Below are 112,572 nucleotides of genomic sequence, written 5' to 3' on the forward strand. Positions count from 1 at the left end.
ATCTGGAAGGGCACCTTCCAGCGCCTGCGCCTCAAGCCCGAGGAGGGGCTGGAGGTGGTGGCGACCGGCAAGCTCACCACCTATCCGGGAAAATCCGGCTACCAGATTGTTATTGAGTCGCTGGAGTTCGCCGGCGCTGGCGCCATCATGGCCATGTTGGACGAGCGCAAGCGCCGCCTCGCCGCCGAAGGCCTGTTCGATCCCGCCCGCAAGCAGGAGCTGCCGTTCCTGCCCAGGGTGATCGGCGTCGTCACCTCGCCCACCGGGGCGGTGATCCGGGACATCCTCCACCGGCTCAACGACCGATTCCCCCGCCGGGTGTTGGTGTGGCCGGTGCGGGTGCAGGGCGAGACCTCGGCCGCCGAGGTGGCCGCCGCCATCCGCGGCTTCAACGATCTGCCCGAGGGCGGCCCCATTCCCCGGCCGGACGTGATCGTGGTGGCGCGGGGCGGAGGTGCGCTGGAGGACCTGCTCGGCTTTTCCGACGAGGCGGTGGTGCGGGCGGCGGCGGAGAGCATGATCCCGCTGGTCTCGGCCGTGGGCCACGAGACCGACGTGACCCTCATCGATTTCGCCGCCGACGTGCGCGCGCCCACCCCCACGGCTGCGGCCGAGATGGTGGTGCCGGTGCGCACCGATCTGATCGCCACGGTGGAAGATCTCGGTGCCCGCCTGATTGCCGCGCCCTTGCGCCTTCTCGACCGGCGCCGAGCCGATCTGCGCGGCCTCGCCCGGCTCCTCCCGGCGGCGGAAACCCTGCTGGCCCAGCCGCGCCAGCGTCTCGACCTCGCCGCCGAGCGGCTGCCGCGCGCCTTGCGGGCCAACGCTTCCGCCCACCGGCTGCAACTGGCGGCGGTGCAGGCGCGCCTCTCGCCGGAGGCGCTGCGCACGCGGCTGGCGCGGGCGGGCGAACGGCTCGAGGTGCTGGACGGGCGCATGCGCCGGGCGCTGGAGGTGCAGAAGGAGCGCCGCACGGCGCGCCTCGCCTCGCTCTCTCAGCTTCTCAAGGTGCTCTCTTATAAAGAGGTGCTGGGCCGCGGCTTCGCGCTGGTGCGGGATGCCGGCGGCCATGCGGTGCGGCGGGCGGCGGACATCGCGGACGGTGCGGCCCTGAACCTGGAATTCGCCGATGGCCGGGTCGCCGTGCACGCCGGGGAGGGGGCTCCGGCACTGGATACGCCCCCTCGGGCGGCGCCGCGCCCCGCCGGCCGCAAGCCAAAGAAGGTAGAAGGGCCGACGCTTTTCGACCCCTGATCGTGCGCCCCTTTCGCGTTGCGGCGCAAAGGGCTATCCTCCCGGCAAACCAGTTTTCGGGACGCTCCCCAGGTGATGAACAGATTCGAACGCTTCCCCGAGCCCCATGGCGAGGCGGAAGTGCGCTACCTCGATGGTGAATTCCGCATCCTGCGGCCCGGCAGCTTTGTGCGCTGCGCCGTGACCGGGCAGACCATCCCGCTCGACGAACTGCGCTACTGGAGCGTCGATCTTCAGGAAGCCTATGCCAGCCCCGAGGCCGTGCTCACCCGCGTGCGCGAGCAGCCCCGGCAGGGGTGAGGGCAGCGCTCTCGCGCCCCGGACGCATGCAGCGAAAGCGGAATGCGAGCCGGGGCCCAGCGCAAGGGCCCGCCGAAGGCGCTTCCTGATCCCACTGTTCTCAGACATTGCCCCGCTGCGCGGAACCCTTGCGCTGGACCCCGGATCAGCACTCCGGCTGCGCCGTCGCTTGTCCGGGGAACGGGGCGCCCGCCTCAGCCCTGCGGCTGAAGCGTCTCCAGGAAGCGGATAGGCTGGCCGGCGGACGGCCCCGTCAGTTCGCCCTCCCACATCACCTTGCGGCCGCGCACGAAGGTGCCCACGGGCCAGCCGGTGACGTCCTTGCCGTCATAGGGCGTCCACTGGGCGCGCGAGGCGATCCAGCTGTTGGTGATGGTGGCGCGGCGCTTCAGGTCCACCACGGTGAAGTCGGCGTCGTAGCCCACCACGATCCGCCCCTTGCCGGCGATGCCGAACAGGCGCGCCGGGCCGGCGCTGGTGAGGTCGATGAAGCGCTCCAGCGTCAGGCGCCCGGCGGCCACGTGATCCAGCATCAGCGGCACCAGCGTCTGCACGCCGGTCATGCCCGAGGGGCTTTCGGGATAGGGCTTGCTCTTTTCTTCCAGCGTGTGCGGCGCGTGGTCGGAGCCGAGCACGTCCACCACCCCGTTGGCGATGGCCGCCCACAGCCCGTCGCGATGGCGCGCCCCGCGCACCGGCGGGTTCATCTGGGCCAGCGTCCCGAGCCGATCGTAGCATTCGGGCGCGGCCATGGTGAGGTGATGGGGCGTCACCTCCACCGAGGCCACGTCGCGCGCGTCGGCGAGGAAATCCATCTCCTCGGCCGAGGTCACGTGCAGCACATGCACCCGCGCGCCGGTCTCGCGGGCGAGGTTCACCAGCCGCCGGGTGGCGGTGAGCGCCGCGATCTCGTCGCGCCACACCGGGTGGGAGGAGGCATCGCCCGGCACGCGCAGGCCCTTGCGCTCCTGCAGGCGTGGCTCGTCCTCGCAATGGAAGGCGGCGCGGCGGCGGATGACCTTCAGGATGTTGCGCACCCCGTCGTCGTCCGGCACCAGCAGCGAGCCGGTGGACGAGCCGATGAACACCTTGATGCCGGCGGCGCCGGGCAGGCGCTCCAGCTCCGGCAGGTCCTTCACATTGTCATGGGTGCCGCCCACATAGAAGGCGAAGTCGCAATGCATGCGGTTCGTGCCGCGGGCGATCTTGTCTTCCAGCGCGGAGGGATTGGTGGTCTGGGGAATGGTGTTCGGCATCTCGAACACGCCGGTCACGCCGCCCATGACGGCGGCGCGGGAGCCGGTCTCCAGGTCTTCCTTCTGCTCCAGCCCCGGCTCGCGGAAATGCACCTGCGTGTCGATGACGCCGGGCAGGATATGAAGGCCGGTGGCGTCCACCACCTCGCCCGCGCTCGCGGCGGAGAGATCACCGATGGCGCGGATGCGCCCGCCCGTGACACCGATGTCGGCAACGGCAATGCCGGCGGGGGTCGCGACCGCGCCGCCCTTGAGCAGCAGATCGAAAGTCACGGGCATGGGACGGGCTCGCTCTTGATGGGGACAGGCTGGCGGCCTTAAATCTGTTTTTTATTTTGCTGACAAGGACGGCCCCCATGCCGCTCATTCATTTGAACGATCGTACCCTCATTCGTGCCGATGGCCCCGATGCGGTGAAGCTCCTGCATTCCGTCATCACCTGCAACGTGAAGACCATGGCGCCGGGAGACGCCCGCTATGGCGGCCTGCTCACCCCGCAGGGCAAGATCATCTCCGATTTCCTGTTCTACGGCCTCGCCGAGGAGAGCTTCCTGTTCGACGTCCCCGCGGAGCGGGCGGAGGATCTCCTCAAGCGGCTGATTTTCCATCGCCTTCGGGCCAAAGTGACGTTCGAGGTGGCGGCCGACCTCGCGGTTGTGGCTGTCTTCGGCGATCACGGCGCCCTGCCGGAAGGCCGGCTCTTCACCGATCCGCGCTTCCCCGGCCTCGGCCAGCGGCTGGTGCTGGAGAAGGCCGTCGCGGACGGGCTTTCGAGCGATCTTGCCACCTATGAGGCGCACCGCATCGCCCTCGGCATCCCCAAGGGCGGCGCCGATTTCACCTATGGCGACACCTTCCCCCACGAGGCCGACATGGACCAGCTCGGCGGCGTGGACTTCAAGAAGGGCTGCTATGTCGGGCAGGAGGTGGTGAGCCGCATGGAGCACCGCTCCACCCCGCGCAACCGGCTGGTGGAGGTCATCTTTCCCACCCCGCTCGCGGTCGGGCAGGAGATCGTGGCGGGCGACAAGAGCGTCGGCCAGCTCACCTCCGTCACCGAGGGGCGGGGCATCGCCACCGTCCGCCTCGACCGCGCCACCGATGCCCGCGCCGAGGGCGTGCCGCTGACGGCCGGGGCGGTGGAGGTGGAATTGCGCAAGCCCGAATGGGCGACCTTCCCGCTGGACTGGGAAAAGAAGGTCAGCGCGCTGGACGCCAAATTCAAAGCCACCTGAGGAGCCCAAGAGAATGGACGATGCCGCGCCGAAACCCGTGCGCCAGCCCTTGATCGCGCATGCGGACGGCCATGCCCGCTGCTTCTGGTGCGGCACCGATCCCTTCTACATGGCCTATCACGACGATGAATGGGGCGTGCCCGAGCGCGACAGCCGCGCCCTGTTCGAGAAGCTGCTGCTGGACGGCTTCCAGGCCGGCCTCTCCTGGATCACCATCCTGCGCAAGCGGGAGAATTTCCGCCGCGCCTTTGACGGCTTCGAGCCGGAGATCATCGCCCGCTACGACGCCGCCAAGGTGGAGGCGTTGATGCAGGATGCCGGCATCGTGCGCAACCGGGCGAAGGTGGAGGGCGCGGTGCTCTCCGCCCGCGGCTATCTCGATCTGCGCGACAAGGGGATCGCGTTCACAGATTTCATGTGGGATGCGGTGGACGGCGAGACCAAGGTGAACCGCCCCCGCCGCATCGCCGACGTGCCCGCCGAGACGGCCGAATCGAAGGCCCTGTCCAAGCGGCTCAAGGCGGCGGGCTTCAAGTTCGTCGGTCCCACCATCGTCTATGCCGCCATGCAGGCGTGCGGCCTCGTGGACGACCATCTGGAAGGCTGCCACTGCGCCAAAGCGTGAGGCTTGAAGGGGGGTGGCCGCGCGGAACCGGGGACAGGGTGGCACATTTCGCCCCGCGCCCCTTTCATCGGCGGACGGCGGCGCCTATATTCACCGGGCCGGCGCAAGTCGGCTATGGCGATAAATCGGTGTTGGAATAAGCCTTTCGGACCCGGGGGCGGTACCCGGCGCCTCCACCAAAGCCCGTTTTTCCCTTGGGAAAGTCGGGCTCCGGCGGGGGCGAAATAGGATCGACGAGGGTGTAAAGAGCATTCTTTCGCTCGGCATTGTACCGCCGTTATCGGGCTAAACTTATAGTTGCCAACGACAACTATGCTCCGGTTGCTCTGGCCGCGTGAGCGGTTTGACGATCGAAATCAAAGTCCTACCGGGTAGCACTGGATAGGCGGGGTTCGGAGGCACCTGGCAACAGAAGCCTCCACTTCCCTCCCGACCGGCCGAAGGGGGGAAGCGCGCTCCTTCGTTCGTCCTTTCGGCCGCGGCGCCACCTGTTCACGGTGCCGCCCGGAAGGTCTCCGGAGCCTGGCTCGTCATCAGGCCGGAGGGACTTAAGCGGGCTCATGACGGTCGATCACATCCGCTACGATCTTCTCGCACAGGAAGCCCTGCGCTCCGTGGTGCGCCGTGTGCTCACGGACGTGGCCAAGACCGGCCTGCCGGGCGACCACCATTTCTTCATCTCCTTCGACACCCGCGCCCCCGGCGTCCGGCTTTCCCAGCGCATGCTGGAGAAATATCCGGAGGAGATGACCATCGTGCTCCAGCACCAGTTCTGGGACCTGATCGTCACCGAGACCTCGTTCGAGGTCGGCCTCTCCTTCGGCGGCATTCCCGAGCGCCTGCTGGTGCCCTTCACCGCCCTCAAGGGCTTCTTCGACCCGGCCGTGAAGTTCGGCCTCCAGTTCGAGACCCTCACCGCCGATGCGGACGGGGAAGAGACGGACGACGCCCCGCTGGAGACGCCCGTCTCGGCCAATGGCGCGGTCTCCAATGCGCCGACCCCGCTCAAGCCCGCGCCCGGCGCCGCCTCCGAACCGGCGCTGGCCAGTGCGGCGTCCACCGCCGAGGGGGCGGAAAAGCCCGCCGGCGGTGCGCAGGTGGTGCAGCTCGACGTCTTCCGCAACAAGAAGTAGCCGGCCGGACCCCGCCGGTGACCGCCGAGACCGATGTGGTCGTGATCGGGGCCGGCGCCGCCGGCCTTGCGGCCGGAGTGCGGCTGAAAGCGGCGGGTGTCCCCTTCGAGATCATCGAGGCCGCCCCCGTCGCCGGCGGCCGGGCGGCGACCGACACCACCACCCTCGGCGTGCCCTTCGACCTCGGCTGCCACTGGCTGCACGACGCGCGGGCCAATCCCTTCACCACCCTCGCCGATGCCCACGGCTTCCGTGTCGGCCGCAGCGCCGTGCCGCGCCGGCGCCTCCTTCTCGGCGACCGCTTCTCCACTGACGCGGAAAAGGATGCCGCCGATGCGGAGGTGGACGCCGTCTTCGACGCCATTCACGCCGCCGGCCGGGCCGGCCGCGACGTCTCCGCCGCCGCGGTGATCGCGCAGCGGGGTGCCGGGCGCTATGACGTCCTCGCCCGGCACTGGCTGGAGCTGATGTCGGCCGCCGGGCCGGCGGACATTTCCGCCGTGGATTTCGCGCTCTATCGCGACACGGACGACAACTGGCCGGTGCTCGACGGCTATGGCGCGCTGGTGCTGGCGGTGGCGGGCGGTCTGAAGGTGACGCTCGGCTGTCCGGTGCCGCGCATCGATCGCAGGGGCCGGCACCTCTCCATCGAGACGGAGCGGGGCGCCATCGCCTGCCGCGCGGTGGTGGTCACGGTGTCCACGGCAGTGATCGCCGCCGGCCGCCTCGCCTTCGATCCCGCCTTGCCGCCGGACCTCGCGGAGGCGTTCGCCGCTGTGCCGCTCGGCTTCGCCGAGAAGGTGGCGCTGCTGTTCGACCGGGACGTGTTCGGCGTGCCGGAGCGCACCGGCCTCGATGCGGTGGACCCGGCCCATCCCGGGCGAGCCGGCGCCTCGGTCATGCTGCGGCCGGGTGGCGCGCCGGCGGCTCTCGTCCATGTGGCCGGACCGGAAGCGCAGGCGATGGCGGGCGAGGGGCCGGATGCGCTGGCCGACTTCGCCGTCGGTGTGTTGGTGTCCGCCTTCGGGGAGGATGTGCGGCGCCATGTGGTGCGTCGCCTGACAACCGACTGGGCCGGAATGCCCTTCATCGGCGGCGCCTATTCCTGCGCGCTGCCGGGCAAGGCGCATCTGCGCGCCAGGCTTCATGAACCGTTCGATTCGCGCATCGTCTTCGCAGGGGAGGCGCTAGGCGGCCCCGCCTTCTCCACCTGCCACGGCGCGCACATCTCCGGCATCGCAGCCGCCGAGACCGCCCTCGCCCAATTGGAGAACGCCGCATGAGCGCGACCCGTCATCCTCTCGCGCTGGTGGTCGCGGTGTCGCGCAACGGCGTCATCGGCGTCGGCGGTGGCCTGCCGTGGCGCCTGCCCTCGGACCTGAAGCGCTTCCGCGCCATCACCTGGGGCAAGCCGATCCTGATGGGGCGGCGCACCTTCGAGTCCATCGGCAAGCCGCTGCCGGGGCGCACGTCCGTGGTGGTGAGCACCGATCCGGCCTTCTCTCCGCCCGAGGGTGTGCTGAAGGGGGCCTCGATGGCTGAAGGTCTCGCGCTGGCGGATGATGCGGCGGACGCCATGGGTGCGGACGCCATCATGGTCATTGGCGGCGAACGCGTGTTTCGCGAGACGCTCCCCATGTCCCGCTGGCTGCACCTCACCGAGGTGGATGCCGCCCCCGAAGGCGATGTCCTTTTCCCGGCCTTTGATCGCAGCCAATGGCGGGAGACCGGCCGCGAGGGGCCGATCCGTGGCGAGAAGGACGAAGCCGCCTTTACCTATGTAACGCTCGAACGGGCCTGATCGGTCCGCTCAGCGCGCGCCCACCAGACCGGGCGGGCGCGGCAGGTCGCCGAAGCCGGAGGTGGGCGGCAACTGGCCGTCCGTGGGCGCCGGCACGCTGAAGCGCGGCGGGGGCGGCGGCTCGACGCGGTCGGTGCGGCGCGGTGCGGGGGGCTGCGTCTGGCGCACCACCGGCTGATGGCGAGGCTCGCCCGTGGGCTCGGGCGTGGCGTGGCTTTCCAGCTGGCGCTCGGGTTCGGCGCGGGCCGGCGCGGCCTGATGGGTCTGGCGGGACTGGACCTCGCCCGGCGTCGCGGTGCCGGCGGTGCCGGAGGCGGTGGGCACGCCGAAGCCTGACGTGGGCACATCCCGCCGCTCGATCTCCTGATTGCGATCCACCGCGCGCGGCACCGGCACCGGAGCTGGCTGGGGCGCGGGCGGAGCTATGGCCACAGGGGCTGGCGCGGGCGCCGGAGCAGGGGCTGCCGGTTGAGCAGGCGTCGCTGCCGCCGGAGGGATGACGGCAGGTTTCGCCGCAGGCGTCACCGGGGCGACCACTGCCGGGGCAGGGGCGGGAACGACCGGAGCAGGAATAACCGGCGCCGGGGTCACGGACACAGGCGCGACGGGCGCCGGAGCTGCCGGCGCGGTGGCCGGCTCGGGGGCCGGCGTGCCGCCGCGCTGGCGGTCCTCCAGACGGCGGGTCTCGCGCTCGATGGCCCGCATGGCGATGACGCTGGTCGCGGCCGCCGCGCTCACCCGCCGCTCGGGCGAAGTCACCGGCCCGCGCCAGGAGATGGCGCCGCCGGGCACGCCGCCGGCACTCTCGGCACCTTCAAGGTCCATGCCCGCATCAAGCAGAAGCCGCGACAGGTCGAGGCTGCCGGAAAGGCCGACGCGCACAGTGTCCGCCGTGGTGCGGGCGGGGGAAAGGCGGGCGACGCCGTTCACCACGCCCAGCGTCGTTTCCACGAAGGCGAGCTTGAGCGGCCCCTTGGCCAGCGCGCGATCCAGCATCTGCGCGGTGCGGCGCTCATCAGGCGGCGGCGAAAGGGGGGCGGCCTCGGCCAGAACCGCGTCGAGGGCGGCAGGGCTGGCATTCTCGATCACGAGGTCGCGCACGCCGAGGGTGCCCTGCCCGGAGAGGCTCTGCACGATGGTCTGCACACTGCGGCCCGAGCCGCCGAGATCGAGCAGCAGGTTCACGCGTCCCTTGGGCGGGGTGCGGGCGCCGGTCGGGGCGATGAGGGCGCTTGCGTCCACCTGCTCCAGCACGAGGCGGCCGTCGGCCTGGAGGAGATCGTTCTGCCGCTTCAGCCGGAGCGAGGCGGCGACCCGCCCGCCGCCGAGGCTGCCGGAGAGGTCGCGCAGGTCGAAATCCGTGCCGTCGCTGACGAGCACGACGCGGCCCTTGTCCAGCGCATAGGGGCCGAGCGCGGCGATGCGGCCGGCGGAAAGCTCCAGATTGAGGCCGATACCGCCCGCCGCCGCCGGGGCGAGCCGGGCGGTGTTCCACAGGCCGGCCGGCCCGCTCTCCGCCCCGGCACGGGCGGCGAACATGCCGAGGATGCGCGGGACCGAGAGGGTATCGAAGGCCAGCTTGCCGGAGAGGCGCGGCACCGCGCCGGGCTCGAACTCCACGCTGCCGGAGACGGGCGCCGCCGCCAGCGAGCCGGTCAGCTCGCCCAGACGCCACGCGCCGGCCCGGCGGGAAAGGGTGAAGGCGAGGGCGGTGGGCACCGGCCCTTCCACGGCGGCGGAGGCCTGCGGCAGCAGCCGGCCGAGGTCGGCGCCATCGAGGCGCATGGTGAGATTGGGCTCGATGCTGCCGCCGGACAGGCGGGCCGTGCCCTGCGCCTGCGCCGTGAGGTCGGCGACCGTGATGCGGCCGCGCACCTGCGCCTCGTCCTGCGTCAGCGGATCGACGGAGAGTTCCACCCGGGCCGGGCCGAGCCTTTGTCCGAGCCCGTCCACGCCGAGGGCGGCGAGCGCGCGCCCTCCATCCGTCGCGTCTGCCTTCAGGGCGATGCGCAGCGGCACGCCGGCGGTGGTGCGGGCGAACGCGACATCGCCGGAGATCTGCCCGAGGGTGCCGGCGATGGTGACATTGCGCCCGCCGGCCTCGGCCCAGACCACGGTGCTGTTGAGCTTCACCGGGGAGGCGATGGGCAGGAGGTTGCCGATGACCTGCGCCGTCTCTTCGCCGGCCAGAAGCCGCGCCACGGGCACGAGCCCGTCGGCCCTGGCGCCGGAGGCGGTGATGTTGAATTCGCCGCGTGGGGTGGTGGAGAAATTCTCCATGCGCCCGGCGCCCTCGACGCGCAGACCGGCGAAATCGTCCATCACCAGGCGGCCGAGGCGCCAGTTGCCACCGGTGGCGGAGCCTTCGAGGTTCAGGCCGCGCAGCGGCAGGCCGGACAGGGTGAGGTTGCGCCCGTCGATGGCCACCTGCCCGTCCGCTCCCCCACCCACGGCGGCGGAGGCGGTCTGCACGGCGGCGATCAGCGGGTCGAGGTCGAAGCCGTCTAGCGACAGGCGCAAGTCGAGCTTGGGCGGTGCGTTGTCCGGCAGCGCGGCCGAGGCCGAGCCGCGCACCCGGCTGGCGGCGAAGGTGGCGTCCAGCATGTCCACCGCGATGCGCGACGGGCCGGCGGTGACGCGGCCGGAGATGCGCACCGGCCCCTTGGCCGCCGCCACATAATCGCGCGGCGCGGTGGGGGCGGCCCAGCGCAGGAAAACGGCCGGGTCATCGGCGGAGAAGGAGACGTTGCCGTCGAAGCCGCCGCCGCCATTGGCGCGGGTCGGCATGCCGGAGAGGCGGAGCGACGCCTTGCCGGGCAGCTGCGCCTCGGCGCTGTCCACCCGCCAGCCGGCGGTGGAGCCGGAGATGTCGGCCCGCACGTCGCGCACCATGGTGCCACCGAGCACCAGCTGCTCCACGGAAAGGCCGATGCGCGAGGCGATGTCCGGCGCCGGAAGGGCCGCGACGCCGCCGAGGAAGCGGGCAAGCGAGGCGGCCGGGCTGCCGCTGCCGGCGTCCGCATCCTTGGTGCCGGTGGCGGCGCGCACGGCATCGATGTCGAGGCTGCGGGCATTCAGCACCGCATCAAGGCCGATGGCGCGGCCGAGGGCGAGGCGGGCCGAGCCGGTGAGCTGCGCCGGGGTGGCCGAGCCGCCCAGCGCGAGGTCGAGGCTTTCCGCCAGCACCGCTTCCGGGCTCGCCTTCAGCGTGCCGGAGAGCTGCCAGGCTTCCGCCCCGTCGCCATGGCGGGAAAGGGTGGCGCGGCCGTCGAAACGCGGCTTGGCGCCGGCCACGTTGAGGCTGCCGTCGAGATCGAGGGCAAACGGGCGGGTGCGCCCGTCCAGCACGATACGCAGCTTGCCGGCGCCGTCATCGCCGATCTTGCCGAGGGTGGAGCGCACGGCGAACCGCGCCGCGCCGGCCTGCACCTCGCCATCCAGCCGGAACGGGCCGGAGAGGGAGCGCGCCTCACCCTTGAGGTCGACGTCATCGATGCTGACGCGGTGGTCCGAGGCGCGGTCGAGCAGATCGAGGCTGCCGTCCTCCACCTCCAGCCGGGCGATGGAGAGTTCCGCCGCCCGTCCGGAGCCGGTGGGCATGGCGACGCGGCCGGCGCTGTCCAGCACCACGCGGATCTGCGGCTTGCGCAGGGTGACGCCGGTGGCCTGGATGTCGCCACGCATCAGGGCGCCAAGGGAAAGCTCGGCGGTGAGTTCCTTCACCGTGCCACCGGTGGACACCACGTCGCCGAGGGTCACGTCGCGCAGCACGATGCGGGGGGCGGGCAGGATCTCGGCGTCGATGGAGCCGCGGATGACCACGGGCAGGCCCAGCGTGCGGCCCATCTCGGTCTCGAACGTGCCGCGCCACTGGTTCCAGTCCACCACGAACGGCGCGGCGAAGGCCGCGCTGATGGCGAGGACTATGGCCGAGGCGAGGCTGATGAGAATGCCCTGCACACGCGTCTCCCGATGAGGCCCCGATCGTAAAGGGACGCTTAACCCTATGCGCAGGGATTGCGATCAGATCGCGACGATCTTTCCCGGATTCATGATGTTTTTGGGGTCGAGCGCCCGCTTGATCGCGCGCATGGCCTCCAGCGCCGCGGCGCCGTGCTCGCCCTCCATGTATTTCATCTTGCCCTGGCCGACGCCGTGCTCGCCGGTGGAGGTGCCACCCATGGCCAGCGCCCGTTCCACCAGCCGCTTCATATAGTGCTTGGCCTTGGCGAGATCTTCCGGGTCGTCCACGTTCACCATCAGCGTGGTGTGGAAATTGCCGTCACCCACATGGCCGACGATGGGGGCGATGAGGCCCATCTCCACGATGTCGCGCTTGGTCTCCATCACGCATTCGGCGAGGCTGGAGATGGGCACGCACACGTCTGTGGCCACCGCCTTCGCGCCCGGCCGCATGGGAAGGACCGACCAATAGGCGTCGTGCCGCGCCTGCCAGAGCCTGGTGCGCTCCTCCGGCTTCACCGCGAACACCGAGGGGCCGCCGCCATATTCCGCCGCCAGCTCGCCGAAGCGATCCGCCTGCTCGTGGACGCTCGCCTCGGTGCCGTGGAATTCGAGGAAGAGGGTGGGGGTCTCGGCCAGCGTGAGCTTGGCGTAGGCGTTGGAGGCCTTCACCTGCTCCTCGTCCAGAAGCTCGATCCGCGCCACCGGGATGCCGCTCTGGATGGTGGCGATCACCGTGTTGCAGGCGGCCTCGATGCTGGGAAAGGGGCAGACGGCGGCGGAAACCGCCTCCGGGATGCCGTAGAGCTTCAGCGTGATCTCGGTGACGATGCCGAGCGTGCCCTCGGCGCCCACATAAAGGCGGGTGAGGTCGTAGCCGGCGGAGGATTTGCGCGCGCGGGTGGCGGTGGTGAGGATTTCGCCGGTGGGCGTCACCACCTTCAGGGACAGCACGTTGTCCTTCATGGTGCCGTAACGCACCGCATTGGTGCCCGAGCAGCGGGTGGAGACCATGCCGCCGAGCGATGCATCGGCGCCGGGATCGAGCGGGAAGAACAGGCCTTGGTCGCGCAGTTCCTCGTTGAGCCGCTTGCGGGTGACGCCGGGTTCGATCACGCAGTCGAGGTCAGCTGTGTTCACGGCCAGGATGCGGTTCATGCGCGAGAGGTCGATGCAGATGCCGCCGAAGGGGGCGTTCACATGGCCCTCCAGCGAGGTGCCCGCGCCCCACGCGATCACCGGCACCGACAGCTCGTCGCAGACGCGGACCACGGCCTGCACATCTTCCGTGCATTCAGCGAAAACAACGGCGTCCGCGGGCTCGTTGGGCAGGTAGGTCGTCACGTTCGCGTGCTGTTCCCGCACCGAGCGATTCGTAACGACCTTGTGATCCAGTGCGGCCTGCAGGCGCTGCACCGCCTGGGCGATGCGATCGGGCATTGCACTGTCGGATTTCGCGGCTGCGGCAACCATTTACAAATCCTTAACCTTTGTCTGCGTCAGGCGAGCGGCGCCCGGATGACGCGAAAGTGGATTGAACCGTTTTAGGAACAGTTTCGACTTGACAGTGACTTTTATGATTCTGTCCGGGGCGCGATTTCAGGGTGACGGATGCCTCCTAGCACGGCACAGTGCTTCCACAAGCGGCAAAATCTGCAACCAGCGAAGCGAGGCGGCCATGCTCGACCGAATCGACTTTGAACCCGTGTTCTTTGCCCCGTTCGTGTCCTCCTCCATGAAGGTGGAGACCAACTGGATCGATTATAACGGCCACCTCAACGTGGCCTATTACACGCTCATCTTCGACCGGGCGCTCGACGAGGCGCTCGGCCTGCTCGGGCTGGGACCGTCCTACGCCCGGGCGCGTCGCGCCTCTTTCTTTACCGGCGAATCCCACATCCGCTACGAACGCGAACTGGCGCCAGAATCGCCGGTGCGCGTGACCATGCGGCTGCTCGACTATGACGAGAAGAGGCTGCACCTCTTCCAGTCGCTGCATCATGCCACCGATGGCTGGGTGTCCGCCACGTCGGAGCAGATCACGCTCCATGTGGATCTCGGCTCGCGGCGCGTGGTGCCGTTCCCGGATGACGTGCTCGAGCGGATCGCCACCATGCGCGCCGCCCATGCCGGCCTGCCGCCGCTGAACGGCGTGGGCCGCAAGGTGTCCATGCCGTCGCGCTCCTGAGGCGCGATTTTCGAGGCCGCCATGGTCCTTGCGTCCATCGCGGTTCTCGCGGCGCAGTGCGCCGATGGCGGCTGAGGCGATCGCGCCCGGCCGCCTTTCTCTTTTGGGGGCATGGTCGGTGAACTGCCTAATCGGCAACCATGCCTTTACCGTGCGCTCCGCGCAGATCTGGCATGCCAAGCCCGTAGTTCTGGTGCGCTGCACAGAGGCATATATTGCACTGCGATAAAGCCCCGTAGGGCCAGTGCAGGAGGCCTCCATGAGCGCCGTTACCTTTTCTCCCGACACCCTTTCCCGTGACACCCGCGCTGCCGCCCCCAAGGCTGGCAAGGCTGCGGCCGGCAAGACCGCCGGCAAGGGCTTCTTTGCCCGCCTGATGGGCGCCATCATCGCCGCCCGCATGGAACAGGCCGAGCGCGAGCTGTCCCGCTACGTGCAGCTCAACGGGCGTGACCCGCTGAACTGACACGCTTTATGTAAGCCCCTCATCCGCGCGGCCGATCCGACCGCGCGGCGAGGGTCAGGGTGGCCCAGCCCTCGATATGCCGCTGGTTGACGAGGTGCAGCCCCTGCGCGCGATAGGCCGCCAGAGCGGCCGGAACCTGCGCGGTGAGCAATCCCGACAGGACGATGCGTCCTCCCGGCGCCAGCAGGGAGGCGAGCGGGCGCGCCAGCCGTTTCAGCGGCGGCAGCAGGATGTTGGCCAGAATCAAATCGTAGGGTCCGTGGATGCGGATCGCCCGCGCCCCGGCGCCGGCCGCATGGACCATGCGCACCCCCGGCGCCTTGTTGGCCGCCGCATTCGCTCTCGCCGTGCGCACGGCGATGATGTCGATATCGCTTCCCACGATCTCGGTGTGAAACAGCCGCTCGGCCGCGATGGCGAGCACGCCCGTGCCCGTGCCCACGTCCAGCACGCGCTGCGGGCGTCCCTTGCGCGCGGCGTTGACGATGGCGTGCAGGCAGCCCTGCGTGGTGCCGTGGTGGCCGGTGCCGAAGGCCAGCGCGGCCTCGATCTCGATGCCGATGCGGTTCGGCCCCACCCGGCCGCGATCATGGGAGCCATGGACCACCACCGGGCCGACGGCCACCGGGGCGAGGCCTTCCAGGCTCGCGGCCACCCAATCCTTCTGCTCGATCTCGCCGAACGTGACGGCGGCGGCCATCTCCGGGCCGGCCGCGATCTCCACCAGTTCGAGCAGCATCTCCGGATCGAAGGCGGAGCCCGCATAGACCTCCACCACCCAGTCGTCGTCCGTCCGCTCGAAATTGGCCACCGCCACCTCTGCGGGGTCGAATGTTTCCGAGATCAGGTCGGCGATGCGCTGCGCCTGCCGGCGGGGCGCCTCGACCCGCATCACATGGGTGGCGTCGTTGGGGGGGAGGCCTTCGAGCATGGGGAAAACGTCATCCGTTGTCGCTGTGGCCGCCGTCGCCTGTCGCTCCCGTCACGCGGTTGCGCCCGGCGGCCTTGGCCGCGTAGAGGCGCTTGTCGGCCGCTTCGAGCAGTGCCGTCAAGGTCTGGCCGTCCTCCGGCAGCGTGGCGACGCCGATGGAAAGGGTCTGCTGCCGCACCCCGTCGGGCAGCGTCAGCCCCGTCACGCTTTCGTTGAGCATCCGGGCCAGGGCCACCGCCGCGACGTGGGACACGCCCGGCGCCAGCACGGCGAATTCGTCGCCGCCATAGCGCACCACATGGTCCGACTGCCGAAGGCTCTCGGAGATGGCGCCCGCCAGCTGCCGCAGCACCGCGTCGCCGGTGGCATGGCCGTGGAGATCGTTGACCTCCTTGTAGTCGTCCACATCCACCAGCAGCAGGCTCATGGGCCGGCCGGTCTTGCGGGCGATGGCCACGAGATCGCGGCCCAGCGGCTCCAGCTGGCCGCGGTGGAGGACGCCGGTGAGCGGATCGAGCCGGGACGTCACTTCCAGCTGCTCGTAGCGCTGGCGGTAGGTGAGGGTGTCGAACACGTCGGCGATGCGCGGGCGCAGCGGATCGCCGGCCATCTCGAAGCGGTCGAGATAGAGCGCGAGCATCAGGGCATAGAAGCCCGCCGCCATCAGCTTGCCGACCCAGCCGCCGATGCCCGCCGACAGCGGCACGTCGAGCGCGAAATGCAGCACGCCGAAAAAGCCGACCTGATCGAAGGTGAGCACCAGCGCCAGCGTCGCCCAGATGACTGTCACCGGATACCGCTTTGCCCGCGACGACAGGCGCTCGTAGACAAGGATCATGGCAATGGAATCGATGAAGAGCAGCAGCGTGCTCCACACCGCCAGCGCGCCCAGCTGGTCCATGAACGTGATGTCCGCCGGCGCGCCGGGAGCCGGCACCACGTTGTGCTGGCGCAGCAGGAAGACGAGCGCCAGCAGCACCAGATTGCCGAGGAACAGCCCATAGATGGGCTGGCGCGCCACCAGCGCGTCCTCGCGAATGTACACGAGCAGCAGAAGTGCCAGTTTTCCGGAAAATAATACCACGGAGCCGGGCGAGAGCGAGACGCCGAACGGCAATTGTACGTAATAGGCGGCGGCGAGATACGTCTCCATGAAATGGAGCGAGCCCAGCGCGCAGAAGAACACGCCGATACCCAGCGTTCCGCGCAGGCGGAACAGCGCGAGCATGGCGCCGAAATACACCAGCATTTCGGCGCCGAGCAGGAGGATGTTGAGTGCGATCATCGATCTGAAATCTGCGGCGCGGGCGACGCTAGGGGAAGATCAGGGCGAAGATGAGGGGCCGCCCCGACGGACCGACACGCCACCTCTCGTCGCCCGCAAATATTGCGTCAGGCCTTTTCGACGAAGGTATCCACCACCCGCTTCTCGCCCGCCTTGTCGAACTGCACGGTCAGCTTGTTGCCGTCGATGCCCGTGATTTCGCCATATCCGAACTTGATGTGGAACACCCGCTCGCCCCGCTTGAAGGCGGAGGAGGGGGCGGAAGACGAGGCCACCAGCGTGCCCTCGATCACCATCGGTCCGCGCCGCGCCGAAGCACCGGCATCGTAGCGCCCGCCGCGCTCGGAGAAGCCACCCCGTCCGCCGCCGCTCCCGCCGCTGTCCGTGCGGCCACGCTGGGTCTGGGCCCGCTGCCAGCCGGGCGTGGAATAGGAGGAGGCGGCGAAGGGCTCGGCCCGGTCGAACCGGCTCTGGCCATAGCTGCCGCCCCCGCCGTAGGAAGAGCCGCCCCACCCCATGCCGCCGCGACTTTCTTCCACCTGCACATGGGCGTCGGGCAGTTCGTCAAGGAAGCGGGAGGGCACCGTGGAATTCCACATGCCGTGGATGCGCCGATTGGAGGCGAACCAGATGCGGGCCGAGGCGCGGGCGCGGGTGATGCCCACGTAGGCGAGCCGCCGCTCCTCCTCGAGGCCAGCCTTGCCCTGATCGTCCAGCGCGCGCTGGTGGGGGAACAGGCCTTCTTCCCAGCCGGGCAGGAAGACGGTGTCGAATTCCAGCCCCTTGGCGGAATGCAGCGTCATCACCTGCACCGCATCCTCGCCGGCGCCGTTGTCCACGTCCATCACCAGGGAGATGTGCTCGAGGAAGCCGGAGAGGTTCTCGAAGGGCTCCATGGAGCGCACGAGTTCCTTGAGGTTTTCCAGCCGCCCGGCGGCCTCGGCGGAGCGGTCCTTCTGCCACATCTCGGTATAGCCGCTCTCGTCGAGGACGATCTCGGCGATCTCGGTGTGGGACATGACACGCGCCTGCTCGCGCCAGCGCTCGAACGCCTGGATGAGCCCACGCAGGGTGCCGCGCACCTTTGGCTTCAGCTCCTCGCTCTCGGTCAGCACGCGCGCGGCTTCCTGCAGCGGCACGCCGGCGGCGCGGGCGACATCATGAATCTGCTTCACCGTGGCATCGCCGATGCCGCGCTTGGGCACGTTGACGATGCGCTCGAAGGCGAGATCGTCGGCGGTCGAGTTCACGCAGCGCAGATAGGCCAGCGCATCGCGGATTTCCGCCCGCTCGTAGAAGCGCGGGCCGCCGATGACGCGGTAGGGCATGCCGAGCGTGACGAAACGGTCTTCGAACTCGCGCATCTGGAAGGAGGCGCGGACCAGGATGGCGATCTCGGACAGGCGATGCCCGGCGCGTTGCAGCGCCTCGATCTCCTCGCCGACGGCGCGGGCCTCCTCGCCGGAATCCCACGCTCCGGTGACGCTGACGCGCTCGCCCTCGTCGCCCTCGGAGAACAGGGTCTTGCCGAGCCGTCCCTCATTATGGGCGATGAGATGGGCGGCGGAGGCCAGGATGTGGCCGGTGGAGCGATAGTTGCGCTCCAGCCGGATGACCTTGGCGCCGGGAAAATCGCTCTCGAACCGGAGGATGTTGTCCACCTCGGCGCCGCGCCAGCCGTAGATGGACTGGTCGTCGTCGCCGACGCAGCAGACATTCTTCGAGCCTTGGGCCAGCAGGCGCAGCCACAGATACTGGGCGACGTTGGTGTCCTGGTACTCATCCACCAGCAGGTATTTGAACCGGCGGTGGTATTCGGCGAGCACGTCCGGATTCTCCCGGAACAGGCGGATGCCTTCCAGCAGCAGGTCGCCGAAATCCACCGCGTTAAGCGCCTTCAGCCGGTCCTGATAGGCCGCATAGAGCATGCCGCCCTTGCCGTTGGCGAAGACCGCGCCCTCTCCGGGCGGCACGTCCTTCGGGGACAGGCCGCGGTTCTTCCAGCCGTCGATGGTGGAGGCGAGCAGCCGCGCCGGCCAGCGCTTCTCGTCGATGTTCTCGGCGGCGAGGAGCTGCTTGAGCAGGCGGATCTGGTCGTCCGTGTCTAGGATGGTGAAGCCGCTCTTCAGCCCCACAAGCTCGTGGTGGCGCCGGAGGATGCGCACACCGATGGAATGGAAGGTGCCGAGCCAGGGCATCCCCTCGATCTGGTCGCCGACCATGCCGTGGATGCGGTCCTTCATCTCCCGCGCCGCCTTGTTGGTGAAGGTCACCACGAGGATCTGCGAGGGGAAGGCGCGACCGGAGGCGAGGATATGGGCGACGCGGGCGGTGAGCACGCGCGTCTTGCCCGTGCCTGCGCCGGCGAGCACCAGGAGCGGACCGTCGAGCGTTTCCACCGCCTCGCGCTGCTCGGGATTGAGGCCGGCAAGGTAGGAGGCCTGCGGCCCGGCGGGCGCTATGGCGGCGCGTGCCCGCGCGGCGATGCCGCCGGGCTTCAGGCCGGGAAGCTCTGGCACTCCACCGGGCTCGTGGCCCGGACGGCGCGGGGATTCAGGCGGTCTCAATGCAAAAGGTCTCGGTGCGCGTGATTCGCTCAAGGGAACAAAATGGCATCGCGCGCGCCGGATTGCGAGCTTGGCCGCAGGCGAGCCCTTACCTGAGCAGTTCGGCGGTGCCTTCGCGCCGCCAGGTGCGCGCCCGAAGCCGCGGCGCCAGCCACCAGGACAGCGGCGCGGAGACGATCGACGAGCCGAGCACCACGAAGGGCATCAGGCCCATGGCCTCGCGCGCCAGTGGGGACAGCAGCAGCGCCAGCAGGCCGGCGAAGAATGTGACCGCTTGGATCATCATGAACAGCATGGCGGCGAGTTGCAGTCGGATCGACATGGTTGGAGCCTCCTTCCGAGACGGACATTTCGGAAGGTCAACCGGCCCGAGTGGACCGGGGTTCCTCGCGCGGTGTTCAGGTTCCCGCGAGGTCGGCGGCGGCATCCGGCAGGGTGGGGGCGGCCTTGGGGTCGGCGGCCGGCGCCACGGGCAGATGCACGACGTAAAACTTGCGGACCGCGGTCACGCTCTTCCACACCCCCTTGAAACCCGAGGGGATGACGAAGGACTGGCCGGCATGGAAGGTCTCTGTATGGCCCGAAGCGTCCGTCAGCTCGACGGTGCCTTCCACGAGGACGCAGAACTCGTCCTCGTCATAGCTCACCTCGATCTCCGACGGTGCCGAGGCCCAGAACCCCGCCGAAAAGGCGCCGGTGCGATCCTGATACCATTCATGCACGGTCGTGGCGGCATCGGGGTTCAGCGGCGGGGAAGGATCGAAGCGGATGGAGCGGATGGTCATGGGGTCACTCCCGGCGCGTCTGGCTCGCTGTGTGTGGCCCATCCTTCGCCCGTCCGCCGTCCTGCCGCAAGGGCGCGCGCAACCCTGCAATCAGCACCACGCCCATCCCGAAGAAGGCGACCAGCACCGCCACCCCCGCGCGCTGGCTCTGCGTCAGGGCGGTGACGATCGCCACCGAGGTCGGCGCGGCAAACGAGGTGATCTTGCCGGAGAGGGCGAACAGGCCGAAGCACTCGCCGATGTTCTCCGGCGGGGCGAGGCGCACCAGAAGGGTGCGCGAGGCCGCCTGGAGCGGGCCGGCGACGGCGCCGATGAGGAGCCCGAGGCCCACATAGACCTTCTCCGGCACCGTGCCGTAGAGGCCGGTTCCCGGCGTCGTGGGCACAAGGCCGAACAGGATGGATGTCCGGTCCACCGACAGCAGCCCGATGCAGGCGAACAGCAGCCCGAGGAGCGCGCCGAGGATGACGAGGCGCGGGCCGAAGGCATCGTCCAGCCAGCCCCCCGCTAGCGCCCCGGCCGTGCCGGTGAGGGTGAGCAGGATGCCGAAGATGCCGATCTCGATGGAGCCCCAGCCGAAGGTGCCGGCGGCATAAATGCCGCCGAAGGCGAACAGGGCGACGAGGCCGTCGGCATAGATCATGTTGGCGAGGAGGAAGCGGGCGAGCGCCGGGCGCGTCCTCAGCTTCGGCACCAGCCCGCGGATTTCCGTGAGGCCCTTGCGCACCGCCTCGCGCAGCGGCAGACCCTTCTTGCGGTCGGGCACGAACAGGAACATGGGCAGCACCAGCACCGCGAACCACACGGCCGTGAGCGGCCCCGAGAAGCGGTCGCCCTCGCGGGTCGCCGCGTCGAGCCCGAGTGCCGGCGGCAGGCCGATGAGGGTGAGGCCGGTGTCCGGCGCGGTGGAGAAGAAGCCGAGCATCAGCGCCAGCGACACCAGCCCGCCGAAATAGCCCGCCGCCCAGCCGGTGCCGGAGAGCCGGCCCAGCCGCTCCGGCGGCACGAGGTCCGGCATGATGGCGTTGTTGAAGACGGTGGCGAACTCCACCCCGATGGTGCCGATGGCGAAGGCCGCGAGCACCAGCGGGATGCGCGCCGTGTCGCCGGGCACCGCGAACCACAGCAGCGCCGACCCTGTCATCAGCATCAGGCCGAACACCGCGATCCACGGCTTGCGCCGGCCGGAGGCGTCGGCCACCGCGCCAAGGATGGGCGAGAAGACGGCGATGACGAGCCCCGCCGCCCCGGTGGCGAAACCCCACAGGCTCTGCCCCTCGGCCGGTGTCGGGGCCACGGCGGAGGCGAAGTAGGGCGCGAAGATGAAGGTGGTGATGAGGGTGAAATAGGGCTGGCAGGCGGGATCGAACAGGATCCAGCCGACCACGGCCCGGCGCGGGAGGCGGGAGGCAGGCCGGGAGGAGGGCAAGGGCAAATCCGCAATGGCTGGCGAGCGATGCTCCACCATGGCAGTCGCCGCGCCCGAGGGAAACCGTCTCCGTCGCGAAACCTCAGGCGGGAAAGTCGGGCATGGGCTCGGCCCCGGCCGGCACCACATGCTCCACCAGCGCGGCGATCGCGGATGCAACCAGCACGGCCGCGCCCACGGGCGCGGCGGAGAAGAACTCCTCCTGCACCGCATGGCCGTCCTCGTCCTTGAAGGCGGAGGAGGCGGCGCGCACGACGACCGCCTCGGTCACGAGATAGCCTTCCTTGACGAGATCGCGGGCGATGGCCTTGGGCGGGCGCTTGTCACGCACGTGCAACGGCTTCTCCTCGCCTGAGGCCCGCCAGACCACCTTGTAGATGTACATGGCGCTTCGCTGCTCCCTGCGGACATCCGTGCCCTGAACGCCACGGTGCAGCCCCTCGTTCCGATCCTTCTGCATTCCTATGGATCAACTGCCACGCCGCAGCGTTAATGCCGTGTTCGGCGCCGCGGGCGCCTGATTGGGGAGAGGCGGCGATGCTGCAGTCACAGGATCCGTCGTTGTCCGGGCCGGCCAGAGGCGCCGATCTGCCCGGACGGGACCGGCTGCTCGCCTTCTTCACCGCTATCGCCATCGTGACCGTGCTTTATGTGGGGCGCGACGTGTTCGTGCCCATCGCGGTGGCCATCCTCCTGTCCTTCGTACTGGCGCCGGTGATCCTGGTGCTGCGGCGGGTGAAGGTGCCGCGGACGGCTGCGGCGGTGGTGGTGGTGATCGCCACCTTCGTCGGCCTGCTGGCGCTGGGCTCCGTGATCGCGCTCCAGACTTCCGATCTCGTGGCCGAGCTGCCGAAATACCGGCTGAACCTCAGCGAGAAGATCCGCTCCGTGAAGGAGGCGACCGGCGGTTCCGGCACCTTCGAGCGGACCATGGACATGATCCAGGACCTCGGCCGGGAACTTGAGGCGCCGGACCCGGCCAAAGCCGTGAGCGAGGAAGGCGGGCCCTTCGCGACCGGCGGGCGGCCGCTGCCGGTGGAAATCCGCGAGCCGCCGCCCGGCACGCTCGGCACCCTCTCCGCCGTGATGGCGCCGCTGCTGCACCCGCTCGCGACGCTCGGCATCATCTTCATCTTCGTGCTGTTCATCCTGCTCCAGCGCGAGGATCTCAGAAACCGCTTCGTGCGCCTCGCCGGCGCCCACGACATCCAGCGCACCACGGCGGCGCTGGATGATGCGGGGCGACGGCTGTCGCGCTTCTTCCTCACCCAGGTGGCGCTGAATGCCGCGTTCGGCACGGTGATCGGCCTCGGCCTGTGGCTCATCGGCGTGCCGAGCCCGCTCTTGTTCGGTATCGCCGCCGCGGTGCTGCGCTTCGTGCCCTATGTGGGGGCGGCGGTCGCCGCTGCCCTGCCCATCGGCTTCGCGCTGGCGGTGGACCCCGGCTGGACCATGGTGCTGTCGGCGGCCGTGCTGTTCATCGTGGTGGAGCCGCTGGTGGGGCACGTCATCGAGCCGCTGCTCTATGGCCGCTCCACCGGCCTGTCGCCGGTGGCGGTGATCGCCGCCGCCACCTTCTGGACCTGGCTTTGGGGCCCCATCGGGCTTCTGCTCTCAACGCCGCTCACCTTGTGCCTGGTGGTGCTCGGGCGTCATGTGGAGAGCCTCGAATTCCTGGACGTTGCCCTGGGCGACCGGCCGCCACTTTCGGACAGCGAACTTCTCTACCAGCGCCTGCTGGCCGGCGACCCCGTAGAGGCCGCCGCGTCCGCCGAGGATGTCCTGCGCCAGACCGATCTCGACGCCTATTGCGATGGCGTGGTTCTGCCGGCGCTCAAGCTGGCCCAGCGCGATGCGGCGCGGGGGGCTCTCGATGCCGAGCGTCAGGCCCGCATCCGCGACACCCTCGCCGATCTCCTCGAGCATCTGCCGGCGCCCGAGGAGAAGCTCGCGGCTGACGGGGAGGGGGTCGATGATGCCCGTCCTCGGCCGGAAGGCCCCTCCGTGCTGGTGCTTCCCGCCCGCTCGGTCCTTGATGAAGCGGCGGCTCAGCTTCTGGTCTACCGGCTGACGGCGGACGGGGTCGCGGCCGAGGCGGCGGCGCCCGGCGGTGCGCGGCGGCTGGCGACGGGACAGGCGGGGGTGATCATCCTCGCCTATCTCTCCCCCGCGACGCCCGCGCACCGCCGCTACACCATCCGCAGCCTCACCCGCGACCGCACCGGCCGGCGCGTGGTGGTGGCCGATTTCATGGCCGAGGGACCACCGCCCGTGCTTCAGGGCGAGGCGGCGGCGGTGTCCACCGTGAGGGGCGCGGTGGAGGCGGCGCAGGTGGACGCGCCCGCGTCGGCGCCTTCCGCTCCCGCACTGGTCCCGGCGCGGGCGGGAGCGGCCTGAAGGGGGGCCCCCCTTCAGGCCTTCACCAGATCGCCCAGCAGGCTCGCGGCCAGCGTCAGCTTGGAGAGGCTGAGGCCGGACTGGGCGATGTCGCGCACCGTGCGGCGCATGCGCTCCACCTCCTCGCGGCGGCGGGCCACATAGGCGTCCACGGCGGCCTCGCCGGAGATTCCCTCCGCCAGCATCGCCTCGGTGATGCGGCGGAGGAAGGTCTCGAGCTGCGCCAGCGAGCGGTCCAGCGCCAGCCGGTCGTAATAGTCCGGCGCCATGATGCTGCGCGCCTGGGTGAGCAGGTCGTCGATGGCGAAGTAGCGGCCGGCGGCGAAGAAGGTGCTGGCCGCGCTGGGGATGGCCTTGCCGGTGGTCTCGGCGATGAGCGCGATGTCGGAGGCCGCCGCCAGCGCCGGCATGGAGGCGATGCGGCGGGCCAGCTCCTCCGGCACCCTTTGGGCGACGAGATCGGCCACGCGCCCGGCGCGGTCCTTGCGCCAGGCCTCGGGCAGGCTCTCGTCGAGCGCCGCGGCCACCGCCGCAACCCCGCTGCGGTAACGCTCGACCACGCCGGCGATGCCGTCCGCGAACGAGACGTTGCCGAGGAACCAGATGGTGCGTCCCACCATCAGGTCCTGCACCGCCGCGTAGAGCTGGAGCTGGACGTGCCCGTCCACCTTGTTGTCCAGCGCGTCGATGGCGGCGGTGAGCTCTGGCAGGTGATAGCTGTCGCGCACCGCCGCGAAGGCGCGGGCGATGGAGGCGGCGTCCCCGCCCGTCTGGTCGGAGATGCGGGCCATGGCGGAGGGGCCGCCCTGGTTGACGATGGCATTGGCGAGGCCCGTCGCGATGATCTCCCGGTGGAGGCGGTGGGTCTCGATGGCGTGGGGATAGCGATCCTGCAATTCGTGCGGGAAGTAGTGCACCAGCTCGCCGGAGAGATAGGCGTCGTCCGGCACGCTGGAGCCGACGAGGTCGTCCTTCAGGGCGAGCTTGGCATAGGCGAGCAGCACCGCCAGCTCGGGCCGCGTGAGATGCTCCCCGCGCGATCGGCGGTCGGCGATCTCGGCATCGGACGGCAGGAACTCCACCGCGCGGTCCAGTTCGCCGCGCGCTTCCAGCATCTGCATCAGGCGCTGCTGGAAGGCGAGGTCGTCCGCCCCCTTCAGCTCGGCGAGCGAGAGGGCGAGGGTCTGGTCATAGTTGTTGACGAGGACGAGGCGGGCCACCTCGTCCGTCATCTGCTTCAAGAGCGCCGCCCGGTCCGGCACGCTGAGGTCGCCCATCTCCAGGGGCTTGGCGAGGGCAATCTTGATGTTCACCTCCACGTCGGAGGTGTTCACGCCGGCGGAATTGTCGATGGCGTCGGTGTTCAGCCGAACACCCTTGCGCGCCGCCTCGATGCGCCCGCGCTGGGTCATGCCGAGGTTGGCGCCTTCGCCGATGACCTTCGCGTTGAGATCGGCCGCGGCAATACGCACCGCGTCATTGGCGCGGTCGCCGGCCTGGGCGTCGGTCTCGGTGGAGGCGCGCACATAGGTGCCGATGCCGCCGAAGAACAGGAGGTCCACCGGCGCCTTGAGGATGGCGTTTATGAGTTCCGCCGGGGTGGCGCTGGCCTTCGGGAACCGTAGCAGGGCGCGGACCTCCTCGGAGAGGTCGATGCTCTTGGCGCTGCGCGGGAAGATGCCGCCGCCCTTCGAGATCAGGCCGGCGTCATAGTCCGCCCAGGAGGAGCGGGGCAGGTCGAACAGGCGCCGCCGCTCGGCAAAGGCGCGGGCCGGGTCCGGCTCGGGATCGAGGAAGATGTGGCGGTGGTCGAAGGCCGCCACCAGCTTCAGCGCCGAGGACAGCAGCATGCCGTTGCCGAACACGTCGCCCGACATGTCGCCGACGCCCGCCACGGTGACGGGCGTCGTCTGGATGTCGATGTCCATTTCCCGGAAGTGGCGCTTCACCGCCTCCCAGGCGCCGCGGGCGGTGATGCCCATGGCCTTGTGGTCGTAGCCCACCGAGCCGCCGGACGCGAACGCGTCGTCCAGCCAGAAGCCGTGACGGGCGGAGATGGCATTGGCGGTGTCGGAGAAGGTGGCCGTGCCCTTGTCGGCGGCCACCACCAGATAGGGGTCATCCCCGTCGAGGCGCACCGTGTCCGCCGGGGGCACCACGGCGCCGCCCTTCAGATTGTCGGTGAGATCGAGGAGGGAGGAGACGAACACCTCATAGGCCGCCGTGCCTTCGGCGAACACCGCCTCGCGCGAGCCGCCGGCGGGCAGGCGCTTGGGCACGAAGCCGCCCTTGGCGCCAACGGGCACGATGACCGCGTTCTTCACCTGCTGCGCCTTCACGAGGCCGAGGATCTCGGTGCGGAAATCCTGCGGCCGGTCCGACCAGCGCAGGCCGCCGCGCGCCACCTTGCCGAAGCGCAGGTGTACGCCCTCCACGCGGGGCGAATAGACGAACACCTCGTAGAGCGGGCGGGGGAGGGGCAGGCCCTCCACCCTCGCGCTCTCGAACTTGATGGCGATGGGCTCGCGCAGACGGCCCTGCGCGTCCTTCTGGTAGTAGGTGGTGCGCAGCGCCGCATCCACGAGGTTCACGAAGCGGCGCAGGATGCGGTCTTCGTCGAGGCTGGACACCTCGGCGAGGGCTGCGTCGATGGCGTCGCGCAGCGGCGCCTCGCGAGAGGCGCGCGCCACGGCGGAAGTATCCTGCGCCGGATCGAAGCGGGCGTGGAACAGGCCGACGATGGCGCGGGCGAGGCGGCCGTGGCGGTTCAGCGTCTGCCAGATATAGTCCTGCGAGAAGGGAATGCCCGCCTGCCTGAGATAGCGGCCGAGCGCGCGCACCAGTGCCGCCTCCCGGAAGTCGAGGGCGGCATCGAGCACGAGGGCGTTGTAGCCGTCATTCTCCGCCGCGCCGCGCAGCACGGCGTTGAGGCAATCCTCAAGGCGGACGGCCGAGCCCTCCACCGAGATGGTGCCGCCATCCGCCCGCTCCAGCGACATGTCGTGGACCCAGCTCTTGGGGCCGCCGGCAGGCTCGATGCGGAAGGTGCGTTCATTGATGGCCTTGAGGCCCATGTTCTCCAGCATGGGCACCCGCGCCGCCAGCGGCAGGGGGGCGCCGAAGGAGAGGAGGCGCAGGGCGATGCGCCGGTCGTCGTCGCCTTCCCGGCGGTAGAAATCGAGGGCGACGGGCCGCTCCTCGGAGAGACGCTCCAGCAGCTCGATGTCGGCGAGCGCCGTGGGCACGCCATAGGCCGCGCGGTAGCCGGGATCGAACGCCTCCACGTAGCGGCGGGCGAGGCGAACCGCGTCGGTGCTGGTCATACCGGGCAGCGCCGACACGGCGGCCGAAAGGCGGTCGCGCCAGGTGAGGATGGCGTCCGCCACCGCCCGTTCCAGCTCCCCCTTGTCCACCTCCGGGATGCGCCCCTCGGTGCGGCCGATGTCGTAATGCACGCGCGTGAGCGGCAGGCCGGCGACGAACGCCTGCTCCAAGGACGTGACCGTTCCGCCGTAGGACTTTTCGAGGATGGCGCCCACCCGGTCGCGGACCTGCGCATCGAACCGTTCGCGCGGGAGGAAGGTGAGCACGGAGACGAAGCGGTCGAACCGGTCGGCCCGCGCCAGCACCTTCAGGCGCGGCCGATCATAAAGCGAGAGGATTTCGCGGGCGTGGACGAGCAGCGTCGGAACGTCGATCTGGAACAGGTCGTCGCGCGGATAGGTCTCCAGCACGGTGGAGAGCGCGCGGGCGGAATGGCTGTCCGGCTCCAGCCCGGCGCCGCGGATGACCGAATCCGCCTTGAGGCGTAGATAGGGAATCTCGCGCAGGGAATGGGTGTAGGCGGTGGAGGCGAACAGGCCGATGAGGCGCACCTCGCCGATGAGCCGGCCTTTCTCGTCGTGGGCCTTGATGCCCACATAGTCCATCACATCCCGCCGGTGCACCCGTGAGCGCAGGCTGGCCTTGGTGAAGAGGAGCGGGGTGGGGCCTTCCAGGAAGGCGCGGATTTCCGGCGTCGTCACCACCGGCGCATCGCCGAGGCGCAGTTCGTGGACGTCGGGATTGCGCAGGATGCCGAGGCCGCTGTTGGCCTCCGCCTTCAGGCCATCCTCGCTCAGCTCGTAGTGGCGCAGGCCGAGGAAGATGAAATTGTCCTCGGTGAGCCATTCGAGCACGTCGGCGGCTTCCTCGCGGGCGTCATCGCCATAGGGCCGCTTCTCGCGCCGGTAGCCCTTCGAAAGGCTCTTCACCTGCTTGCGCATGGCGGAGAAATCGAGATTGGCGGCGCGCACGTCGGCGAGGGTTCGGTCCAGTCCCGCCTTCAGCTCCGCCGCCGCGGTCTCGTCGATGGCGGCGACGTGGATGTGGATGAGGCTTTCGCGGTTCTCCTCCGAAAGGCCACGGGGGCCGGGGGTCTCCAGGCCGCGCACCGTGCCGTCGCCGTCCCGCTCCACATGCAGGATGGGGTGGGCGGCGAGCTTCACCACCAGCCCGCGGTCGGCCAGCTCGCCGGCGACCGAGTCAAACAGGAAGGCCATGTCGTCGTTCACCGCCTCGATGACGGTGATGGCCGCCCCCGGCAGATCGGGATTGAAGACGCGCACGCTCGGCTGCCCCTTGGGGCGGCCGGCCACATGGGCCCACGCTTCGCGCAGCAGCAGGACGACGCAGGCCGCCGGGAGAGGCGCCAGATCCTCCGGCGCCACGGCGGCGAGGAAGATGTCGGCGAAGCCGGCCGGCAGATGGGGCGCCTCGCGTTCGACGAGCGCTTTCACCGCGGCCAGAGCCGTCTCGTCGTGGAGTCCGTGCGCGCCGGCTTGAAATCCCATGACGTTCATGGCCTTTCCTCACTGTGTGGCCGCCGGCTGCGGGTCCCCCGCTTACGGCGAGCATGACGTTGTGGCCCGGAGCGGCGACGCTGGAATGACGAGGCGACCCAATGGCATCGAAAGTGAAGGCAGTAGGGGGCGTGGAAAAGGCCAAAAGCGCGACTGCCGCAAATAAAGGCAGGCCCGAAACTCAGGCGGCGCCGTCCGGCCGAAAGTCTTCGGCCAAAACTTCTGCACCGAAGACGGCGGTTCCGGCCGCTGAGCCTGCCCGCCAGCGCGACGATCTTCCCGCCGTCGCCCTCGCGATCCCGCCCGCCGAACTCGATGCGTCGAACAAGGCTTATTTCGACAAGTGCGTGGAGAAGATCGGCTTCGTGCCGAACGTCCTCCAAGCCTATACGCTCGACATGGCGAAGCTCAACGCCTTCGCCGGCATGTACAATGATCTGATGCTCGCACCCTCCGGCCTCTCGAAGCTGGAGCGGGAGATGATCGCGGTGGTCGTTTCCAGCATCAACCGCTGCTATTACTGCCTCACCGCGCACGGAGCTGCGGTGCGCCAGCTTTCCGGCGATCCCATCCTCGGCGAGCAGATGGTGATGAACTATCGCGCCGCCCGGCTCGACCCGCGCCGCCGGGCCATGCTCGACTTCGCCGCCAAGCTCACCGAGCGCCCCCACGAAGTGGAGGAAGAAGACCGGGAGGCGCTGCGCAAGGTCGGCTTTTCCGAGCGCGACATCTGGGACATCGGCGCCGTGGTCGGCTTCTTCAGCATGTCCAACCGCATCGCCTCGGCCACGGACATGCGCCCGAACGAGGAATATCACGTCCAGGCGCGCACGCCGAAGGGGTGAGGCCCGGCCGAAGGGCTCGCCTGCCGGTCCGGAAAAATATATTCATATAGATATAGCTTTCCGGATCCTGAGGCGCGGCATGGCTCTGGCACGCCGTCTGTTGATGCTTGTGATACCTGCCTTCGTCTGCGCCGCAGCCGCGGCCGTTCCGGCGGTCGCGGCGGCGGAGCCGGACGGTGAGGATTGCGGCAAGGCGGCATGGCCGCTCGCATCGGCCCGTACCCGCCTTGCGGCGCCGGTTCGGACGGTGGAGGTCGGCGGACGCCTGTCTTTGCCGCTGGAGGGCGCCGTGACGCTCGCCTTGGCGGATCGCGCTTCCGCGGCACTGCCGTTCCCGCCGAGCCGGCAGGGGCGGGAATCGCGGGCCGGATTCGCCCGCATCGCAGTGCCCTCGCCCGGTGGGGACTATCAGATCACGGTGTCGGACGGCGCGTGGCTCGACGTCTTCGCGGACGGCAGGCCGCTGGCGCCCATCGCCTTTACCGGCGTGCATGCCTGCCCGGGCGTGCGCAAGAGCCTGCGCTTTCGTTTGCCGGCCGGCGAGGCGGTGCTGGTCGTGACCGATGCCGCAGGCTCCGGTCTCGGCATGGTCATCGATCCCGTTGGGCCTTGAGAGCAAAAACAACTTCGGCTCAACCACGGCGGGTATGGCTATTGATTACCTCCTGCCGCAGCGTCTCTCAGACAATAGTGGTAAGATCGAGCTAGACATTCGTCGGCGCGTCGGTCTATTGACGCAGCCGCGGCGGAGCATGATAGCTTGCGCCCCAAGATCAAGCGCACCAGCCAAGGTGCCGAATGTTGCGGAGATCGGCTGGAGCGCGTCGCTTGCGATGTGCGGCCGGGGAACAGCGAGGGCGCCTTACGATCATGGACAGCGTCTCAGACGTGCCCTACATCGTTGAAGCTTCAGGTCTTACGAAGGAATTCAAGGGGTTCGCTGCGGTCAAGAACGTTGACCTCAGAATCCGCCGACACACCATTCACGCCCTGATCGGGCCGAACGGTGCCGGTAAGACCACGTGCTTCAACCTGATTACCAAGTTTCTGGAGCCGACGCGCGGCACCATCAAGTTGAACGGCCGCGATATTACGCGCACGCCGCCAGCGGATGTTGCGCGGATGGGCATGGTCCGTTCGTTCCAGATCTCCGCCACGTTCCCGTACCTCACGGTGCTGGAGAACGTGCGGATCGCGCTGCAGCGGCCCATCGGCAACTCGTTCCACTTCTGGCAGTCGGAGAAGAGCCTCGAAGCGCTCAACGACCGCGCCATGGAACTGATCGCCGACGTGGACCTGACCCAGTACGCGAAGCACCTCGCGGTGGAGCTGCCCTACGGCCGCAAGCGCGCGCTGGAGATCGCCACCACGCTGGCGCTCGAGCCGGAAATGCTGCTGCTGGACGAACCCACTTCCGGCATGGGCCGCGAGGACATCGCCCGCACGGCGGACCTCATCAAGCGCGTCTCGGACAACCGCACCATCCTCATGGTGGAGCACAATCTTTCGGTCGTGGCCAATCTCTCGGACCGGATCACCGTGCTGGCGCGCGGCGAGATCCTCACCGAAGGCCCCTATGCCGAAGTGTCGAAGAACCCGCAGGTGATCGAGGCCTATATGGGCACCGGTGGAGCGCATTGAGATGGCCGCGAACGGAACGCCCCTCCTCGAGGTGAAGGACCTGCACGGCCATTATGGCGAGAGCCATGTGCTGCACGGCATGACCTTCGACGTCCATCCGGGCGAGGTGGTGACGCTGCTCGGCCGCAATGGCGCCGGCAAGACCACCACCATGCGGGCCATCATGGGCCTGCTGCGCAAGCGCGCCGGTTCCATCCGCTATCAGGGCACTGAAACGGTTGGATTGGCGCCCAACAAGATCGCCCGGCTCGGCATCGCCATCTGCCCGGAAGAGCGGGGCATCTTCTCCTCGCTCTCCGTGCGCGAGAACCTGCTGCTGCCGCCCGTGGTGCTGCCCGGCGGCCTGACCGTGGACGAGGTGCACGAGCTGTTCCCGCGGCTCGAAGAGCGCCGCAACAGCCAGGGCACCAAGCTGTCGGGCGGCGAGCAGCAGATGCTGGCCATCGCCCGCATCCTGCGCACGGGGGCAAAGCTCCTGCTGCTGGACGAGCCCTCCGAGGGCCTTGCGCCGGTGATCGTGCAGCACATCGGCCAGATCATCCGGGACCTCAAGAAGAAGGGGTTCACGGTGCTGCTCGTGGAGCAGAATTTCCACTTCGCCTCCACTGTCGCCGATCGCCACTACGTGGTGGAGCATGGCCGTGTGGTCGACATGGTGGAAAACGACAAGATCGCGGAAAACGCGGCTCGTCTCGAAGCCTTTCTCGGCGTCTGACGCCGGGTTTCCGACAGCGAGAAAATCCGGTTCCAGCCGGAGGGAGGACACATCATGCGTCTTGCAGCCGTATTGCTGGCCGCCGCCAGCGTCGTCGTTGCCGCTGGCGCCGCCAAGGCCCAGGTTCCCGTCAAAATCGGCGTTCTCAATGACCAATCGGGCCTCTACGCCGATCTCGGCGGCCAGGGCTCCGTGTGGGCCGCCAAGAAGGCGGTCGAGGACTTTGGCGCCGCCGCCAAGGGCCTCAAGGTGGACGTGATCTTCGCCGATCACCAGAACAAGGCCGACGTCGGCACCTCCATCGCCCGCCAGTGGTACGACGTGGACGGCGTGGACGTGATCCTGGACGTGCCGAATTCCGGCGTCGCGCTGGCGGTCAGCGGCGTGACCAAGGAAAAGAACAAGGTCTTCATCAATTCCGGCGCGGCCACTTCGGACCTCACCGGCAAGGCCTGCACGCCCAACACCGTGCACTGGACCTACGACACCTGGGCGCTGGCCAACGGCACCGGCAAGGCGATCGTGAAGACCGGCGGCGACACCTGGTTCTTCCTCACCGCCGACTATGCCTTCGGCCATGCGCTCGAGCGCGACACCTCGAAGGTGGTGGCGGAGAATGGCGGCAAGGTGGTCGGCTCCGTGAAGGTGCCGCTCAACAACGCCGACTTCTCCTCCTTCCTGCTGCAGGCGCAGTCGTCCAAGGCCAAGGTCATCGGCCTCGCCAATGCCGGCGGCGACACCATCAACTCCATCAAGCAGTCGGCGGAATACGGCATCGTCGAGGGCGGCCAGAAGCTCGCCGGCCTCCTCATCTTCCTCACCGACGTGCATTCGCTGGGGCTGAAGACCGCCCAGGGCCTGACCCTGACCGAAGCCTGGTACTGGGACCAGACCGACGCCAACCGCAAGTTCGCGGACGCCTTCGCCGCGGCCAACGGCGGCAAGCGTCCGACCATGGTGCAGGCGGGCGTCTACGCCGGCACGCTGCACTATCTGAAGGCGGTCGAGGCCCTGAAGTCTGCCAAGGACGGCGCCGCCGTTGTGGCCAAGATGAAGGAAATCCCCACGGACGACCCGCTGTTCGGCAAGGGCGAGGTGCGCGTCGACGGCCGCACCATTCATCCCATGTATCTCTATGAGGTGAAGAAGCCCTCCGAATCCAAGGGTCCGTGGGACTACTACACCCTGAAGGCGACCATCCCCGCCAACGAGGCGTTCCGTCCGCTCTCCGAGAGCGACTGCCCGCTCGTCAAGAAGGGCTGATCCAGAATCCGGATCGGGCGGGTCCTCAGGGCCCGCCCGATCCTTCTCCTCCGTGTCCGGTACCCCCAGTTCCGGTTGTCGCTTGCGGTTTCCGCCGTTTCCTCCTGACGAGACGGGTCTTCGATGTTCGAGCTCATCGGCATTCCCCCCCAGGCCCTGTTCGGGCAATTGCTCCTGGGTCTAATTAACGGCGCCTTCTACGCCATGCTGAGCCTCGGGCTCGCGGTGATTTTCGGCCTTTTGAACGTCATCAACTTCACCCACGGCGCGCAGTACATGATGGGCGCGTTCGGGGCGTGGATGCTGCTGAACTATGCCGGCATCCCCTTCTGGGGGGCGCTCGTGCTCTCGCCCATCATCGTGGCGATCATCGGCATGGTCATCGAGAGGACGCTGCTCAAACGGCTGTACCATCTCGATCATCTCTACGGCCTGCTGCTGACCTTCGGCCTCGCCCTCATCCTCGAGGGCCTGTTCCGGCGGCAGTACGGCTCCTCGGGCCTGCCGTACAACAACCCGCTCCCGGGCGGCACCAATCTCGGCTTCATGTTCCTGCCCAACTACCGCGCCTTCGTGGTGGTCGCTTCGCTGGTCGTCTGCCTTGCCACCTGGTTCGTGATCGAGCGCACCAAGCTCGGCTCCTACCTGCGCGCCGCCACCGAGCGGCCGGACCTGGTGCAGGCCTTCGGCATCGACGTGCCGCGCATGATCACGCTCACCTACGGCTTCGGCGTGGGCCTTGCGGCGCTCGCCGGCGTGCTCGCCGCCCCGGCCTATCAGGTGAGCCCCACCATGGGCTCGAACCTCATCATCGTGGTGTTCGCGGTGGTGGTGATCGGCGGCATGGGCTCGATCATGGGCGCCATCGTCACCGGCTTCGGCCTCGGCGTCGTGGAGGGCCTCACCAAGGTCTTCTATCCCGAGGCATCGTCCACCGTGATCTTCGTCATCATGGCCATCGTGCTCATGGTGAAGCCCGCCGGCCTGTTCGGCACGGCCAAGTGAGGGCTGCTACATGAGCTCCGCAACCCATCCTGCTTCCGCCCCCGCCACCTCCGGCGCCGGCTCCAACGTCATGCTCCTGTTCGCCGTTGCCGCGGTGGCGGTGCTGCTGGTGGCGCCCTTCGGCGTCTATCCCGTGTTCCTGATGAAGGTGATGTGCTTCGCGCTGTTCGCGTGCGCCTTCAACCTGCTCCTGGGCTACACGGGCCTCCTGTCGTTCGGCCACGCCATGTTCTTCGGCGGGTCGGCCTACATCTGTGCCCACACCACCAAGGTGCTGGGCTTCACCCCCGAGCTTGCCATTCTCTCCGGCGTCGCCTTCTCGGTGGTGCTGGGCTTCCTCGCGGGGCTGCTGTCCATCCGCCGGCAGGGCATCTACTTCGCCATGGTCACGCTGGCTCTGGCGCAGATGTTCTTCTTCTTCTGCCTGCAGGCGAAGTTCACCGGCGGCGAGGATGGCCTTCAGGCGGTGCCGCGCCGGCCGCTGTTCGGCGTTATCGACATCAGCCAGGACATCCACCTCTACTACTTCGTGCTGGCGATCTTCCTGTTCGGCTTCTTCGTCATCTACCGCACCATCCATTCGCCCTTCGGGCAGGTGCTGAAGGCGATCCGCGAGAACGAGCCGCGCGCCATCTCGCTCGGCTACCGGGCCAACCAGTACAAGCTGCTCGCCTTCGTGCTCTCGGCGGCGCTGGCGGGTCTCGCCGGCTCCACCAAGGTGCTGGTGTTCCAGCTCGCCTCGCTCACCGACGTCGCCTGGCAGATGTCGGGTGAAGTGGTGCTGATGACGCTGGTGGGCGGCATGGGCACCGTGCTCGGCCCGGTGGTTGGCGCGGCGGTGATCGTGACCATGCAGAACTATCTCGCCGGTCTCGGCGAGTGGGTGCTGGTGATCCAGGGCGTCATCTTCGTGCTCGCCGTCTCGCTGTTCCGCCGCGGCTTCGTCGGCGAGGTCATCGCGATCTGGCAGCAGATGAAGGCCCGCAAGGCCAACAGCTAGGCCGTCAGTCGCCGGCCCTGGGGCCGGCCCGACATCCTCCCACCCCGCGGGCGCCTGTCGCTCGCGGGGTTTTTCATTTCAGGGCGCGTTCCCGTCAGCGGCGGCGCACGGTATCCATCGCGAAGACCGCGAGGCCGGCGGCCAGCCCCCACACCGGGGCGCCGAGGCCGAGGGCGCTGATGCCCGACGCCGTGGTGGCGAAGGTGACGATCGCGGCGGTGCGGTCCTTGTCCACGCTAAGCGCCGCGGTGAGCGAGCCGGTGAGGGGGGCGATCAACGCCAGCCCCGCGATGGTCGCGACCAGCGCCGGCGGAAGCGCCGCGAACACCGCGACGAGGGAGGCCCCCGCCGCGGCCAGCAGCAGATAGAACAGGGCATAGACCGGCCCCGCCTTCCATCGCGCCCGCGGGTCCGGGTCGCAGTCCGGCCCCGTGCACAAGGCGGCGGTGATGGCGGCAAGATTCGAGGCATGGGCGCCGAATGGCGCGGTGAGCACCGAAGCGATGCCGGTGGTGGCGAGGATGGAGCGCACGGGAGGCACGTAGCCGCTGGCGGTGAGCACGGCGAAGCCGGGCAGGTTCTGCGACGCCATGGTCACGAGGAACAGCGGCAATGCGATGCTGAGGAGCACGCCGCCGTCGAACTGCGGCGTCACCCACACCAGCGCCGACAGCTCCGGCGCGGGCATCGGTCCCACCACGCCCAGCCCGAGGGCCGCGCCGATGCCGGCGACGAGCGCCGCCGGCACGGACCAGCTCGGCGCCAGCCGGCGGGTCAGAAAGAAGGCGGCCACGACAGGCAGCACCAGCAGCGGGCTCTTCACCGCATGTTCGGCCAGCGCCGTGACGAAGCGCACCAGCACGCCCGCCAGCATCGCCGCCGCCACCGCCACCGGAATGCGCGCCACCAGCGTGCCGAGCGGCTTCACCGCGGCGCAAGCCACCATGAGGAGCCCAGCCACCAGGAAGGCCCCCACCGCCCGCTCCATGCCGATCCCCGCCCCGAACGCGGCCAGCAGGGCCGCGCCCGGCGTGGACCAGGCGGTGATGATGGGCAGGCGGTGGCGGATGGAGAGGACCGCGCTCGATCCCGCAATCGCGAGACAGAGCGCCGCCACCCAGGACGACGCCTGCGCCGGGCTCGCGCCCACTGCCGCGGCGGCGGAGAGAATGAGGGCGAGGGTCCCGCCGAAGCCCACGAGGGCAGCGACGAAGGCCGACACGATGGCGGAGACCGGCACGCTCAACTCCTCGCGGATATCTATCGGAAGGCCTCCGCCGGCAGGCTCAGGGGGCCTGAGCCGACAGGACCGGGACGAGCGCCGCCAGCGTCTGCCGCCGCGCCACCAGTCCGAGGGATTCGGGGGAGGCCATGTCGAGGGAGGTGTAGCGCACGAACACGGCGGTGTGGCCGTCCTTCCTCGCGAAGCCCACGAACCAGCCGAACGGGCGCGACCGGTCGATGCGTCCGTCCGGGAAGCGCCCGAAGCCGGAGCCGGTCTTGCCGAAGGTGAGCCAGCCGGCAGGCTGCTCGTCGATGGCCATGATGCGGATGGTCTCGTCGACGGCGTCGGCCGAAACCGGCAGCTGGCCCTTCAGCATGCGGCGCAGGAAGTCGATCTGCTCGCGCGGGGAGATGACGAGGGAGGAGGAGATCCAGTAGCGCTTGCCGGGCTCCGCGTCGCCCTTCACCCCGCCCATGTTCTCGTTGCCGTAGGTGAAGGCCTTGAGATAGTGGGCCATCCGCTCGCCGCCAAGCTCGGCGGCCAGCACCTCGGAATACCAGACCACCGAGTTCTTCATCCAGGAGCGGGGTGTCTGCGGCCCGCGCGTCACCTCCCGTTCGAGGTCCGCGCCGGGCGGGGGCTCGTAGACAGGCTTGCTGTCGCTCTTGAGGATGCCGGCGTCGTAGCCCATCAGCGCCAGCACCACCTTGAAGGTGGAGTTGGGCGGATGCCGCGCGGCGCACAGCCCCTGCTTCGCCAGCACCCGGCCGCTGTCGAGATCGGTGACGAGCAGGCAGTCCTCGGCCGCGGCCGCCGGGCGCATCGCGAGGAGCGCCGGGGCCAGAACGAGGGACAGGGTGAGGGCGAGGCGGGCGAGGGGCGTTGCCGCCCCGGAGCGCATCCGCCCCATCAGGAGGCCTTGGCCGGCTTGTCCACCAGGCGGGGCGCGTAGGTGTGCTCCTTGGCCGGGAAGGTGCGGGCGCGCACTTCCTCGGCATAGGTCGCCACCGCCGTCTCGATGGCCGGGCCGAGGTTCGCGTACTTCTTCACGAACTTCGGCACCCGGTCGCCGAGGCCCAGCATGTCCTCAAGTACCAGGATCTGCCCGTCGCAGGCCGGCGAGCCGCCGATGCCGATGGTGGGGCAGGGGACTTCCTCGGTGATGCGGCGGGCGAGCGGCTCGGCGATGGCCTCCAGCACGATGGAGAAGGCGCCGGCCTCGGCGATGGCGCGGGCGTCGTCGAGGATGATGGACGCCTCGGCATCGTCGCGGCCGCGCGCCTTGAACGAGCCGAGTGTGTTGATGGCCTGCGGGGTGAGGCCCACATGGCCCATCACCGGCACGCCGCGATCCACCAGGAAGCGCACGGTCTCGGCCATGCGGCGCCCGCCTTCGAGCTTCACCGCGCCTGCGCCCGTCTCCTTGAGCACGCGGGCGGCGGTGTGGAAGGCTTCGGTCGGGCTCGCCTCGTAGCTGCCGAAGGGCAGGTCCACCACGATGAGCGCGCGCTGCGTGCCGCGCACCACCGCGCGGCCGTGGACGATCATCATCTCCACGGTGACGGGGACGGTGGTCTCCAGCCCGTGCATCACCATGCCGAGGCTGTCGCCGACGAGGATCAGGTCCACGTGGCGGTCGAGCAGGCGGGCGGTGTGCGCGTGGTAGGAGGTGAGCGACACGATGGGCTCGCCCCCCTTGCGGGCCTGGATCTCGGGCGCGGTGACGCGGCGGGCGTCGGCCTGAATGGACATGGCGTTCCTCTTGGCTTGGCCGCCGTCTTGGCTGCGGCCGGGGTCGTTCGCGGCTCCGGCGGGAGCCGTCCTCACCTGTGCGTTGTTCTTGTTCCCCTGCGGCGTTGGCCGCCTCTACATCACCGGCACGCCGACGACGTAGGGATGGAATAGGTAGGCGAGGGCGAGATAGAGCACCAGCCCCCCGCCCACCACCAGCGCGTCGCCGGCCCAGTTCTTCGGTGCCACCGGCACGGGCAGGTCGCGCCGCTTCAGCGAGATGCGGTCGAACACCGCCCAGGCCAGCACCGCGCCGAACAGCACGATGGAGGCGATGTCGCCATTGGCGAGCAGATGCGCCACCGCCCACGTCTTCACGCCCACCAGCATGGGGTGCTTGAGCCAGGCCTTCACATGGCTCGGCACATAGGCGGCGACGATGGAAATGGCGGCGAACAGCATCAGAAGCAGCGTGAGGTGCCGCATCCCCACCGGCGGGTTCCACACCTGCATCGGGCCGGAGGCACGCCACAGCGCATAGCCATAGGCCGTGAGCAGGAGGCCGGACGCCGCCAGCAGGGAATAGAAGCCCTTGTAGGGGCCCTCCCCCAATTGGGCGATGAGGCCGGCGCGCAGACCCCGGACAGTCGTCACCAGATGGATGCCGAGGAAGACCACGAGGCCGAGCAGCATCATCACCATGGGGCAGGTCTCCTTCAGGCGCGGACCCGAAACATCCGCCGCCGACGGGCGGACCTTAGTGGGGCTGGAGCCGGATGGAAACGGGGCAGCGAGTCCCGGCCGCCGGCATCGGCCAGATGTGCCTGCGGCAGCAACACCTTGCGCGCGGTTGCAAGCGTGGCACTATGGCTGACGGGAGGGTAACGGGCATGAGTCTACCGTTGGTTGTGCGGCCGCGTACCGGCCGGGCCGAGGCAAGGCGTCTGCCCGCGATGCGCCCGTCGCCGGCTTTCGGCAGATGGCTGGCGCCACTGCTCCTCGCGGTCTCGCTCGTTTGGACGCTGGCCTGTGCCGCGCCGGCCTCCGCCGGCACCGCGGCCGTGGTGGCGCGGATCGACCTGTCGCGGCAGACCATGACCGTGAGCGTGAACGGCATGCCGCAGTATTCCTGGCCGGTCTCCACCGCCCGCCGCGGCTATGTCACGCCCACCGGCGCCTACCGGCCCCAGCGCATGTACCGCAGCTATTTCTCGCGCAAATATTACAACTCGCCCATGCCCTACTCGATCTTCTTCAACGGGGGCTACGCCATCCACGGCAGCTACGAGGTCAGCCGCCTCGGCGCGCCGGCATCCCACGGCTGCGTGCGGCTGCACCCGTCCAATGCCGCGACGCTCTATTCCCTGGTGCAGACCTACGGGGCGGGAAACACGCTGATTCTCGTCACCCGCTGAGACGCCGCTTTTCCGGCTCCTCGTCCGGCGCATGCGTGCCCTGCGGCGAATCCCTCGCAACAGGTCTTCTATTCGTCGCGCACCCATGGTATCGGCCACTGCCAACTCGTAGCGAGGTTCTTAAGCCCCTCGGCCAGCCCACGGCTGGGTCCAGGCTCAGTCCCTCGTTCCGGCCCCGATCCAGCGGTCGCGTTCCGCGCCGCCACCAGGAGTTGGCCATGACGACCCCCAATGGGACCGCGCATTCGTCCGCAATCGACAGCCGCTCGCGCTTCCGCGAGGCGCTGACGTTCGACGATGTGCTGCTGACGCCCGGCGCCTCCGAGGTGATGCCCGGTCAGGTGGAGATCACCACCCAGCTCACCAAGACCATCAGCCTCAACATGCCGATCATTTCCGCGGCCATGGACACGGTGACCGAATCGCGGCTCGCCATCGCCATGGCGCAGGCCGGCGGTATCGGCGTCATCCACCGCAATCTCTCGCCCGAGATGCAGGCCGAGCATGTGCGGCAGGTGAAGAAATACGAATCGGGCATGGTGGTGAACCCCGTCACCATCCACCCCGACCAGACGCTCTCCGACGCACTCGATCTGATGAAGCGCTATTCCATCTCCGGCATTCCGGTGGTGGAGCGGGGCACCGGCGGCATCGCCGGCCGCCTCGTCGGCATCCTGACCAACCGTGACGTGCGCTTCGCCCGTGATCCCGCCCAGCGCGTCGCCGAGCTGATGACCAAGGACCGGCTGGTCACCGTCCGCGAGGGCCAGGTGAACCAGGACGAGGCCAAGCGCCTGCTGCACCAGTACCGCATCGAGAAGCTGCTGGTGGTGGACGCGGACGATCGCTGCGTCGGCCTCATCACGGTGAAGGACATCGAGAAGGCGGTCGCTTACCCCAGCGCCGCCAAGGACGAGCAGGGCCGCCTGCGCGTCGCCGCCGCCACCACGGTCGGCGAGGACGGCTTCGAGCGCACCGAGCGCCTGATCGACGCCGGGGTGGACCTCGTGGTGGTGGACACCGCCCACGGCCATTCGCGCAAGGTGCTGGACCAGGTTTCTCGCATCAAGAAGCTCTCCAACCGCACCCAGATCCTCGCCGGCAACATCGCAACCTCGGACGGCGCCAAGGCGCTGATCGATGCGGGCGCGGACGCGGTGAAGGTGGGCATCGGCCCCGGCTCCATCTGCACCACCCGCATCGTCGCCGGCGTCGGCGTACCCCAACTCACCGCCGTGATGGACGCGGTGGAGGCGGCCCTCGCCACCGGAACGCCTGTCGTGGCGGACGGCGGCATCAAGTTCTCCGGCGACCTCGCCAAGGCGCTGGCAGCCGGCGCGTCCGCCGCCATGGTGGGCTCGCTGCTGGCCGGCACCGATGAGAGCCCCGGCGAGGTGTTTCTGTTCCAGGGGCGCTCGTACAAGTCGTACCGCGGCATGGGCTCGGTGGGCGCCATGGCCCGCGGCTCGGCCGACCGCTACTTCCAGGCCGAGGTGCGCGACACCCTGAAGCTGGTGCCGGAAGGCATCGAGGGTCAGGTGGCCTACAAGGGCCCGGTGGGGGCCGTACTCCACCAGCTCGCCGGCGGCCTGCGGGCGGCCATGGGCTATGTGGGCGGCAGCAACCTGAAGGAGTTCCGCGAGCGCGCCCGCTTCGTGCGCATCTCCTCGGCCGGCCTGCGCGAGAGCCACGTTCACGACGTGACCATCACCCGCGAGAGCCCGAACTACCCAACCAGCGTCTGAAGCGGCCTGGGACTCGCACCGGCGCGGCTCAGCCCGTGCCGGTGTTGCCACCGCGCATCCGGACCACGAATTCCACCAGGAAGGCCGTGGACCACGCCACCATCATCGGACCGATGAGCGATTCGAAGCCGGCCACGGCCCGGAACGCCTTGGCGATGGTTACACCGTCAGGGCCGAGCGTGGTGTAGGTGGACAGGGAATAATAGATGGCATCCCGCGGGTCGCCGATTGCGTCGAGCAGCACATAGGCGGCGGCCCAGATGCAGACTTCGGCGAGATGCACGAGGCTGAGGCTGAGCACCGTCGCGCTGATGATGGCGGCCTCGACGAAGACGTGGTCGACGTAGACCTTCCCTCTGATGCGGTGCGTGAGGCGCCGACGGATGACCGTCAGCGCGATCGCGTGGGTGACGACCGTCAGCATCGCCAGCACGACGCAGGTTGCGACCACCGCCAGAACCGCGCCCGAACCGATCGCCCCATGCATGTCCCAAGCCCGCTCCCGCTTCAAAGGGAGCAGACCATATCACCAGTCAGCTGGCTGAACTCCCCCCGCAATGGCGGGTGATCAGACGTTGCGGCGAGGGTCCTTGGGCGGGGTCACGTCGATCATGCCGCTCTCGTCCGGCGTGCCGTAGGTGCGCGTCTCGCGCAGGTCGATGACCCGGAAGGAGAAGCCGCCGTCGCGCTTCATGCCGGGCGCACGCCCGGTGACGAGGGCATAGACGCCGCCGCCAATGACCAGGGCGGTGATGACGATGCCTGCCACCAGGATTAGGCCGCCCACGAGCGTGAAGAGGGCGAGTCCGACGAGACCCGCCACCACAAGGCCGGCGATGCCGCCGAAGATGTTCACGAGCTGTTTCATGACTGAAAGACTGCCGGCCAATTCAGGCAGAAATCCGTGCGGCGACGCCGGAGCACGGGCAACCTTTTCGTGACCGGGCAGGGGGCCGGGGCTGGGTGGGGACGGCGGATCAGTCCGCCGCACCCTCCTCATACTGCTCCAGCGCCGGCTCGCGGCCGATGAGGCGGGCGAGCTGGCGCAGGCGGTTCTGCACCCGCTCATTGATGAGCGGCACCAGCTGCTTCGGCACGCTCAGCGCGAGCTGGTCGCCGCGCACCTTCAGCGGCATGCGGGGTAGGATGCCGGGCATGGCGGCGGACAGCACATAGGCCACCCGCATGGTCGCGCCGAGGATGCGGGCGCGGTCCAGCATTCCGGTAGTCACAAGCTCCAGGATGCGGGTGTCGCTCTCGTCGGCGCCGAGGCCCACGTGGCGGAAATAGACCGACAGCGCCACATAGGCCCGGCCGGGATGATCGATGCCGGCGAAGGCGGCATGGGCGATCATGTTCAGGCTCTGCTCGCCGCGATAGTCGGGATGGGCGCGCCAGCCCACGTCTGCCAGCAGGCAGGCGGCGCGGCGCAGCCGGCGCTCCTCTTCCGCTTCTTCCAGCACGGGCGCCGAAGCGAAGAAGCCGTCAGTCCACGCCACCAGCTCCTCGCCGTGCAGCGGCGAGCGGGAGCGCAGGACGTTCATCTCGGCGGCGGCGATGAGCAGCGGGTCGCCCGCGCGCTCGGCTTCCGGCAGCAGCGAATAGAGCAGGCCTTCGCGCACGCCGAGCGCCGAGATGACCACCTCGGACGGACGGCCCTGCCGCACGATGTTCTCCAGCACCAGCGCGCCATAGGCCAAAAGCGGGCGGCGCGCGTCGGAGATCACGTCGATATGGGCCAGCGCCTCGGTATCGGCGCGATGGACGATGCGGGTGAAGTCCAGCGCCTCGCGGGCCGGTATCACGTAGCCGTGCATCACATGCAGCGGATAGCCCTTGGTGAACATGTGCAGGCGCGCCAGCGCCCGCCAGGTGCCGCCCACCGCATAGAAGGTACGGCCGGCGAGGCCTTCCAGAACCTGCGCTTCGGGGATGGTGTCGCGGACGATCTTCTCCGCCTTGCGTGTCGAGCGCGAGGAGCGGTCCTGCAAGGCGAGGCCGCCCAGAGGCAGGGTCACGCCCGTGCCGACGCTGCCGGCCTTCACGTCCACCAGCTCCAGCGAGCCGCCGCCCAGGTCGCCGACGATGCCGTCCGGCGCATGGACGCCGGCGACGATGCCATAGGCCGCAAGTTCCGCCTCGCGCTTGCCGGTGAGCAGCTCGATGCGGGTGCCGCAGATGGCCTCGCACTCGGCGATGAAGGCGGGACCGTTCTGCGCGTCGCGCGCGGCGGCGGTGGCGAGGGCATGGACCTCGCCCACCTGCATCGCGTCGCAGAGCGCACGGAAGCGCTTCAGCGCAGCGAAGGCGCGATCGACCGCATCCTGCGGGAGCCGGCCGGTGGAGAGGACCTCCCGGCCGAGCCCGCACAGGGCCTTCTCGTTAAAGACCGGCGTCAGGGCACGGTTGAGCCCCTCGTACACCACGAGGCGCACCGAGTTGGAGCCGATGTCGATGACGGCAACCGGCGCCCCCTGGGACAGCCGGCCGGGGGCATGCGTCAACTCAGCGCCCGCCTCCGCGGCGGACGAAGAGGCTGCGCGGCGAAGAATCCTTGAGAGACTTTCCACGTCCGGACAAGCTCGGATTTGTCATGAAATACTGATGGGCGTTGAACGGCTCCTCGCCCGGCGCCGGGACTATGCGTTCCGACGAGCCATCCGGCAAGACGCGCCAGCTTTGCTGGTTGTCGATAAGGTTCGCAACCATGATCTGGTCGAGCACCTGCTCGTGCACGGTCGGGTTGGTGATGGGGCACAGGGTCTCGACGCGGCGGTCGAGGTTGCGCGGCATCAGGTCCGCCGAGGAGATGTAGACGATGGCGTTCGGGCTCGGCAGGCCGTGGCCGCCGCCGAAGCAGTAGATGCGCGAGTGCTCCAGGAAGCGCCCGACGATGGACTTCACCCGGATGTTCTCGGAAAGCCCGGGAATACCGGGCCGGAGGCAGCAGATGCCGCGGATGACGCAATCCACCTGAACGCCGGCGGCGCTGGCGGCATAGAGCGCGTCGATGATCTCGGGATCCACCAGCGAATTGCACTTCAGCCAGATGGCCGCCGGACGGCCCGCCCGGGCAAACTCGATCTCGTCCGCGATGTGCTTCATCAGCCGCGGCTTGAGGAAGGAGGGCGACACGGCCATGGCGTCGAGTTCACCCGGCGTCGCATAGCCGGTGATGAAGTTGAAGATGCGCGCCACGTCCTGGGCGATCACCGGATCGGCGGTGAAGAAGGAGAGATCGGTGTAGATGCGCGCGGTAATGGGGTGGTAGTTGCCGGTGCCCACATGGACGTACGTGGCGAGCTGGGAGCCTTCCCGGCGCACCGCCATGGAGAGCTTGCCGTGGGTCTTCAGCTCGATGAAGCCGAACACCACCTGCACGCCGGCGCGCTCCAGGTCGCGGGCCCAGCGGATGTTGGCTTCCTCGTCGAAGCGCGCCTTCAGCTCCACCAGCGCGGTCACCGACTTGCCGGCCTCGGCCGCTTCGGCCAGTGCCTTCACGATGGGGCTGTCGGAGGAGGTGCGGTAGAGGGTCTGCTTGATGGCGACGACGTTGGGGTCGCGGGCGGCCTGACGCAGAAACTGAACCACCACGTCAAAGGATTCATAAGGGTGGTGAACCAGAATGTCCTTCTCGCGAATAGCGAGAAAGCAGTCTCCGCCGTGGTCGCGGATGCGCTCGGGAAATCGGGCGTTATAGGCCTGGAATTTCAGGTCCGGCCGGTCCACCGAGACGAGCTGTGAAAACTCGTTCAGCGCCTGCACGCCGTCCACCACGAAGATCTCGTCGTCGTTCACGCCGAGTTCGCGGGCGACGAAATTGCGCAGCTCCTCCGGCATGGCGGCGTCGGCCTCCATGCGGATCACCTCGCCGTAGCGGCGCTGCTTGAGGGCGGTCTCGAACAGGCGGACGAGGTCTTCGGCCTCTTCCTCGATTTCGAGGTCGCTGTCGCGGATGACGCGGAACACGCCCTGTCCCTTCACCGCATAGCCGGGGAAGAGGCGCGCGATGAACAGACCGATCATCTGCTCGAGCGTCATGAAACGCAGCGTGCCGGTGCCCTGGTCCGGCAGGCGAATGAAGCGGTCGACCTTGGCCGGGATGCGGATGAGCGCGTTCATGCCCCGCCCGTCCGACTGGCGCACCAGCTGGAGGGCCAGCGAGAAGCCCAGGTTGGGAATGAACGGGAAGGGGTGGGCCGGATCGATGGCGAGCGGGGTCAGGACCGGGAAGACGTGGTTGAGGAAGTGCCGCTCCAGCACCTCCATGTCCTCGGGCGTCCCGTCCCCGCCATCCACCAGCACGATGCCGGCGGCGGCAAGGTCGCGCCTGAGCTCGCGCCAGCGCGCCTGCTGGTCGGAGATCAGCTGTGCGGCGGCGGCGAGGATGGTGGTGAGCTGCTCGGAAGGGGTGAGGCCATCCGGGCTCTGGGTCTGCACGCCCTCGCGCACCTGCTCCTTCAGGCCGGCGACGCGGACCATGAAGAATTCATCGAGGTTGTTGGCGGAGATGGAGAGGAAGCGCAACTGCTCCAGCAGGGGATGATTGCGGTTCTCCGCTTCCTCCAGCACGCGGCGGTTGAAGCCGAGCCAGGAAATCTCGCGATTGATGAACCGCTGCGGCGACTGCGCGAGCGGGCTTTCCACTTCGGAGACGATTTCGGTGTCGGAGAGAGCCACAGCCTCGTTCATGCCCATTCGCTCCCGTCGCTCCCTCATGCCTCATTGGCCGAAACCGGCCGGACCATGGCCGGCTTGCATGACCACTCTATGACATTGCGCCGGCCTTGCGCGTTCCTCAATCGTCCGCGTCCGGATCGGTCCCGGCGGAGGCCTCGTCCGCCAGATCGCCGGCCGCCAGCACCTGGGCTGCCAGCGCGCGGGTCACCGGCCGCCGGGCGGCCAGCGCGGCTTGGTCGAGCGCCTCGACGATGCGCTGGGCCCCCGCCACCGAGCGCGGGATGCGCAGCAACAGATATTGCACGGTCGCCTCGTCCACCGCGAGCTGGCGGTCGGCGAACAGCTTCACCAGCACGGCCGCCAGCAGGGAATCGTCCGCCGGGGCGATCTCGAACACCGGGATGGCGCGCAGCCGGGAGGCGAGGTCGGCTGTGGCGAGGGGGAAGCCGGAGGGCGGCGTACGCGCCGTCATCAGCAGGTAGGCCTGCTGCTCACGGGCGAGATTGAGCAGGTGGAACAGGGCCGGCTCGCTGAAGGTCGCCGGGTCGAGGTCCTCTAGCACCAGCGCGTCGCGGGCGAGGGCCGCCGGCACAGCCTCGCGCACCAAGTCGCGGGCGGCCAGCGTCAGGGCGCCCGACCGCTCGGCGAAGATGGCGGCGAGGTGGCTCTTGCCCGCGCCTTCCGGGCCGACGAGGCAGGCGACACGCGACGGCCAGTCGGGAAAGGCGTCGATCAAGGCGAGCGCCGCCGCGTTGCCGGGCGCGGCGAGAAAGTCGTCGCGGCGCAGCGCCGGCTGGTTCGGCAGGTCGAGGGCAAGCTGGCGCGGCGGTTCTGCCGGGGGGCGGGGCATCGGGTCAGCGGGTCTCTGCCGGAGGATCATCGTCCGCCGCGCCCTGGTAGAGCGAGGATTGCATGTAGCGGGCGATGGCGAAGTGCACCAGAACGCCCGCCACCGCCGTCAGCGGCACAGCCAGCAGCAGGCCGACGAAGCCGAACAGGTAGCCGAAGGCGAACAGGGCAAACATCAGCCACACCGGATGCACGCCGATGCTGTCGCCCACCAGTTTCGGCGAGAGCACATAGCCCTCGATGGTCTGGCCGGCGACGAAGATGGCGAGCACGGTGCCGATCATGCTCCAGTCCGGGAAGAACTGGACGATGGCGACGCCCATGGCCAGCACGAAGCCGGTCAGCGAACCCACATAGGGGATGAAGGTGATGACCCCGGACACGATGCCGATCAGCAGGCCGAAGTTCAGCCCCACCATGGAGAGGGAGACGGCATAGAAGCCGCCGAGCAGCAGGCAGACCATGGCCTGGCCGCGCACGAAGCCGGCCACCGCGCTGTCCATGGCGAGGGCGAGGCTCCGCACCACCGGGCGGTGCGGCACGGGCACCAGCCGGTCCACCAGCCCGACCATCTCGTTCCAGTCGCACAGGATGTAGAACACAACCACCGGCGTCACCACCAGCAGAGCGAACAGCGAGATCAGCGCCTGCCCCCCGGACCAGACCGACGAGAGCAGGCTCAGCACATGGCTGACCCCCTGGGTCATCAGGTCGGAGATGGAGCGCTGCATGTCCGGCAGCCGGTCGCCGACGATGCCGCTCAGCCATTCCCGGTTCTCTTCGGTCAGAAGGCCCTGCAGGCGCGTCACGTAGGACGGCAGGCGCTGGATGAATTCGAACAGCTGGGACGACAGGATGGGCAGCGCGAGCAGGAAGAACAGCATCACCAGCAGCAGCATGATCCCCACCACCACGAGGGCGGAGAGGGTGCGGGCGACGCCGATGTGCTCGAGGCGCGCGACCACCGGATTGAGGAAGTAGGCGAGCACGATGCCCGCCACGAACGGCAGGAGGATGCCGGAAAGCAGCCACAGGACGAAGGCGGTGAGCAGCAGTGCGCCCACCCAGAAGCGGGCCTGGATGCGCACGGATGTCCCCTCCATCCCAGAATGGATCGGCACGGGCATGCGGGGAAGCCGGGCAAAGGCGGCACCGCGCCGCGCCGGCGACGTGGGGTCGCTGCGGAGTTCCGGCATGCGGGTGCGGTCGCCGTCCATCACCTTGCGCCTTTCAACCGGCCGCCCGAAGGGGCGCCGATCCTGAACCGTTGCCCCTCAGCTTGCCATATGGCGCGTCCATGCGGCGAGATAGGCAGCGGCGGAAAGGCCCGTCAAGAGGCCGACAAGCACGAGCCCCAGATCGTACAGGCCGGGCACCGTCACCGCGAAGCCGGCGCTCGCCAGCACAAGGGCGGCGAAGCTGATCTGCGCCGCCGTGTTCACCTTGGAAATGAGAAGCGGGCTGATCGTCACCGGCTTGGCCATCACCAGCGACAGCACCACCGCGCCGATGATCATGACATCCCGCGACACCACGGCGATGGCGACCCAGCGGGGGATGAGGCCAACCACCGCCAGCGTCACGTAGATGGAGATGAGCAGCGCCTTGTCCGCCACCGGGTCCAGATAGGAGCCGAGCTCCGTCTGCATCTGGAAGCGCTTGGCGATGAAGCCGTCGAGCGCATCCGAGATTCCGGCGGCGAGGAACAGCCAGAAGGCAAGGAGCGGCTCGCCGGAGGCGATGGCCCACACCACGGCCGGCACCAGGAAGATGCGCAGCAAGGTGATGATGTTGGGGATGCTCAAGGCTCTTCCGCCACCCTGATAGCGTTGAAAGGCCGGTCGAATGAGAGGGGGCGCGGTGCTCCGCGCCGTCCTCAGCCGCTGATGCGCTCGATTTCCGCGCCGCAGCGCGACAGCTTCTCTTCCAGTTTCTCGAAGCCGCGGTCGAGGTGGTAGACGCGCTGCACCATGGTCTCGCCCTCGGCGGCGAGGCCGGCGATGACCAGGGACACCGAGGCGCGCAGGTCCGTGGCCATCACCGGGGCTCCGGTCAGGCGCTCGACACCCTCCACCACGGCGGTGTCGCCGTCGAGCTGAATGCGGGCGCCGAGACGGGCCAGCTCCTGCACGTGCATGAAGCGGTTCTCGAAAATGGTCTCGGTGATGCGCGAGCGCCCCTTGGCCTTGGTCATCAGGGCCATGAGCTGGGCCTGGAGGTCGGTCGGGAAGCCGGGGTAGGGCGCGGTGGAGACCTCCACCGGCAGGATTCCGGCGCCGTTGCGACGCACGCGGATGCCCTCGTTGGTCGCGTCGATCTCGGCGCCGGCGTGGCGCAGGGTCTCAAGCGCGTCCTCCAGCAGGTCCGGGCGGGCGCCGGCCAGCATCACGTCGCCACCGGTCATGGCGGTGGCCATGGCATAGGTGCCGGTCTCGATGCGATCGGGCAGCACCGCATGGCGGGCGGCCTTGAGGCGCGGCACGCCCTCAATGCGGATGGTGGAGGTGCCGGCCCCCTCAATGCGCGCGCCCATCTTGATGAGGCAGTCGGCGACATCGACGATCTCGGGCTCGCGCGCGGCGTTCTCGATCACGCTCTCGCCGCGGGCGAGGGCGGCGGCCATCAGCGCAGTATGGGTCGCACCCACCGACACCTTCGGGAAGACGATGCGGGCGCCGGTGAGCCCGCGCGGCGCCTTGGCCAGCACATAGCCGGCGTCGATCTCGATGTCGGCGCCGAGGGCGCGCAGGGCGTCGAGGTGGAAATCCACCGGCCGCGTGCCGATGGCGCAGCCGCCGGGCAGGGAGACCTTGGCGACGCCCATGCGGGCGAGGAGCGGCCCCACCACCCAGAACGAAGCGCGCATCTTCGACACCAACTCGTAGGGAGCAATGGTGTCCACGATGACGCGGGCGTCGATCTCCAGCGTCTGGCCGGCATAGGGGTCGTCCCCGTTGCGCTTGCCGTTGGTGGTGATATCCACGCCGTGATTGCCGAGGATGCGCTGCAGCAGCGCCACATCCGCGAGCCGCGGGACGTTCTCGAGAATCAGCTTCTCCTCGGTCAGGAGGCTGGCAATCATCAGCGGCAGGGCTGCGTTCTTCGCGCCCGAGATGGGGATGGTGCCCTTCAGCTCGTTGCCGCCGACGATGCGAATCTTGTCCATGCCGTCCTGTCCTTGCCTTGCGGGCGGCGCCCCCCTGAGCCGGCCGTAAGCGGATGTAAGAGAGAAGCTCTAGCCCGCCTCGCCGTCCGGCACAATCGCGGGCTTCCCCTCGGACGGGGCGCTGCTACCACCCGTTGCGGGATTTCCACCGGAAGCCTCGGGCGAGGCATTTTCCTCCTGCGGCGCGCGCCGGGCGCGGGCCTGCGCCTTGCGGCGCTGGAGATTGGCGCGCAATGCAGCGGCGAGCCGGTCCGATCGATCCGTGTCAAAAGCCATGATGTTCCCCTTTCGTCCCAATAGAGGGGCGGGCGAACCGGCGCAAGGGCACCCTTTCTCCTTACCTTTGCGTGCATTGCTGGCCTTGCCGCAGGGAGTGTGCTAACGAGCCCAATTGCTGGGCCGGGGGCACGCGGGCGTTCAGGCGCTCCACCATCCGCGCGCGGCGCGAGGACGGGCCGACGCGATCTCGTCTCCTTCGCGACGGAGGGGGGCTGGGCACGGCGGAAAAAAGGCATTATGCCCTCCTCCAGCCGCCGAACGGCAACGGGATTATCCGAACAACCGAGGGTTCGATCTATGAGTGACATCGCCGAGCGGGTGAAGAAGATTGTCGCGGAGCATCTGGGGGTTGAACCCGAGAAGGTCACGGAGAGCGCCTCCTTCATCGACGATCTCGGCGCGGACAGCCTCGACACCGTGGAACTCGTGATGGCCTTCGAGGAGGCCTTCAACTGCGAGATCCCGGACGATGCCGCCGAGACCATCCTGACTGTGGGCGACGCGATCAAGTTCCTGGAAAAGAACGCGGCTTGATCCATTCGCGTGTCCATCTGGCGGTCGCGTGGCGCTCGGCGCCCGCGGCCGTTGTTGCACCGGGCCGCGCGCCAGGCGCGCTGTTCGCCCGCCTCCCGGAGTTTTTCCCATGAGACGTGTTGTCGTCACCGGCCTCGGCATGGTGACGCCGCTCGCCTGCGGCGTCGAGCCGACCTGGCGGCGGCTTCTTGCCGGCGAAAGCGGTGTCAAGACGATCAGCCACTTCGAGGTCTCCGACCTCGCGTGCAAGATCGCAGCGAACATCCCGCGCGGCGACGGGTCCGACGGCACCTACAATCCCGACCAGTGGATGGAGCCGAAGGAACAGCGCAAGGTCGATGAATTCATCGTCTTTGCCATGGCTGCGGCCACCCAGGCCCTGGACGACGCCGGCTGGCATCCCACGTCCTACGAGGACCAGATCACCTCGGGCGTGCTGATCGGCTCCGGCATCGGCGGCATCGAGGGCATCGCGGATGCCTCCCTGCTGCTGAAGGATCGCGGCCCGCGCCGCATCTCTCCCTTCTTCATTCCCGGCCGGCTCATCAACCTTGCCGGCGGCTACGTCTCCATCGCCCACGGCCTCAAGGGGCCGAACCACGCGGTGGTCACGGCCTGCTCCACCGGCGCCCATGCCATCGGCGACGCCGGACGCCTGATCGCCCTCGGCGATGCGGATGTGATGGTGGCGGGCGGGACCGAATCGCCGATCAACCGGCTCGCCATCGCCGGCTTCGCCGCGTGCAAGGCGCTCTGCACCGCCTTCAACGAGGATCCGACCCACGCCTCGCGCCCCTACGACAAGGACCGTGACGGTTTCGTCATGGGCGAGGGCGCCGGTGTCGTGGTGCTGGAAGAGCTCGAGCATGCGAAGGCCCGCGGCGCCAAGATCTACGCCGAGCTGGTCGGCTACGGCCTGTCGGGCGATGCGTTCCACATCACCGCCCCGTCCATGGACGGCGACGGCGCCTACCGCTGCATGTCGGCGGCGCTGAAGCGCGCGGGGATGACGGCGGACGACGTCGACTACATCAACGCCCACGGCACCTCCACCATGGCCGACGAGATCGAGCTCAAGGCGGTGGAGCGGCTGCTCGGCAACGCGGCGGCCAAGACCGCCATGTCGTCGACCAAGTCGTCCATCGGCCATCTGCTCGGGGCCGCGGGGTCGGTGGAGGCGATCTTCTCCATCCTCGCCATCCGCGACCAGATCGCCCCGGCGACGCTGAATCTCGACAATCCGTCGGTGGAGACGCCGATCGATCTCGTGCCGCTGGCGCCCAAGCCGCGCAAGATCGATGCCGTTCTCTCCAATTCCTTCGGCTTCGGCGGCACCAACGCGTCGCTCGTCTTCCGCCGCTACGCCGCCTGATGCGGCCCGACGGCCGGGCTCGCGCCCGGCCGCACGACGCTGGGACAGCCTGCCCCCGTCACGCCCGAATGTCCCTTTAGCAAGCCGCCAAAAGGTGGCTGACTGCCCCGCCGACACGGTGGGAGCCTTCGCCGACGACAAGGGAGCCCGGGATGGCCCAGTCCAACGACGGATCATCGACGCGCGAGGAGCCGGCGGAGGCCGGGGGCACGGCAGCCCCGACGCCGGCATCTTCCGAGCCTGCCGCTGCGCAATCTCAGGTCGGCGCCGATGAGGAATCGCCGCTTCTGCTCAAGGGGCAGGTCCGTCCGCCCGCGCCCCCGAGCGCCGCCGGCGTGTCCGCTCCGCCGCGTCCGCCCGCCGCTCCTCCGATGCCCACCGGTCCTGCCCGCAGTTCGAAGCCGGGCAAGGCGCCGCCGCGCCGGCCTCCGCCCAAGCCGCCGAGGCCGTCGCGCAGCGCGCGGCATCCGGCCGTGACCATCGGCAGCGGCATCTTCACCTTCCTGCTGTTCGTCTTCGTCGCGGTGGGGCTCGCCGGCTGGTATGGCCAGCGTGCTTTCACCGAGCCGGGCCCGCTGACCACCGAGAAGGTGGTGAACATTCCGCGCGGCGCCGGCGTGCGCGACATGGCCGAAATTCTGGAACGCGAGGGCGTAATCCAGAGCTGGGTGCTGTTCGTTGCCGGGCAGAAGCTCGCCCGGCCGGATGCCTCGCTGAAGGCGGGCGAATACGTGTTCAAGCCGGGTCAGTCGGTGGCGAGCATCATCGATACCATCGCCTCCGGCAAGGTGGTGCTCCACCAGGTGACCATCCCCGAGGGGCTGACCAGCCAGCAGGTGGTCAAGCGACTGATGGACAATGACCTGCTCACCGGCACGCCCGCCGTGCCGCAGGAAGGCACGCTGCTGCCCGAGACCTACCGCATCCATCGCGGCATGACCCGGGATGCGGTGCTGCAGGAGATGGCGGACGCGCAGAAGAAGCTGCTCGCGACCATCTGGGCCAAGCGCGCGCCGGACGTGCCGCTCAAGAGCCCGCAGGAACTCGTCACCCTCGCCTCCATCGTGGAGAAGGAGACCGGCAAGGACGACGAGCGGCCCAAGGTCGCCGCGGTGTTCGTCAACCGCCTGACGAAAAAGATGCGGCTGCAGTCCGATCCGACCATCATCTACGGCATCGTCGGCGGCAGGGGCTCGCTCGGGCGTCCGATCTCGCGCACCGACATCGCCACGGCGACCGCCTACAACACCTATGCCATCGACGGTTTGCCGCCCGGCCCCATCTGCAATCCGGGCAAGGACGCGCTGATGGCGGCGGCCAACCCGCCGAAGACGAAAGATCTGTTCTTCGTCGCCGACGGCACCGGCGGACACGCCTTCGCTGAGACCTTGGCGGACCACAACAAGAACGTCGCCCGCTGGCGGGCGATCGAGCAGGGCGCAGCCCCGGCGCAGGGCGGACAGCCGCCTGCCGCGCCGGCCGCCACACCTCCGGCCGCTCCCGGCCGCTGAAAGACACGGAGACGGCAATGGCCGCGGGACCGATCATCAAGCGCGCAGCCGTCTCGGCCGGAAAGGTTGAGCCGAGGACGCCGCTTGCCAGCATGACCGGCTTCGCCCGCGTCTCCGGCTCGCACGGGCCGTGGCGCTTCGGCTGGGAGGTGCGCTCGGTGAACGGCAAGGGCCTCGACCTGCGCCTGCGCCTGCCGCCCGGCTTCGAGTCGCTGGAATCGGACGTGCGCAGCCGCACCGGGCAGGTGCTTTCGCGCGGCTCCGTCGCCGCCAACCTTACCGCGACCCGCGAGGGCGAGGCCTCCACCGTCCGCGTCAACCAGGGGGCGCTTGAGGCGCTCTACCGCGCCATGGCCGAAAGCGCGCGCCGCCTCGGCGCCGCCGCGCCGACCCTTGATTCGCTCCTCGCCGTGAAGGGCATGGTGGAGATCACCGAGGCCGAGGACAGCGAGGAGGAGCGCCGCGCCCTTATGGCCGCGGTGCTGGACGCCTTCGACCGGGCGCTGGCCGAACTCGGCACCATGCGCGAGCGGGAAGGCAGCGCCCTCAATTCCATCCTGACCGAGCGGCTCGATACCATCACCGGCCTCGTCTCCCGCGCCGAGCGCCTGCCCGAGCGTTCGGTCGAGGCGGTGAAGGCGCGCATCGCCGATCATGTCCGGGTGCTGATGGAGGCCGCCTCCCTCGATCCCGAGCGGCTCCACCAGGAGGCCATTCTCGCCGTCACCAAGGCCGACGTCCGCGAGGAACTCGACCGCCTCGTCGCCCACATCGCCGCAGCGCGCGACCTGATGGCCGCCGGCGGGCCGGTGGGGCGGCGGCTGGATTTCCTCGCCCAGGAGTTCAACCGCGAGGCGAACACACTGTGCTCGAAGTCCAATTCCGTGGCGCTCACGCAGATCGGGCTTGACCTCAAGCTGCTCGTGGACCAGTTCCGCGAGCAGATCCAGAACCTAGAGTGAAGTCCGCCGCGATGCCCAATTCCGCCTCATCTTCCGTGTCGTCGCACTTCGCGCTGCCGGGCTGGAAGCCGGGCGCCGGGGTGCTCGCCCGCCGCGGACTGATGCTGGTGCTCTCTTCGCCGTCGGGCGCGGGCAAGACCACCCTGTCCCGTCTGCTGCTGAAGAGCGACGACCGCATCACCATGTCGGTCTCGGTGACGACCCGCGCACCGCGGCCGGGCGAGGAGCACGGCAAGGACTATTTCTTCGTCGATCGCGACACCTTCCACCGCATGCGCGACGAAGGCGAACTGCTGGAGCACGCCACGGTGTTCGAGAACCTCTACGGCACTCCGCGCGGGGCCGTGGAGCAGGCGCTCTCCGCCGGGCGGGATGTGCTGTTCGACATCGACTGGCAGGGCACCCAGCAATTGGGCGAGAGCGCGCAGCAGGATCTGGTGAAGGTCTTCATCCTGCCGCCGTCCGCCGCCGACCTCGAGCAGCGGCTGAGGTCGCGGGCGCAGGACTCAGAGGAGGTCGTGCACCAGCGCATGGCCAAGGCCTCGGACGAGATTAGCCACTACACCGAATATGACTACATCATCATCAATCACGACGTGGAAGACAGCCTCGCCAAGCTGACCGCGATCCTCCAGGCGGAGCGGCTGAAGCGGCGGCGGCTCACCGGGCTTTCCAGCTTCGTGAAGGGTCTGCGCGACCACCTCTGAGGCGCGCCGGTCCGGTGGCGGCTATTTCTGCACCGCCACCACCTTGCCCTTGTCCACGGCGAGGGCGAGCTGCCCGGCCTTGAGCGCGAGGGCGTGCACGCCGAACAACTCCCGCCGCCAGCCCTTCAGAGCCGGCACGTCGGCCTCGTCGCTCACCGCGATGCGCTCCAGATCCTCGGTCGTCGCGATCACCTTGGCGGCGACGGCGTTCTGTTCCGCCGTCATGCGCAGCAACACCTTCAGCAGTTCGACCGTGGCGCTGGCGCCGTTGGGCAGGGGCTTGTCCCGCTCGATGCGCGGCAGGGTCTTGGGATCGCGCGCGACACCGCGCTTCACCGCTTCCAGCACCGCCTCGCCGTAGCGCGAGCGTTCGAACCCCTTGGGCAGGGACCGCAGCTCCGCGAGGCGCTCCGGGGTCTGCGGCTGCTGCACGGCGATCTCGCCGATCACTTCGTCCTTGATGACCCGGCCGCGCGGCAGATCGCGGGTCTGGGCCTCGCGCTCGCGCCAGGCGGCGACTTCCACCAGCACCGCCAGCTCGCGCGGCTTGCGCACGCGGGACTTGAGCCGTTCCCACGCCTGTTCGGGATGCTGCTCATAGGTGGCGGGGGAGGTGAGGACGTGCATCTCCTCGCCCACCCACTCGCCGCGGCCGCGGGCGTCCAGATCCGCCGTGAGCTTGATGTAGATATCCCGCAGATGGGTGACATCGGCGATGGCGTAGGTGATCTGCGCCTGGCTCAGCGGCCGGCGCGACCAGTCTGTGAAGCGCGAGGACTTGTCGAGGCTGTGGCCGACGGTGCGCTGGACCAACTGGTCGTAGGAGATGCTGTCTCCATACCCCAGCACCATGGCCGCCACCTGGGTATCGAACACCGGGTGGGGAATCAGCCGCGCCTGATGCCAGATGATCTCGATGTCCTGCCGCCCGGCATGGAACACCTTCATCACCCGCTCATTGCCCATGAGCCGGTAGAAGGGGGCGAGATCCAGCCCCTCCGAGAGCGCATCGATGAGGATGGCCTCGTCGGGGGATGCAACCTGCACCACGCACAACTTCGGCCAGAAGGTGCTTTCCCGCAGGAATTCGGTGTCGACGGTGACGAAGGGGTGTCGCGCAAGACGCTCGCAGGCAGCTGCCAGCGCCTCGGTCGAGGTGATGGGGTCCATTCACCAAACATACCCACGCCGACGCGTTCGGCAAAGGGAATGTGGCGTGATCTTGTCGGAAAGACGTCAGGCGGCTGAGGCGCGGGCGCGGCGGAGGGCTTCCTCTGCGGAGCCCGGACGGCCCAGCAGATAGCCTTGAAGATGCGAGCAGCCCTCGGCCGTGAGCAGCCGCCGCTGGCCCTCGGTCTCAACACCTTCAGCCGTGCAGCGCAGCCCGAGCGTGCGGGCGAGGCCGACGATGGCGCGCACGATGGCGAGGCTCTGCGGCGAGGTCTCCACCTGTTCGATGAAGGAGCGATCGACCTTGATACGGCCGATGCTGAGCGTTCTGAGGTATCCCAGGGAGGAATAGCCGGTCCCGAAATCATCGAGCGCGACGGTGATTCCCTCCTCGCTGAACTGCTCCAGCGTCGCCCGCACCATGGGCCCCTCATGCAGCAGCGTGCTTTCGGTGATCTCCACCTCCAGCCGGGAGGGGGCGAGACCCGAGCTTTCCAGCGCACTGCGCACCTGCCGGAAGGCTTCCGCCCCCCGGAACTGGATGGGCGAGAGATTGACCGAGACGAACAGGCTCTCTGGCCAGGCTGTGGCCGCGACGCAGGCCTCGGTGAGGACCCAGGCGCCGAGCGGCAGGATGAGCCCGGTCTCCTCGGCGACCGGGATGAAGTCCGAGGGGCTGACCAGCCCGCGCTCGGGATGCCGCCAGCGCAGCAGCGCCTCGAACCCGGCAATGCGGCCTGATTCGGCTTCCACGATGGGCTGGTAGACCAGGAAGAACTGGCGATCTCGCCACGCGGTCTGGAGATCCACCTCCATCTCGCGGCGCTCCCGCACCAGACGCTCCATCTCCTCGACGAAGACACGGGCGATGCCCCGGCCGTCGGTCTTGGCGCGGTAGAGGGCGAGGTCCGCGTTTTTGAGCAATTGAGCGACCCCGCTCCCGTCCCGCGGCGACATCACGATGCCGACGCTGCAGCCGCTGATGATCCGGTGGAGCCCGATGTGGAACGGCGTGCGCATCGCCTCGATCAGACGCTGCGCAAATTCCGTTGCTTCCGTCTCGTGCGTCAGCCCCGCCAGAACGACGGCGAACTCGTCGCCCCCGAGGCGGGCTGAGAAATCGCCCGGGCCGAGCATGGCGCGGATGCGTTCGGCGATCTCGGTCAGCAGGGTGTCGCCGGCGTCGTGGCCGAGGGTGTCGTTGACGGCCTTGAAATAATCGAGGTCGAGATAGAGCAGGGCGAAGGGCGTTCCGCCGCCTCGCGCATTCAGGAGTGCGGCCAGGCGCTCGGCGAATGCGAGGCGGTTGGGCTGGCCGGTCAGCATGTCGATCCGCGCCATGGCATGCTGGGTTACGGCGAAGGCCCGCTCATCCCGCAGATGCCGGCCGAGGCCCCAGGCGGCCAGACCGATGGTGAGGCAAAGCAGCACGGAGGCGACGATCAGCGGCGTCGCGCGCTGCCACATGAGGGTATCCAGAGCGGCGACGCTGTCGCTCACCACCACGGCTACCGGCAGATCGCCCACGGGGTGGACCGCAGCAATGCGCGCCTTTTCATCCAGCGTTCCGGCGGGGAGCTGGGTCATCTGGCCGCTGCCGAACACCGCCGTCGCGGTCCGCGCACGAACGGCGGAATCGCGCGGGGAGAGGCCGGCCGAGCCGGGATAGCGGGCGAGCAGCGCACCGTCGGAACGGATCAGCGCGATCATGCCGTCGCGTCCAAGCCGGATGCCGCCGTAGAAGCGCTCGAAATACGCTTGCTCCATGGCGCCCAGCACCAGGCCCAGGAAGCGACCCGAACTGTTCGCGAAGCGCTTGGCGAGATAGATGGTGACGGAGCCGCTCCCGCGGTTCGGGACCGGCTCGCTCACGAAAATGTCCGGTCCCTTCATCCCTTCGAGGGCCAGAAAATAGTCGCGGTCGGATACGTTGACCTTGGGAATGGGCCAATAGCGCGAAAAATTGAGGAGCTGGCCGGTCTGATCGATGACGGTGATGGCATCGATGAAGGGCAGTCCGGAAATCTTCTCCCGCAACCGGGAATGGACGTCTTCCGTCGACATGGCGTCCGCGAGCTGGGCCTGTGTCTCTATGTCCCTTTCCCGCGCATGGGCGATAAGGTCGTCCTGGATGAGGCCCACGCTCTGGAACGCACGGGCGGTCTGCTCCGACAGCGTCACGGCAAGGTTTTCGAGCTCACGGGCGCGATCGGCGGCCCCATCGTGCCACAGGTTCGTCACGAGGAGACTGGTGGCGGCGATCACGCAGCCGACCAGGGCCGCAGCGATCAGGGCCAGCCACAGAGGCCCGTGCAGGGCTGGTCCGGCCACGTCCTGCGACCCGGTCTCACGCCCATTCGGCGTCTCCATGCCGGCCTCGCTCTCTGTCACGCCCGCACCCGCACGACCCATCGATTAAGACACGGCAGAGCCGAGCCTACATCCTTCGCGCATGGCTGAACAAGACTGCGTGCTTGACACGGGCGGGATCGCATGCACCTTCGCCCCGCCTTAGACGCGGACTTTCGAGCCGTGGCGCGCGGTGACGCGGCGCCCGGCGCGCAAGCGGCGCCTCGGGCGTCCGGTGCGCGCCAATGGCCTGCGCGCGGGCGTCCGGGCTGCAGGGCCTGATCGCCCCGTGTCTTCCCCGTTCAGCCTTGAAAGGGCGACCCCATGCATCGTTACCGCTCACATACCTGCGGCGCGCTTTCGACCGCCGAGGTGGGCCAGATCGTCCGCCTGTCCGGCTGGTGCCACCGCATTCGCGACCACGGCGGCGTGCTGTTCATCGATCTGCGCGACCATTACGGCCTCACCCAGGTGGTGGTGGACCCCGATAGCGCGGCGTTCAAGGACGCCGAGAAGGCGCGCTCCGAGTGGGTCATCCGCATCGACGGCAAGGTGCGCCTGCGCCCCGAGGGCACGGAGAACGCGGACCTCACGACAGGTGCCATCGAGGTCTATGCCACCGACCTCGAAGTGCTGGGCCCGGCGGCCGAGCTGCCGCTGCCGGTGTTCGGCGATGTGGAATACCCGGAAGAGACGCGGCTCAAGTACCGCTTCCTCGACCTGCGCCGCGAGAAGCTCCACCGCAACATCATGACCCGCGGCGCCATCATCGACGCCATGCGCCGGCGCATGAAGGATCAGGGCTTCTTCGAATTCCAGACGCCCATCCTCACGGCCTCCTCGCCGGAAGGCGCGCGCGACTTCCTCGTGCCCTCGCGCCTCCATCCCGGCAAGTTCTACGCGCTGCCGCAGGCGCCCCAGCAGTACAAGCAGCTCATCATGATGAGCGGCTTCGACCGCTACTTCCAGATCGCCCCCTGCTTCCGCGATGAGGACCCGCGCGCCGACCGCCTGCCGGGCGAGTTCTACCAGCTCGACCTGGAGATGAGCTTCGTCGAGCAGGAAGACGTGTTCGCCGCCATGGAGCCGGTCATCACCGGCGTGTTCGAGGAGTTTGCCGGCGGCAAGCCGGTGACCAAGAACTGGCCGCGCATTCCCTATGCGGAAGCCCTGCGCAAGTACGGCACCGACAAGCCGGACCTGCGCAACCCGCTGGTCATGCAGAACGTGTCGGACCATTTCCGCGGCTCGGGCTTCAAGGTGTTCGCCCGCATGCTGGAGGTGGAGAAGAACGAGGTGTGGGCCATCCCCGGCCCCGGCGGCGGCTCGCGCGCCTTCTGCGACCGCATGAACAGCTGGGCGCAGGGCGAGGGCCAGCCGGGCCTCGGCTACATCATGTGGCGCGAAGGCGGGGAGGGCGCCGGCCCGCTCGCCAACAACATCGGCCCCGAGCGCACCGAGGCGATCCGCGAACAGCTCGGCCTGAAGGCCGGCGACGCCGCCTTCTTCGTGGCGGGCGATCCGGAAAAGTTCGTGAAGTTCGCCGGCCTTGCCCGCACCCGCATCGGCGAGGAACTGAACCTCGTCGACAAGGACCGCTTCGAGCTGGCCTGGATCGTGGACTTCCCCTTCTACGAATATTCGGAGGAGGAGAAGAAGGTGGACTTCTCCCACAATCCCTTCTCCATGCCGCAAGGTGGGCTGGAAGCGCTGAACACGCAGGACCCGCTCACCATCAAGGCGTTCCAGTACGATATCGCCTGCAACGGCTACGAGATCGCCTCCGGCGGCATCCGCAACCATCGCCCCGAGGCCATGGTGAAGGCATTCGAACTGGCCGGCTATGACGAGGCGACCGTGGTGGAGCGGTTCGGCGGCATGTATCGGGCCTTCCAGTACGGCGCGCCGCCTCATGGCGGCATGGCGGCGGGCGTGGACCGCATCGTCATGCTCCTGTGCGGCACCACCAACCTGCGCGAAATCTCCATCTTCCCCATGAACCAGCAGGCGCTCGACCTGCTCATGGGCGCCCCGAACGAGGCGAGCCCGAAGCAGTTGCGCGAACTCCACATCCGGTCTGCGCCGCAGCAGAAGTGATGCGGTCCCCCAGTTGGGGGAGAAGCGCGGCCACGCCGAAGCCGATATAGATCCTCTCCGGGACATCACCGCGGGACGAAACCGCGGGCGCTCCCGGGAGGATGCAGATGCGGTTCGCCTATCCAATGCTCTTGGCCGCGGCCCTCGCGGTCCAGATTCTCGCCTTTCCCGCCGGCGCCGCAGCTGACGAGGCTTCGGACAAGGCCGCGCTGGCGCGGCAGGTGGTCGACTTCGCGGTCGTGCCGGGACTGGAGAAGCATTTCGGCCGGATGATCGGCCAGGCCGCCGAGAAGATCCCGGCTGACAAGCGGGATGCCGCACGTGACGTGCTCACGAAGGAATCCGCCAGCATCCGCGAGGATCTCGTGGGGGTCTTCGTGGGCTATTATGCGGATGCCTACACCCTGGCCGAACTCAAGGAACTGGCCGCCTTCTACGGCAGCCCCCTCGGCCTGAAGATGGTGCGGGTCCAGGAAAATCCACCGGAAGCCGTCAACATTGCCGTTCAGCAGCAGATCGTGAAGCTGGTGGCGTTCCTGAGCGCGGCCACCGGCGCCCCCCGGTGAGGGGCGCCGGGCTCTGAACCCGGCGCTTCCATCGCGCGCCTGAGCGCCCTCAGGGCGCCGTGGCGGTCGCCTCGAAGGTGAAGGTTTCCAGCATAACGGTCGGGTCGCCTGAGGAGACGAGGGCGATCAGCGGCACGAAGCCCTTCGGCTTTGCCGTCACCTTCAGCGTGCCCGGATTGCGCAGGAACGACACCAGGGCGGCACCCACCGGAGCCATCTCGGGCATGCCCTCCTCCATCTCGGCCGCGAAGCTTTCGGCCAGCGCCACGACCTGCTCGCGATAGTCCGCCTCGCTCACCCCGGCCGCCTTGGCGAACTGGGCGTACATGAGCTTGGCGAGCCCGAGGTCCGTCAGCGTTACCGTCACCGGCCCGGCACCGATTGCCGGCAGTTCGTTGACGAAGCCGCCGGCGTCGGCGAAGGCTGACTGCGGCACATCGGAAAGCTTGGTCTCGATGATGACCCGGAAGGCGTCCTTCACCTCGGTGGTGATGGGCGCCAGCGTGAGCGTGCTCTCGTTGACGTCGTAAAATGCCTTGGCGCCGAGCGAGACGGTCGCCCGCTTCATGCCTGCGTTCATGAGATAGATGAAGGGCTCGCCATCCTCCGGCCGGATCGGGCCCGAGACGTCGGTCAGCGCGAAGTCCACGTAGGACGGCAGCACCCCCAGCGACCCACCCCAGGACAGGGAGAAATTGCCGATCTTCACCGGCTCGTCCTTCGCATCCCCCTCGCCGTACGGCACTTCCAGATTCTTGATCTCGATGCCCGAGATCACCCGGAACAACACCAGCGCCGTGGTGGGGGAGGGGCTCTGCGCTTCGGCGGCGAGCGCCGCGAGCTGGTTGAAATCGAGCTGGCGCACGGCGATGCGGCCGATCTTGCCGGTGCCGCCCTCGGGCGTCTTGCCGTCCGCCCGTTCCAGCACGAACCCGTCGAGCACGCCGTTGGCGAGGCCGTCCATGCGGATCAGCCCGACACGCCCCGTCTCGCCCTTCTCCGAGGTGTAGGCTTCCGTGACCGCGACAGTGGTGAAGGAGATGCCGCCGATGGTATCGCGCACCAGCTCGGCGGCGCGGCGGCTGTCCTCGACGGACGGATTGGCCGGCGGCTTCGTCACCAGAGCCTGGAACTTGGCGAGCCGCCCGGCATCGAAGGCCGAGGGGCGGATGGCGAAATTCTCCATCAGCATGGAGGCGCCGCCCTGGGTGGGGCCGCCGTCCTGGGAGATGACGTAAGGGCCGGTGACCACCTTGCCATAGATGCGCCCGTAGGCGTCGGCTGCCTTGCCGGCGGGGCCGCCCGGCTGGGTCATCAGCAGCAGCGGCGCGGTGTCGATCTGCGCCGCGACCAGTCCCTCGATGCGCAGGTTGAACTTACCCGGCGCGGCCTGCCCATCGGCGGGCGCCGCGGCCGGCAGCACATAGGAGGCGGTCGAGCGGTCGATGATGAGGCTGCGGATCGCCCCGGCATTGATGCCCTCGGCGGCGAGATTGGTGTAGGTGGCCTCCATGGGCGGAGCACCGGCCGGCGCCATCCGCACGCGCGCCTCGGGGATGGTCACCTTGGCGGCGGTCGTCGCCGCCAACTGGCGCAGGGCCACCCGCAAGGCGCCATAGGCGCCGCCACCCTCGCCAGCCGCGATCAGGGTCATGGGACCGTTGTAGCGGTCGATCATCACCTGCGGCAGGCTGTAGGTGACGGTCCCGCCTTGTGCGGAATCGCCGGTGAGCGTCACCTCCACGCCGTCGAGGTCGAGGGCTTCCAGCGTCACCCGCCGGTCGATGGGCTTCTCGCTGCCCCGCGCGACGAGGCGCGCGATCTTCACGGCCGCTGTGCCGTCGGCCGAGGCGATGGCGATGCCCGAGACCGTGACGGCGCGATCGGCGGGGTCGAAGCCGGCATCCGTGAAGGACGCCTTGCTGCCCGCCGCGCGGATGCCGGCAAACGCCTGGTCCACTTCCGCCCGCACCTTGGCCCGCGACCAGGCGGCGAAGCCGAACCAGCCGCCCGCCCCCAGCACGGCGACGATCCCGATCGCAACGGCAACCTTCGTCCCGATTCCGCGCCCCGCCTTCCCCTCGGTCATATCCATTCCTTCCAGGCATCCGCCCGCATCATACCCGCAGACTCGCCGCCAAAAGGGCGAATCGCAGGCGCCCAAATTGCGAGCGCGCCTCAGACACGCCCAAGATCGCGGCACCTGCGCCCCTCAGACCCGCCATGCGTGCGCAACATAACCTAATTTGTGCGGTCGCCCGTGACATAAGCATGCGTGGCCGCTAGGTTGCCGGCCGATTTTCCGCGGCGATCGTTATTCACGAAGGGGGAGGCGTATGGCGTCCAACATTTCCGAGGATCTGCGTTCGGGCGCACTTTATTACCATCGCACGCCGCGGCCGGGAAAGCTTGAGATCCAGGCCACCAAGCCCCTCGGCAATCAGCGCGATCTGGCGCTCGCCTATTCGCCCGGCGTCGCCGCCGCGTGCGAGGCCATCGCCGCCGATCCGCTGCAGGCTGCCGAGCTGACCATCCGTTCGAATCTCGTGGGCGTCGTCTCCAACGGCACCGCCGTGCTCGGCCTCGGCAATATCGGCCCCCTCGCCGGCAAGCCGGTCATGGAAGGCAAGGCCGTCCTGTTCAAGAAGTTCGCCGGCATCGACGTGTTCGACATCGAGATCGATGCCCTGACCGTCGAGCGCATGGTGGACGTGGTGAGCGCGCTCGAGCCCACTTTCGGCGGCATCAATCTCGAGGACATCAAGGCGCCAGAGTGCTTCGAGGTGGAAGCCCAGCTGCGCCAGCGCATGAAGATCCCGGTCTTCCACGACGACCAGCACGGCACCGCCATCATCGTCGCGGCTGCGGTGCGCAACGCGCTGGAGATCGGCAACCGCAAGATCGAGGATCTGAAGATCGTCACTTCGGGCGCCGGCGCCGCCGCGCTCGCCTGCCTTGGCCTCCTCGTCACCATCGGCGCGAAGAAGGAGAACATCTGGGTCACGGATATCGAGGGCGTGGTCTATGACGGCCGCAACACCCTCATGGATCCCTACAAGGAGATCTATGCCCAGAAGACCGACAAGCGCACCCTCGACGAGGTGATCGAGGGCGCGCACATCTTCCTCGGCCTCTCCGCCGGCGGCGTGCTGAAGCCGGAGATGGTGAAGAAGATGGCGGACAAGCCGCTCATCCTCGCTCTCGCCAATCCCATGCCCGAGATCATGCCCGAGGCCGCCCGAGAGGCGCGCCCGGATGCCATGATCTGCACCGGACGTTCGGACTTCCCGAACCAGGTCAACAACGTCCTGTGCTTCCCTTACATCTTCCGCGGCGCGCTGGATGTGGGCGCCACCGACATCAACGCCGAGATGAAGATGGCGGCGGTGGAAGCCCTGGCCGCCCTCGCCCGCGAGACGCCGTCGGACGTGGTGGCCCGCGCCTATGGCGGCGAGACCCGCTCCTTCGGCTCCGATTCGCTCATCCCCTCGCCGTTCGATCCGCGCCTCATCCTGCGCATCGCGCCGGCGGTGGCGAAGGCTGCCATGGACACCGGCGTCGCGACGCGTCCCATCACCGACATGGACGCCTATATCGACCGGCTGGACACCTTCGTGTTCCGCTCCGGCTTCATCATGCGTCCGCTGTTCGCCAAGGCGAAGCAGTCCATCAAGCGCGTGATCTATGCCGAGGGCGAGGACGAGCGCGTGCTGCGGGCCGTGCAGGCTGTGGTCGAGGAAGGCATCGCCCGGCCCATCATCGTCGCCCGCCCGAGCGTCGTTGACACCCGCCTGAAGCGCTTCGGCCTCTCCATTCAGCCCGGCCGTGACTTCGACCTCATCAATCCCGAGGACGATCCGCGCTACCGCGACTATGTGCGCGATTACGTCGAGGTGGCCGGCCGCCGCGGCGTGACGCCGGATGCCGCCCGTACGCTGGTCCGCACCCATCCCACCGTGATCGCGGCGCTGGCCGTCCATCGCGGCGAGGCGGATGCGATGCTTTGCGGCATTGAGGGCCGTTTCGTGCGCCACCTCCGGCAGGTGCGCGACATCATCGGCCTCGCCCCCGGCGTCAAGGAGCTGGCGGCGCTCTCGCTGCTCATCACCTCCAAGGGCAATTTCTTCATCTGCGACACGCAGATCCAGACCGAGCCCACCGCCGCCGACCTCGCCGAGATGACGGTGCTGGCCGCCGCCCACGTCCGCCGCTTCGGTCTGGAGCCGCGGGTGGCGCTGCTCTCGCACTCCAATTTCGGCAGCCACGAGACGCTCTCGGCCAAGCGCGTCCGCTCCGCCCTCTCCATCATCCGCGAGCGCGATCCGAACCTTCAGGTCGACGGAGAAATGCAGGCGGATGCAGCACTTGTGGAAGATATCCGCAAGAAGTCCTTCCCCCATTCCGGGCTGTCCGGGGTGGCCAACGTGCTGGTGATGCCGGACCTCGACGCGGCCGACATCGCCTTTAACATGATCAAGGTGCTGGGCGATGCCCTGCCGGTCGGACCCATCCTCATGGGCACCGCCAAGCCGGCCCACATCCTCGGCCCGTCGGTGACGACCCGCGGCGTGGTCAACATGACCGCCGTGGCCGTGGCCGAGGCGCAGACGGACTGACAAGCATCTGAAAAGACGGACCTTTCCTCCTCCCCGCGCGGGAGGGGAAAGGGGCCCCGGCGAGGCGCTTCAGCGCGACGGCGGGGGGCCGAGGATGCCGGCCGTATAGCGCTCGATCAGGGCGCTGAAGGGGGTGCCGTCGGGCAGCGTCAGCACCGCCCGGTGGCTCAGCACGAAGGCCGGCAGGGGCAGCGCGGCACCGGGGGCGGGCTTGAAGCCGGTTTCGTCCGCCGGCATCCACAGAACTGTGGAATCGAGGGTCTTGCGCCGGAAATCGAGCGGTTTCACCACCTTGCCGAACGGGGTATCGGTGGTGTCCAGCACCTGGTTCATGTCGGGTGTCAGCTTTTCCGGCAGATAAAAGTTATCCGCCTCCGACAAAACCGTGGGTCCGCACACCAGCCGCACCCGGCGATGCCGCACCGGCGTGTCGGGTCCGGCGCCGAGCAGAGCGCGCACCTCCGGGGGGGCGGCGCCCTCCCGCTCGTAGACCCGCTCGGCCACCACCTTGGACGGATCGGAGATGCCCCGGGTGGCGCACCAGCGCTCCAGGGTGGCGGTGGCGCTCGGATGGGCGAGGAGGTCGGCGTTCAGCGCCTCCACCAGCTCCTGCGCCTGCTGGCGGGCGGAGGCGGTGTCCGGCCACTGGGCCTCCAGCGCGTGGGCCGGCACCATCAGGCAGGCGGCCAGCATCAGCGGCACCAGCAGCGGCAGGCCGGACGGGAAGCCGGGCGGAAACATGGGATCGCGCACCCTCCAGAGCGACGCGCCAGCGCGCCACCCCTCTCCATACCGCAGCGCGAAGCCGCTTTCCATGGCGGCCGTTGCCGCCGACCCGGCCCGCCCGCCAGCTGAGACAGCAGCACGCACCATGCGGCCGATCTGTACGTGCCCAAACAGACACGCATGACGTATAATGTCCTTGGTATGATCCTTGTCCCCGACCAGCTCGCTGCCCTCTACGACGCCACGCAAGTGCTGGTGGCGGCTTATGATTCCTTCGATCGACTGCGCTATGCCAACGCCGCCTTCCGCTCTGCCTTCTTCCTGGCGCCGGGCGAGGAGGTGACCTGGGCGGAGATCATGCGCCGCAACCATGCCGAGCGGCGGGGCACCGTCATCGCTGCCCCCGATTTCGACGCCTGGCTGGTCTCCACCTCCTCGCGCCGCGGCAAGGTGCCCTACCGGGCGTTCGAGACCGACCTTTACGACGGCCGCTGGCTGCTGATGACGGAGGGCGTCTCCGCCTCGGGATGGATGCTCTGCATCGCCAGCGACATCACCGCTTTGAGGGAGGACGGGCGGGATGTACGGCAGGCCCGCGACCGCGCCATCAAGGAGGCGCAGACCGACGACCTCACCGGCATCGCCAACCGCCGCTTCATCACCGCGCGGGTGGACGACATGCTCTCGCCCGGCGCCCTGGGCGGGGCGCTGTGCGTGCTGGACCTCGACAATTTCAAATATATCAACGACTTGGTCGGCCACCTCGCGGGTGATGCGGTGCTGCGCGACTTCGCCGCCCGCATCAATGGCCTCATCCGCCGCAAGGATTGCTTCGGCCGCATCGGCGGCGAGGAGTTCGTGCTGGTGCTGCCGCAGACCGCGGCGGAGGAGGCGGTGCTCATTGTCGAGCGGATGCTCTCGCTGGTGCGCCAGTCGCGGCCGCTGCCGCAATGGCCGGACTTCGCCTACACCTTCTCCGCCGGCATCGCCACGGGCGGGCCGGGCACCACCTTCACCGATCTCTACGGCCGCGCCGACCGCGCGCTCTACATGGCCAAGATGAGCGGCCGCAACCGCATCCAGGTGGATGGCGAGGCGCCGCCCGCGGTCATGGCGGCACGGGGCTAGGGCAGGGGACGGGGCCGGGCCGGGCGCCCGCCGTCGTCTCACCCGAAATCAGGAGGCAGGTGTTGCAAAACCACTGCCCGCCGTCCCTCCACTTACGGTATGCTCGGCCGGGCCATGTTCGACATCCGTGACTTCGGAAACGCGGGCGCCGAAGACGGCGTGCCCGGCCTCCTGACCCGCCTCCGCACCCTCTACGAGGCGACGCCGCTGCTTGTCGGTCTTTACGATCACACCGACCGGCTGCGCTACACCAACCCGGCCTACCGTGCCACCTTCGGGCTTCCGGAGGGCGATTTCCCCACCTGGGAGGAAATGGTCCGGCGCAGCCATGCGTCGGGGCACGGCATCAACATCACGGCTGATGATTTCGAGACCTGGCTCGCCTCCGCCAAGTCGCGCCGCGGCAAGGTGCGCTTCCGCAGCTTCGAGAGCGATCTCAGGGATGGCCGCTGGCTGCTGGTGAACGAGACCATGGACGCGGACGGCTGGATGCTCACCGTGGGGGTGGACGTCACCGCCTTCCGCGTCGACACGCGCGACATAAGGCAGGCCCGCGACCATGCGCTGCGCGCCGCCCACACGGACGAGCTGACCGGCGTCGCCAACCGCCGCTTCGCCATCCACCGCGCCAACGAGATGATGGCGCCGCAAGGCCCCGGCGGCACGCTCTGCGTCATCGATCTCGACAATTTCAAGCACGTGAACGACCGCTTCGGTCACCAGACCGGCGATGTGCTGCTGCGCGCCTTCTGCGCCCTGATGGCCGGCGCCATCCGCCGCTCCGACTGCTTCGGCCGGGTGGGCGGCGAGGAATTCGTGCTGGTGCTGCCGCAGACCGACCTCGCGGAGGCCGAGCGCCGCGTCGCCGACCTCCTCGCCCGCGTCCGCGCCTCCCGCCCGCTGCCGGATGTCCCTGACTTCACCTACACCTTCTCCGCCGGCCTCACCTTCACCCCCCCCGGCGACACCTTCTCCGACGCCTACGGCCGCGCCGACCGCGCGCTCTATCTGGCGAAGCTGGCGGGGCGGGACCGGGTGATGCTGGGGTGAGGGGGAGATTTTTGGGATTTTAGTCCTTGACAGCGTCACGCTGTCTGGGTATCTTTTCCCCAAGTTCGAGACGTGTGCCTGACGGCCGAGGCCGGGGCACCTTCTCCCCTCGACCATCGTGATTTCTCACAGGCCGTCATGGCCGGGTTTGTCCCGGCCATCCACGTCGTGGGGCCGGGTGCCCGTTCAGGGCCATCGTCCCGTCGGCCCGACGTGGATTCCCGGCACGAGGCCGGGCATGACGGCGGCGCGGGGGGCTCCGTTGCCGATGTCCCCTCGGCTCCGGCTCGCCGGTCGTCATGCGATGAGTCTTCGCTCCTTTCACAGGTCGTCATGGCCGGGCTTGTCCCGGAAGTCGGCTGCTGCCGACTTCCGTCTCAGAGAACGGAACCCGCAAACATGCGGGTTCCGGCCATCCACGTGGTGGGGCTGGGCGCACATTCACGGTCATCGTCCCGTCGGCACGACGTGGATGCCCGGCACGAGGCCGGGCATGACGGCGGTGCGGTGGCGCGGTCGTCCTGCCGAACCGGCGCCCGCGCCTCTTCCTTCCTCCTCACCTCAGAGGTCCAGCCATGGAGCAGCCTCACGGCAGCGCCGTGCCGTCCGCGCGTCCGGCGCGGGGGGCGTTGGCGCGGCGGCTTTATCTGGAGGGGGCCAGCATGGCGGAGATCCGCCGGCAGACCGGCCTTTCCAGCGCCACCGTCTATTACTGGATCGACCGCGAGATGGGGCCGGACGGCACCTTCCTCTTCAATCCCGTGCCGCGCCGCACCGCCCACCCCGTGGGCGGGCAGCCGGCGAAGGCGCGCGCCGCCAGAGGCCCCGCAAACGCCCCCGCGAACGCCTCCGGCAAGCCGGACCGGCGCGGCCTGCTCAAGCGGCTGTGGCGGGCGGCGGAGCGGCAGATCAATGAGATCGAGGACCGCCTCGCCCGCGTCGCCGACCCCTCCGACGCGCCGCGCCCCGAACCCGAGAAGGACGCCCGGGCGCTGGCCGTGCTGGCGCGGACCCTGCGCGAACTGACCGCCCTGGAAGCGGAGGCCCGCAAACGGCGCAAGGCGAAGGACCAAGATGGAACCGTCCGCGACCTCGACACCTTCCGCCGCGAGCTTGCGCGCCGCCTTGATCGCCTGCGCGAAGAAGGGGACGGCCCGGACGCTTCTTGAAAGCCTGCCCGAGGAAGACGCCGGCCGCCTCCTCGCCGACTGGGCGCTGTGGGCGCGGCCGGACCAGCTTCCGCCTCTGGAAGCCCAGGGCGGCGGGGCGTGGTCCACCTGGCTGGTGCTGGGCGGGCGCGGGGCCGGCAAGACGCGGGCCGGCGCCGAATGGGTGCGCGGCCTCGCTACCGGCACGGCCCCCTTCGCGGCGGCCTCGGTGAGCCCCATCGCGCTCATTGCCGAGACCATGGCGGATGTGCGCGAGGTGATGGTGGAGGGCGTCTCCGGCGTCCTCGCCGTCCATCCGCGCGGCGAGCGTCCGCGCTGGGAGCCGACCCGCCGCCGCCTCGTCTGGCCCAATGGCGCGGTGGCGCAGGGCTTTTCGGCGGAAGATCCCGAGAGCCTGCGCGGCCCGCAATTCGCCGCCGCCTGGCTGGATGAACTCGCCAAGTGGAAGCGCGGCGAGGCCACCTTCGACATGCTGCAATTTGCGCTGCGCCTCGGCGCCCATCCGCGCCAGATGGTGACGACCACGCCGCGCCCCACCGCGCTGCTGCGCCGTCTCCTCGCCGATCCCGCCACGGCGGTGAGCCGGGCGAAGACGGCGGACAATGCCTTCCACCTCGCCCCCACCTTCCTCGGGCAGGTGATGTCCCGCTACGGCGGCACCCGCCTCGGCCGGCAGGAGCTGGATGGCGAGATCATCGAGGACCGGTCGGACGCGCTGTTCTCCCGCCCCCAGCTGGAGGCGCTGCGCGAGGCCGAGGCCCCGCCGCTCGCCCGCATCGTGGTGGCGGTGGACCCGCCCGCCTCCTCCCGCGCCGGCGCCGATTCCTGCGGCCTCGTCGCGGCGGGCGTGGATGCGGCGGGAGTGGTGCATGTGCTGGCGGATGCCACCGAGCAGGGCCTGCGCCCGGCCCAATGGGCGGCGAAGGCGGTGGCGCTGTTTCACCGCTTTTCCGCCGACCGCATCGTCGCCGAGGTGAACCAGGGCGGTGAGATGGTGCGCGCCGTCATCGCCGAGGTGGACCCCGCCGTTCCCGTGGAGCAGGTGCGCGCCACGCGCGGCAAATTCCTGCGCGCCGAGCCGGTGGCCGCCCTCTACGAGCAGGCCCGCGTCCGCCATGCCGGCGCCTTCCCGGAGCTGGAGGACGAGATGTGCGACTTCGGCACGGACGGCCTCTCCTCCGGCCGCTCGCCCGACCGGCTCGACGCGCTGGTGTGGGCGGTGACGGCGCTGGCGCTCGGCCCGAAGGCCGGCGCGCCGCGGGTGCGGGGACTTTAGGCCGTCAGCTGCCGACCACGACGCCGCCCACCGGGATCTCCACCTGCACGCACAGGCCGGTGACGCTTTGGCCGGGCGCGAAGTCCGGCCATCGCTCGTTGCGCTTCAGGCTGGCGCCGAGGCAGCCGCGTTCGCTGCGGAAATAGCCGACGATCTGCTGCGAGGTCTCGGTGGTGACGAACCGGGCGCCGGCATAGGGGCCGCCCGCATAGCCCATGGCGGATGTCGCCGCGGGCTGGACCGTGGTGGTCGTGACGATGAGGACCAGGGCATAGAGCATGACGCCCTCCCGATCTGCTCCCAACCCACGGCCCGCGCTCATTCTACGCCTGTGCTGCCCCAGCGCGAACCGGTTTGTTGGCGCCTTTCCGGTGACGACGCTTGCGTGGCATCCAGAATACGTCCATCATGTGCCTACAAATGAGGCTGCATGACAGCGTTGTGTGCAGACATTTGCCTTCCCTTGGCCCTCTCTGCCCCGTCTGGAGCCATGAGACATCATTGGAAAGCATTTTTCGCACGTCATGAGCCCCATTGCGGCTCCGTCCAGGTCGGGCTGAAGTCCGGCGCGGGCGGCATGCTGGGCATGGGCCTTGTCGGTGGCGCCGCGGCCTTCACCAGCCTTCCGCTGCTCATCGCGCCGTTCGGCGCGAGCGCGGTGCTGCTGTTCGGCCATCCCTCTTCGCCACTGGCGCAGCCGGCCAATGTCATCGGCGGCTATGCCCTGTCGGTCACGGTGGGCATCGTCTTCGCCTTGCTGTTTCCCGGCGCCTGGTGGGCGGCGGCGCTGGGGGTGGGGCTCGCCATCCTCGCCATGCTGCTGCTGCGCGTGTCGCATCCGCCGGCCGGCGCCGTGCCGGTGCTGATGGCGGCCTCGCCCATCGATCCGTTCGAACTGTCCGGCATCGTGATCGCCGGCGCCGTCTGCCTCGTGGCGGTGGCGAGCCTCTACCACCGGCTGCCGCCGCGCCATCACGAGTACCCTCGCCGGGCGGGCTAAAGCCCTGTTGCCCCGCCGCGCGGGCTGATCCGCACGCTTTAACGCCGGCCGCCGCGCCGGCGCATCCTGTGGCCTGCAGCCGGTTCGCCGGTTTGCACCCTCCGGCCGCTCCTTGATCCGCACCTCCCGCAGAAGCCCCGATCTGCTGGAATGAGCGGCCTCAGGGGGCGGCCGTTTTCATTTCGGAGCCCCCTCATGCTGGCCAGCCTACTTGTCCCCTTCCGCCGTGCGCCCGAGGAGGCGAAGGCGAGCCGCACCGGCCGCCTCATCGCTTTGCTCTCCGCCGGCCAGCCGCGCTGGACGCCGCGCAACTACGCCTCGCTGGCCCGCGAGGGCTATGCCCGCAACGCCATCGCCTATCGCGCTGTGCGGCTCATCGGCGAGGCGGCGGCCACCGTGCCTCTGGTGCTCACCGTGAACGGGCGCGAGCACGACACCCATCCCTTCCTCGATCTCCTCGCCCGGCCCAATCCCCGCCTCACCCGCGCGGCGCTGTTCGAGGCCATCGGCTGCCATCTCCTCGTGGCCGGCAATGCCTATGTGGAGGCGGTGGCCCTGGAGGGCGCCGTGCGCGAGCTGCATCTGCTGCGGCCGGACCGGGTGCGTGTGGTGCCGGGGCCGGACGGCTGGCCCGAGGCGTTCGACTACACCCTGGGCGCCGAGACGGTGCGCATTTCGCAGGACACCCTGGTGCCTGGCGCCGACGTGCCGCCCATCCTGCACTTGTCTTCCTTCAACCCGCTGGACGACCATTACGGCTTCGCCCCGCTGGAGGCGGCGGCGCAGGCGCTCGACCTCCACAATGCGGCGAGCGCCTGGAACAAGGCGCTCATCGACAACGCCGCCCGGCCCTCCGGTGCCCTCGTCTATGGCGGCACGGGCGCGCTCACCGAGGAGCAGTTCGAGCGGCTGAAGGGCGAGCTGGAAGCCTCCTTCCAAGGCGCGGTGAATGCCGGCCGCCCGCTGCTGCTGGAAGGCGGGCTCGACTGGCGCCCGCTCTCCCTCTCGCCCAAGGACATGGACTTCGAGGCCGCCCGCAATTCCGCCGCGCGGGAGATCGCGCTGGCCGTGGGCGTGCCGCCCATGCTGCTGGGCATTCCCGGCGACAACACCTATGCCAACTACGCCGAAGCCAACCGCGCCCTGTGGCGCCAGAGCGTGGTGCCGCTGGTGCGCCGCGTGTGCGACGCCCTCGCTCTGTGGCTCGCCCCGGCCTTCGGCGGCGGCCTGACGCTCGTGCCCGACCTCGACCAGATCGAGGCGCTTGCCGCCGAGCGCTCGGAGCTGTGGGCACGCGTGGGGGCGGCGGACTTTCTCACCGACGCGGAGAAGCGGGCGGCGGTGGGGTATCAGGGGTAGGGGAATTTCCCCGGACAAGCGACACCGGAGGTGGAGCGCTGATCCGGGGTCCAGCGTAAAGGTTCGCGCAGCGGGCAAAATCTGAGAGCGCCGAGGTTCGGAAGCGCCTTCGGCGGTCCCTTGCGCTGGGCCCCGGCGCGCATTCCGCTGGCGCTCCATGCGTCCAGGGCGCGAGGGCCGTTGCCGCCCCCGTCACGGTCATGCCCGGGCTTGTCCCGGGCATCCACGTCTGGCCGACGGCGCGTCCGTCCGGTGCGTGTTCCCGGCCGCTCCACGTGGATGCCCGGGACAAGCCCGGGCATGACAATGGTGCGGGTTTGCAGGTGCGCCGCCGCAACTACCAACACCTTCGCGAGCCCCCCATGGACACCCTCATCCGCACCTTCGCCGAGCGGGGCGATCTCGCGCATCTGGCGCTGCTCTTGTGGGCGCTGGCGGCCACCGCCGGCCTGTGGCGGACGCTGACCGAGCTGGCCCGCGCCAATGCGCGGATGGACGCGCTGGTGCGCGAGCTGGCCCGCTTCAACGCGCGGTTCGACGACCTCTCCTGACCTCCCAACACATTCCCGGAGACACCCATGCGATCGCCATTCCAGAAGGCGTCCTCGCCGCGCATCCGCGCGCTCACCGGCGGCCCCAAAACCAAGGCGCGTCCGCCCGCGCCCGCCGCCCCGGCGGGCACCGTCTTCCGCGAGTTCGTGGCCACGCTGGAGCGGCTGGAGAAGAGCCGCCGCCGCAAGAAGCCCAGCGCGCCCGGCGGGGGTGCGTGAGCCATGATCGCGCGTGTTTCCCCGGCCGCGTCTGACATTCAGGCCGACGGCTACGCGATCGAAGGCTATGCCTGCCTGTTCGACGTGCCCGACCTCGGCCGCGACCTCATCGAGCGCGGCGCCTTCGCGTCGAGCCTCGCCCGCCAGGGCGCGGGCGGCGTGCGCATGCTCTACCAGCATGATCCCGCCGAGCCCATCGGCGTGTGGACCGATGTGATCGAGGACGGGCGCGGCCTCTATGTGCGCGGCCGTCTCTCGCCCTTCGTCGCCCGCGCGCGGGAGGTGGCGGCGCTGATCCGCGACGGGGCGCTGGACGGACTTTCCATCGGCTTCAAGGCGGTGACGGCCCGCACCGATCCGCGCACGCGCCTGCGCCGCATCGCCCGCATCGATCTGTGGGAGGTGTCGGTCGTCACCTTTCCCATGCAGCCTGACGCCCGGATCCGGCGCCCGGCCCCTTCGCCGGCCGCGATGCTCACCGCCGCCGCCGCCCGCCTGCGCGCCGCCGCCGGCGCCTGATCCCTCTTCAACGGAAGGTCTTTCCCATGTCGCTGAACATTGGTGCCCATGAGGGCTTGCCCGAAACCCGAGGCGCTCGCGAGGGCGCGCCTGAGACCAAGGTGGCCGGTGCCGAGCAGCGCATCGCCGTCGCCGATTTCCTGTCCGCCTTCGAGGCCTACAAGGAGACCAACGACGCGCGCCTCGCGCAGATGGAACGCCGCGGCGCCGACGTGCTGACCACCGAGCAGCTGACCCGCATCGATGCGGCTCTCGACGCCCACCAGGCGCGGCTCGATGCCCTGGCCACCAAGGCCCGCCGTCCGGCGCTGGGCGCCGCGCCGGAGCGCACGGCCGATGCCTCCCAGCACGGTTCCGCCTTCGATACCTATGCCCGCCACGGCGAGGCCGGCGGCCTGAAGGCGCTGGAGGCAAAGGCGCTTTCCGCCGGCTCCGGCGCGGACGGCGGCTATCTCGTGCCCTACGAGGCCGAGCAGGAGATCGGCCGGCGGCTTTCCGCGCTCTCGCCCATCCGCGCGCTCGCTTCGGTGCGGGTGATCGGGGCGGGCACCTATCGCAAGCCCTTCATGACGTCCGGTCCCGCCTCCGGCTGGGCGGCCGAGACCGCCGCGCGGCCGCAGACCGACAGCCCGGTCCTCGCCGAACTCGCCTTCCCCGCCATGGAGCTTTACGCCATGCCGGCGGCGACCCAGGCGCTGCTCGACGATGCGCAGGTGAACATCGAGGAGTGGCTGGCGCAGGAGGTGGACGCCGCCTTCGCCGAGCAGGAGGGCACCGCCTTCGTCACCGGCGACGGCGTGGCCAAGCCCAAGGGCTTCCTCGCCTACACCAAGGTCGCCGACAGCGCCTGGGCCTGGGACAAGGTGGGCTATGTGGCGACCGGCGCGGCCGGCGGCTTCCCCTCCGCGACGCCGGCTGATCCGCTCATCGATCTCGTCTATGCGCTGAAGGGCGGCTACCGCCAGAACGCCACCTTCGTCATGAACCGCAAGACCCAGGGCGCCGTGCGCAAGCTGAAGGACGAGAACGGCAACTACCTCTGGTCCCCGCCCGCGGGGGTGGGCCAGCCGGCGAGCCTCCTCGGCTTCCCGGTGGCCGAGAGCGAGGCCATGCCCGACATGGCGGCCGACGCTTTCGCCATCGCCTTCGGCGACTTCCGCCGCTTCTATCTGGTGGTGGACCGCGCCGGGGTGCGGGTGCTGCGCGATCCCTATTCCGCCAAGCCCTACGTGCTGTTCTACACCACCAAGCGCGTGGGCGGCGGCGTGCAGAACTTCGAGGCCGCCAAGCTGCTGAAGTTCGCCGCGAGCTGAGCCTGTTCCCCGGACCAGCGACGGCGTTAGCCGGAGCGCCGATCCGGGGGCCAGCGCAAATCCCCCGCGCAGCGGACAATGCCGAGGGCGCTCGGAATGGAAGCGCCTTCGGCGGTTTCTTGCGCTGGGTCCCGGATCAGCGCTCCACCTGCGGTGTCGCACGCCTCAGCCGGCCGGGGCCGACCTGAGGGGCAGGAACAGGTCGATGACGGTCTCGTGTTCCGGAACGTCGGGGAAGAAGCTCAGCCTCTGGCAGAACAGCGGGAAGTCCCCCGCCTCCTCGCCGCTGTCCGGCAGCCAGTCGCGATAGAGGAAGAGCGCCGCGGGCTCCAGATCCTCGCTGTGGCCGATGACGGGGAGCACCGCGCAGCGGCCGGCGGGGATGAGGCCGGCGGCGACGCCTTGCGCCGTGTCCGGGATGGGCCGGTCGCTGGCGGCGCACAGGTCGAGGCGGAAGTCTTCCGGGGGCGTCGTGCGCGGGTCGCTGTGGAACACCGTGAAGGTCGCGGCGACGCCGCGTCCGAGCCCCGCCGCACGCCGCCATTCGATGAAGCGCCGGACGGTGTCGTAGACCGCGGCCGGATCGCCCCGGTGGGTCATGACCGCGACCGGGGTCGCGGGAAAGTCGCGAACTTCGACGTCTGTGGTGGTCCAGGTGGTCATGCGCAGGGTCCTTGCGTTGGTGAGCGGCGCGCAGGCCGCAAGCCACGGTTCCCACGCGGGCGATGTCCGGAACGCCGAAGGCGACTGGTCGAACCGCTGCCGGAAGGCGCGGGCGAAGGCGTCGGGCGCATCGTAGCCGGCGTCCAGGGCGACCTCGGTCACGCTGGTCCCCGTCCGGAAGGCCAGCTGATACGAGGCGCGCCTCAGGCGTGCGAGCTGGACATAGCGGTGCACGGTGACACCGAACGTGGCGGTGAACTGCCGGTGAAAGTGAGCCTGCGAGAAGGCCGCGACGGCGCTGAGCGCCTCAAGGCCGAGATCCTGATCGAGATGCCGGTCGATGTGGTCCAGCACCCGCTGCATCCTCGCCCGGTAGCGCTCGCGTGCGGCGTTGGTCATTGGCTCCTTCCCTGATGGCCCCGCCAGTGAACCGCGCCGCGGCGGCCCGCGCTCGACCGATCCTGCTGTTCTTCGCCCTCAGTTGGGCAGCACCAGGCAGGCGCCGCCGGCCTTGCGGAGGCGGTCGCACATCTTCATGCCCTCGGCCTTGGACTGGGCCGGCAGGCGCACGCGATAGAAGGTGCGCGGGCCGCGCCCGCCCACGCGGGTGGAGATGATGACCGGGGTCAGGTCCGCGAACACCTGCGGCGCCCGCGCCGCCTCGCGCCGGAAGGAGGCGAGGGCGATGTCGCGCGAATAATTGCCGGAGATCTGCACGCCCCAGGGCGCGAACAGCGCATTCGCCGGCTGGCCGGCGGTGGGGGCCGGCGCGCCCTTGCGCAGGCTCGCCACCGTGGCGAGGCAGGGGTCGGGCGGGAAATCCGCCGGGCCGAAGGCGGCCGTGCCCTGCTTCTTCAGGCCGGCCCAATCCTCCGCCGTGCGGCCGGTGATGATGCGGACATAGGCGCGCGTCTCGTTGGGCAGGCCGCCGCCGGCCAGAAACCCGTTCACCCGCCCCGGCCCGGCATTGTAGGCCGCCGCCGCGAGGCCCAGGTTTCCGAACCGCCGGTTGAGATCGGCGATGAGCGCGGCGGAGGCTGGGATCGCCGCTTCCGGATCGAACGGATCGACAAGCCCGCGCTCCTTCGCCGTGCCCGGCATGAACTGGGCGATGCCCTGCGCCCCGGCGCGGCTCACCACATCGGGGCGGAACGAGCTTTCCTGCCAGATGAGGCGGGTGAGGAAGGCGGCGGGCAGCCCCTCCTTCGCCGCCGCCCCATCGATGAGGCGGCAGATGGCGTGATCCACGGTCTCGCCGCCGGGCGACTGGGCAAGGGCCTGTGTATTGGCCGGCGCCGCGAGCGCGAGCAGGACGACGCCGCCGCGCCATGCGTGATGCAGGGCGGCGGTGCGCATGTCAGAGACCGGTGGCGGGGAGGGGGCTCCCCAGGGCCTTCGCCGTGGCCATGATCCAGTCGCGATGCAGCGACACCAGCGTGACGCCGGTGACGCCGCCGCAGCCGCGCGCGCCGCCCGCGGCTGTCGCCCATCCGACCACGCCGGCCACCGCGCCATCGAGGAAGGCCGGCCCGCCGGAATCCCCGGTGCAGGCCCCGGCCGCGCCCTCTGGCGTGGAGAGCCGCACCATGATGCCCCCGGTGGTGCCGATGGAGGGCAGGGCCACGCTGCGCAGCGTGCCCGCGCTCTTCATGGCGCCATCGGCGGTGACGCCATAGCCGGCCAGCAGAAAGGTGACGCCCTTCTCCGGCAGCCCCGTGGCCGCGCCGAGGCGGGCGACGCGGAACCGCGCGGGCAAAGGTTCGGCCAGTTTCACGAGGGCGAGGTCCGGCGTCGGCCGGCGGGTCTGGAACTGGTCGGCGTCGAAGCGCGGATGCACCATCACGCGCGCCGCCGGCACCAACCTGGGCTCGCCATCGCCGATGATGGCCACCGCATAGTCCGCCTTCGGGGCCACGCAGTGCGCCGCCGTCAGCACCAGGTCGCGCGCCAGCACCGTGCCGGTGCAGGAGGCGCCGCGGGTGGAGACGATGAGCACCGTCTGCGCCGCCACATCCGCCGTCGCCGGCCCTCCGCCAACGATGGCGTGGGCCGCGTTCGGGCCGATGAGCGCGAGGGCGAGCGCCAGAAACGGCGCTGGGGCAACTAGGCGGAAAGGCTTCATCCCCCGTTTCTGCCGCCCGTGGCCGGAAGCGTCAATGGTTCCCCGGACAAGCGACACCGAAGGTGGAGCGCCAATCCGGGGACCAGCGCAAGACGTCCGCGCAGCGGGGCAATTGCTCCGAAGGGCAGAGACCTCGCCTAACCCGTCATCGCCCGGCGTGTCCGGGCGATCCACCCATCCGCCTGCGCGCTGTCCGAGGTTTCCGCCCGGCCCAACCGTGGATCGCCCGGACACGCCGGGCGATGACGGCGCACCTTCTTCCTCCCCTCTCCCCTTGCGGGAGAGGGGCCGGGGGTGAGGGGGAGAGACCTCTCCGCCAAACCCCGGCGCCGGTCCTTTCGGTGCCACACCCCTCACCCCAACCCTCTCCCGCAAGGGGAGAGGGAGTTCTTCGGCGGGTGCAGGGCGAGGCGCTGGTCTCGGGGCGCGCACTTCTCCCCTCTCCCCTTGCGGGAGAGGGGCCGGGGGTGAGGGGGAGAGACCTCACCGAAAGACCCGCCCCCCGTCCTCGCGGCGCCACACCCCTCACCCCACCCCTCACCCGCAAGGGGAGAGGGAGTTCTTCTTCCCAGTTCCCACCCGGAGCCCCCCATGGCCGAACTTCTCTCCGGCCCCGCCGCCGAGCCGCTGACGCGGGCGGAGGCGAAGGCCTTTCTGCGCGTCGAGACCGACGCCGAGGACGCCCTCATCGATGCCCTCATCGCCGCCGCCCGCCGCCATGTGGAGGCGGAGACCGGGCGCATCCTGATGGAGCAGACCTGGCGCTTCTCGCTGGATCGCTGGCCCCTGCGTGGCGTCATCCCGGCGCCCGTCGCCCCGGTGCGGGCCATCCTCGAAGCCACCGTGGCGGTGGCGGACGGCACGCCGGTGGCGCTGCCCGAGGGCGCGCTGACCCTGGTAGGCGACCGCGCCCCGGCGCTGATCCGCGTCGAGCCCGCGCGCGTCTCGGCGCCGCTCGTCTCCCATGGCGGCATCGTCATCACGCTTCTCGCCGGCTACGGCGCGAACGCGGCCGATGTGCCGGCGGATCTCGTGCAGGCGGTGCGGCTCATGCTCGCCCATCTCTACGAGCATCGCGACGGGCCGGGGGACGCCACCCAACTCCCCGCCGCCGCCCGCGCGCTGATCGCGCCCTATCGCGTGGTGCGGCTGTGAGCGGCATCGGCGCGCTGCGCCATCGCCTCACCCACCAGACGCCGCTGGAGGTGCCGGACGGTGCCGGCGGCGTCGCGCGCAGCTTCATCTCGGTGGATGTGCTGTGGGGCGCGGTGGAGGAGGTCTCCACCGCCTACGGCCTCGGCGAGGATCGGCCCCGCGCGGCGCGGGTGCTGCGCGTCACGGTGCGGGCGCCCAACACCATCGCGGCGGGCGACCGGCTGATCCATGCCGGCCGCGTGCTGGCGGTGGAGTCCATCATCGATGCGGACGGGCGCGGCCGGTTCCATCGCATCCGCTGCAGCGAGGAACAGACATGAGGACGGAATTCAGCGTCCGCACCCGCGGCCTCGACGGCCTCGCCCGCCGCATCGCCGCCCGCCATTTCCCGGACGCGGAAGCCGCCGCCGCCGCCCGCGCCGCCGCCGATCTCGCGGGCGAGATCGTGGCGGAGGCCGGTGCGATCGCCACGGTCGCGGGCACGCCCGCGCGTCCTCTCGTCGAGGTCTCCGGCGCCGCCTTCCTCGACCGCGTGCGCGGCGCCTTCGACCGGCCGGGCGATCCGGTGCTCGACCGCATCCGCCTGCTCTTCGCCCGGAGGCGCCCATGAGCGTGCCCCTCGACAGCCCCGCGCTGGCGTTGCGCGCCGCCATCCATGCCGCCCTTGTGGCCGATGTCGCGCTGGTGGCGCTCCTCGGCGCGCCGCGCGTGCATGACGTGCCGCCGGGCGATGCGGATTTTCCCTTCGTCACCCTCGGCGAGGCGGTGGTGGCGGACTGGTCCACCGCCACCGAGGCGGGCGCCGAGCAGGCGCTGACGCTGCACGTCTTCTCCCGCTCCGGCGGGCGGGCGGAAGCCTTCGCCATCGCCGCGCGCTTGCAGGCGGCGCTGCATGACGCGGCGCTCACGCTTGAAGGCCATCGCCTCGCCAACCTGCGCGCCACCACCGCCGAGGTCCGCCGCGAAAGCGACGGGCGCACCTTCCACGCTCTGGTGCGGTTCCGCGCCGTCACCGAGCCCGTTTGACCGGAGACGAAAATGGCCGCGCAGAAGGGCAAGGATCTGCTGCTGAAGGTGCATGACGGCACCTCCTTCATCACCGTGGCGGGGCTGCGCACGCGCACCCTCGCCTTCAATGCGCAGAGCGTGGATGTGACCCATTCCGAGAGCGCCGGCCGCTGGCGCGAACTATTGGACGGGGCGGGCGTGAAGCGCGCGTCCGTCTCCGGCTCCGGCGTGTTCAAGGACGCGGCGTCGGACGCGCTCGTCCGCCAGCTCTTCTTCTCCGGCGCGCTGGCGAGCTGCCAGTTGCTGATCCCGGATTTCGGCACCCTCACCGGCCCGTTCCAGGTGACGGCGCTGGAGATCGCCGCCGAGCACGACCGGGAGATCACCTTCGACCTCACGTTGGAGAGCGCGGGCGAGATCGCCTTCGCCGCGCTGTGATGGGCGGCGGCATGCCCAACCGCCGGCGCGGCGAGATTTCGGCGGTGCTCGACGGCACGCCGCGCGTGCTCGTCCTCACCCTCGGTGCCCTCGCCGAGCTGGAAGCCGCCTTCGGCGTGGACGATCTCATGGCGCTGGCCGAGCGCTTCGGCCGGGGCCGCCTCTCGGCGCGGGATGCCGCGCGCATCATCGCCGCCGGGCTGAATGGCGCGGGGGCGGATGTGACGGTTGAGGACGTGGAGCGGATGCGGGCGGATGGCGGCGCGGCGGGGTTCGCGCGCATCGTCGCGGACCTGCTCGCCGCCACCTTCGGCGGGGAGGACGCGTCCCAATCCCCTCCCGCGCCGCAGCCGGCATGAGCGCGACGCCTGCGGCGCGCGTCTTTGCCGGAGAGAGCGCGGCGCCTCCGGCGCGCGCCTTTCCCTGGGCGCTCGCCATGGGCGCCGGCTTCGGCCTGCTGCGGCTTGCCCCCGATGCCTTCTGGCGGATGACGCCGCGGGAACTCGCGGCCGCCCTCTCCGCGCTGCTGCCCGCCGCGCCGGAGGCCATCGACCGCGCCGACCTTGCCGCGCTCATGGCGCGGTTTCCCGATCGCACGAGAGGATGATGCCGTGACCGAGACCGTCGATATCGCCCTCCAGGTGGACACCCGCAGCGCCATGGCGGCGCTGGGCGCGGCGGAAGTTTCCGCGCGTGGCTTTTCTTCCGCGCTCGCCTCCGCCTTCACCGGCCTCGCCGTGCAGGGCAAGGATCTCGGCACGGTGCTGGAGCAACTCGCCACGCGCCTCGCCAACCTTGCCCTCACGGCGGCCCTGAAGCCGCTGGAGAGTTCACTCACCTCTCTTCTTTCCGGCGCCGGCGCCGGCCTCGGCTTCGCCAAGGGCGGGGTGATCGGGGAGGGACAGGTGAAACCGTTCGCGCGCGGCGGCGTGGTGGCGGCGCCCACCTATTTCCCCCTCGGCGCCTCCCTCGGCCTGATGGGGGAGAAGGGCGCGGAAGCCATCCTGCCGCTGGCACGCGGGGCCGATGGGCGGCTCGGCGTGCGCAGCGCCGAAGGGGCGGGGCGCGGGGCGGTGACGGTGAATATCGCGACGCCCGACCTCTCCGGCTTCCGCCGCTCGGACGCCTACGTCTCGGGCCTGGTGGCGCGGGCGGTGGCGCGGGGGCAGCGCGGCGGGTGAGCCTTCAGCGCGCGGTTTTCCACGGGTCCGCCGCCGGCGCTGTCGTGGAGGGCAGCGCGGACGACGAAGAGTTGTTGAACTGGTTGGGCGCGTTGCTCACCGAGCTGCCGCTATAGGCATCGCTGCGCACGACAGCGCCGGTCTTCACGCAGGAATCCGAGCCCGGCACCCGCTGGAAGCCCGGGCCGTAGCTGGCGCAGAAGCTGTCGCTCTTGCTGCCGGAAGGACTGCTTTTGCCGCTGGCCTGCGCCAGCGCCGGGCTTGCGGCGGCCGCAGCCACCGTCGCGCCGAGCACCACCGCGCCGCAGAGGCGCGCGAGGTCGAAGGCGGCGCCGGAGCGTCGTGCGGAGGAGAGGGGGCGGGGGGCGCTGATCGTCATGGCACGAAGAGTGGCAGTCCGGCAGCTCGCCCGGTGCGAGCCATCGGACCATAGCGTGGCCGCGCCCACCGGGAAATCCCCTGACGGACCGGCAGCTTGCCGGTAATGGCGACGTGTCGCGGCCGAGACATGTCGCGATTGACCCGCGGTCAATCGACTGAGGCGCCCGGCGAGGGAAGGCCTGCGCGCAGTCCGGCCTCAGCTGGGCGGCGGGCGCGTCATCCTTCGCCCGGATCTTTCGCCAAGGTCTTGCGCCAAGGTCCTGCACCAGGGTCCTGCACCCATGCGCGGCCCAAAGGCGCGGGGAAGCTCCGGCATGACGTGCGCGATGGCGCCGTCGTTCCGCTCGCGGCATTCCAGCCTTGCCCCACTGGCCGATGCCTGAACGGATACGACGTCCACCCGGATCAGCCCCCCGGACATCGGGAGGCCCGAACACACAAAGGCCCAGGCCTCACAGTGCCTGGGCGCACAGGGTGCAACACATGAAGAGCCCGGACATGAAGGCTGGGCGCCGATCGTGCCTGCGGCCCAGCCGGCCTGCCACCGATGGCGGCAATCGTCACGTCCGCTGCGCCTGAGGCGCCTTGCGTGATGACGCGCCGTGAGGCGGCCTCGTCTCATCTTGCCGCCCGTGGGCGGCAGGGTCCTGGCGACCTGATACGCCGCCCGTGGGCGGCCATATGGCTTGCGCCGCACCCGGCGGCGCTCCGATGGCGGTGGCGCGGGCCCTGAGCCGCACGCCGCCATCGGGGAGCGAAGATCACTTCTTCGCGGGAGCCTTGGGAGCCTTGGGCGCAGCGGCCTTCTTGGCAGCGGGCTTGGCGGCAGCCTTGGGGGCGGCGGGCTTGGTCTCCGGCGCGGGCGCGGGAGCAGCAGCAGGCTTCGCAGCGGCCTTGGGGGCAGCAGCCTTCTTGGGAGCGGCAGCCTTCTTCTCGGCGGCGGGCTTGGCAGCTGCCTTCGGAGCGGCAGCCTTGGGCGCAGCGGCGGGCTTGGCAGCGGCCTTGGGAGCCGCAGCCTTGGCAGGCGCCTTCGCGGCCTTGGGAGCGGCGGCCTTCTTCTCGGCGGCCGGAGCCTCGGCGGGCTTGGCGGCAGCCTTCGCGGAAGCGGCCTTGGGGGCAGCAGCCTTCTTGGCGGCAGCCTTCGGTGCGGCGGCCTTGGCTTCAGCCTTGGGCGCGGCGGCCTTCTTGGCGGGAGCCTTAGGGGCAGCAGCCTTCGGTGCAGCGGCCTTGGCCTCGGCCTTCGGCGCAGCGGCCTTGGGGGCAGCAGCCTTCGGGGCGGCGGCCTTCTTGGCAGGAGCCTTCGGTGCAGCTGCCTTGGCTTCGGCCTTCGGCGCGGCAGCCTTGGGGGCGGTGGTCTTGGGTGCTGTGGTCTTGGCTGCGGCCTTGGGGGCTGCGGCCTTCTTCTCGGCAGGTTTCTCGGCGGCGGCGGCCGGCTTCTTCGCGGGCTTGGTAGCCATGCTTTCGCTCCATGCTCAACGGGGCACAGGAAAGTCAAGGCGTCACGTTCAACTATGTCAAGGCCATCTCTACTGTTTTCGGCCAAGAATTAGGGGATGGGGGCATCATATGGCCGCCTTTCATGAGATTTTGTTTCCTCTGGAGGTCGCTCTCGGCGCTTCGGGCGGTCCGGAGCGCGTCACCGAGGTGGTCACGACCGCCTCCGGACGCGAGGAGCGCAACACGCGCCAGGCTGATTCGCGACGTCGATGGGACGCCGGTTACGGGGTGAAGACCTTCGCCGCTCTGGCCGAAATCGTCGCCTTCTTCGAGGAGCGCCGCGGGCGTCTCCACGGCTTCCGCTGGCGCGATCGTCTCGACCATTCCTCGGCCGCTCCGGAAGACGAGGTGAGCGCCCTCGACCAGCTCATCGGCGCGGGCGACGGAGCGCGCGCGACCTTCGCGCTGACGAAGCGCTACGGCGCGCTCCACGCGCCCTATCTGCGCGCCATCACCAAGCCTGTCGCGGGCAGCGTGAAGGTTGCGGTGAATGGCATCGAACACGTTGAAGGCGCACACTTCTCGCTCGACACCGCGCGCGGCGAAATCACCTTCGCGGAAGGTGCCATCCCGGCTCCCTCCGCGGTCGTCACGGCGGGCTTCCGCTTCGACGTTCCGGTGCGCTTCGACACCGATTTTCTCGAGGTGGATCTCTCCGCCTTCGCGGCCGGCGCGATCCCCCGCATCCCCATCATCGAAATCCGCGTGTGAGGCTCGCCATGCGCACTCTCGATCCCGCCCTCGCCGACCATCTCGCGAGCGGCGTCACCACGCTGTGCCGTGCCTGGCGCGTGACCCGCCGCGACGGCACCGTGCTGGGCTTCACCGACCATGATCGCGACCTCGTCCTGGAGGGCGTGACCTTCCTCGCCGCCTCCGGCATCGCAGGCTCGGAAAGCACGCAGGCGCAAGGACTTTCCGTCACCGGCGCGGAACTCTCCGGCGCCCTCAGCGCCGACGCGCTTGATGCCGCGGACCTCGCCGCCGGCCTCTATGACGGGGCTGGCGTGGACCTCCTGCTCGTCAATTGGCAGGCCCCCGCGCAGCACCTCCTGCTGCGGCGGGGAACCATCGGCGAGGTGCGCTGCGAGGACGGCGTGTTCACCGCCGAGATCCGCGCCCTCGCGGATGGCTTCAACCAGACGCGCGGCCGCCTCTTCACGCCCACCTGCGATGCCGATCTCGGCGACGCCCGCTGTGGCGTGGACCTCGCCGCGCCGGCCCATTCCGCGAGCGTGGCGGTCAGCGCGGTGGAGGGCGCGCTGCGCCTGCGCGTCACCGGCCTCGACGGCTTCGCGACCGGCGCCTTCGCGCGGGGCCGCGCGGTGTTCGCGAGCGGCGCCAATGCGGGTTTCGCCACCGAGGTGAAGGCACATCTGGTGGATGGGGAAGGGGTGGTCCTGCGCCTGTGGCAGCGCCCGCCGTTCGATGTGGCGGAGGGCGACGAGATCACCCTCACCGCCGGCTGCGACAAGCGCTTTGCGACCTGTCGCGACCGCTTCTCAAACGCACTCAATTTTCGCGGCTTCCCGCACATGCCGGGCAACGACGCGATCATCTCCGTCGCCATCCCCGGCGAGGGCGGATACGACGGGAGCCTCAGGGAATGAGCGGGGCTCCTGATCGTGCCGCGATCCTGGCCGAGGCCCGCGCCTGGATCGGCACGCCCTATCTCCATCGTGCCTCCCTGAAAGGTCACGGCGCGGACTGCCTCGGCCTCGTGCGCGGCATCTGGCGCGTCGTGGTGGGGCCGGAGCCGGAGGCGCTTCCCGCCTACGCCCCCGACTGGGCCGAGGCGGGCCGGCGCGAGACGCTGGCTGATACCGCGCGGCGCCATCTCGTCGCCGTTCCGCTCGCTGAGGCGCAGCCCGGCGACGTGCTGCTGTTCCGCTTCCGGGAGCACCTTCCGGCCAAGCACGCGGCGCTGCTCTCCGAGGGCGGGCGCATGATCCACGCCTATGACGGCGCGAGCGTGTGCGAGACCGCGCTGACGCCCTGGTGGCGCCGGCGGCTGGCCTATGCCTTCGCATTTCCAGGGGCGGGGTAGGGGGGCTCATCGAAACAGTTCCCCGGACAAGCGACACCGCAGGTGGAGCGCCGATCCGGGGTCCAGGGGCAAGGTCGGCGAAGCCGGCACCCGCCCGGAGAGCCTCGGAAAAGAGCCGCCTTCGGCGACGTGTTGCGCTGGGCCACGGCTCTCCTGCCACTGCGCTTCGCTCCGTTCCAGTCGGCCGAGGCGCGAGAGCGAAGCGGGGCGCTTGCACCGTCCTCCCCTCCGTCATGCCCCGGCTTGTCCGGGGCATCCACCGGGCCGCTTGCGCGCTGTCCGGACACCCGAACCCGCCCAACCGTGGATCGCCCGGGCACGCCGGGCGATGACGGCGCAATGTCGGGGTGAGGGGCCACCTTCTTCCCACATCCCTCCCATCCCGGAGCCTCACCCATGGCGACGCTGCTTCTCGGCGCGGCTGGCGGCCTTATCGGCGGCGCGCTGTTCGGACCCATCGGCGCGGTGGCGGGGCGGGCGCTGGGCGCGCTCGGCGGCTCGGTCATCGATGGCGCGCTCCTCGGTGGCAACCGCTCGCGCCATGCGGAAGGCCCGCGCCTCACCGACCTCGACGTGATGGCCTCCACCGCCGGCGCGCCGCTCCCCCGCATCTACGGCCGCGCGCGGCTCGCCGGGCAGGTGATCTGGGCGCTGAAGCTGAAGGAGGTGAAGAAGGAGGAGACGCAATCCGTCGGCGGCAAGGGCGGCAGCCTTTCGGCCAGCACGACCACCTACACCTATTACGCCAATTTCGCCGTCGCCCTGTGCGAAGGCCCGGTCTCGCGCATCGGCCGCATCTGGGCGGACGGCAAGCTGCTGGACACGCGGCGCCTCCACATCACGCCCCATCTCGGCGGCGCGGGCGAGGCGCCCGACAGCTGGATCGAGGCGAAGCAGGGCGCGGCGGGCACGCCGGCCTATCGCGGCGTCGCCTACCTCACCTTCCGCAATCTGGAGCTGACCGACTATGGCAACCGCCTGCCGCAGATCACGGTGGAGGTGGAACGCGCCATTGGCGCGCTGGAGAGCCAGGTGCGCGCGGTGACGCTGATCCCCGGCGCCACCGAGTTCGGCTACGACACGCGCAACATCCGGCAGGTCTATGGCGAGGCGAGCTACGGGCCGGAGAACCGGCACGTCACCAGCTTCTTCAGCGATTTCGAGGCCTCCCTCGACCAGCTCCTCGGCGCGTGCCCGAACCTCGCGCGCGTCTCGCTGGTGGTCTCCTGGTTCGGCGACGATCTGCGCGCCGGCCAATGCGCCGTGCGGCCGAAGTGCGAGCGCCTCAACAAGGCGACCGCTCCGGCGCTGTGGAGCGTGGGCGGGCAGACGCGCCTCACCGTCCCCGCCGTCTCCCAATACGAGGGCCGCGCGGCCTATGGCGGCACGCCTTCCGACGACAGCGTGGTGCGCGCCATCGCCCGCATGCGCGAGGCGGGGCTGAAGGTGACGCTCAACCCCTTCGTCATGATGGACATCCCCGCCGGCAACACGCGCCCCGACCCGTGGACCGGCGTCGCGTCCCAGCCGCCCCATCCCTGGCGCGGGCGCATCGTGTGCGATCCGGCGCCGGGGCGGGCGGGAACGGTGGACGGCACCGCCGCCTGCCGCGCGCAGGTGGCGGCGCTGTTCGGCACGGCCGTGGCGGACGACTTCACGCGGGTCGGCACGAGTGTGATCTATCACGGGCCGGACGAATGGAGCCTCAGGCGCATGGTGCTGCATTACGCCCATCTCGCCGTCGCGGCGGGCGGGGTGGAGGCGATCCTCATCGGCTCGGAAATGGCCGCGCTCACCCGCCTCACCGATGACACCGGCGCCTTCCCCGCCGCCGCCGCGCTCGCCGCGCTGGCGGCCGAGGTGAAGGCGGTGGTGGGGCCTTCCACCCGCGTCTCCTATGCCGCCGACTGGACCGAATATGGCGCGCAGGTGCTCGCCTCCGGCGACGTGCGCTTTCCCCTCGATGCGGTGTGGGGCGCCGATGCAGTGGACTTCATCGGCATCGACTACTACCCCCCGCTCGCCGACTGGCGCGACGGATCCGCCCATCTCGATACGGCGCTCACCCAGTCCATCCACGACCGCGCCTATCTGAAGGCCAACCTGCGCCGTGGCGAGGCCTTCGACTGGTTCTATCCGGACGATGACGCCCGCGCCGCGCAGGATCGCAGCCCGATCACCGATGGCGCCTTCGGCGAGCCGTGGGTGTATCGCCAGAAGGATCTCTGGTCCTGGTGGGCCAACGCCCATCACGAGCGCATCGCGGGTGTGCGCATCCCCGCGCCCACCGCCTACGTGCCCGGCGCCAAGCCCATCCGCCTGATGGAGGCGGGATGCCCGGCGGTGGACAAGGGCGCCAACCGGCCGAGCGCGTTTCCGGATGCGAAATCCGCCGAGAACCGCCTGCCGCCCTTCTCCTCCGGCGCCCGGGACGACCTCATCCAGCGCCGCGCGCTGGAGGCCATCCTCGCCACCTTCGGCGCGGACGCGGACACCGCCGACAACCCCGCCGCGACCCTCTATCCCGGCCGCATGGTGGAGCCCGACGCGCTCTTCCTGTGGAGCTGGGATGCGCGGCCCTACCCGCAATTCCCCTACGCCACCGAGGTGTGGGCGGACGGCGCCAACTGGGCCACCGGCCACTGGCTCACCGGCCGCCTCGGCGCTGCGCCTCTGGATGCGCTGGTGGCGACCCTCGCCGCCGATTTCGGCATTGCCGACGTGGACAGCGCGCACCTCTCCGGCGCCGTCGAGGGCTATGTGGTGGAACAGCCCATGACTGCCCGCGCGGCACTGGAGCCGCTTGCCCGCGCCTTCGCCTTCGAGGCGGGGGAGGAGGACGGCCGCCTGGTGTTCAGCCCGCGCGGGCAGGGCACCGTTGTGGAGGTCGCTACCGAGGATTTGGTTCAGGTGGAGGGCACGCCGCTTCTCGCCGTCACCCGGGCGCAGGAGACCGAGCTGCCGCTGGAGGTGACGGTGGGCTTCGTCGATGCCCTGCGCGACTACCGCCGCGCCACCGTCTCCTCCCGCCGCCTCGCGGGCCGGAGCCGGCATGTGACGCAGGCGGACCTCGCGGTGGTCGCATCGGACGCGGTGATGGTGCGCGCCGCCGATGTCTGGCTTCAGGATCTCTGGGCCGGGCGGGAGACGCTCTCCTTCTCCCTGCCACCCTCGCTGCTCGCGCTGGCGCCCGGCGACCTCGTGCGGTTGACCTTCGATGGCCGCACGCGCCTCGTGGAGATCGTCCGCGTGGAGGAGGCGGAGGCGCTGGCCGTCACCGCCCGCACCATCGAGCCGGAGGTGTTCGACGTGGCGCTGGCGGAGGAAGGGGCGGGGCACGTTGCGCTGCCCGGCGCCTCCGGCCCGCCCGCCGTGCGGGTGCTCGACCTCCCGGCCTTGTCGGAGGCGGAACCCGTTCCCCTGCAATGGCTTGCCGCGGCGGCCTCGCCCTGGCCGGGCACGCTCGCCATCTGGCGCTCCACCGATGGCGCGAGCTTCGAGACGCTGGCGCCCATCACCGCCTCCGCCACCTTCGGCGCCCTTATCGCGCCGCTGCTGCCGGGGCCGCTCTGGCGGTTCGACCGGCACAATGGGATGGAGGTGACGCTTGAGACCTCCCTCCTCGTCTCGGCCAGCGAGGCGGAGGTGCTGGCCGGCGCCAACCTCCTCGTGCTCCTTGCTGACGACCGCGCGCCGGAGATCGTCGCCTTCACCGAGGCCGAGTTGGTGGATGCCGGCAGCTATCGCCTCACCGGCCTTCTGCGTGGCCTTGCCGGCACCGAGGCGGCGGGGGCGGAAGCGTGGCCGGCGGGCACCCGCCTCGTGCGTCTCGACGGCACGCTGGTGAGCGTCGCCAGCGGCGTCGCGGCGCTGGGGCGTTCCTTCCTCTACCGCGTCGGTTCGGCGCGGGACGACCAGGGCGCGGAGGAGGTGACGGAAGTCGCCGCCACCGTCTCCGGCCGCGCGCTCATGCCGCTCTCGCCGGTTCATGTGCGGGCGCGGCGGACCGAGGCGGGCGTCGCGCTCTCCTTCATCCGCCGCACCCGCATCGCGGGCGACGGATGGGAGGCAGTGGAGGTGCCGCTGGGCGAGGCGAGCGAGGCCTACCGGCTCGACATTCTCGACGGCGAGACCGTGCGGCGCAGCTTCACCCTCGCGTCGCCTGAAACTCTCTATGCGGCCGCCGACGAGATCGCCGATTTCGGCGCGCCGCAGGGCGAACTCACCGTCCGCGTCGCCCAGCTCTCGGCCAGCGTCGGCGCCGGCGCGGCGGTGACGGCGACCGTAGCGCCGTAAGGCTCTTCTCCTTCCATCGAGGTCCAGCCATGTCCGAGCAATCGGCGAACCTGGCGCTGCCGTACATCGCGGCGGCCCAGGCGCAGAAGCATGTCACCCACAACGAGGCCATCCGCCGCCTCGACGCCTTCGTGCAGCTGGTGCTGGAGAGCGCCACCGCGTCCTCGCCGCCGACCTCGCCCGCCGAGGGGGGGCGCTGGTTCGTACCATCCGGCGCCACCGGCGCCTTCGCGGGCCGGGCGGGGATGATCGCGGCCTATGAGGCGGGCGCGTTCGACTTCCTGCCCCTGGCGGCGGGCTTCCTCGCCTTCATCCGCGACGAGGGCCGGCTCGCAGTGTTCGACGGCGGGGCGTGGGTCTCGCCTCTGGCAGCCAGCGCCCACCGCGGCGCCATCTCGGCCGAGGTGCGGGAGGTGGATGCCGTCCTCTCCGGCGCCTTCGTGGACACCGCGCTCATTATTCCCGATCGCGCCATCGTGCTCGGCGTCTCCACCCGCACCCTCACCGCCGTGAGCGGCGCCTCCGCCTACGACTGCGGCATCGCCGGGGAGCAGGCGAAGTTTGGCGGCAGCCTCGGTGTCGCGGCGGGCGCCACGAACATGGGGGTCATCGGTCCCACCGCCTTCTACGCGCCGACGCCGGTCCGCCTCACCGCCATCGGCGGGAGCTTCGGCGGCGGCACGGTGCGCGTTGGCCTGCACCTCCTCCTCCTCGCCATTCCCGGCGCGTGACCCGCGCCTCGCGCCCGCCTTTCGGAGCTTCCCATGTCCTATGATTCCAGCCGAGACCCGCTGCGCGGGCTCGCCGCCTCGCTCTCCTCGCCGACGCGGCTGATGAGCCGCGTCACCCCCTCCGACAGCGACGAGCTTCCCGTCTACGCCAAGGCCCTGTGGGTGTTCGTGCCCGAGGAGGTGTCCGGCGGCGTCGCCACCGTGCGCCTCACCCCTGTCGGCGCCGACGATGCCACCCGCATCGACGTGCGCGCCTTGCCGGGCCTTCAGCCCTTGCCGCCGTGCCAGGTGCGCCGGGTGTGGGCGACAGGCACCAGCGCGGGCATCGACATCTACGCCTTGATCGACCGCTGAGCGGAGCGGCGGCGATGCTGTCCCTCTCCCTCTTCGCGGGCGCGGTCCTGCGCGGCCGGCGCGGCCGCCGCCCCCCGCGCGGCTTCATCTTTCTCGTCGATGCCGATGGCACGCCACTGACCGACGCGGACGGCGCACGCCTCATCGAGCGCATCTGAGCCGCCGCCGGCCGCCGCTCCATCCCCTCTCGTCATTCCCCGATCATCCGCGCCGGAGACCCCGGTGCGGGCGTGCCTGTGCTTTCGCAAAGGGAGTTGTTTCATGTCTTCTCGAAACTGGAACCAGAGCACCGCGGCCCTGAAGATCCGCCTTCAGCAGGCGGTGGATGCCGGCCGCCCGCTCTGGGCCCGCCCGTGGATCGCCCCCACCGCCTGGACCTCGGGCCAGACCATCCAGGTGGGCGAGGTGCGCAAGAATTCCGCGACGCCCGCGCAGTGGTACATCGCCGCCGCGCAGGGCGGCGTCTGCGGCGCCATCGAGCCGACCCAGACCAACGGCTCGGCCGTCTGGGACGGCACCGCCAACACCAGCGTCCTGTGGACCCATCTCGGCAGCTCGGCCGACTGGGACAATGTGGACGATCCGGCGGCGCCGACCCTGACGGCCACCGGCAGCACCAGCGTCCCGGCCGGCTATGTCAGCTTCAACCCGTGGGCCAACCGCCAGCTCCTGACGGTGCGCGGTGCCTACCTCACGCAGCATGTGGGCTCGGGCACCGGCATCGCTCTTTATACTTTCGACAGCAAGAGCGGCACCACCGTAGCCGGCGGCAGCGGCATTGCCTTCATGAGTGATGCGACGGGCATCTCGTTCCAGGTTCCCGCGTCCGTGCAGGGCATCCGGGTCTATGTGGACGGACGCCCCGTCACCATGTCCAACATCGGCCCCAACCAGGGCGGCTGGTATTACCACACGATCGCCTTCGGCAAGCGCAAGGAGCGGCTGTGGGAGGTCTTCTTCGGCAAGGACACCGCGGCGATCTACAACATCGCCATCCCGTCCAACGCCCAGATCTGGCCTGCGCCGTCGGTGGTCCCTCTCGTGGGGGCCTTCATCGGCGACAGCTACCTGCAGGGCTCCGGCTACGGTCCGTTCCTCGATGGCAACACGCTGTCCGGCCACGTCGGCCGGCTGATCGGCATCGACAATATGTGGCGCTTCGGAACCGGCGGCACGGGCCTGCTCAATCCGGGCTCCGGACCCTTCTATACCTATCGCGAGCGTCTGCCGCAGGTGCTGGCGCAGAGCCCCAACGTGATCCTCGTGCAGGGCTCCACCAATGATGCGAGCTACACCCAGGCGCAGGTGAATACGGAGGCGCTGGCCTTGCTCGACGCCATCCGGGCCGCCACCACGGCCCCGGTGTTCTGGTTCGGGCCCGCCCCGCTGTCGGGCGGGTATTCCAGCATTCAGATCGTGGATACCGCCATCGCCACGGCGGTGGCGGCGCGGCCGAACAGCAACATCTTCTACAAGTCGCTGGTCACCTCTGTACCGCCGGTCTTCATCGGCTCGCACAACAACACCAACTTCACCGCGTTCAGCACCATCGGCGAGTACATCGGCGGCGACAATGTCCACCCGGTGGACAAGGGCACCATGTATCTCGCCCGGCGCATGGCCTCGGCCTACGCCAACGAGATGCTGCCGCTGGTCGCCTGACGCAGGCCATCGACGAGGCGGGGGCGCTCCGGCGCCCCCGCCTTTCGCCGTTTCCCGATCAGATTTTTCTCAGAGGCCTTGCCATGGCTGCCGAAAGCTTCGCGCCGGCGCTTGCCGCTGTGCTCCGCCACGAGGGCGGCTATTCCAACCATCCCGACGATCCCGGCGGCCCGACCATGAAGGGCATCATCCAGCGCGTGTACGACGCCTGGCGCCGCTCGAAGGGGCTGCCCGAGCGCCCGGTCCGCGAGATCGAGGACACGGAGCTGAAGGAGATCTACCGCCGCCAGTATTGGGACGCGGTGCGGGCCGACGAGCTGCCCGCCGGCATCGACTATGTGGTGTTCGACGGCGCGGTGAATTCCGGCCCCGCCCAGTCCGCCAAATGGCTCCAGCGCGCGCTTGGCCTTTCCGCCGACGGGCAGGTGGGGGAGGTGACGCTCGCCGCCGCCCGCGCCGCCGCCGAGCACGCGCCGGCCCGCCTCGTGGACGAGATCTGCGACCGTCGCCTCGCCATGTTGCAGGCGCTGCGCACCTGGCCGGTGTTCGGCAAGGGCTGGGGCCGGCGCGTGGCCGACGTGCGCAAGCTCGGCAAATCGTGGGCGACCGGGGGGCGGACCTCCTCCGTCGCCGTGCCTGCGAAGGACGGGGAGGGGGCCAAGGGCGCGCTTGCCAGCGCCCGGCCGGCGCCCCGGCCCGAGGCGGGGGCGGGCGCCGTGGCCGGCGGCCTTGTTGCCTCCACCGTGGCCGAGGCGGCGCGGCAGATCGAGCCCCATGCCGCCGGCTCGCCCTTGCTGGCCAATGTGTTCGCCGCCCTCACCCTCCTCGGCCTCGCCGCCACCCTCGCCGGCCTCGCCTGGGTCTGGTGGAGCGCAAGTGCCGGTGCGAAGCGGGCCGAGGTGCTGGACCTCGGCATCGGCGTGGCCGGGGAGGCGAAGCCGTGAGCGGGGCGCTCGACGCGGTAGCCGGCTTCTTCGGCTACGCCGTGCCGTGGTGGGCCTGGATCCTGCCCGGCGCCCTCGCCGTGGCGGTTCTGCTGCGCCTGTTCGGCGTGCGGGCGGCGGGGATTGCCGCCGCTGTCCTCGCTCTCGTGCTCGTCACCCGGCGCGCCGCCCAGCGCGGCTATGACCGCGCCCTGAAGGAAGGAGAACGCGATGTCTCGAAGAGCCTTTCTGCCGCGCGGTCTGCGCGGGATGCTGCCGCTCGCCGCGACGGCGATGCTCGCCGGCTGCGCGACGACGACGGGTTCCGGCGCGACTAGGGTCTATTGCGGCGCGGCCGCGCCCATCCGCTGGTCGCTCTCCGACACCGACGAGACCATCCGCCAGGCCAAGGCGGCCAATGCCGTGGGCCGGCGGCTGTGCGGCTGGCTGTGACCCGAAGGACCAGCAAAGCTCACGGTGCGGCCTCCGGTCATCGCTGACAGGCACGCAAGGCTCTGTCATTCTTTGTCTCTCTCGCTTAAGGAGGTTGTGGCGAAGGCGGAGGGGCACCGTGCGCTTGTTGGTGATCGAGGACGATCCCGAGCTGAACCGACAGCTCGTCGAGGCGCTCGGCGATGCCGGCTATGCCGTGGATCGCGCCTATGACGGCGTTGAGGGGCAGTTCCTCGGCGAGACCGAGCCTTACGACGCCATCGTGCTCGACATCGGCCTGCCCAAGCTCGACGGCATCTCCGTGCTGGAAAGCTGGCGGCGGGCGGGCAAGACCACCCCGGTCCTCATCCTCACCGCCCGCGACCGCTGGAGCGACAAGGTGCAGGGCTTCGATGCCGGCGCCGACGATTATGTCGCCAAGCCCTTCCATATGGAGGAGGTGCTGGCCCGCCTGCGCGCCTTGCTGCGGCGGGCCACCGGACATGCGTCCAGCGAGATGTCCTGCGGCCCGGTGCGGCTCGACACCCGCTCCGGCCGCGTCACGGTGGACGGCAATCCGGTCAAGCTCACGTCGCACGAATATCGCCTGCTCTCCTATCTCATGCACCATGCGGGGCGGGTAGTGTCCCGCGGGGAATTGGTGGAGCATCTCTACGATCAGGATTTCGACCGCGATTCCAACACCATCGAGGTGTTCGTCGGCCGCCTGCGCAAGAAGCTCGACTGCGACGTGATCCAGACCGTGCGCGGCCTCGGCTATCTGCTCGCCGCCCCCGAGGAGCCGCGCTGAGATGGCGACCTCCTGACATGCCGGCCGCCTGACATGGCCATGGACGCAGCGCGACGCCCGCCGGAATACACGCCCGGCTCCCTCGCCTTCCGCCTCGTGCTCTCGGCCATGGCCATCACGGTCGTGGTGCTGCTGGTGGTGGGCTTCGTGCTCGCCTCCCTCTACCGCAGCTCCGCCGAGCGCGCGTTCGACCGGCAGCTGGACATCTATCTGAAGATCATCGTCGCCGACGTCGCCAATGCATCCGAGCGCCTCCCCGAGCCGGAGGCGCTGGCCGACCCGCTGTTCGCCTTCCCCAATTCTGGCTGGTACTGGCAGATTGCCCTCAATTCAGGTGAAAAGCTGGAGCGGCGCACGTCCCGCTCGCTGGTGGGCGCAAGCCTCCCACTGCTCGCGGAGCAGGGCATTCGCGGCCGCCCCGGCCTGATGCGGCAGGGCTATGCGACCGGCCCGGGCGGCGTCGCCCTGCGCATTGTCGAGCGCGACGTGGACCTCGGGGCGGATGCCCGTTACGTGGTTTCGGTTGCAGCGGTGGCGTCCGACCTTGAGGCGGAGATCTCCGCCTTCAACTTCTCGCTCGCGGCCACGCTGGTGGTGCTGGCCTGCGCCTTCCTGCTGGTGGTCATCGTTCAGGTGCGGTTCGGGCTGAAGCCGCTCACGCGCATCTCGGAGGCGCTGTCGGACGTGCGCTCCGGCAAGGCCGAGCGGCTGGAGGGCACCTATCCCATCGAGATCGTGCCGCTGGTGCGCGAGGTGAATGCCCTCATCGATGCCAACCACGAGATCGTGGAACGCGCCCGCACCCACGTGGGCAACCTCGCCCACGCCCTCAAAACTCCCCTTTCCGTGCTGATGAACGAGGCCGGCACCCGCGACGACCCGCTCGCCGTGCGCGTGCGCGACCAGGCCGGCGTGATGCGGGACCAGGTGGCCCACCATCTGGAACGCGCCCGCATGGCGGCCCGCATCTCGGTGGTGGCGAGCGTGTGCGAGGTGACGCCGGTCATCACCTCGCTCGCCCGCACCATGGAGAAGATCCACCGCACCAAGGACCTCGCCATCGACGTGCGCATCCCGGAAGACGTGCATTTCCGCGGCGAGCAGCAGGATCTCGAGGAGATGTTCGGCAATCTCATCGACAATGCCTGCAAATGGGCCTCCTCCCGCGTGGAGGTGGAGGTGCTGGTGGAGCGGCCGCGCACGCCGGGAGACCGGGTCTATTTCCACGTCAGCATCGACGATGACGGCCCGGGCCTTGATCCCGCCCGGCGGGTGGATGTGGGCCGGCGCGGGCGGCGGCTGGACGAATCTAAGCCCGGCTCGGGCCTCGGCCTCTCCATCGTCCACGAGCTGGCCCTGCTCTATGGCGGGCGGTTCGAGCTGAGCTCCGCCCCCATCGGCGGCCTCCGGACCGAGCTGGTGCTGCCCGCCGCCGCGGCGCCGCCCCCGACCACCTGACGCCTCGGGATGACGCGGGGCAGGGGGTGACACCGTGGCGCTACAGCCTGCGGCAAACCGTCTTCACACTGAGGCTTGCGGCGCCTAAGAGAGGCCGTCAGCCTCTCCGTCGCCCCATTCGGTGATCCGATGTGGTGGCCCGATCGTTGATGACGTGCACGGCAATTTGCCCGCAAAGGCAGATGGCCGCCGCGTCGCCCCGCTTTTTTGCCTGAGGCCCGTTCATGTCCGTCCGCGTGTTCCGCGTTTCTCCCGCATCCGCAGCGGTCCTCGCCCTTGCGCTGGGCGGGTGCGCGACCGACACGACCGGGACCAAGGCGACGGCGGCCCTCGCGGCCCTGCCCACGGCGCCTGTCATGTCGGGCACGGTCTCCGGCGGCCTTATCAGCGGTGGCATCGGCAACGGGCTCGACGACGCCGACCGCCAGCGCGCCTACGACGCCGAGATTTCCGCGCTGGAGACGGGCGGCCCCGGCTATCCCATCGGCTGGAAGGGCGACGGCACCGCGCGCGGCACGGTCATCGCCGGCCCGCCCTACAACCGCGCCGGCTACCAGAGCTGCCGCGACTATTCCCACACCATCTATATCGACAACCGCCCCCAGATCGCCCGCGGCGCCGCCTGCCGCACGGCGGAAGGCCGCTGGCAGCCGGTGAGCTGAGCGCCGGTGGAAGGCCCGCCGCCTGAGGCGGTGCGGGCGCAAAGCGGGCGCTTGGCTTCGTGGGGTGATTTGGAACAGCGACGCGAGGCGGCCTGAGGCGCGCCGCGCTGGCTGGCCTCAGTAGGACATCAGCAGGGGGACCTTGCAGTCCTCCAGCAGGGACTCGGTGACACCGCCCAGCACCCATTCGCGAATGCGCGAGTGGTTGAAGGCGCCCATCACGATGAGGTCCGCGCCGATCAGCCCGGCCTGCTCGCGCAGAGTCTCGGCGACGCCGTCCGGGCTCACCACCAAATTCTTCACGTCCACATGGACGCCGTGGCGGGCAAGGTGCGGGGCCAGCTCGGCGCCGGGAATCTCGTGCGCCAGCTCCTTCTCCGAGCCGATGGCGAGCACTTCCACCGAGGCGGCGGACTTCAGGATGCCCATGGCGTCGTTGACGGCGCGGGTGGCCCGTACGCTCGCGTCCCAGGCGATGAGAACGCGGTCGTGCTTGAAGGTCTCCACCCCCGGCGGCACCACGATCACCGGCCGGCCGCTTTCGAACAGCAGCGCCTCGATGAGCCCCCGGTCGGCGTTGACGGTGGCGACCTCCGCGTCCAGCACGGCGATGTCGTGCACCCGCGCCTGGGCGACGAACAGCTCCACCAGCTGGCCATAGCCGAGCTGCGGCGTCTCCACCGAGGCAGCGACACCGGCGGCGGCCGCATCGCCCCGCGCCCGCTCCGCCACGTCCTGTGCGAGCTGCTTCAGCCGCCGGTTGTGGGCGGCGACGAGGCCGGTCGCGACATTGCTGACAAAGGTGTTGCCCATCACCACCTTGAGCGAGGCCGCCTGGATGGTCGCGTGGGCGCCCGATTGCTGGGCCAGCGACAGGCCGTAGGCGAGCGCGGAGGACGGCTCGTCCACGCCCTCCTCCGTCATGCCGATGAGCACGCTTTTTATATTCTGCACCATTTGGCGTTTCCTCCTGACACAAGATCAAGGTACCCGAAGGCTTCAGCTTGTCGTTGCGTCATGTCAAGGCTCGTCGTTCCCGCCTGCCGGTTGCCAGCCCTTTCCCTTGAGGTAATAAGGGGCGCAAGGGAGCGCCCATGATCGATGATCTGAACCTGTTCGCGAGCCAGCTGGTCACGCTCTGGGTCGTGCTGGAGCCGCTGAGCCATCTCAGCATGTTCCTCGCCACCACCTCCCACCTCGACCGGCAGGAGCGCCACAAGGTGGCGGCGATGGGCACCGCCTTCGCCTTCCTCATCCTGGTGGTGTTCACGCTCCTCGGCCGGATGCTGCTGGAGGCGATGGGCATCTCCATCCTCGCCTTCCAGATCTCCGGCGGCATCATCCTGTTCTATTTCTCGATGACCATGATCTTCGGGGCGATGACACAGCATGCCGTTACGCCCGATCCCGAGCGGCGGCTGGTCCACATCGCGGTCTATCCCATCGCGACGCCCATCGTGGCCGGTCCGGGCGCGATCCTCGCCATGGTGCTGTTCTCCGACAACAACCGCGGCGCGCCGCTGTCCCAGCACCTCATCACGGTGAGCGTGCTGGTGCTGATGTCGGTGGTCTTGTTCGTCATCTTCTGGCTGGGCGACTACATCGCCAAGGTGCTGGGGGAGGGCGGAGCGAGCCTGCTGCGGCGGATCATGGGCATCCTGCTCGCCGCCTTCTCGGTCAATCTGGTGCTCAACGCCTTCCAGAAATGGCTCAACCTGCCGCCGATCTGAGCGGCGGCAGGCTGGCTGTCGCGGGGCCTGAGGATCAGGCCTCGATCTTCTCCATATCCGGGGCGATGCCGGGCGAGGTGGCCGAGCCGTCGTCCAGCGGCGCCAGATAGTCCACCACCATCTGCTGATAGCGCGGGATGCCCTTGTAGGCGGCGATGTCCGGATGCAGGTCGCGCAGCACCCGGTGCAGCCGCCGGCGCCACTTCGGCACCTTGGCGATGTCGGCGACACTGGTGAGATAGCAGCGGATGCCGAACAGGATGGCGTTGGAGCGGGGCAGGCGATAGAGCGTCTGCAGCTCCACGCGCAGGTGCACCTTCTCCGCCACGTTCTCGGGCGTCACCGACGCCTTGTCCGGCCCCCACACGGGATAATTCTCCGGCGAGGTGTCGAGGCGCGGGTTCACCGTCATGGTCCAGTTGAGGCGGCGCACCGGCTGGCCGTACTGGAGGCGCAGGAGATACTTCAGGGCGCGGTCGAACACGCCCTTCTCATGCGCCAGCGGCACCGGGCCGTGCCACTCCTGGAAGCTCATGCCGATGTCGAACTCCAGCGACCAGTCGGCCTGGCTCGTCACCATGCCGCCGTCCACGAAGAGGTTGTCCTCGCGCTGGTCCTGAAGGGTGAAATCGCCCTGCGCCTGCCGGGTGATGTACTCGAACGGCCCGCAGGGCAGCGTCTCGGCCTTGCCGAAGATGAAGCTCTGCTGGATGCCGAGCGGCCGGTTCACCCAGGTCCAGGCGTCGCCGTCCTTCGACAGGGTGAAGTGCTCGGGATAGTCGGCCGCGAGGTTCTCCATGATCATCTCGAGGCTGTCCCACTCCGCCGTCATCATGTGCGGCAGCACCTGACAGCGCTTGGGGTCCTCGGCGAGGATGCGGGCGCGCTCCTTGCATTCGGCGATATAGTGCTCGTCAACGTCGAACTGCGCCTGGAAGGCGGCCGTGGGGCCACCGCGCACGTGCGGCTCGATGTTCACCGAATACATGTAGCTGTCTTCGGGGAACGGGAAGGGGAAGCGCAGGAGATCCTCGGGCGACTTCTTGTAGGTGAAGGTGTCGCGGAAGGTCTCTGCGGGCTTGAACTGAACGGTCATGGGACCTCCCGGGATCACAGGTCGATGACGATGCGCGGGCCGCGGGCGCGCGACACGCAGGTCATGATGAGGGTGCCGGCCTCCTTCTCCTCCGCGGAGAGGAAGTCGTCGCGGTGTTCCGCCTCGCCCTCGACGAGGGGGGTGGCGCACTGGCCGCACGCCCCGCCACGGCACAGGCACGGGGCCTCGACGCCGGCCGCCTCGATGGCCTCGAGCAGGCTCTGGCTCTCGCCCACTTCCACCTCGATGCCGGACTTGCGGAGCACGGCGCGGAAGGGCAGGCCGGTGATGTCGCCGCCGAAGCTCTCCTTGTGCACCTTGGTCCTGGGCCAGCCGAGGGCCGCGGCGGTGGAGGCGACCGCCTCCATCAGGCTGTGCGGCCCGCAGACATAGACATGGGTGCCGAGCGGCTGGCGCGCGAGCAGGCCGGCGAGATCGAAGGCGGCGCGGCCGCCGCCATGCACGCGGATTTCCTCTCCCGCCGCATAAGGCGCGAGCAGGCGCTCGAACACCGGCACTTCCTCCAGCGTCGCGAGCTGGTGCAGCTCGAAGCGGGCCCCGCGCGCCTTCAGCTCCGGCAGGAAGGAGAGCATCGGCGTGATGCCGATGCCGCCGCCGATGAGCAGGTGCTTCTTCGCGGTGGAGATGAGCGGGAAGAGGCTCACCGGATTGGCCATCTCCAGCACGTCGCCGGGGGCGACCTTGCGGTGGAGATGGGAAGAGCCGCCGCGCGACTGGGCGACGAGGCGCACGATGATGTCGTAGCGGCTCCGCTCGGAGGGCGGGGAGACGAGCGAATAGGCGTTCTTCATCACCCGGGCGCCGTCGCGCAGGGTGAGGAGGACGTGTCCGCCCGCCGGCGGGGTGGGGAACACGCCGCCATGGACGGGCTCGAAGGAGAAGCGCTTGAGGCTCGGCGCGAGCTCGACGATTTCGCGCACGCGCACATTGAAGGGCTGGGCGGCGGTCATGCGTAGAGCTCCTCGGCCTCAGGCACCTCACCCGGCACCTCGGCATCCACCTGGACGCCCATGAAGGCGGCGAGCCGCCGTGAGAAATGATCGCGCACGAACAAGGATGCGCCGCAGCCCGGGCAGGTGAAGATGGAACTGGTGACACCCTCGGTCACCGTCCGGCAGTGGACGCAATAGATGCGCCGCGCCTTCGGGCCGACCTCGGCGAAGGCCGTCTCCTGCCGGCTGAGGCCGGCCTTCTCGGCGCGGCCCCACACGTCCCACAGGAACGGCTCGGCACCCGCCGCATAGAGGCGCAGCCCCATGGTCTCGCGGGCGAGCCGCTCCTCCAGCGCGGAGAAGAGGTGCGTCACGGACCGGAAGGTGGCGACGCTGCCCGGCGCCTCCTCCATGGCCGGGGCGGAGGGCACGGCGCTGCGCCGGGCCACCGTCCAGACCTCGAAGGCGGAGGGGACAACCCCCTCCGCCAGTGCCTCAGCCGGAACCTCGGCCGCCTCGACCACCAGCAGGTGGTGCCGGCCGGACGGGTCCGGGGCCAGCGGGGCGTACGTCGGGCGGCTCTTCATACCCTGGTCGCTCATTTCGTCTCCGTTCAATAGACCGCAATGCTGCGGGCCACGATGATGACAACGGCGCCAAGCACGAGAGCGAGGTAGGGCAGCATCCCCGCTCGCGTGCCGGCACCGGGTTCGGCCTTGAGGTGCATGTCCTCCATCATCGCCGCGGGGAACTGACCCTTGTCCGTCACATAGTGGCGGAACAGGAACACCGGGATGATGGCGGCCGATACGATGAGCCCGGTGACCAGCGTGCCCGCGCCCCAGATGTCGGCACCCATGCCGAGCAGGAACAGGTTCACGTAGGCCAGCACCGTACCCATGCCGATGAGCCAGATGGGGGCCTTGAAGGGGCGATCCCAGGCCGGACGGTCGATGCGGTGCATCCAGGCGGAATTGAGGTTCAGGAAGTTGAACAGGATGTAGCAGACGTTGGAGATGGCGAGGATGAACACATAGTCCGACATCATCAGCAGGATGAGGTTGAAGCCAAGGTCCGTCCACATGGCGCGGGTGGGGGCGCCGTTCTCGTTCACGTGGCTGAGGTACTTGGGCAGCCAGCCGTCCACCGACGCCTGGTAGAGCGTGCGCGAGGAGCCGGCCATGGAGGTGATGATGGCGAGCATGAGCGCGAGGATCAGCATCACCACGATGATATTGTGCACCAGCGGGCCGCCCTTGAGCATACCCGCCATGGCGCTGGCGACGCCCATGCCGGAATAGATGTCGGCGGACAGGATGCCGTCATAGACCGCCGGCGTGGTCACGGTGCCGGAGGCGTCCACCACCGCCGGGGTCACGAGCTGGCCGAGGCCGAGCACGCCCTGGAAGGAGATGGGCACGATGGTGAAGACGAAGATGCACAGGAGCCCGGAGTAGAGGATGGCCTTGAAGGTATCCTTCTTCGGGTCGCGGAACTCGCGCGTGTAGCAGACGGCGGTCTCGAAGCCGTAGGTGGACCACGCGGCGATGAACAGGCCGCCGGCCATCAGGGTGAGGCCCGCCATGTTCCATTCGCCGGCGATCACCCGGCCGGCCTCGTCCTTGGCGAGCGGGGCAAACGGCCCGAGATGGGCGGCGAGCACGTCGCCGGTGAACAGCGGCACGAGGCCGATGAGGATCAGCGGCAGCAGCGCCACGACACCGAGGATGACCTGCACCTTGGCGGTCTGGCTGATGCCGCGATGCTGGATGGCGAAGGCGATGAGCAGCAGCACGGCGCCGAGGACGAAGGTGGCGTTGATGCGCAGCGCGAGGCCCGCCTTCAGCCAGCCGAGATCCACCAGCGTGAGCTGCCAGGTGTTGATGGCGGCATCGGGCGCGAACAGGATGGAGAGCACGTAGCCCGCCGCGAGGCCGGAGCCGATGGACAGCACCGGCGACCACGCCAGCCAGTTGCACCACACCGAGAACGGCGCGAGCAGCTTGCCGTAGCGCACCCAGGCGATGGCGCCATAGACCGAGGCGCCGCCCGACTTGTGCGGGAACAGGCCGGCGATTTCGGCGTAGGAAAAGGCCTGGATGAAACCGAAGATGATGGACAGGATCCACACGAACCAGGCCGGTGCGCCCACGGTGGCGCCGATGGCGCCGATGGAGAAGAGCACGAGGGCAGGCACGCCGCTCGCGATCCAGAAGGCGCCGGTCCAGCTGATCTTGCGTTGAAGCGAGCCGGCCTCAGGCGCGGCGACCGCCTCGTTGGTTGCTGCGATACTCATTGTTTTTCCCCTCGAATTATGAGGGGAGTTTCCGGAGAAGAAACTTTTTTGTCAATGTATAAATTGGCCGACTGGACGGTAAAGGCGGCTCAATTTGCACGCATCTCCCGCCCAATGCATGAGCATTCTGTCGTTAGGGAAAGAAATGCCTTCGGCCCCGCGGCGCAACGCGCGGGGCCGGGCTGTTTCTACAAGGACCAAGGCGTCATCGCAGGGCGATGACAGGTCAGGCTCTCACCCTCGTCTTCTGCGGGTCGAAATGGGGGAAGGGCACGATCTCGGCGCCGATGCGCTTCCTGTGTCCGTCCAGTTTGCCGATCTCGATGCCCGTGCCGGTCGTGGCATGGGCGACATCGATGCGGGCAAGGGCGATCTGGGCTTTCAGGATGGGCGAGCGCGTGGCGCTGGTGACGACACCCACCTGCGCCCGGCCGACATAAAGCGGGTCGCCATGGCCCACCGCGTCGTTGCCCTCGATCACGAGGCCCACGAGCTTCCGCGCCGGGTTCGCCTTGCGCCGCGCCAGCGCCGCCTTCCCCACGAAATCCTCGTCCTTCTCCGCCACGGCGAAGCCGATACCGGCCTCAAAGGGGTCGGTCTGGTCGCAGAAGTCGTAGCCGGCGAAGACCAGCCCCGCCTCAATGCGCAGCATGTCCAGCGCGGAGAGGCCGAGCGGCTTCATGCCCTTCGGCGCGCCCGCCGCCCACACCGCATCAAACAGCGCCTTTCCATCCTTGGGATGGCACCAGATCTCGAAACCCAGTTCGCCGGTATAGCCGGTTCGCGAGACGACCAGCGCCGGCCCGGTCGGCCCCCCGAGGCGCGCGACCGCGAAGCGGAACCACTTCAGCTCGGTGATGGCGGGCTGGGTTGCCCCGGTCCAGATCACCTCGGCGAGAATCTCCCGCGACAGCGGCCCCTGCACGGCGATGTTGTGCAGCTGGTCCGTGGACGAGCGCACATGCACGTTGAGGCCCCACTCCGCCGCCTTGGAGCGCAGCCAGGTGCCGGTGAATTCCTCGCCGCACACCACCCGGAAATTGGTCGGCGACAGGCGGAACACGGTGGCATCGTCGATCATGCCGCCGTGGTCGTAGCAGAGCGCGGTATAGACCACCTGGCTCACCGCCAGCTTGCGCATGTCGCGCGTCACCGTGCGCTGGAGCAGGATCTCGGCGTCCGGCCCCGTCACCTCGAATTTGCGCAGGGGAGACAGGTCCATCACCGCCGCCTTCTCGCGGCAGGCCCAGTATTCGGCAATCGGCCCCTCGCCGGTGAAGCAGGTGGGCAGCCAGAAGCCGCGATACTCCACGACGTTGCGCGTGTGGGCGGCAAGGCTCTGGTGGAAGGCGCTCTCGCGCGTCAGGCGCGGTTCGGCGTCGGCACTCATGCGGAACGCGATCCCCTTGGAGAAGTTTTCAGCGCCGTCATAGACGCGCACATGGATGTCGGTGGGCTCCCAGCCATTGGCGGGGTCGATGTCGTCGGCGCAGGAGGAGGTGGCGCACACGAGATCGGTCAGGGCCCGCAGCAGCACATAGTCGCCCGGCCGCGACCATGGCTCGTCCATGGTGATCGCGTTGGTGTGGTCCACGGCCGTATTGTAGAAGAAATTGATGGCCGGCCAGCCGGCGCGCTCCCGGATGCCCAAAGGCGCCAGCACGGCGTTGAAATTGTCCGTGCAATTGGCATGGCCGGGATAGCCCATGTCCTCGTAATATTTCGCCGAGCAGGCGAGGGCGAAGGTGTCGTGGCGGCCCACCGTGTCGCGGATCACCTCCACCAGCGGGAGCTGGCGCTCGTCGTAATATCTGGAATGGAGCCCTGGCCCCGGATAGGCGGCGCCCATGAGGGTGCGGGTGGTGGTGGCGTCGAGGCCGAACTCCGCGCCCGTCTCCAGCGCGGCGGCGTCGAAGGCGAGGAAGTCCGCGCACTGGCGGCCGTCCACGTCGATGATCTGGATGTAGTCTCCCGCCTTCACCGTATAGGCCCGGGCCTCGGCCGCGGGCACGCGCACATCGAGCTTCGGCGGCGCGAGCGGGGCGGGGAGGGGACGGCCGCGGCCCCGGGCGCGGGTCACAGTCACGATGAGGTCGGTGGGTGCGTCCTGCGCATCCGGCGACATGGGGCCGCCGGGGGCGGCGACCACCACGATCACGTCGGCCCGCGCCACGATCTCCGCCGTCGCGCCCGCACTACCATCTCGCGACAGCGACGCCCGTCCCGCCAGCGATGCCGGCGTGCAGCCGTTTTCCGCCAGCAGCCGGACGACCTCTGCGCTGCCCTCTCCCCCCTGGTCCATCAACGCCGGCAGCGTCTCCACGCCGGCGCCCTCCCAACCCTCCACCGCATCTCCATCAGTGACGAAGGCCAGCGCCGGCTGGAGCCCTTCCGGGTCCAGCACGGTCAGCCGGTCCCCGGCGCCGAGCGTGACGGCGGCCATGCCGCCGCCGCGCACCACCACCCGCTCTCGGGCGGCGGCAGTTGGGGAAGGACCGGGCGGAAGCAGGGAGGCGTCCATTCACCCCTCTTGAGCGATGGAGGCGAGCAGCCGGTAGCTGCCGCGGTAATAAAGCAGCGGATCGCCCTCGCCCTCGGCGTGCAGATGCACCACGCGGCCGACGAAGATCACATGGTCGCCGCCGTCATAATGGGCATAGGGCACGCATTCGAAGGTGGCATGGGCGGGCACGAGGCGCGGCGCGCCGGAGGGACCGACCTCCCAGGGCGTGGCGGAGAACTTGTCCTCGCCGGCACGGGCGAAGCGGTTGGAGATGTCCTGCTGGCTCTCCATGAGGATGTTGACCGAATAGGCCTTCGCCTTCTCCAGCCGCGCCAGCGAGTGCAGCGAGCGGGCCATGGAGAAGAGAATCAGTGGCGGGTCCAGCGAGACGGAGGAGAAGGAATTCACCGTCACGCCGATGGGGCCGTCCTCGTCCTGCGCCATCACCACGGCGATGCCGGTGGCGAAGCGGCCGAGGGCGTTGCGCAGTTCGCGCGGATCAAAACGGGCGTCGAGATCAATGGTCGTCATGGCAAGGTACTTCCTGAAATGCGACAGCCCGTCCATGATAATCCCCTTCGATGGCGGGCGCGCGGGCCTTCGCCCCTCTCCTGAGCGACGGAGAGGGACGAAGGCTCCGCGTGGTGGCGTCCCGCGTCACGCCACCTTGGCCGGCTGAAGCTCGGCCAGCAGCTTTTCGGCGAAGGCGCGCTTCTCCGCTTCGTCCATCTTCTTGATCTCGTTGTTGAGCACGCGCTCGTTGATCGACTTGTTCCAGTAGTCCAGCGAGCCGAAGCCGAGCAGCGCGGCCTTGCCCACGAACTGGCGCAGAACCTCGTTGGTGGGGCCCATCACCCAGCCGGCCTTGCCGTCGCGCAGATAGCGCTCGATCTGGAGCGCCGGGCGGAAGCCGGTGCCGCCGGTGGCGTGGAGCATCTTGTCCACCACATGGGCGACGTTCTTGGCCGCCTCGAACTTCACCTGCCACAGCCAGTGGAGCAGGGAGGAACGGGGCAGGGCATCGATGTCCTTGTGGATCGACCAGTCGCAATTGTTGGTCACCGAATCCAGCGCCTGCGCCATCTGGTAGTCGAAGGCGCGGCAGGAATTTGTGTCCATGATCGCCTCGCCCACATAGTCCTGGATGGTGGGGTAGTCGGCGACGCGCATGCCCACGTCATTGTGGGTCTTGCGGGTGGTGTGGCGCTTGGCGATGTCGATGACCGCCAGCGAGATGCCGTTCCAGCAGGCCGACGAGCAGGTGAGGAAGAAGGGGTCCACCACCTCGTCGTTGGACTTGGCGCCGTCGCCGATGGGGCCGACGAGGGCCTCCTTCGGCAGCACCGCATTCTCCACCACGATGGGGCCGGACTGGTTGCCGCGCAGGCCGAGGCCGTCCCACTCGGAGGGGTTGGCCTTCACCTCGTCCTTGGTGACGAGGAAGCAGGAGAGGTCGGAATAATCGCCGGAGAAGCCGGGGCTGGTGGTCTGGACGATGTACCAGTCGGCGAAGCCGCCGGAGGTGGTCCAGGAGGCCTTCTTGGTGACCTTCCAGCCTTCTCCATGGGCCTCCGCCTTGGAGGAGATGGGATACCAGAAGTGCGAGCCGGTCTCGGGGTCGGAATAGGAGAGCGTGCCGATGAGCACGTCGGTGTCCAGCCGCTTCAGGATGTCGGTGAGCAGCGGATTGTCGTGGTGCCGCAGCAGCGCGGCCGCCACGGCGCCGAGGTGCATGGTGTAGCACATGGCGGTGGAGGGGCAGCCGTAGCGGGCGATGGTCTCCACGACCATGGCGGCGCAGACATGGTTCTGGCCGAGGCCGCCCAATTCCTTCGGCACGTTCAGAGAGAGCAGGCCGAGGGTGGCCAGCGCCTCGAAATTCTTGCGCGGGTAGATGTAGTTGGCATCGCTCTCCACGGCGTTCGCGCGCAGCGTGGTCTCGCACAAGGCGATGAGCTTTGCCTGCAGATCCTTCTGCTCGGCGCTTAGCAGCCACTGGGGGTCCCACTCGAAGCCGAGCCCCCAGAACTCTTCCTTGCCCCACATCTTCGTCTCGGACATGTCTCAAGCTCCGCCCGGGCCGGCGCGCGGGCAGTCCCCGCGGCCGTCCCTGCCATTTGCGATCACGCTGTGGCGCGCCTGTTCCCCTCAGTGAACTTTTTTGACGCGGTAGAAACGAGAGTGCCACGGGCCAATTTTGGTGCAAGCCCATTAGTTGGGCGTTTGAGGCCCGCAGGATGACCACGATCTGGGCGACGCATGGGTCCACCTCGCTTTCCTTTGCCGCCTTTCGCGCCATGCTACCAAAGAAATTTCTTCTGAGGAAAAGTAATTGACAGGAGCGTTGGCCCGCCATCAGGATGCGGTCGTCGCGGCGCGCATGGCTGGCCTTGAGGCCGCCTGAGCCGCCCGCCTTAACGACGGGCCCGGCTACGGGCCGGCATCCTTCAAGAGAGGGCACATGACCAGCGCGACCATTCTGCGCCAATCGATCCTCAACGACCGCCACCGGGAACTCGGCTCCAAGCTCGAGGAATCCTGGAACGACATGGCGATCCCCCAGCATTACGCGACCGATCCCTATCTGGAGACGGAGACGGTGCGCACCCGCGCCGGCCTGTTCGATGTGTCCGCGCTGAAGATCATCGACCTCTCGGGGCCGGACTCCCTCGCCTTCCTCAACAAGCTGCTCACCGCCGATATCTCCAAGATCCCGGCCGGCCGCTCCATGATCTCCTCCATCGTGGACGACGAAGGCGGGCTCATCGACGACGTGCTCGTCTATGTGGACGGCGACGGCAAATTCCGCCTCTCCCACGGCGGCGGCGCGCTGGAAGAGGCGCTGCCGGTGGTGGCGCAGGGCTTCGATGTCACCTTCTCCCGTGACAACGACGTCCACATCCTCTCCCTGCAGGGCCCCCTCGCTCTCGACATCCTCTCCCCCCACACGCCAATGGTGCTGAAGGACCTGCCCTATTTCGGGCATGGCAAGACCAGCCTGTTCGGCATCCCGGTGTCGCTGGCGCGCGGCGGCTATTCGGCCGAGCGCGGCTATGAAGTCTTCTGCGCGGCGAAGGATGCGGTGTTCCTCTGGGACAAGATCCTCGAGGTCGGAAAGCCGTTCGGCGCCATGGCCGTGTCGTGGGATTGCCTCGACATCGTGCGGGTGGAAGGCTCCCTGCTGTTCTTCCCGTTCGACATGCCGCACAAGGACACCACGCCCTTCGAAGTGCTGATGGACTGGTCCGTGGACCTCTCCAAGCCGGACTTCCGCGGCAAGGCCGCTCTCCTCGCCCGCAAGGGCACCGAGCGCACCCATCAGGCCGGGCTCGAGGTGCTGGCGGCGAAGGCGGTCACGCCCGGCGCGAAGATCTTCAAGGATGGCGCCGAGGTGGGCGTGGTGAATTCCACCACCTACAGCCGCCACCTCATGAAGTCGCTGGCGCTGGTCTCGCTGCGGCCCGACGTCACCGCGCTCGGCACCGCGCTCACCGTGGTGGACGGGGACGAGAGCTTCGAGGCCAACGTGGTGCGCACCCCCTTCTACGATCCCATGCGGCTGCGCACGCATCCGCTGGAAGAGCGGGCCTGACGCCCGCCTGAGACGCAAACAAAAGGCCGGCCGGACGGGATCTCCCCGTCCGGCCGGCCTTTTTTGCGTTTGGAGCTGCCCTCAGAGCGGCTTGAGGCCGGCCTCGATGGCGCTGCGGCGGCCTTCCAGGAAGGGCGGCAGGGCGAGGCGTTCGCCCAGATGGGCGGCATCCTCGTCGGCGGCAAATCCCGGCCCGTCGGTGGCCAGTTCGAACAGCACGCCGTTGGGCTCGCGGAAATAGAGCGAGCGGAAGTAGAAGCGATCCACCATGCCGCTGTTGGGGATGCGCAGCTCCTTCAGCCGCCGCGCCCATTCCTCGTATTGGTCGAAGGTGGTGACGCGGAAAGCCACATGGTGCACCGCGCCCGCGCCCTGTCCGGCGGGGGAGAGGCCCGGCTCCACCTTCACATGCACTTCCGCGGCGGGGCCGCCCGCGCCCATCTCGAACACATGGATGGCGCGGCCATCCTCGGCGGCATAAGTGCGCACTTCCTTCATGCCCATCACGTGGATGAGCACGGCGGCGGTGGGCGTAAGGTCCGGCACCGAGATCAGGATCGGCCCGAGGCCGCGGATCTGGTGAGCCTCCGGCACCGGGCTCTTCGCCCAGGGCACGCCCGGCCCCTTGCCGTCATCCACGATCAGAGCGAGGCGCTGGCCCTCGCGGTCCTCGAACGGAAGCTGGTGGCGGTCGTCGCGGGTCTCGATGCCGGCATGGGCAACGCCCGCGTCGGTGAGGCGCGCGGCCCAGTATTCCAGCGCCGCCTCGTCCCGCACCCGCAGCGAGGTGCGCACGGCCGCATGGGTGCCCCGGTGCTCGCGCGGCACCGGCCAGTCGAAGAAGGTGAGGTCGGTGCCGGGGTTGGCTTCCCCATCGGCATAGAAGAGGTGATAGGCGGACACGTCGTCCTGATTCACCGTCTTCTTCACGAGGCGCATGCCGAGCGTCTGGGTGTAGAAGCGATGGTTGTAGGGCGCGTCGGCCGTGATGGCCGTGACGTGGTGAAGTCCGGTGAGCGGCCCGGTGGTCTCGGTGGTGTTCTGCATGGTGTCCTCCTCCGGCGTGCGGAGCCTCGTATCTGTCTGGCGCCAGAGATAGGCGGACAGCCGCTCCGGTACGAGAACCACGGGCGCAATCTGGGCTTGCCAATTTGCAAGTCGATTGGATGGAATAGGGCTCGGTCGCCTCTCTCATGCAATTTGTGGTAACCGGGAGCGTGGCCGCGATGGCACCATTTCACCGGTGTTCAGCATTTCCCGAGATCGCCGTTCATCCGCCTCATTGTTTGTGCCAAGAAAGTCCTCCATGCGGGGGGCATGCACTTGCGAGCGGCAGATTTCGGGGGATGTGGCGCATGACGCAGCGCAATCTGGTTCTGCGCCTCGTGGCGGCTGCGACGGTGGTGATGCTCGTCGCCGGCTGCTCCGACCGCCCCGGTATCGATGCGCTCATCCCGGTCTCCGCTCCGCTGGCTGAGGGCGCGCGCGAGCAGGTGATCCTCGTCGCCTCCACCCGCGAGCGCGATCCGCGGCCCGGCGTCTTCTTCAACGGCGAGCGCTCCGCCCAGCTCAATTTCGCGAAGATCGACCTCTCGGTTCCGCCCACGCACAAGCCGGGTGAGATCGAGTGGCCCAAGAACGGCCTCGGCAATCCCGCCACCGACATGGTGGTGCGGGAGGCCGTCTATCGCGACACCGAAAGCGAGTTCCTGCGCGACCTGAAGAGCGAGCTGGCCCGCCGGCCGGCCGGCAAGCGCAAGGTCTTCATCTTCGTGCATGGCTACAACACCATGTTCTCCGAGGCGCTCTACCGCCTCGCGCAGATGGCGACGGATTCCGATGCGTCGGCCGTTCCTGTCCTCTTCACCTGGGCCTCGCGGGCGACCACGGAGGGCTATGTCTATGACAACAACAGCGCCACCGCCGCCCGCGACCAGCTGGAGGAAACCATCCGCCTCGCCTTCGGCAGCGGCGCGGAACAGGTGAGCATCCTCGCCCATTCCATGGGCAACTGGCTGACGGTGGAGGCCCTCCGCCAGATCCGCATCTCCGGCAAGACCCTGCCGCTCAACAAGATCGGCGACATCATCCTCGCCGCGCCCGACATCGACGTGGACGTGTTCAAGACCCAACTCCGGCGCTTCGGCAAGCCGCCGAAGCCGTTCGTCGTCGTCGTCTCCCGAGACGACAAGGCGCTCGGCTTTTCCGACTTCCTCGCCGGCAAGAAGCCGCGGCTCGGCGAATACGCCAACGACACCGAACTCGTTGGTCTGGGCGCCGTCGTGGTGGACATGACCAACGTGGAGGCCCTCGACAGCTTCAACCACGGCAAGTTCGCGCAACTCGCGGCAATGGCGCCGCAGTTGCAGAGC

Annotated in this window: 105 protein-coding genes and 1 other RNA gene (2 of these 106 only partly in view); 63 read left to right on the plus strand and 43 right to left on the minus strand. The window is 69.4% G+C overall.

All coding sequences use genetic code 11. The features are described 5' to 3' along the window. Positions 1-1,254, plus strand: the 3' portion of a protein-coding gene (xseA, locus tag V5F74_RS09515; protein ID WP_394007647.1) for an exodeoxyribonuclease VII large subunit. The gene continues 198 nt to the left of window position 1, outside the view; only the last 1,254 of its 1,452 coding nucleotides appear in the window; the start codon falls outside the window, past its left edge; it ends in the stop codon at positions 1,252-1,254. A gap of 75 nt (positions 1,255-1,329) precedes the next feature. Next, on the plus strand, positions 1,330-1,554 hold the full coding sequence (locus V5F74_RS09520) for a DUF2093 domain-containing protein (RefSeq protein WP_024277804.1): 225 nt from the start codon (positions 1,330-1,332) through the stop codon (positions 1,552-1,554). A 194-nt stretch (positions 1,555-1,748) separates the two neighbouring features. Here the strand turns inward: V5F74_RS09520 and V5F74_RS09525 are convergent, their stop codons facing one another. Then, on the minus strand, positions 1,749-3,089 hold the full coding sequence (locus tag V5F74_RS09525; protein WP_394007649.1) for a dihydroorotase: 1,341 nt from the start codon (positions 3,087-3,089) through the stop codon (positions 1,749-1,751). Positions 3,090-3,166: 77 nt separating this feature from the next. On the opposite strand from V5F74_RS09525, the gene ygfZ reads away from it, so the two are divergent. The 6 genes from ygfZ to V5F74_RS09555 all read left to right on the plus strand — a co-directional run bounded on the left by ygfZ (position 3,167) and on the right by V5F74_RS09555 (position 7,604). Next, positions 3,167-4,045, plus strand: coding sequence for a CAF17-like 4Fe-4S cluster assembly/insertion protein YgfZ (gene ygfZ, locus V5F74_RS09530; RefSeq protein WP_394007651.1), 879 nt, complete (start codon positions 3,167-3,169; stop codon positions 4,043-4,045). Between the two features lie 13 nt (positions 4,046-4,058). Continuing rightward, entirely contained in the window at positions 4,059-4,670 is a 612-nt protein-coding gene (locus V5F74_RS09535; protein ID WP_394007653.1) for a DNA-3-methyladenine glycosylase I, read from the plus strand. Positions 4,671-4,728: 58 nt separating this feature from the next. Continuing rightward, positions 4,729-5,093, plus strand: a transfer-messenger RNA (tmRNA) gene (gene ssrA / locus V5F74_RS09540). Between the two features lie 137 nt (positions 5,094-5,230). Continuing rightward, entirely contained in the window at positions 5,231-5,803 is a 573-nt protein-coding gene (locus V5F74_RS09545) for an SspB family protein (RefSeq protein ID WP_394007654.1), read from the plus strand. A 17-nt stretch (positions 5,804-5,820) separates the two neighbouring features. Next, a complete protein-coding gene (locus V5F74_RS09550; RefSeq protein ID WP_394007656.1) occupies positions 5,821-7,086 on the plus strand; it encodes a flavin monoamine oxidase family protein in 1,266 nt (421 codons plus the stop codon). Further along, the gene (locus V5F74_RS09555; protein WP_394007658.1) at positions 7,083-7,604 is read left to right on the plus strand and encodes a dihydrofolate reductase; all 522 of its coding nucleotides are present in this window, start codon (positions 7,083-7,085) and stop codon (positions 7,602-7,604) included. Before V5F74_RS09550 ends, V5F74_RS09555 begins: the two co-directional genes overlap by 4 nt. 9 nt (positions 7,605-7,613) lie before the next feature. Here the strand turns inward: V5F74_RS09555 and V5F74_RS09560 are convergent, their stop codons facing one another. After that, positions 7,614-11,564, minus strand: coding sequence for an AsmA family protein (locus V5F74_RS09560; protein ID WP_394007660.1), 3,951 nt, complete (start codon positions 11,562-11,564; stop codon positions 7,614-7,616). A gap of 63 nt (positions 11,565-11,627) precedes the next feature. Continuing rightward, entirely contained in the window at positions 11,628-13,040 is a 1,413-nt protein-coding gene (locus tag V5F74_RS09565; protein ID WP_250168158.1) for an FAD-binding oxidoreductase, read from the minus strand. 205 nt (positions 13,041-13,245) lie between these two features. Here V5F74_RS09565 and V5F74_RS09570 point away from each other — a divergent pair, with 205 nt between their 5' ends. Beyond that, positions 13,246-13,755 (plus strand): thioesterase family protein, encoded by a 510-nt coding sequence (locus V5F74_RS09570; RefSeq protein WP_024277813.1) that lies wholly within the window; start codon positions 13,246-13,248, stop codon positions 13,753-13,755. Positions 13,756-14,014: 259 nt separating this feature from the next. Beyond that, positions 14,015-14,221: a hypothetical protein gene (locus V5F74_RS09575; protein WP_024277814.1), complete on the plus strand. Its 207-nt coding sequence runs from the start codon at positions 14,015-14,017 to the stop codon at positions 14,219-14,221. Between the two features lie 19 nt (positions 14,222-14,240). On the opposite strand, the gene V5F74_RS09580 is transcribed toward V5F74_RS09575, so the two are convergent. From V5F74_RS09580 to V5F74_RS09610, 7 genes are all read right to left on the minus strand, one after another. After that, the gene (locus V5F74_RS09580) at positions 14,241-15,152 is read right to left on the minus strand and encodes a 50S ribosomal protein L11 methyltransferase (RefSeq protein WP_024277815.1); all 912 of its coding nucleotides are present in this window, start codon (positions 15,150-15,152) and stop codon (positions 14,241-14,243) included. 10 nt (positions 15,153-15,162) lie between these two features. Beyond that, positions 15,163-16,437 (minus strand): GGDEF domain-containing protein, encoded by a 1,275-nt coding sequence (locus tag V5F74_RS09585; protein WP_029555178.1) that lies wholly within the window; start codon positions 16,435-16,437, stop codon positions 15,163-15,165. A 107-nt stretch (positions 16,438-16,544) separates the two neighbouring features. Next, complete coding sequence (locus tag V5F74_RS09590; RefSeq protein WP_374252337.1) at positions 16,545-19,037, minus strand: ATP-dependent helicase; 2,493 nt, start codon at positions 19,035-19,037, stop codon at positions 16,545-16,547. Positions 19,038-19,092: 55 nt separating this feature from the next. Beyond that, entirely contained in the window at positions 19,093-19,326 is a 234-nt protein-coding gene (locus V5F74_RS09595) for a hypothetical protein (protein ID WP_029555176.1), read from the minus strand. A gap of 76 nt (positions 19,327-19,402) precedes the next feature. After that, positions 19,403-19,789: a cupin domain-containing protein gene (locus V5F74_RS09600; RefSeq protein ID WP_051678732.1), complete on the minus strand. Its 387-nt coding sequence runs from the start codon at positions 19,787-19,789 to the stop codon at positions 19,403-19,405. A 4-nt stretch (positions 19,790-19,793) separates the two neighbouring features. After that, complete coding sequence (locus V5F74_RS09605) at positions 19,794-21,257, minus strand: MFS transporter (protein ID WP_394007664.1); 1,464 nt, start codon at positions 21,255-21,257, stop codon at positions 19,794-19,796. A gap of 43 nt (positions 21,258-21,300) precedes the next feature. Further along, the gene (locus V5F74_RS09610; RefSeq protein ID WP_394007666.1) at positions 21,301-21,678 is read right to left on the minus strand and encodes a hypothetical protein; all 378 of its coding nucleotides are present in this window, start codon (positions 21,676-21,678) and stop codon (positions 21,301-21,303) included. A 77-nt stretch (positions 21,679-21,755) separates the two neighbouring features. Between V5F74_RS09610 and V5F74_RS09615 the strand changes: the two genes are divergently transcribed. Beyond that, entirely contained in the window at positions 21,756-23,615 is a 1,860-nt protein-coding gene (locus tag V5F74_RS09615) for an AI-2E family transporter (protein WP_394007668.1), read from the plus strand. A gap of 14 nt (positions 23,616-23,629) precedes the next feature. Here V5F74_RS09615 and V5F74_RS09620 read toward each other — a convergent pair whose 3' ends face one another. Beyond that, positions 23,630-28,456 (minus strand): NAD-glutamate dehydrogenase, encoded by a 4,827-nt coding sequence (locus V5F74_RS09620; RefSeq protein ID WP_394007670.1) that lies wholly within the window; start codon positions 28,454-28,456, stop codon positions 23,630-23,632. Positions 28,457-28,752: 296 nt separating this feature from the next. Here V5F74_RS09620 and V5F74_RS09625 point away from each other — a divergent pair, with 296 nt between their 5' ends. The 7 genes from V5F74_RS09625 (at position 28,753) to V5F74_RS09655 (ending at position 34,925) form a co-directional block, all read left to right on the plus strand. Beyond that, a complete protein-coding gene (locus V5F74_RS09625; RefSeq protein ID WP_394008884.1) occupies positions 28,753-29,301 on the plus strand; it encodes a peroxidase-related enzyme in 549 nt (182 codons plus the stop codon). Between the two features lie 79 nt (positions 29,302-29,380). Further along, positions 29,381-29,914, plus strand: coding sequence for a hypothetical protein (locus V5F74_RS09630; protein WP_394007672.1), 534 nt, complete (start codon positions 29,381-29,383; stop codon positions 29,912-29,914). Positions 29,915-30,171: 257 nt separating this feature from the next. Next, complete coding sequence (locus tag V5F74_RS09635; RefSeq protein WP_024277826.1) at positions 30,172-30,942, plus strand: ABC transporter ATP-binding protein; 771 nt, start codon at positions 30,172-30,174, stop codon at positions 30,940-30,942. Between the two features lies 1 nt (position 30,943). After that, positions 30,944-31,657 carry an ABC transporter ATP-binding protein gene (locus V5F74_RS09640; RefSeq protein ID WP_024277827.1) on the plus strand — a complete coding sequence of 238 codons (714 nt, stop codon included), beginning with the start codon at positions 30,944-30,946 and terminating at the stop codon, positions 31,655-31,657. A 54-nt stretch (positions 31,658-31,711) separates the two neighbouring features. Further along, positions 31,712-32,920, plus strand: coding sequence for an ABC transporter substrate-binding protein (locus V5F74_RS09645; RefSeq protein WP_024277828.1), 1,209 nt, complete (start codon positions 31,712-31,714; stop codon positions 32,918-32,920). Between the two features lie 123 nt (positions 32,921-33,043). After that, positions 33,044-33,925 (plus strand): branched-chain amino acid ABC transporter permease, encoded by an 882-nt coding sequence (locus V5F74_RS09650; protein ID WP_029555168.1) that lies wholly within the window; start codon positions 33,044-33,046, stop codon positions 33,923-33,925. Positions 33,926-33,935: 10 nt separating this feature from the next. Beyond that, complete coding sequence (locus tag V5F74_RS09655; protein ID WP_394007675.1) at positions 33,936-34,925, plus strand: branched-chain amino acid ABC transporter permease; 990 nt, start codon at positions 33,936-33,938, stop codon at positions 34,923-34,925. 94 nt (positions 34,926-35,019) lie between these two features. On the opposite strand, the gene V5F74_RS09660 is transcribed toward V5F74_RS09655, so the two are convergent. The 4 genes from V5F74_RS09660 to V5F74_RS09675 all read right to left on the minus strand — a co-directional run bounded on the left by V5F74_RS09660 (position 35,020) and on the right by V5F74_RS09675 (position 38,583). Then, positions 35,020-36,165, minus strand: coding sequence for a benzoate/H(+) symporter BenE family transporter (locus tag V5F74_RS09660; RefSeq protein ID WP_394007677.1), 1,146 nt, complete (start codon positions 36,163-36,165; stop codon positions 35,020-35,022). 46 nt (positions 36,166-36,211) lie between these two features. Further along, on the minus strand, positions 36,212-37,060 hold the full coding sequence (locus V5F74_RS09665; RefSeq protein ID WP_394007679.1) for a penicillin-binding transpeptidase domain-containing protein: 849 nt from the start codon (positions 37,058-37,060) through the stop codon (positions 36,212-36,214). Then, positions 37,060-37,902 carry a 3-methyl-2-oxobutanoate hydroxymethyltransferase gene (gene panB, locus V5F74_RS09670; RefSeq protein WP_024277833.1) on the minus strand — a complete coding sequence of 281 codons (843 nt, stop codon included), beginning with the start codon at positions 37,900-37,902 and terminating at the stop codon, positions 37,060-37,062. The genes V5F74_RS09665 and panB overlap by 1 nt, the downstream gene beginning before the upstream one ends. Positions 37,903-38,016: 114 nt before the next feature. Then, a complete protein-coding gene (locus tag V5F74_RS09675; RefSeq protein WP_024277834.1) occupies positions 38,017-38,583 on the minus strand; it encodes an NnrU family protein in 567 nt (188 codons plus the stop codon). Between the two features lie 251 nt (positions 38,584-38,834). Between V5F74_RS09675 and V5F74_RS09680 the strand changes: the two genes are divergently transcribed. Both V5F74_RS09680 and guaB read left to right on the plus strand, forming a co-directional pair. Then, positions 38,835-39,296 (plus strand): L,D-transpeptidase, encoded by a 462-nt coding sequence (locus V5F74_RS09680; protein WP_394007682.1) that lies wholly within the window; start codon positions 38,835-38,837, stop codon positions 39,294-39,296. Positions 39,297-39,514: 218 nt separating this feature from the next. After that, positions 39,515-41,041, plus strand: coding sequence for an IMP dehydrogenase (guaB, locus tag V5F74_RS09685; protein WP_024277836.1), 1,527 nt, complete (start codon positions 39,515-39,517; stop codon positions 41,039-41,041). A gap of 28 nt (positions 41,042-41,069) precedes the next feature. Here the strand turns inward: guaB and V5F74_RS09690 are convergent, their stop codons facing one another. From V5F74_RS09690 to V5F74_RS09730, 9 genes are all read right to left on the minus strand, one after another. Then, positions 41,070-41,528, minus strand: coding sequence for an ion channel (locus V5F74_RS09690; RefSeq protein WP_250168145.1), 459 nt, complete (start codon positions 41,526-41,528; stop codon positions 41,070-41,072). A gap of 81 nt (positions 41,529-41,609) precedes the next feature. After that, positions 41,610-41,909: a hypothetical protein gene (locus V5F74_RS09695; RefSeq protein WP_029555160.1), complete on the minus strand. Its 300-nt coding sequence runs from the start codon at positions 41,907-41,909 to the stop codon at positions 41,610-41,612. 109 nt (positions 41,910-42,018) lie between these two features. After that, positions 42,019-43,545, minus strand: a complete 1,527-nt coding sequence (ppx, locus tag V5F74_RS09700) for an exopolyphosphatase (RefSeq protein ID WP_394007684.1) — start codon at positions 43,543-43,545, stop codon at positions 42,019-42,021. Position 43,546: 1 nt separating this feature from the next. Beyond that, positions 43,547-45,733: an RNA degradosome polyphosphate kinase gene (locus V5F74_RS09705; RefSeq protein ID WP_029555158.1), complete on the minus strand. Its 2,187-nt coding sequence runs from the start codon at positions 45,731-45,733 to the stop codon at positions 43,547-43,549. Between the two features lie 106 nt (positions 45,734-45,839). Then, positions 45,840-46,571, minus strand: coding sequence for an HdaA/DnaA family protein (locus tag V5F74_RS09710; RefSeq protein WP_394007686.1), 732 nt, complete (start codon positions 46,569-46,571; stop codon positions 45,840-45,842). A 4-nt stretch (positions 46,572-46,575) separates the two neighbouring features. Continuing rightward, on the minus strand, positions 46,576-47,658 hold the full coding sequence (locus V5F74_RS09715) for an AI-2E family transporter (protein ID WP_394007688.1): 1,083 nt from the start codon (positions 47,656-47,658) through the stop codon (positions 46,576-46,578). A 186-nt stretch (positions 47,659-47,844) separates the two neighbouring features. Then, a complete protein-coding gene (locus tag V5F74_RS09720) occupies positions 47,845-48,375 on the minus strand; it encodes a CDP-alcohol phosphatidyltransferase family protein (RefSeq protein WP_394007690.1) in 531 nt (176 codons plus the stop codon). Positions 48,376-48,446: 71 nt separating this feature from the next. Beyond that, complete coding sequence (gene murA, locus V5F74_RS09725) at positions 48,447-49,736, minus strand: UDP-N-acetylglucosamine 1-carboxyvinyltransferase (RefSeq protein WP_374252308.1); 1,290 nt, start codon at positions 49,734-49,736, stop codon at positions 48,447-48,449. Between the two features lie 69 nt (positions 49,737-49,805). Continuing rightward, on the minus strand, positions 49,806-50,012 hold the full coding sequence (locus tag V5F74_RS09730; protein ID WP_156026215.1) for a hypothetical protein: 207 nt from the start codon (positions 50,010-50,012) through the stop codon (positions 49,806-49,808). Between the two features lie 300 nt (positions 50,013-50,312). Between V5F74_RS09730 and V5F74_RS09735 the strand changes: the two genes are divergently transcribed. From V5F74_RS09735 to gmk, 5 genes are all read left to right on the plus strand, one after another. Continuing rightward, a complete protein-coding gene (locus V5F74_RS09735) occupies positions 50,313-50,549 on the plus strand; it encodes an acyl carrier protein (protein WP_012115109.1) in 237 nt (78 codons plus the stop codon). A gap of 109 nt (positions 50,550-50,658) precedes the next feature. Beyond that, a complete protein-coding gene (gene fabF, locus V5F74_RS09740) occupies positions 50,659-51,921 on the plus strand; it encodes a beta-ketoacyl-ACP synthase II (protein WP_394007693.1) in 1,263 nt (420 codons plus the stop codon). Between the two features lie 473 nt (positions 51,922-52,394). Beyond that, positions 52,395-53,432 carry an endolytic transglycosylase MltG gene (gene mltG / locus V5F74_RS09745; RefSeq protein WP_250168138.1) on the plus strand — a complete coding sequence of 346 codons (1,038 nt, stop codon included), beginning with the start codon at positions 52,395-52,397 and terminating at the stop codon, positions 53,430-53,432. Between the two features lie 92 nt (positions 53,433-53,524). Then, positions 53,525-54,394 carry a YicC/YloC family endoribonuclease gene (locus V5F74_RS09750; protein ID WP_029555151.1) on the plus strand — a complete coding sequence of 290 codons (870 nt, stop codon included), beginning with the start codon at positions 53,525-53,527 and terminating at the stop codon, positions 54,392-54,394. 11 nt (positions 54,395-54,405) lie between these two features. Further along, positions 54,406-55,101, plus strand: a complete 696-nt coding sequence (gene gmk / locus V5F74_RS09755) for a guanylate kinase (RefSeq protein WP_394008886.1) — start codon at positions 54,406-54,408, stop codon at positions 55,099-55,101. Between the two features lie 21 nt (positions 55,102-55,122). Here the strand turns inward: gmk and rnd are convergent, their stop codons facing one another. After that, entirely contained in the window at positions 55,123-56,271 is a 1,149-nt protein-coding gene (rnd, locus tag V5F74_RS09760) for a ribonuclease D (protein WP_029555149.1), read from the minus strand. A gap of 66 nt (positions 56,272-56,337) precedes the next feature. After that, the gene (locus tag V5F74_RS09765; RefSeq protein WP_394007696.1) at positions 56,338-58,641 is read right to left on the minus strand and encodes a bifunctional diguanylate cyclase/phosphodiesterase; all 2,304 of its coding nucleotides are present in this window, start codon (positions 58,639-58,641) and stop codon (positions 56,338-56,340) included. Positions 58,642-58,944: 303 nt separating this feature from the next. Between V5F74_RS09765 and aspS the strand changes: the two genes are divergently transcribed. Both aspS and V5F74_RS09775 read left to right on the plus strand, forming a co-directional pair. Then, positions 58,945-60,717, plus strand: coding sequence for an aspartate--tRNA ligase (aspS, locus tag V5F74_RS09770; protein WP_029555147.1), 1,773 nt, complete (start codon positions 58,945-58,947; stop codon positions 60,715-60,717). A gap of 107 nt (positions 60,718-60,824) precedes the next feature. After that, positions 60,825-61,283 (plus strand): DUF2059 domain-containing protein, encoded by a 459-nt coding sequence (locus tag V5F74_RS09775; protein ID WP_029555146.1) that lies wholly within the window; start codon positions 60,825-60,827, stop codon positions 61,281-61,283. A gap of 49 nt (positions 61,284-61,332) precedes the next feature. Here the strand turns inward: V5F74_RS09775 and V5F74_RS09780 are convergent, their stop codons facing one another. Continuing rightward, positions 61,333-63,372: a hypothetical protein gene (locus V5F74_RS09780; protein ID WP_029555145.1), complete on the minus strand. Its 2,040-nt coding sequence runs from the start codon at positions 63,370-63,372 to the stop codon at positions 61,333-61,335. Between the two features lie 247 nt (positions 63,373-63,619). Here V5F74_RS09780 and V5F74_RS09785 point away from each other — a divergent pair, with 247 nt between their 5' ends. Beyond that, positions 63,620-65,899: an NADP-dependent malic enzyme gene (locus V5F74_RS09785; RefSeq protein ID WP_029555144.1), complete on the plus strand. Its 2,280-nt coding sequence runs from the start codon at positions 63,620-63,622 to the stop codon at positions 65,897-65,899. Between the two features lie 69 nt (positions 65,900-65,968). Here V5F74_RS09785 and V5F74_RS09790 read toward each other — a convergent pair whose 3' ends face one another. After that, the gene (locus tag V5F74_RS09790) at positions 65,969-66,640 is read right to left on the minus strand and encodes a hypothetical protein (RefSeq protein WP_029555143.1); all 672 of its coding nucleotides are present in this window, start codon (positions 66,638-66,640) and stop codon (positions 65,969-65,971) included. Positions 66,641-66,805: 165 nt separating this feature from the next. On the opposite strand from V5F74_RS09790, the gene V5F74_RS09795 reads away from it, so the two are divergent. From V5F74_RS09795 to V5F74_RS09810, 4 genes are all read left to right on the plus strand, one after another. Beyond that, on the plus strand, positions 66,806-67,753 hold the full coding sequence (locus V5F74_RS09795; protein WP_394007699.1) for a GGDEF domain-containing protein: 948 nt from the start codon (positions 66,806-66,808) through the stop codon (positions 67,751-67,753). 114 nt (positions 67,754-67,867) lie between these two features. After that, the gene (locus V5F74_RS09800) at positions 67,868-68,803 is read left to right on the plus strand and encodes a GGDEF domain-containing protein (protein WP_394007701.1); all 936 of its coding nucleotides are present in this window, start codon (positions 67,868-67,870) and stop codon (positions 68,801-68,803) included. 575 nt (positions 68,804-69,378) lie between these two features. Beyond that, the gene (locus V5F74_RS09805; protein ID WP_394007703.1) at positions 69,379-69,972 is read left to right on the plus strand and encodes a terminase gpP N-terminus-related DNA-binding protein; all 594 of its coding nucleotides are present in this window, start codon (positions 69,379-69,381) and stop codon (positions 69,970-69,972) included. Then, positions 69,878-71,248: a DNA-packaging protein gene (locus tag V5F74_RS09810; protein ID WP_394007705.1), complete on the plus strand. Its 1,371-nt coding sequence runs from the start codon at positions 69,878-69,880 to the stop codon at positions 71,246-71,248. Before V5F74_RS09805 ends, V5F74_RS09810 begins: the two co-directional genes overlap by 95 nt. Before the next feature lie 4 nt (positions 71,249-71,252). Here V5F74_RS09810 and V5F74_RS09815 read toward each other — a convergent pair whose 3' ends face one another. Further along, the gene (locus V5F74_RS09815) at positions 71,253-71,528 is read right to left on the minus strand and encodes a hypothetical protein (RefSeq protein WP_029555138.1); all 276 of its coding nucleotides are present in this window, start codon (positions 71,526-71,528) and stop codon (positions 71,253-71,255) included. Positions 71,529-71,738: 210 nt separating this feature from the next. On the opposite strand from V5F74_RS09815, the gene V5F74_RS09820 reads away from it, so the two are divergent. From V5F74_RS09820 to V5F74_RS09845, 6 genes are all read left to right on the plus strand, one after another. Then, on the plus strand, positions 71,739-72,248 hold the full coding sequence (locus V5F74_RS09820) for an HPP family protein (RefSeq protein ID WP_250168127.1): 510 nt from the start codon (positions 71,739-71,741) through the stop codon (positions 72,246-72,248). Between the two features lie 195 nt (positions 72,249-72,443). Then, positions 72,444-73,607, plus strand: coding sequence for a phage portal protein (locus tag V5F74_RS09825; RefSeq protein ID WP_394007708.1), 1,164 nt, complete (start codon positions 72,444-72,446; stop codon positions 73,605-73,607). Positions 73,608-73,969: 362 nt separating this feature from the next. Further along, positions 73,970-74,158: a hypothetical protein gene (locus V5F74_RS09830; RefSeq protein ID WP_029555135.1), complete on the plus strand. Its 189-nt coding sequence runs from the start codon at positions 73,970-73,972 to the stop codon at positions 74,156-74,158. A gap of 27 nt (positions 74,159-74,185) precedes the next feature. Then, complete coding sequence (locus V5F74_RS09835) at positions 74,186-74,377, plus strand: hypothetical protein (protein ID WP_029555134.1); 192 nt, start codon at positions 74,186-74,188, stop codon at positions 74,375-74,377. A gap of 3 nt (positions 74,378-74,380) precedes the next feature. Beyond that, positions 74,381-74,896, plus strand: coding sequence for an HK97 family phage prohead protease (locus V5F74_RS09840; RefSeq protein WP_394007710.1), 516 nt, complete (start codon positions 74,381-74,383; stop codon positions 74,894-74,896). Positions 74,897-74,922: 26 nt separating this feature from the next. Then, positions 74,923-76,209 carry a phage major capsid protein gene (locus V5F74_RS09845; protein WP_394007712.1) on the plus strand — a complete coding sequence of 429 codons (1,287 nt, stop codon included), beginning with the start codon at positions 74,923-74,925 and terminating at the stop codon, positions 76,207-76,209. Positions 76,210-76,374: 165 nt separating this feature from the next. On the opposite strand, the gene V5F74_RS09850 is transcribed toward V5F74_RS09845, so the two are convergent. The 3 genes from V5F74_RS09850 to V5F74_RS09860 form a co-directional block, all read right to left on the minus strand. Then, positions 76,375-77,271, minus strand: coding sequence for an AraC family transcriptional regulator (locus V5F74_RS09850; protein ID WP_394007714.1), 897 nt, complete (start codon positions 77,269-77,271; stop codon positions 76,375-76,377). Positions 77,272-77,349: 78 nt separating this feature from the next. Then, positions 77,350-78,228: a lytic transglycosylase domain-containing protein gene (locus V5F74_RS09855; RefSeq protein ID WP_394007716.1), complete on the minus strand. Its 879-nt coding sequence runs from the start codon at positions 78,226-78,228 to the stop codon at positions 77,350-77,352. 1 nt (position 78,229) lies between these two features. Further along, positions 78,230-78,994, minus strand: coding sequence for a S1 family peptidase (locus V5F74_RS09860; RefSeq protein WP_394007718.1), 765 nt, complete (start codon positions 78,992-78,994; stop codon positions 78,230-78,232). Between the two features lie 591 nt (positions 78,995-79,585). Here V5F74_RS09860 and V5F74_RS09865 point away from each other — a divergent pair. Genes V5F74_RS09865 through V5F74_RS09900 form a run of 8 tightly spaced genes read left to right on the plus strand, consistent with a single transcriptional unit; the run spans position 79,586 to position 82,776 of the window. Next, positions 79,586-80,149: a head-tail connector protein gene (locus tag V5F74_RS09865; protein ID WP_394007719.1), complete on the plus strand. Its 564-nt coding sequence runs from the start codon at positions 79,586-79,588 to the stop codon at positions 80,147-80,149. Further along, a complete protein-coding gene (locus V5F74_RS09870) occupies positions 80,146-80,469 on the plus strand; it encodes a head-tail adaptor protein (protein WP_394007721.1) in 324 nt (107 codons plus the stop codon). The genes V5F74_RS09865 and V5F74_RS09870 overlap by 4 nt, the downstream gene beginning before the upstream one ends. Further along, positions 80,466-80,759: a hypothetical protein gene (locus tag V5F74_RS09875; protein WP_394007723.1), complete on the plus strand. Its 294-nt coding sequence runs from the start codon at positions 80,466-80,468 to the stop codon at positions 80,757-80,759. The genes V5F74_RS09870 and V5F74_RS09875 overlap by 4 nt, the downstream gene beginning before the upstream one ends. Continuing rightward, positions 80,756-81,175, plus strand: coding sequence for a DUF3168 domain-containing protein (locus V5F74_RS09880; protein WP_394007725.1), 420 nt, complete (start codon positions 80,756-80,758; stop codon positions 81,173-81,175). Before V5F74_RS09875 ends, V5F74_RS09880 begins: the two co-directional genes overlap by 4 nt. A gap of 12 nt (positions 81,176-81,187) precedes the next feature. After that, the gene (locus V5F74_RS09885) at positions 81,188-81,595 is read left to right on the plus strand and encodes a phage major tail protein, TP901-1 family (RefSeq protein WP_024277874.1); all 408 of its coding nucleotides are present in this window, start codon (positions 81,188-81,190) and stop codon (positions 81,593-81,595) included. Positions 81,596-81,606: 11 nt separating this feature from the next. Then, positions 81,607-81,954 (plus strand): gene transfer agent family protein, encoded by a 348-nt coding sequence (locus V5F74_RS09890; RefSeq protein WP_394007727.1) that lies wholly within the window; start codon positions 81,607-81,609, stop codon positions 81,952-81,954. Beyond that, positions 81,951-82,202, plus strand: a complete 252-nt coding sequence (locus tag V5F74_RS09895; protein WP_394007729.1) for a rcc01693 family protein — start codon at positions 81,951-81,953, stop codon at positions 82,200-82,202. Before V5F74_RS09890 ends, V5F74_RS09895 begins: the two co-directional genes overlap by 4 nt. A gap of 4 nt (positions 82,203-82,206) precedes the next feature. After that, on the plus strand, positions 82,207-82,776 hold the full coding sequence (locus V5F74_RS09900; RefSeq protein ID WP_250168233.1) for a phage tail tape measure protein: 570 nt from the start codon (positions 82,207-82,209) through the stop codon (positions 82,774-82,776). A 4-nt stretch (positions 82,777-82,780) separates the two neighbouring features. Here the strand turns inward: V5F74_RS09900 and V5F74_RS09905 are convergent, their stop codons facing one another. Both V5F74_RS09905 and V5F74_RS09910 read right to left on the minus strand, forming a co-directional pair. Beyond that, the gene (locus V5F74_RS09905) at positions 82,781-83,155 is read right to left on the minus strand and encodes a hypothetical protein (protein ID WP_029555123.1); all 375 of its coding nucleotides are present in this window, start codon (positions 83,153-83,155) and stop codon (positions 82,781-82,783) included. Between the two features lie 763 nt (positions 83,156-83,918). Then, positions 83,919-84,614 (minus strand): hypothetical protein, encoded by a 696-nt coding sequence (locus V5F74_RS09910; protein WP_029555122.1) that lies wholly within the window; start codon positions 84,612-84,614, stop codon positions 83,919-83,921. 109 nt (positions 84,615-84,723) lie between these two features. On the opposite strand from V5F74_RS09910, the gene V5F74_RS09915 reads away from it, so the two are divergent. The 14 genes from V5F74_RS09915 (at position 84,724) to V5F74_RS09980 (ending at position 98,030) form a co-directional block, all read left to right on the plus strand. Beyond that, entirely contained in the window at positions 84,724-85,365 is a 642-nt protein-coding gene (locus V5F74_RS09915) for a DUF2460 domain-containing protein (protein WP_029555121.1), read from the plus strand. Positions 85,366-85,373: 8 nt separating this feature from the next. Beyond that, on the plus strand, positions 85,374-86,264 hold the full coding sequence (locus V5F74_RS09920) for a DUF2163 domain-containing protein (RefSeq protein ID WP_029555120.1): 891 nt from the start codon (positions 85,374-85,376) through the stop codon (positions 86,262-86,264). Further along, positions 86,261-86,701, plus strand: a complete 441-nt coding sequence (locus tag V5F74_RS09925; RefSeq protein ID WP_029555119.1) for an NlpC/P60 family protein — start codon at positions 86,261-86,263, stop codon at positions 86,699-86,701. The genes V5F74_RS09920 and V5F74_RS09925 overlap by 4 nt, the downstream gene beginning before the upstream one ends. Before the next feature lie 396 nt (positions 86,702-87,097). Next, positions 87,098-90,997, plus strand: a complete 3,900-nt coding sequence (locus V5F74_RS09930) for a baseplate multidomain protein megatron (protein WP_394007732.1) — start codon at positions 87,098-87,100, stop codon at positions 90,995-90,997. A gap of 29 nt (positions 90,998-91,026) precedes the next feature. Then, the gene (locus tag V5F74_RS09935; protein WP_394007734.1) at positions 91,027-91,728 is read left to right on the plus strand and encodes a DUF2793 domain-containing protein; all 702 of its coding nucleotides are present in this window, start codon (positions 91,027-91,029) and stop codon (positions 91,726-91,728) included. Positions 91,729-91,761: 33 nt separating this feature from the next. Continuing rightward, complete coding sequence (locus V5F74_RS09940; protein ID WP_374252247.1) at positions 91,762-92,082, plus strand: spike base protein, RCAP_Rcc01079 family; 321 nt, start codon at positions 91,762-91,764, stop codon at positions 92,080-92,082. 14 nt (positions 92,083-92,096) lie between these two features. Beyond that, positions 92,097-92,240, plus strand: a complete 144-nt coding sequence (locus tag V5F74_RS09945) for a hypothetical protein (RefSeq protein ID WP_156026214.1) — start codon at positions 92,097-92,099, stop codon at positions 92,238-92,240. Between the two features lie 103 nt (positions 92,241-92,343). After that, a complete protein-coding gene (locus tag V5F74_RS09950) occupies positions 92,344-93,744 on the plus strand; it encodes an SGNH/GDSL hydrolase family protein (protein ID WP_394007737.1) in 1,401 nt (466 codons plus the stop codon). A gap of 83 nt (positions 93,745-93,827) precedes the next feature. Further along, positions 93,828-94,688: a glycoside hydrolase family 108 protein gene (locus V5F74_RS09955; protein ID WP_394007739.1), complete on the plus strand. Its 861-nt coding sequence runs from the start codon at positions 93,828-93,830 to the stop codon at positions 94,686-94,688. Beyond that, positions 94,685-95,005: a hypothetical protein gene (locus tag V5F74_RS09960; RefSeq protein WP_394007741.1), complete on the plus strand. Its 321-nt coding sequence runs from the start codon at positions 94,685-94,687 to the stop codon at positions 95,003-95,005. Before V5F74_RS09955 ends, V5F74_RS09960 begins: the two co-directional genes overlap by 4 nt. Beyond that, positions 94,962-95,120 carry a hypothetical protein gene (locus V5F74_RS09965; protein ID WP_394007743.1) on the plus strand — a complete coding sequence of 53 codons (159 nt, stop codon included), beginning with the start codon at positions 94,962-94,964 and terminating at the stop codon, positions 95,118-95,120. Before V5F74_RS09960 ends, V5F74_RS09965 begins: the two co-directional genes overlap by 44 nt. A gap of 118 nt (positions 95,121-95,238) precedes the next feature. Next, positions 95,239-95,910 (plus strand): response regulator transcription factor, encoded by a 672-nt coding sequence (locus tag V5F74_RS09970; RefSeq protein WP_024277889.1) that lies wholly within the window; start codon positions 95,239-95,241, stop codon positions 95,908-95,910. A 39-nt stretch (positions 95,911-95,949) separates the two neighbouring features. Continuing rightward, complete coding sequence (locus V5F74_RS09975) at positions 95,950-97,368, plus strand: sensor histidine kinase (RefSeq protein WP_051679345.1); 1,419 nt, start codon at positions 95,950-95,952, stop codon at positions 97,366-97,368. A 224-nt stretch (positions 97,369-97,592) separates the two neighbouring features. Beyond that, complete coding sequence (locus V5F74_RS09980; protein ID WP_024277891.1) at positions 97,593-98,030, plus strand: hypothetical protein; 438 nt, start codon at positions 97,593-97,595, stop codon at positions 98,028-98,030. 117 nt (positions 98,031-98,147) lie between these two features. Here V5F74_RS09980 and V5F74_RS09985 read toward each other — a convergent pair whose 3' ends face one another. Then, positions 98,148-98,987, minus strand: a complete 840-nt coding sequence (locus V5F74_RS09985) for a universal stress protein (RefSeq protein WP_029555111.1) — start codon at positions 98,985-98,987, stop codon at positions 98,148-98,150. 137 nt (positions 98,988-99,124) lie between these two features. Here V5F74_RS09985 and V5F74_RS09990 point away from each other — a divergent pair, with 137 nt between their 5' ends. Then, positions 99,125-99,760, plus strand: a complete 636-nt coding sequence (locus V5F74_RS09990) for a MarC family protein (protein ID WP_394007746.1) — start codon at positions 99,125-99,127, stop codon at positions 99,758-99,760. 34 nt (positions 99,761-99,794) lie between these two features. Here the strand turns inward: V5F74_RS09990 and V5F74_RS09995 are convergent, their stop codons facing one another. From V5F74_RS09995 to V5F74_RS10025, 7 genes are all read right to left on the minus strand, one after another. Next, positions 99,795-100,856 (minus strand): heme-dependent oxidative N-demethylase family protein, encoded by a 1,062-nt coding sequence (locus V5F74_RS09995; protein ID WP_029555109.1) that lies wholly within the window; start codon positions 100,854-100,856, stop codon positions 99,795-99,797. Positions 100,857-100,870: 14 nt separating this feature from the next. Beyond that, a complete protein-coding gene (locus V5F74_RS10000) occupies positions 100,871-101,827 on the minus strand; it encodes a PDR/VanB family oxidoreductase (RefSeq protein WP_394007748.1) in 957 nt (318 codons plus the stop codon). Then, positions 101,824-102,411, minus strand: a complete 588-nt coding sequence (locus V5F74_RS10005; RefSeq protein ID WP_374252233.1) for a dimethylamine monooxygenase subunit DmmA family protein — start codon at positions 102,409-102,411, stop codon at positions 101,824-101,826. The genes V5F74_RS10000 and V5F74_RS10005 overlap by 4 nt, the downstream gene beginning before the upstream one ends. An 11-nt stretch (positions 102,412-102,422) precedes the next feature. Beyond that, positions 102,423-104,105 carry an APC family permease gene (locus V5F74_RS10010; protein ID WP_250168220.1) on the minus strand — a complete coding sequence of 561 codons (1,683 nt, stop codon included), beginning with the start codon at positions 104,103-104,105 and terminating at the stop codon, positions 102,423-102,425. 226 nt (positions 104,106-104,331) lie between these two features. After that, a complete protein-coding gene (locus V5F74_RS10015) occupies positions 104,332-106,626 on the minus strand; it encodes a DUF1989 domain-containing protein (protein WP_394007751.1) in 2,295 nt (764 codons plus the stop codon). After that, positions 106,627-107,139, minus strand: a complete 513-nt coding sequence (locus tag V5F74_RS10020) for a flavin reductase family protein (protein ID WP_029555105.1) — start codon at positions 107,137-107,139, stop codon at positions 106,627-106,629. A 126-nt stretch (positions 107,140-107,265) separates the two neighbouring features. Beyond that, positions 107,266-108,669, minus strand: a complete 1,404-nt coding sequence (locus V5F74_RS10025) for an acyl-CoA dehydrogenase family protein (protein WP_394007753.1) — start codon at positions 108,667-108,669, stop codon at positions 107,266-107,268. Positions 108,670-109,069: 400 nt separating this feature from the next. Between V5F74_RS10025 and V5F74_RS10030 the strand changes: the two genes are divergently transcribed. Next, positions 109,070-110,200: an aminomethyltransferase family protein gene (locus V5F74_RS10030; protein ID WP_394007755.1), complete on the plus strand. Its 1,131-nt coding sequence runs from the start codon at positions 109,070-109,072 to the stop codon at positions 110,198-110,200. Between the two features lie 81 nt (positions 110,201-110,281). Here V5F74_RS10030 and V5F74_RS10035 read toward each other — a convergent pair whose 3' ends face one another. After that, positions 110,282-111,247 (minus strand): ring-cleaving dioxygenase, encoded by a 966-nt coding sequence (locus V5F74_RS10035; protein ID WP_394008888.1) that lies wholly within the window; start codon positions 111,245-111,247, stop codon positions 110,282-110,284. A 308-nt stretch (positions 111,248-111,555) separates the two neighbouring features. Here V5F74_RS10035 and V5F74_RS10040 point away from each other — a divergent pair, with 308 nt between their 5' ends. Beyond that, a protein-coding gene (locus V5F74_RS10040; protein WP_197022912.1) for an alpha/beta hydrolase crosses the window boundary here: on the plus strand, positions 111,556-112,572 show its 5' portion. 144 nt of this gene lie beyond the right edge of the window; 1,017 of the gene's 1,161 nt are visible here — the first part of the coding sequence; its start codon is at positions 111,556-111,558; its stop codon lies off the right edge, out of view.

Origin of the sequence: Xanthobacter aminoxidans (assembly GCF_043193615.1) — a bacterium.
Classification (GTDB): Bacteria; Pseudomonadota; Alphaproteobacteria; order Rhizobiales; family Xanthobacteraceae; genus Xanthobacter; species Xanthobacter aminoxidans.

Excerpts from the sequence above, each read along its gene's own strand:
- V5F74_RS09645 (WP_024277828.1), top strand. The coding sequence starts at position 31,712 with ATGCGTCTTGCAGCCGTATTGCTGGCCGCCGCCAGCGTCGTCGTTGCC.
- V5F74_RS09975 (WP_051679345.1), top strand. The coding sequence starts at position 95,950 with ATGGACGCAGCGCGACGCCCGCCGGAATACACGCCCGGCTCCCTCGCC.
- V5F74_RS10035 (WP_394008888.1), bottom strand. The coding sequence starts at position 111,247 with ATGCAGAACACCACCGAGACCACCGGGCCGCTCACCGGACTTCACCAC.
- murA (WP_374252308.1), bottom strand. The coding sequence starts at position 49,736 with ATGGACAAGATTCGCATCGTCGGCGGCAACGAGCTGAAGGGCACCATC.
- V5F74_RS09640 (WP_024277827.1), top strand. The coding sequence starts at position 30,944 with ATGGCCGCGAACGGAACGCCCCTCCTCGAGGTGAAGGACCTGCACGGC.
- V5F74_RS09990 (WP_394007746.1), top strand. The coding sequence starts at position 99,125 with ATGATCGATGATCTGAACCTGTTCGCGAGCCAGCTGGTCACGCTCTGG.
- V5F74_RS09600 (WP_051678732.1), bottom strand. The coding sequence starts at position 19,789 with ATGACCATCCGCTCCATCCGCTTCGATCCTTCCCCGCCGCTGAACCCC.
- V5F74_RS09865 (WP_394007719.1), top strand. The coding sequence starts at position 79,586 with ATGGCCGAACTTCTCTCCGGCCCCGCCGCCGAGCCGCTGACGCGGGCG.
- V5F74_RS09835 (WP_029555134.1), top strand. The coding sequence starts at position 74,186 with ATGCGATCGCCATTCCAGAAGGCGTCCTCGCCGCGCATCCGCGCGCTC.
- guaB (WP_024277836.1), top strand. The coding sequence starts at position 39,515 with ATGACGACCCCCAATGGGACCGCGCATTCGTCCGCAATCGACAGCCGC.
- V5F74_RS09750 (WP_029555151.1), top strand. The coding sequence starts at position 53,525 with ATGACCGGCTTCGCCCGCGTCTCCGGCTCGCACGGGCCGTGGCGCTTC.
- V5F74_RS09875 (WP_394007723.1), top strand. The coding sequence starts at position 80,466 with ATGAGGACGGAATTCAGCGTCCGCACCCGCGGCCTCGACGGCCTCGCC.
- V5F74_RS09595 (WP_029555176.1), bottom strand. The coding sequence starts at position 19,326 with ATGTCGATCCGACTGCAACTCGCCGCCATGCTGTTCATGATGATCCAA.
- V5F74_RS09795 (WP_394007699.1), top strand. The coding sequence starts at position 66,806 with ATGACGTATAATGTCCTTGGTATGATCCTTGTCCCCGACCAGCTCGCT.
- V5F74_RS09935 (WP_394007734.1), top strand. The coding sequence starts at position 91,027 with ATGTCCGAGCAATCGGCGAACCTGGCGCTGCCGTACATCGCGGCGGCC.
- V5F74_RS10025 (WP_394007753.1), bottom strand. The coding sequence starts at position 108,669 with ATGTCCGAGACGAAGATGTGGGGCAAGGAAGAGTTCTGGGGGCTCGGC.
- V5F74_RS10015 (WP_394007751.1), bottom strand. The coding sequence starts at position 106,626 with ATGGACGCCTCCCTGCTTCCGCCCGGTCCTTCCCCAACTGCCGCCGCC.
- V5F74_RS09780 (WP_029555145.1), bottom strand. The coding sequence starts at position 63,372 with ATGACCGAGGGGAAGGCGGGGCGCGGAATCGGGACGAAGGTTGCCGTT.
- V5F74_RS09570 (WP_024277813.1), top strand. The coding sequence starts at position 13,246 with ATGCTCGACCGAATCGACTTTGAACCCGTGTTCTTTGCCCCGTTCGTG.
- V5F74_RS09765 (WP_394007696.1), bottom strand. The coding sequence starts at position 58,641 with ATGGAGACGCCGAATGGGCGTGAGACCGGGTCGCAGGACGTGGCCGGA.
- V5F74_RS09840 (WP_394007710.1), top strand. The coding sequence starts at position 74,381 with ATGATCGCGCGTGTTTCCCCGGCCGCGTCTGACATTCAGGCCGACGGC.
- V5F74_RS09910 (WP_029555122.1), bottom strand. The coding sequence starts at position 84,614 with ATGGCTACCAAGCCCGCGAAGAAGCCGGCCGCCGCCGCCGAGAAACCT.
- V5F74_RS09980 (WP_024277891.1), top strand. The coding sequence starts at position 97,593 with ATGTCCGTCCGCGTGTTCCGCGTTTCTCCCGCATCCGCAGCGGTCCTC.
- V5F74_RS09890 (WP_394007727.1), top strand. The coding sequence starts at position 81,607 with ATGCCCAACCGCCGGCGCGGCGAGATTTCGGCGGTGCTCGACGGCACG.
- V5F74_RS09680 (WP_394007682.1), top strand. The coding sequence starts at position 38,835 with ATGCGCCCGTCGCCGGCTTTCGGCAGATGGCTGGCGCCACTGCTCCTC.
- V5F74_RS09955 (WP_394007739.1), top strand. The coding sequence starts at position 93,828 with ATGGCTGCCGAAAGCTTCGCGCCGGCGCTTGCCGCTGTGCTCCGCCAC.
- V5F74_RS09655 (WP_394007675.1), top strand. The coding sequence starts at position 33,936 with ATGAGCTCCGCAACCCATCCTGCTTCCGCCCCCGCCACCTCCGGCGCC.
- V5F74_RS09810 (WP_394007705.1), top strand. The coding sequence starts at position 69,878 with ATGGAACCGTCCGCGACCTCGACACCTTCCGCCGCGAGCTTGCGCGCC.
- V5F74_RS09735 (WP_012115109.1), top strand. The coding sequence starts at position 50,313 with ATGAGTGACATCGCCGAGCGGGTGAAGAAGATTGTCGCGGAGCATCTG.
- V5F74_RS09525 (WP_394007649.1), bottom strand. The coding sequence starts at position 3,089 with ATGCCCGTGACTTTCGATCTGCTGCTCAAGGGCGGCGCGGTCGCGACC.
- V5F74_RS09535 (WP_394007653.1), top strand. The coding sequence starts at position 4,059 with ATGGACGATGCCGCGCCGAAACCCGTGCGCCAGCCCTTGATCGCGCAT.
- gmk (WP_394008886.1), top strand. The coding sequence starts at position 54,406 with ATGCCCAATTCCGCCTCATCTTCCGTGTCGTCGCACTTCGCGCTGCCG.
- V5F74_RS09950 (WP_394007737.1), top strand. The coding sequence starts at position 92,344 with ATGTCTTCTCGAAACTGGAACCAGAGCACCGCGGCCCTGAAGATCCGC.
- aspS (WP_029555147.1), top strand. The coding sequence starts at position 58,945 with ATGCATCGTTACCGCTCACATACCTGCGGCGCGCTTTCGACCGCCGAG.
- V5F74_RS09820 (WP_250168127.1), top strand. The coding sequence starts at position 71,739 with ATGAGACATCATTGGAAAGCATTTTTCGCACGTCATGAGCCCCATTGC.
- V5F74_RS09580 (WP_024277815.1), bottom strand. The coding sequence starts at position 15,152 with ATGCTCGAAGGCCTCCCCCCCAACGACGCCACCCATGTGATGCGGGTC.
- V5F74_RS09705 (WP_029555158.1), bottom strand. The coding sequence starts at position 45,733 with ATGAACGAGGCTGTGGCTCTCTCCGACACCGAAATCGTCTCCGAAGTG.
- V5F74_RS09610 (WP_394007666.1), bottom strand. The coding sequence starts at position 21,678 with ATGCAGAAGGATCGGAACGAGGGGCTGCACCGTGGCGTTCAGGGCACG.
- V5F74_RS09615 (WP_394007668.1), top strand. The coding sequence starts at position 21,756 with ATGCTGCAGTCACAGGATCCGTCGTTGTCCGGGCCGGCCAGAGGCGCC.
- V5F74_RS10030 (WP_394007755.1), top strand. The coding sequence starts at position 109,070 with ATGACCAGCGCGACCATTCTGCGCCAATCGATCCTCAACGACCGCCAC.
- fabF (WP_394007693.1), top strand. The coding sequence starts at position 50,659 with ATGAGACGTGTTGTCGTCACCGGCCTCGGCATGGTGACGCCGCTCGCC.
- ygfZ (WP_394007651.1), top strand. The coding sequence starts at position 3,167 with ATGCCGCTCATTCATTTGAACGATCGTACCCTCATTCGTGCCGATGGC.
- V5F74_RS09940 (WP_374252247.1), top strand. The coding sequence starts at position 91,762 with ATGTCCTATGATTCCAGCCGAGACCCGCTGCGCGGGCTCGCCGCCTCG.
- V5F74_RS09520 (WP_024277804.1), top strand. The coding sequence starts at position 1,330 with ATGAACAGATTCGAACGCTTCCCCGAGCCCCATGGCGAGGCGGAAGTG.
- V5F74_RS09555 (WP_394007658.1), top strand. The coding sequence starts at position 7,083 with ATGAGCGCGACCCGTCATCCTCTCGCGCTGGTGGTCGCGGTGTCGCGC.
- V5F74_RS09905 (WP_029555123.1), bottom strand. The coding sequence starts at position 83,155 with ATGACGATCAGCGCCCCCCGCCCCCTCTCCTCCGCACGACGCTCCGGC.
- V5F74_RS09635 (WP_024277826.1), top strand. The coding sequence starts at position 30,172 with ATGGACAGCGTCTCAGACGTGCCCTACATCGTTGAAGCTTCAGGTCTT.
- V5F74_RS09825 (WP_394007708.1), top strand. The coding sequence starts at position 72,444 with ATGCTGGCCAGCCTACTTGTCCCCTTCCGCCGTGCGCCCGAGGAGGCG.
- V5F74_RS09710 (WP_394007686.1), bottom strand. The coding sequence starts at position 46,571 with ATGCCCCGCCCCCCGGCAGAACCGCCGCGCCAGCTTGCCCTCGACCTG.
- V5F74_RS09565 (WP_250168158.1), bottom strand. The coding sequence starts at position 13,040 with ATGGTTGCCGCAGCCGCGAAATCCGACAGTGCAATGCCCGATCGCATC.
- V5F74_RS09855 (WP_394007716.1), bottom strand. The coding sequence starts at position 78,228 with ATGCGCACCGCCGCCCTGCATCACGCATGGCGCGGCGGCGTCGTCCTG.
- V5F74_RS10005 (WP_374252233.1), bottom strand. The coding sequence starts at position 102,411 with ATGAGCGACCAGGGTATGAAGAGCCGCCCGACGTACGCCCCGCTGGCC.
- V5F74_RS09925 (WP_029555119.1), top strand. The coding sequence starts at position 86,261 with ATGAGCGGGGCTCCTGATCGTGCCGCGATCCTGGCCGAGGCCCGCGCC.
- V5F74_RS09965 (WP_394007743.1), top strand. The coding sequence starts at position 94,962 with ATGCTCGCCGGCTGCGCGACGACGACGGGTTCCGGCGCGACTAGGGTC.
- V5F74_RS09830 (WP_029555135.1), top strand. The coding sequence starts at position 73,970 with ATGGACACCCTCATCCGCACCTTCGCCGAGCGGGGCGATCTCGCGCAT.
- V5F74_RS09790 (WP_029555143.1), bottom strand. The coding sequence starts at position 66,640 with ATGTTTCCGCCCGGCTTCCCGTCCGGCCTGCCGCTGCTGGTGCCGCTG.
- V5F74_RS09860 (WP_394007718.1), bottom strand. The coding sequence starts at position 78,994 with ATGAAGCCTTTCCGCCTAGTTGCCCCAGCGCCGTTTCTGGCGCTCGCC.
- V5F74_RS09850 (WP_394007714.1), bottom strand. The coding sequence starts at position 77,271 with ATGACCAACGCCGCACGCGAGCGCTACCGGGCGAGGATGCAGCGGGTG.
- V5F74_RS09785 (WP_029555144.1), top strand. The coding sequence starts at position 63,620 with ATGGCGTCCAACATTTCCGAGGATCTGCGTTCGGGCGCACTTTATTAC.
- V5F74_RS09845 (WP_394007712.1), top strand. The coding sequence starts at position 74,923 with ATGTCGCTGAACATTGGTGCCCATGAGGGCTTGCCCGAAACCCGAGGC.
- V5F74_RS09545 (WP_394007654.1), top strand. The coding sequence starts at position 5,231 with ATGACGGTCGATCACATCCGCTACGATCTTCTCGCACAGGAAGCCCTG.
- panB (WP_024277833.1), bottom strand. The coding sequence starts at position 37,902 with ATGTCCATTCAGGCCGACGCCCGCCGCGTCACCGCGCCCGAGATCCAG.
- V5F74_RS09630 (WP_394007672.1), top strand. The coding sequence starts at position 29,381 with ATGGCTCTGGCACGCCGTCTGTTGATGCTTGTGATACCTGCCTTCGTC.
- V5F74_RS10010 (WP_250168220.1), bottom strand. The coding sequence starts at position 104,105 with ATGAGTATCGCAGCAACCAACGAGGCGGTCGCCGCGCCTGAGGCCGGC.
- V5F74_RS09985 (WP_029555111.1), bottom strand. The coding sequence starts at position 98,987 with ATGGTGCAGAATATAAAAAGCGTGCTCATCGGCATGACGGAGGAGGGC.
- V5F74_RS10000 (WP_394007748.1), bottom strand. The coding sequence starts at position 101,827 with ATGACCGCCGCCCAGCCCTTCAATGTGCGCGTGCGCGAAATCGTCGAG.
- V5F74_RS09730 (WP_156026215.1), bottom strand. The coding sequence starts at position 50,012 with ATGGCTTTTGACACGGATCGATCGGACCGGCTCGCCGCTGCATTGCGC.
- V5F74_RS09690 (WP_250168145.1), bottom strand. The coding sequence starts at position 41,528 with ATGCATGGGGCGATCGGTTCGGGCGCGGTTCTGGCGGTGGTCGCAACC.
- V5F74_RS09945 (WP_156026214.1), top strand. The coding sequence starts at position 92,097 with ATGCTGTCCCTCTCCCTCTTCGCGGGCGCGGTCCTGCGCGGCCGGCGC.
- V5F74_RS09995 (WP_029555109.1), bottom strand. The coding sequence starts at position 100,856 with ATGACCGTTCAGTTCAAGCCCGCAGAGACCTTCCGCGACACCTTCACC.
- V5F74_RS09800 (WP_394007701.1), top strand. The coding sequence starts at position 67,868 with ATGTTCGACATCCGTGACTTCGGAAACGCGGGCGCCGAAGACGGCGTG.
- V5F74_RS10020 (WP_029555105.1), bottom strand. The coding sequence starts at position 107,139 with ATGACGACCATTGATCTCGACGCCCGTTTTGATCCGCGCGAACTGCGC.
- V5F74_RS09930 (WP_394007732.1), top strand. The coding sequence starts at position 87,098 with ATGGCGACGCTGCTTCTCGGCGCGGCTGGCGGCCTTATCGGCGGCGCG.
- V5F74_RS09805 (WP_394007703.1), top strand. The coding sequence starts at position 69,379 with ATGGAGCAGCCTCACGGCAGCGCCGTGCCGTCCGCGCGTCCGGCGCGG.
- V5F74_RS09915 (WP_029555121.1), top strand. The coding sequence starts at position 84,724 with ATGGCCGCCTTTCATGAGATTTTGTTTCCTCTGGAGGTCGCTCTCGGC.
- V5F74_RS09895 (WP_394007729.1), top strand. The coding sequence starts at position 81,951 with ATGAGCGCGACGCCTGCGGCGCGCGTCTTTGCCGGAGAGAGCGCGGCG.
- V5F74_RS09920 (WP_029555120.1), top strand. The coding sequence starts at position 85,374 with ATGCGCACTCTCGATCCCGCCCTCGCCGACCATCTCGCGAGCGGCGTC.
- V5F74_RS09575 (WP_024277814.1), top strand. The coding sequence starts at position 14,015 with ATGAGCGCCGTTACCTTTTCTCCCGACACCCTTTCCCGTGACACCCGC.
- V5F74_RS09585 (WP_029555178.1), bottom strand. The coding sequence starts at position 16,437 with ATGATCGCACTCAACATCCTCCTGCTCGGCGCCGAAATGCTGGTGTAT.
- V5F74_RS09620 (WP_394007670.1), bottom strand. The coding sequence starts at position 28,456 with ATGAACGTCATGGGATTTCAAGCCGGCGCGCACGGACTCCACGACGAG.
- V5F74_RS09665 (WP_394007679.1), bottom strand. The coding sequence starts at position 37,060 with ATGGGGCGGATGCGCTCCGGGGCGGCAACGCCCCTCGCCCGCCTCGCC.
- V5F74_RS09885 (WP_024277874.1), top strand. The coding sequence starts at position 81,188 with ATGGCCGCGCAGAAGGGCAAGGATCTGCTGCTGAAGGTGCATGACGGC.
- V5F74_RS09880 (WP_394007725.1), top strand. The coding sequence starts at position 80,756 with ATGAGCGTGCCCCTCGACAGCCCCGCGCTGGCGTTGCGCGCCGCCATC.
- rnd (WP_029555149.1), bottom strand. The coding sequence starts at position 56,271 with ATGGACCCCATCACCTCGACCGAGGCGCTGGCAGCTGCCTGCGAGCGT.
- V5F74_RS09775 (WP_029555146.1), top strand. The coding sequence starts at position 60,825 with ATGCGGTTCGCCTATCCAATGCTCTTGGCCGCGGCCCTCGCGGTCCAG.
- V5F74_RS09650 (WP_029555168.1), top strand. The coding sequence starts at position 33,044 with ATGTTCGAGCTCATCGGCATTCCCCCCCAGGCCCTGTTCGGGCAATTG.
- V5F74_RS09695 (WP_029555160.1), bottom strand. The coding sequence starts at position 41,909 with ATGAAACAGCTCGTGAACATCTTCGGCGGCATCGCCGGCCTTGTGGTG.
- V5F74_RS09815 (WP_029555138.1), bottom strand. The coding sequence starts at position 71,528 with ATGCTCTATGCCCTGGTCCTCATCGTCACGACCACCACGGTCCAGCCC.
- V5F74_RS09675 (WP_024277834.1), bottom strand. The coding sequence starts at position 38,583 with ATGGTGATGATGCTGCTCGGCCTCGTGGTCTTCCTCGGCATCCATCTG.
- V5F74_RS09605 (WP_394007664.1), bottom strand. The coding sequence starts at position 21,257 with ATGGTGGAGCATCGCTCGCCAGCCATTGCGGATTTGCCCTTGCCCTCC.